The organism is Pseudomonas wayambapalatensis (assembly GCF_049942315.1).
Taxonomy (GTDB): domain Bacteria; phylum Pseudomonadota; class Gammaproteobacteria; order Pseudomonadales; family Pseudomonadaceae; genus Aquipseudomonas; species Aquipseudomonas wayambapalatensis.
In genome coordinates this window covers 1-80742 of the sequence record NZ_JBNFMU010000227.1, presented here as the reverse complement: position 1 = coordinate 80742, position 80742 = coordinate 1, and the positions used below count along the sequence as shown (strand labels likewise).

General features: G+C 63.2%; 76 protein-coding genes and 2 pseudogenes. 42 read left to right on the top strand and 36 right to left on the bottom strand.

Annotated features, from left to right (window positions below):
* The first annotated feature begins 504 nt into the window (after positions 1-504).
* Positions 505-1653, top strand: coding sequence for a cationic peptide resistance protein CprA (cprA, locus tag ACPZMI_RS21685; protein WP_426353038.1), 1149 nt, complete (start codon positions 505-507; stop codon positions 1651-1653).
* A gap of 183 nt (positions 1654-1836) precedes the next feature.
* On the opposite strand, the gene ACPZMI_RS21680 is transcribed toward cprA, so the two are convergent.
* From ACPZMI_RS21680 to ACPZMI_RS21665, 4 genes are all read right to left on the bottom strand, one after another.
* Complete coding sequence (locus ACPZMI_RS21680) at positions 1837-2469, bottom strand: response regulator (protein ID WP_186664663.1); 633 nt, start codon at positions 2467-2469, stop codon at positions 1837-1839.
* Positions 2466-3821, bottom strand: a complete 1356-nt coding sequence (locus ACPZMI_RS21675; RefSeq protein ID WP_426353037.1) for a cache domain-containing protein — start codon at positions 3819-3821, stop codon at positions 2466-2468. Before ACPZMI_RS21675 ends, ACPZMI_RS21680 begins: the two co-directional genes overlap by 4 nt.
* A gap of 106 nt (positions 3822-3927) precedes the next feature.
* Positions 3928-4131 carry a YbdD/YjiX family protein gene (locus ACPZMI_RS21670; RefSeq protein WP_186709207.1) on the bottom strand — a complete coding sequence of 68 codons (204 nt, stop codon included), beginning with the start codon at positions 4129-4131 and terminating at the stop codon, positions 3928-3930.
* Between the two features lie 11 nt (positions 4132-4142).
* The gene (locus ACPZMI_RS21665) at positions 4143-6200 is read right to left on the bottom strand and encodes a carbon starvation CstA family protein (RefSeq protein WP_186664658.1); all 2058 of its coding nucleotides are present in this window, start codon (positions 6198-6200) and stop codon (positions 4143-4145) included.
* 285 nt (positions 6201-6485) lie between these two features.
* Between ACPZMI_RS21665 and ACPZMI_RS21660 the strand changes: the two genes are divergently transcribed.
* The 4 genes from ACPZMI_RS21660 to ACPZMI_RS21645 are packed head-to-tail and all read left to right on the top strand — an operon-like array spanning position 6486 to position 10376.
* Positions 6486-7316, top strand: coding sequence for a transporter substrate-binding domain-containing protein (locus tag ACPZMI_RS21660; protein WP_186719376.1), 831 nt, complete (start codon positions 6486-6488; stop codon positions 7314-7316).
* A gap of 15 nt (positions 7317-7331) precedes the next feature.
* The gene (locus tag ACPZMI_RS21655; protein WP_426353036.1) at positions 7332-8837 is read left to right on the top strand and encodes an amino acid ABC transporter permease/ATP-binding protein; all 1506 of its coding nucleotides are present in this window, start codon (positions 7332-7334) and stop codon (positions 8835-8837) included.
* Positions 8834-9511 (top strand): GntR family transcriptional regulator, encoded by a 678-nt coding sequence (locus ACPZMI_RS21650; RefSeq protein ID WP_186709200.1) that lies wholly within the window; start codon positions 8834-8836, stop codon positions 9509-9511. Before ACPZMI_RS21655 ends, ACPZMI_RS21650 begins: the two co-directional genes overlap by 4 nt.
* Before the next feature lie 16 nt (positions 9512-9527).
* Entirely contained in the window at positions 9528-10376 is an 849-nt protein-coding gene (locus tag ACPZMI_RS21645; RefSeq protein ID WP_426353035.1) for an urea carboxylase-associated family protein, read from the top strand.
* Positions 10377-10646: 270 nt separating this feature from the next.
* Here ACPZMI_RS21645 and ACPZMI_RS21640 read toward each other — a convergent pair whose 3' ends face one another.
* From ACPZMI_RS21640 to ACPZMI_RS21620, 5 genes are all read right to left on the bottom strand, one after another.
* On the bottom strand, positions 10647-10964 hold the full coding sequence (locus ACPZMI_RS21640; protein ID WP_426353034.1) for a putative quinol monooxygenase: 318 nt from the start codon (positions 10962-10964) through the stop codon (positions 10647-10649).
* 105 nt (positions 10965-11069) lie between these two features.
* Positions 11070-11840, bottom strand: coding sequence for an IclR family transcriptional regulator (locus ACPZMI_RS21635; protein ID WP_186664647.1), 771 nt, complete (start codon positions 11838-11840; stop codon positions 11070-11072).
* Between the two features lie 64 nt (positions 11841-11904).
* Positions 11905-13362 (bottom strand): amidase, encoded by a 1458-nt coding sequence (locus ACPZMI_RS21630; RefSeq protein ID WP_426353033.1) that lies wholly within the window; start codon positions 13360-13362, stop codon positions 11905-11907.
* Complete coding sequence (locus ACPZMI_RS21625) at positions 13359-14669, bottom strand: citrate-proton symporter (protein WP_426353032.1); 1311 nt, start codon at positions 14667-14669, stop codon at positions 13359-13361. The genes ACPZMI_RS21630 and ACPZMI_RS21625 overlap by 4 nt, the downstream gene beginning before the upstream one ends.
* Positions 14670-14745: 76 nt before the next feature.
* On the bottom strand, positions 14746-15927 hold the full coding sequence (locus ACPZMI_RS21620; RefSeq protein ID WP_238348320.1) for a M20 aminoacylase family protein: 1182 nt from the start codon (positions 15925-15927) through the stop codon (positions 14746-14748).
* Between the two features lie 167 nt (positions 15928-16094).
* On the opposite strand from ACPZMI_RS21620, the gene ACPZMI_RS21615 reads away from it, so the two are divergent.
* On the top strand, positions 16095-16226 hold the full coding sequence (locus tag ACPZMI_RS21615; RefSeq protein WP_186664640.1) for a TetR family transcriptional regulator C-terminal domain-containing protein: 132 nt from the start codon (positions 16095-16097) through the stop codon (positions 16224-16226).
* Positions 16227-16383: 157 nt separating this feature from the next.
* On the opposite strand, the gene ACPZMI_RS21610 is transcribed toward ACPZMI_RS21615, so the two are convergent.
* On the bottom strand, positions 16384-17943 hold the full coding sequence (locus tag ACPZMI_RS21610; RefSeq protein ID WP_426353031.1) for a DUF2357 domain-containing protein: 1560 nt from the start codon (positions 17941-17943) through the stop codon (positions 16384-16386).
* The gene (locus ACPZMI_RS21605) at positions 17940-20213 is read right to left on the bottom strand and encodes an McrB family protein (protein WP_426353030.1); all 2274 of its coding nucleotides are present in this window, start codon (positions 20211-20213) and stop codon (positions 17940-17942) included. The genes ACPZMI_RS21610 and ACPZMI_RS21605 overlap by 4 nt, the downstream gene beginning before the upstream one ends.
* A 135-nt stretch (positions 20214-20348) precedes the next feature.
* Here ACPZMI_RS21605 and ahr point away from each other — a divergent pair, with 135 nt between their 5' ends.
* The 9 genes from ahr (at position 20349) to ACPZMI_RS21560 (ending at position 29328) form a co-directional block, all read left to right on the top strand.
* Positions 20349-21380, top strand: coding sequence for an NADPH-dependent aldehyde reductase Ahr (ahr, locus tag ACPZMI_RS21600; protein WP_186709186.1), 1032 nt, complete (start codon positions 20349-20351; stop codon positions 21378-21380).
* A gap of 97 nt (positions 21381-21477) precedes the next feature.
* Positions 21478-22260 carry a hypothetical protein gene (locus tag ACPZMI_RS21595; protein WP_186709185.1) on the top strand — a complete coding sequence of 261 codons (783 nt, stop codon included), beginning with the start codon at positions 21478-21480 and terminating at the stop codon, positions 22258-22260.
* A 12-nt stretch (positions 22261-22272) separates the two neighbouring features.
* Positions 22273-23190 (top strand): LysR family transcriptional regulator, encoded by a 918-nt coding sequence (locus tag ACPZMI_RS21590; RefSeq protein ID WP_426353029.1) that lies wholly within the window; start codon positions 22273-22275, stop codon positions 23188-23190.
* A gap of 118 nt (positions 23191-23308) precedes the next feature.
* Positions 23309-24502: a CaiB/BaiF CoA transferase family protein gene (locus ACPZMI_RS21585; protein ID WP_426353028.1), complete on the top strand. Its 1194-nt coding sequence runs from the start codon at positions 23309-23311 to the stop codon at positions 24500-24502.
* Positions 24499-25437, top strand: coding sequence for a hydroxymethylglutaryl-CoA lyase (locus ACPZMI_RS21580; RefSeq protein ID WP_186719397.1), 939 nt, complete (start codon positions 24499-24501; stop codon positions 25435-25437). The genes ACPZMI_RS21585 and ACPZMI_RS21580 overlap by 4 nt, the downstream gene beginning before the upstream one ends.
* Before the next feature lie 87 nt (positions 25438-25524).
* The gene (locus ACPZMI_RS21575) at positions 25525-26856 is read left to right on the top strand and encodes an MFS transporter (RefSeq protein WP_186664628.1); all 1332 of its coding nucleotides are present in this window, start codon (positions 25525-25527) and stop codon (positions 26854-26856) included.
* 187 nt (positions 26857-27043) lie between these two features.
* Positions 27044-27271, top strand: a complete 228-nt coding sequence (locus ACPZMI_RS21570) for a hypothetical protein (protein ID WP_186664627.1) — start codon at positions 27044-27046, stop codon at positions 27269-27271.
* Positions 27272-27593: 322 nt separating this feature from the next.
* A complete protein-coding gene (locus ACPZMI_RS21565; RefSeq protein ID WP_426353027.1) occupies positions 27594-28898 on the top strand; it encodes an MFS transporter in 1305 nt (434 codons plus the stop codon).
* A 130-nt stretch (positions 28899-29028) separates the two neighbouring features.
* Positions 29029-29328 (top strand): hypothetical protein, encoded by a 300-nt coding sequence (locus tag ACPZMI_RS21560; RefSeq protein WP_186709176.1) that lies wholly within the window; start codon positions 29029-29031, stop codon positions 29326-29328.
* Between the two features lie 3 nt (positions 29329-29331).
* Here ACPZMI_RS21560 and ACPZMI_RS21555 read toward each other — a convergent pair whose 3' ends face one another.
* A complete protein-coding gene (locus tag ACPZMI_RS21555; protein ID WP_186709175.1) occupies positions 29332-30264 on the bottom strand; it encodes a LysR family transcriptional regulator in 933 nt (310 codons plus the stop codon).
* 116 nt (positions 30265-30380) lie between these two features.
* Between ACPZMI_RS21555 and ACPZMI_RS21550 the strand changes: the two genes are divergently transcribed.
* Positions 30381-30644, top strand: coding sequence for a DUF2790 domain-containing protein (locus ACPZMI_RS21550; protein WP_186664621.1), 264 nt, complete (start codon positions 30381-30383; stop codon positions 30642-30644).
* A gap of 3 nt (positions 30645-30647) precedes the next feature.
* On the opposite strand, the gene ACPZMI_RS21545 is transcribed toward ACPZMI_RS21550, so the two are convergent.
* Positions 30648-31340, bottom strand: a complete 693-nt coding sequence (locus ACPZMI_RS21545) for a tRNA (adenine(22)-N(1))-methyltransferase (protein ID WP_186719401.1) — start codon at positions 31338-31340, stop codon at positions 30648-30650.
* Positions 31341-31468: 128 nt separating this feature from the next.
* Here ACPZMI_RS21545 and ACPZMI_RS21540 point away from each other — a divergent pair, with 128 nt between their 5' ends.
* Positions 31469-31849 (top strand): RidA family protein, encoded by a 381-nt coding sequence (locus ACPZMI_RS21540; protein WP_426353026.1) that lies wholly within the window; start codon positions 31469-31471, stop codon positions 31847-31849.
* 104 nt (positions 31850-31953) lie between these two features.
* Here the strand turns inward: ACPZMI_RS21540 and ACPZMI_RS21535 are convergent, their stop codons facing one another.
* The 3 genes from ACPZMI_RS21535 to ACPZMI_RS21525 are packed head-to-tail and all read right to left on the bottom strand — an operon-like array spanning position 31954 to position 34906.
* The gene (locus ACPZMI_RS21535) at positions 31954-32268 is read right to left on the bottom strand and encodes an AtuA-related protein (protein WP_186664616.1); all 315 of its coding nucleotides are present in this window, start codon (positions 32266-32268) and stop codon (positions 31954-31956) included.
* Positions 32265-33611, bottom strand: coding sequence for an acyclic terpene utilization AtuA family protein (locus ACPZMI_RS21530; RefSeq protein ID WP_411382515.1), 1347 nt, complete (start codon positions 33609-33611; stop codon positions 32265-32267). Before ACPZMI_RS21530 ends, ACPZMI_RS21535 begins: the two co-directional genes overlap by 4 nt.
* 2 nt (positions 33612-33613) lie before the next feature.
* Positions 33614-34906: a CitMHS family transporter gene (locus tag ACPZMI_RS21525; RefSeq protein ID WP_186664614.1), complete on the bottom strand. Its 1293-nt coding sequence runs from the start codon at positions 34904-34906 to the stop codon at positions 33614-33616.
* Positions 34907-35006: 100 nt separating this feature from the next.
* Here ACPZMI_RS21525 and ACPZMI_RS21520 point away from each other — a divergent pair, with 100 nt between their 5' ends.
* The 4 genes from ACPZMI_RS21520 (at position 35007) to ACPZMI_RS21505 (ending at position 41480) form a co-directional block, all read left to right on the top strand.
* The gene (locus ACPZMI_RS21520; protein ID WP_426353025.1) at positions 35007-35894 is read left to right on the top strand and encodes a LysR family transcriptional regulator; all 888 of its coding nucleotides are present in this window, start codon (positions 35007-35009) and stop codon (positions 35892-35894) included.
* 126 nt (positions 35895-36020) lie between these two features.
* A complete protein-coding gene (locus ACPZMI_RS21515) occupies positions 36021-37919 on the top strand; it encodes a Hint domain-containing protein (protein WP_426353024.1) in 1899 nt (632 codons plus the stop codon).
* A complete protein-coding gene (locus ACPZMI_RS21510; RefSeq protein WP_426353023.1) occupies positions 37906-39336 on the top strand; it encodes a hypothetical protein in 1431 nt (476 codons plus the stop codon). The genes ACPZMI_RS21515 and ACPZMI_RS21510 overlap by 14 nt, the downstream gene beginning before the upstream one ends.
* A 143-nt stretch (positions 39337-39479) precedes the next feature.
* Positions 39480-41480: a peptidase U32 family protein gene (locus tag ACPZMI_RS21505; RefSeq protein ID WP_288377445.1), complete on the top strand. Its 2001-nt coding sequence runs from the start codon at positions 39480-39482 to the stop codon at positions 41478-41480.
* A 176-nt stretch (positions 41481-41656) separates the two neighbouring features.
* On the opposite strand, the gene ACPZMI_RS21500 is transcribed toward ACPZMI_RS21505, so the two are convergent.
* The 4 genes from ACPZMI_RS21500 to ACPZMI_RS21485 form a co-directional block, all read right to left on the bottom strand.
* The gene (locus tag ACPZMI_RS21500; RefSeq protein WP_186664609.1) at positions 41657-41821 is read right to left on the bottom strand and encodes a con-10 family general stress protein; all 165 of its coding nucleotides are present in this window, start codon (positions 41819-41821) and stop codon (positions 41657-41659) included.
* Between the two features lie 156 nt (positions 41822-41977).
* Positions 41978-43255, bottom strand: coding sequence for an NTP/NDP exchange transporter (locus ACPZMI_RS21495; protein WP_426353022.1), 1278 nt, complete (start codon positions 43253-43255; stop codon positions 41978-41980).
* Between the two features lie 4 nt (positions 43256-43259).
* Positions 43260-44168, bottom strand: a complete 909-nt coding sequence (locus tag ACPZMI_RS21490) for an aldo/keto reductase (RefSeq protein ID WP_186664606.1) — start codon at positions 44166-44168, stop codon at positions 43260-43262.
* An 83-nt stretch (positions 44169-44251) separates the two neighbouring features.
* A complete protein-coding gene (locus ACPZMI_RS21485; protein ID WP_186664605.1) occupies positions 44252-45130 on the bottom strand; it encodes a Dyp-type peroxidase in 879 nt (292 codons plus the stop codon).
* Positions 45131-45315: 185 nt separating this feature from the next.
* On the opposite strand from ACPZMI_RS21485, the gene ACPZMI_RS21480 reads away from it, so the two are divergent.
* The gene (locus tag ACPZMI_RS21480) at positions 45316-46209 is read left to right on the top strand and encodes a bile acid:sodium symporter family protein (RefSeq protein ID WP_426353021.1); all 894 of its coding nucleotides are present in this window, start codon (positions 45316-45318) and stop codon (positions 46207-46209) included.
* Between the two features lie 12 nt (positions 46210-46221).
* On the opposite strand, the gene ACPZMI_RS21475 is transcribed toward ACPZMI_RS21480, so the two are convergent.
* A complete protein-coding gene (locus ACPZMI_RS21475; RefSeq protein WP_186664603.1) occupies positions 46222-46686 on the bottom strand; it encodes a sterol desaturase family protein in 465 nt (154 codons plus the stop codon).
* A 423-nt stretch (positions 46687-47109) separates the two neighbouring features.
* Between ACPZMI_RS21475 and ACPZMI_RS21470 the strand changes: the two genes are divergently transcribed.
* Positions 47110-47823, top strand: coding sequence for an MgtC/SapB family protein (locus ACPZMI_RS21470; RefSeq protein WP_186664602.1), 714 nt, complete (start codon positions 47110-47112; stop codon positions 47821-47823).
* Here the strand turns inward: ACPZMI_RS21470 and dksA are convergent.
* Genes dksA through ACPZMI_RS21455 form a run of 3 tightly spaced genes read right to left on the bottom strand, consistent with a single transcriptional unit; the run spans position 47820 to position 50154 of the window.
* Positions 47820-48227: an RNA polymerase-binding protein DksA gene (gene dksA, locus ACPZMI_RS21465; protein WP_186664601.1), complete on the bottom strand. Its 408-nt coding sequence runs from the start codon at positions 48225-48227 to the stop codon at positions 47820-47822. The genes ACPZMI_RS21470 and dksA overlap by 4 nt on opposite strands.
* Before the next feature lie 26 nt (positions 48228-48253).
* On the bottom strand, positions 48254-49591 hold the full coding sequence (locus ACPZMI_RS21460) for a dihydroorotase (RefSeq protein ID WP_186709151.1): 1338 nt from the start codon (positions 49589-49591) through the stop codon (positions 48254-48256).
* 2 nt (positions 49592-49593) lie between these two features.
* Positions 49594-50154 carry a gamma carbonic anhydrase family protein gene (locus tag ACPZMI_RS21455; RefSeq protein ID WP_186664598.1) on the bottom strand — a complete coding sequence of 187 codons (561 nt, stop codon included), beginning with the start codon at positions 50152-50154 and terminating at the stop codon, positions 49594-49596.
* A gap of 183 nt (positions 50155-50337) precedes the next feature.
* Here ACPZMI_RS21455 and ACPZMI_RS21450 point away from each other — a divergent pair, with 183 nt between their 5' ends.
* The gene (locus ACPZMI_RS21450) at positions 50338-50838 is read left to right on the top strand and encodes a DUF4142 domain-containing protein (protein WP_186719413.1); all 501 of its coding nucleotides are present in this window, start codon (positions 50338-50340) and stop codon (positions 50836-50838) included.
* 26 nt (positions 50839-50864) lie between these two features.
* A complete protein-coding gene (locus ACPZMI_RS21445; protein WP_186664596.1) occupies positions 50865-51116 on the top strand; it encodes a hypothetical protein in 252 nt (83 codons plus the stop codon).
* A 64-nt stretch (positions 51117-51180) separates the two neighbouring features.
* Here the strand turns inward: ACPZMI_RS21445 and ACPZMI_RS21440 are convergent, their stop codons facing one another.
* The 6 genes from ACPZMI_RS21440 to ACPZMI_RS21415 all read right to left on the bottom strand — a co-directional run bounded on the left by ACPZMI_RS21440 (position 51181) and on the right by ACPZMI_RS21415 (position 56664).
* Positions 51181-51351, bottom strand: a complete 171-nt coding sequence (locus ACPZMI_RS21440; protein WP_177339335.1) for a DUF6021 family protein — start codon at positions 51349-51351, stop codon at positions 51181-51183.
* Between the two features lie 61 nt (positions 51352-51412).
* Positions 51413-52288 carry a DNA-binding protein gene (locus ACPZMI_RS21435; RefSeq protein WP_426353020.1) on the bottom strand — a complete coding sequence of 292 codons (876 nt, stop codon included), beginning with the start codon at positions 52286-52288 and terminating at the stop codon, positions 51413-51415.
* Between the two features lie 144 nt (positions 52289-52432).
* Positions 52433-53311: a helix-turn-helix transcriptional regulator gene (locus ACPZMI_RS21430; RefSeq protein WP_186709147.1), complete on the bottom strand. Its 879-nt coding sequence runs from the start codon at positions 53309-53311 to the stop codon at positions 52433-52435.
* A complete protein-coding gene (locus ACPZMI_RS21425) occupies positions 53308-54720 on the bottom strand; it encodes an aminotransferase (protein WP_426353019.1) in 1413 nt (470 codons plus the stop codon). Before ACPZMI_RS21425 ends, ACPZMI_RS21430 begins: the two co-directional genes overlap by 4 nt.
* Before the next feature lie 34 nt (positions 54721-54754).
* On the bottom strand, positions 54755-55861 hold the full coding sequence (locus ACPZMI_RS21420; RefSeq protein WP_125929863.1) for a polyamine ABC transporter substrate-binding protein: 1107 nt from the start codon (positions 55859-55861) through the stop codon (positions 54755-54757).
* A gap of 119 nt (positions 55862-55980) precedes the next feature.
* Positions 55981-56664, bottom strand: coding sequence for a metallophosphoesterase (locus tag ACPZMI_RS21415; RefSeq protein WP_426353018.1), 684 nt, complete (start codon positions 56662-56664; stop codon positions 55981-55983).
* 75 nt (positions 56665-56739) lie between these two features.
* Between ACPZMI_RS21415 and ACPZMI_RS21410 the strand changes: the two genes are divergently transcribed.
* Both ACPZMI_RS21410 and ACPZMI_RS21405 read left to right on the top strand, forming a co-directional pair.
* Positions 56740-57252, top strand: a complete 513-nt coding sequence (locus tag ACPZMI_RS21410; protein WP_426353017.1) for a DUF3016 domain-containing protein — start codon at positions 56740-56742, stop codon at positions 57250-57252.
* A 68-nt stretch (positions 57253-57320) separates the two neighbouring features.
* The gene (locus tag ACPZMI_RS21405) at positions 57321-57563 is read left to right on the top strand and encodes a hypothetical protein (protein ID WP_063544858.1); all 243 of its coding nucleotides are present in this window, start codon (positions 57321-57323) and stop codon (positions 57561-57563) included.
* Between the two features lie 4 nt (positions 57564-57567).
* Here the strand turns inward: ACPZMI_RS21405 and ACPZMI_RS21400 are convergent, their stop codons facing one another.
* The gene (locus ACPZMI_RS21400; RefSeq protein ID WP_186719420.1) at positions 57568-58065 is read right to left on the bottom strand and encodes a methylated-DNA--[protein]-cysteine S-methyltransferase; all 498 of its coding nucleotides are present in this window, start codon (positions 58063-58065) and stop codon (positions 57568-57570) included.
* A gap of 83 nt (positions 58066-58148) precedes the next feature.
* Complete coding sequence (locus ACPZMI_RS21395) at positions 58149-58955, bottom strand: lipopolysaccharide biosynthesis protein (RefSeq protein WP_426353016.1); 807 nt, start codon at positions 58953-58955, stop codon at positions 58149-58151.
* 315 nt (positions 58956-59270) lie between these two features.
* Here ACPZMI_RS21395 and ACPZMI_RS21390 point away from each other — a divergent pair, with 315 nt between their 5' ends.
* The 3 genes and pseudogenes from ACPZMI_RS21390 to ACPZMI_RS21380 form a co-directional block, all read left to right on the top strand.
* Positions 59271-60494 (top strand): SfnB family sulfur acquisition oxidoreductase, encoded by a 1224-nt coding sequence (locus ACPZMI_RS21390; protein WP_426353015.1) that lies wholly within the window; start codon positions 59271-59273, stop codon positions 60492-60494.
* Between the two features lie 9 nt (positions 60495-60503).
* The gene (locus ACPZMI_RS21385) at positions 60504-61877 is read left to right on the top strand and encodes an LLM class flavin-dependent oxidoreductase (RefSeq protein WP_186709125.1); all 1374 of its coding nucleotides are present in this window, start codon (positions 60504-60506) and stop codon (positions 61875-61877) included.
* Positions 61874-62020, top strand: a pseudogene (locus ACPZMI_RS21380) (metal ABC transporter permease); the annotation flags it as partial. The gene ACPZMI_RS21385 and the pseudogene ACPZMI_RS21380, both read left to right, overlap by 4 nt.
* A 140-nt stretch (positions 62021-62160) precedes the next feature.
* On the opposite strand, the gene ACPZMI_RS21375 reads toward ACPZMI_RS21380, so the two are convergent.
* A complete protein-coding gene (locus tag ACPZMI_RS21375) occupies positions 62161-62658 on the bottom strand; it encodes a peptidase associated/transthyretin-like domain-containing protein (protein WP_346655289.1) in 498 nt (165 codons plus the stop codon).
* Between the two features lie 371 nt (positions 62659-63029).
* Here ACPZMI_RS21375 and ACPZMI_RS21370 point away from each other — a divergent pair, with 371 nt between their 5' ends.
* From ACPZMI_RS21370 to ACPZMI_RS21340, 7 genes and pseudogenes are all read left to right on the top strand, one after another.
* Positions 63030-63863, top strand: a complete 834-nt coding sequence (locus ACPZMI_RS21370; protein WP_186664578.1) for an oxidoreductase — start codon at positions 63030-63032, stop codon at positions 63861-63863.
* Positions 63864-63915: 52 nt separating this feature from the next.
* Complete coding sequence (locus ACPZMI_RS21365; protein WP_426353039.1) at positions 63916-64824, top strand: AraC family transcriptional regulator; 909 nt, start codon at positions 63916-63918, stop codon at positions 64822-64824.
* Positions 64825-64873: 49 nt separating this feature from the next.
* Positions 64874-65212, top strand: a complete 339-nt coding sequence (locus tag ACPZMI_RS21360) for a VOC family protein (RefSeq protein ID WP_186664576.1) — start codon at positions 64874-64876, stop codon at positions 65210-65212.
* A gap of 64 nt (positions 65213-65276) precedes the next feature.
* Entirely contained in the window at positions 65277-65519 is a 243-nt protein-coding gene (locus ACPZMI_RS21355; protein ID WP_426353014.1) for an ankyrin repeat domain-containing protein, read from the top strand.
* A 31-nt stretch (positions 65520-65550) separates the two neighbouring features.
* On the top strand, positions 65551-66543 hold the full coding sequence (locus ACPZMI_RS21350) for a toxin-antitoxin system YwqK family antitoxin (RefSeq protein ID WP_426353013.1): 993 nt from the start codon (positions 65551-65553) through the stop codon (positions 66541-66543).
* A gap of 370 nt (positions 66544-66913) precedes the next feature.
* The gene (locus ACPZMI_RS21345; RefSeq protein WP_186664569.1) at positions 66914-68500 is read left to right on the top strand and encodes an ABC-F family ATPase; all 1587 of its coding nucleotides are present in this window, start codon (positions 66914-66916) and stop codon (positions 68498-68500) included.
* A gap of 264 nt (positions 68501-68764) precedes the next feature.
* Positions 68765-69591: pseudogene (locus ACPZMI_RS21340) on the top strand (UDP-N-acetyl glucosamine 2-epimerase); the annotation flags it as partial.
* On the opposite strand, the gene ACPZMI_RS21335 reads toward ACPZMI_RS21340, so the two are convergent.
* Positions 69589-70887 carry an ATP-binding protein gene (locus tag ACPZMI_RS21335; RefSeq protein ID WP_186664567.1) on the bottom strand — a complete coding sequence of 433 codons (1299 nt, stop codon included), beginning with the start codon at positions 70885-70887 and terminating at the stop codon, positions 69589-69591. The pseudogene ACPZMI_RS21340 and the gene ACPZMI_RS21335 overlap by 3 nt on opposite strands.
* Before the next feature lie 6 nt (positions 70888-70893).
* Positions 70894-71595 carry a response regulator gene (locus tag ACPZMI_RS21330; RefSeq protein WP_186664565.1) on the bottom strand — a complete coding sequence of 234 codons (702 nt, stop codon included), beginning with the start codon at positions 71593-71595 and terminating at the stop codon, positions 70894-70896.
* 260 nt (positions 71596-71855) lie between these two features.
* On the opposite strand from ACPZMI_RS21330, the gene ACPZMI_RS21325 reads away from it, so the two are divergent.
* From ACPZMI_RS21325 to mobA, 5 genes are all read left to right on the top strand, one after another.
* Positions 71856-73025: an efflux RND transporter periplasmic adaptor subunit gene (locus ACPZMI_RS21325; protein WP_426353012.1), complete on the top strand. Its 1170-nt coding sequence runs from the start codon at positions 71856-71858 to the stop codon at positions 73023-73025.
* Positions 73026-73036: 11 nt separating this feature from the next.
* Complete coding sequence (locus tag ACPZMI_RS21320) at positions 73037-76162, top strand: efflux RND transporter permease subunit (protein WP_186711336.1); 3126 nt, start codon at positions 73037-73039, stop codon at positions 76160-76162.
* Positions 76163-76288: 126 nt separating this feature from the next.
* Positions 76289-77704, top strand: a complete 1416-nt coding sequence (locus ACPZMI_RS21315; protein WP_186711337.1) for an AAA family ATPase — start codon at positions 76289-76291, stop codon at positions 77702-77704.
* A gap of 1 nt (position 77705) precedes the next feature.
* Complete coding sequence (ptuB, locus tag ACPZMI_RS21310; protein WP_186711338.1) at positions 77706-78347, top strand: retron Ec78 anti-phage system effector HNH endonuclease PtuB; 642 nt, start codon at positions 77706-77708, stop codon at positions 78345-78347.
* A 4-nt stretch (positions 78348-78351) separates the two neighbouring features.
* Positions 78352-78924 (top strand): molybdenum cofactor guanylyltransferase MobA, encoded by a 573-nt coding sequence (gene mobA, locus ACPZMI_RS21305; protein WP_426353011.1) that lies wholly within the window; start codon positions 78352-78354, stop codon positions 78922-78924.
* 87 nt (positions 78925-79011) lie between these two features.
* Here mobA and ACPZMI_RS21300 read toward each other — a convergent pair whose 3' ends face one another.
* On the bottom strand, positions 79012-80694 hold the full coding sequence (locus ACPZMI_RS21300) for an AMP-binding protein (RefSeq protein ID WP_426353010.1): 1683 nt from the start codon (positions 80692-80694) through the stop codon (positions 79012-79014).
* Between the last annotated feature and the right edge of the window lie 48 nt (positions 80695-80742).

Genomic DNA, 80742 nt, shown 5'->3' with positions numbered 1-80742 from the left:
GAATGGGATGGGAGTTCAGACGTGTGCTCTTCCGATCCAACGGATCTTCAATAATGTTGTTGTTTTGTTCGTGGGCACGCCCGCGAACAGAACAACCCCTCGCATCGGCCATAACTACCGCGTGAATGAAATATATTTAAAACTCCCCACGGCCTGCCCCTTTTCTAAACTTTGTTTCATCGAAAACCCTGCCAATCTCCCGTTCTATTCATCGTCCCCCAGGCATAAAGCGTGGAGAATGGCGCGCCGCTCGCCATGCCCGCTACCGGACCTGCGCCGCAACGAGTGGCGGTCGGCCCTGCGCTGCATGGCTGCGCCACTTTCAGCTTTGAACGGATAGGCAGTGCGCTAAACAGAGATTGTCTATCTGGGCAAGTTCTCAAGGCGAATAAGTCAGTCCCAACGAATGTCTCGAACCTACTGATGACTTTAAGTTCATTTCAACGTTTCGATGTCGCCACTTAACATTGAACTGCGGATGACTTACCCGTCTTGAGGAAATGTATGAACACGCACGCACCGATCACCTTTACCGCTACCCCCGAACGCATCCTGATTACCGGCGCCACGGGTTTCCTCGGCGGGTCGGTCGTCGCCCAGCTGATCGCCAATGGCCAAGGCCCGCAACTGGTATTCCTGGTCCGCGCCGAAAACGCCGGGCAAGGGCTTGAGCGCCTGCGCGACAACCTGCAGCAGCATGGCGTCAGCCAGGCCGAATGCCTGGTGCTGAATGCCGGGCAGATCATTTGCGGCGACTTCCTCGACACCTCCTGGCTGGAGCGCGAAACGCCGCGCCTGCTGGAGGTCGATCGGGTCATCAACTGTGCTGCCGTGGCGTCGTTCTCGAAGAACCCGGCCATCTGGCCGGTCAACGTCGAGGGCACCTTCGCCTTTGCCGAGGTGATGAGCCGCTCCAAGCGCCTCAAGCGCTTCCTCCACGTGGGCACCGCCATGTGCTGCGGCCCTGAGCGTGAATCGCCGATCAGTGAATCCTGGGAGTTTCCGGACGCTGAACAGCAACTGGTGGACTACACCGCCTCCAAGGCTGAAATCGAGCGACGCATGCGCGAGGAACTGCCGGCCCTGCCGCTGGTGGTGGCGCGCCCCTCGATCGTGGTCGGTCACCGCAGCCTGGGTTGCCAGGCCTCTGGCAGCATTTTCTGGGTGTTCCGCATGGGCTTCGCCCTGGAAAGCTTCACCTGTGGCCTCGACGAACAGATCGACGTGATTCCGGTGGACTACTGCGCCGAGGCGCTGATCGGCCTGACCCTCAAGCCGCGCCTGAGCCACGACCTCTACCACATCTCCGCCGGGCATGATTCGGCCTGTACTTTCGGCGAGATCGACCAGGCATTCGCCCTGGCCAACGGCGCCGCGCCGGTGGGCGAGCGCTACCGCAAGATCGATGTCGACAACCTCAAGGAACTGGCCGCCAGCTTCGAGTCGCGCATCGGCCCGGCCAACCCACGCCTGGTCCTGCGAGCCCTGCGCCTGTACAGCGGTTTTGCCGACCTGAACTACCTGTTCGACAACCGCCGCCTGCTCGATGAGGGCATTGCCGTGCCGCCGCGCTTCACCGACTACCTGGATGTGTGCGTGCGCTCCTCCAGCGGTGTGAGCATTGCCACCCAGATGCAGTGGGACTTCAAGTAAGCAGGCGCTTCGCGGGTGAGCCCTTCGCGGGCAAGCCCGCTCCCACGATTGAGCGGGAAAGCCAGTCGCTGCCCGCAAAACCTGAGCGGTGCAGTTCTGTAGGAGCGGGCTTGCCCGCGAAAAGCACACTGCGGTGGAGCATCGGCTTTGCCGCAGAGCCATAGTCCATGGCGCAGCGCTGCCTCAGAGCGTCACCAGCCCATGCTCCAGCGCGTACTTCACCAGTGCTGCTGGGGTATCGATATTCAGCTTGCGCCGGATGCTCAGCCTGAAGGTCTCCACCGTGCGCACGCTGATGCCCAGCTCCCGGGCCATCTCCTTGTTGTTGCTACCCCTGGCGATCATCGCCAGCACCTGCAGCTCGCGCGGGGTCAGGTCGTTCTCGTCGCGGCCGCTGCTGACCAGCTTGCGGGCAATTTCCGGGCTGTAGAAACTGCCACCGGCAGCAATCGCCTCGATCGCGGCAATCAGCTCGGTGGAGGGTGCGTTCTTCAGCACATAGCCCCTCGCCCCCGCTGTGATCGAGGTGCGCACGTACTCCTGGTTGTCGTACATGCTCAGCATCAGCACCCTGATGCCGGGGTACAAGCCACACAGGCGGCGGGTCAGCTCCAGGCCGTTCATGTCCTGCAGGCCAACATCCACCAGCAGGATATCCAGCTCCAGCGAGGCCACCAACTCAAGCGCCTGGGCGCCGGATTCGGCCTGGCCGACCACCTGGAAATGGGCAATTGCGCCCAGCAGTGCCTTGACGCCGTCGCGTACCAGCACATGGTCGTCGACCAAAGCAATGCGGATCGGTGTGGTGTCGCTCATGCAAGCCTCGGGTTGTTCATGGGTATCTGGACCTGCAGCTCGGTGCGTCCGGCAGACGACGCAATGCTGAAACTGCCCCGGTGATGCTCGACCCGCTCGCGCAGGTTGCGCAGGCCTATGCCGTGGCTTTCGTACGCGGCACTTGGGTCGAAGCCCATGCCGTTGTCCTCCACGCGCAGTACCAGCAACCCGTCGTGGGCAGAGATGGAAATGATCGCGACACTGGCCTTGGCGTGGCGGTCAACATTGGCCAGCGCCTCCTGGATGATACGGAACAGCGTCAACGAAAGCTCGGCATCCACCTCGATGTCCGTCAGCCCGCACTCGTACTGGGTACGGATGCCGGTGCGCTGCTCGAAATCGCGCACATGCTGGTCGATGGCGGGCGAAAGACCCAGGGTGTCGAGCAGCGAGGGGCGCAGGTCGTGGGAAATCCGCCGCACCTCGCCGATCGCCGAAGCCAGGCGAGTGGTGCCGTTGCGCAGGTTGTCCAGCCCGCCGGCACGACCGTTGTCGAGCTCCATCGCCGCGAGCTCGAACTGGAACTTGATCGACACCAGTTCCTGGCTGATGCCGTCGTGCAGTTCGCGCGCCACCCTCGAACGCTCCTCCTCCTGCAGATCGACGATACGCTGGTTCAGCGCCGACAGCTTGCGGTCGGCCAGGCGGTGTTCGCTGACGTTGAGCATCAGCCCACCGGCAAAGATCACCAGTACCGCCAGCAGCGAGAACGAGGCGATGGCCAGCACCGTGGTCAGCACGCCGGAGGCCACCTCCTGGCGCGACTTGAGCGTGGCCACCTCGACGTCGTCGATGTAGATGCCGGTGCCGAGCATCCAGCCCCAACGCTCGAGCATCACCACATAGGCCAGCTTGCCGGTGGACTGCCCGGTGGAGGGTTTCTGCCAGTCGTACAACTGGTAGCCGTCACCACGTTCGGCGCTCTTGAGCAGCGCCTGGATGACCAGCAGGCCCTTGTTGTCGGTCATGCCGATCAGGTCCTTGCCCACCAGTTCGGCCTGGCGCGGGTGCATCAGGCTCTTGCCGTGGCGGTCGTAGACGAAGAAGTAGCCGTCCAGGCCGAAGTTGGCCCGCGACAGGATCTGCAGGGCGCGCTGGCGAGTGTCGTCATCGTCGGCGCCGCTGTCGTACAACGGCGCGATCAGGCTCATGGCCAGGCCCAGGTAGTTCTTCAACTCGGCCTTCTTCGCCGCCATGATGCTGCTTTCCACCAGGCGCGCCTGGTCCTCCTCGAGCTTGCGGCTCTGGGCGAACACCAGGATGCAGATGAACAGCACCGAGACGATCAGCGGCAGGACACTGAGCGTGACGATCTTGTGCTTGAGTTGCATGGTCACTCCGGTTGCGGGGGCGGCGCGGCGCCAGCTTCGCCTGTGGCCCCGGCAAATGACAAGGGCGCCACGACAAGCGTGGCGCCCCTTTTACACGGCAAACACCTCAGCAGCAACGCGTCGGACGTCCGCTGGCACCGTTGTAGCGTGCATCCTGCCGCTCGCGGAAGAACGCCTTGCGGCTCATCACCGGCTCGCCCGGGTGCTGGGCCTGCATATGCGCGACGTAGGTGTCGTAGTCGGGCATGCCGACCAGCATGCGCGCAGCCTGCCCCATGCATTTGCCCATCTTGCTCAGTTTGCTCAACATCGCAGCGTTCCTCAGGCGTCGGGGATCGGCTGGAACGGCGACTCCTTGTCGCTGCGCTCAGGCTTGACCCAGGCGCGTCTGCCGACCTTCACCGCAAAGCACAGGATGCTCAGCACCACGAACAGGAACAACCCGGTCAGCACGGCGTTGGTGTAGGCGTTGAAGATCACGTGCTGCATCTGTGCCAGATCCTTGGCCGGTGCCAGCACCTGCCCGGCTGCTGCGGCATCGCTGTACTTGCGCGCCAGCGCCAGGAAGCCCATGCCCGGGTTGGGGTCGAACAGCTTGATCAGGCCCGCGGTGGTGGTGCAGATCAGCAGCCATACGGCAGGCAGCAAGGTGACCCAGACATACTGCTGGCGCTTCATGCGGATCAGCACCACCGACGCGAGCATCAGGGCGATGCCGGCCAGCATCTGGTTGGAGATGCCAAACAGCGGCCACAAGGTGTTGATGCCGCCCAGTGGATCGATCACCCCCTGGTACAGCAACCAGCCCCACATCGCCACGCAGCCGGCGGTGGCCACCAGGTTGGCGGTCCAGGAGTCGGTCTTTTTCAGTGCCGGCACGAAGTTGCCCAGCAGGTCCTGGAGCATGAAACGCCCGGCTCGGGTGCCGGCATCCACGGCGGTCAGGATGAACAACGCCTCGAACAGGATCGCGAAGTGGTACCAGAACGCCATGGTGTTCTCACCCGGCAGCGCCTGGTGCAGGATCTGCGCGATACCCACGGCCAGGGTCGGTGCACCACCGGCGCGGGCCAGGATCGAGTGCTCGCCGATGTCGGTGGCGGTCTGCTGGAGGATTTCCGGGGTGATGGTGAAGCCCCAGTTGCTGACGGTCTGCGCCACCGTGACCACATCACCGCCGACCACCGCGGCCGGGCTGTTCATGGCGAAGTACACGCCCGGCTCGATGACCGAGGCGGCAACCATGGCCATGATCGCCACGAACGACTCCATCAGCATGGCGCCGTAGCCGATGTAGCGGGCATGGCTTTCGTTGGCCAGCAGCTTGGGCGTGGTGCCGGAGCTGATCAGCGCATGGAAGCCGGACACTGCACCACAGGCGATGGTGATGAACAGGAACGGGAACAGCGCCCCCTTCCACACGGGGCCTGTCCCGTCGACGAATTGGGTGATGGCCGGCATCTTGAGCTCAGGCGCGATCACCAGGATACCGATGGCCAGCGCCACGATGGTGCCGATCTTGAGAAAGGTCGAGAGGTAGTCGCGTGGCGCCAGAATCAGCCAGATCGGCAGCACAGCGGCGACGAAACCATAGCCGATCAACATCCAGGTGATCTGCACGCCGGTGAAGGTGAACGCTGGGCCCCACACTGGATCCGCGGCAACCATGCCGCCGCCCCAGATAGAGGCAAGCATCAGTGCCACGCCGATCACCGAGATCTCGCCGATGCGACCCGGGCGCAGGTAACGCAGGTATACGCCCATGAACATGGCGATCGGGATGGTCGCCATCACCGTGAACATGCCCCACGGGCTCTCGGCCAGGGCCTTGACCACGATCAGCGAAAGCACCGCCAGGATGATGATCATGATCAGGAAGGTGCCGAACAACGCGATGGTCCCGGGGATCGAGCCCATTTCCTCGCGTACCAGGTCGCCCAGGGAGCGGCCATTGCGGCGGGTGGAGATGAACAGGACCATGAAGTCCTGCACGGCCCCGGCCAGCACTACCCCGGCAATCAGCCAGAGCGTACCGGGCAGGTAGCCCATCTGCGCGGCGAGCACCGGGCCGACCAGTGGGCCGGCGCCCGCGATGGCGGCGAAGTGATGGCCGAAGAGGATGTGCTTGTTGGTCGGTACGTAGTCCAGCCCGTCGTTGTGCAGCACGGCCGGGGTGGCGCGGGTGGAGTCCAGTTGCATCACCTTGTTGGCGATGAACAGGCTGTAGTAGCGGTAGGCAACGAGGTAGATGGCGACGGCTGCGGTGACGATCCACAGGGCGCTGATGGCTTCGCCCCTGCGCAACGCCACGGTGCCCAGCGCGAATGCGCCCAGCAAGGCAATGGCGAACCAGGCAATTCGGGTAGCCAGTTTGGTCATCGGGATTTCTCCTGTCGCGACGGGTGTGCCGGCGACGGTTTTTGTTTTTGTGGGTGCCCGGGTAGGGACGACGACACTCTCGGCGTACTGGGTCCACAAGAACATTCGCAGTACTACGCGTAAGTACTACGTAGAACTACGTAGAGGGGGGTGTCAGTGAGGGTTGCGGTGCGCTTTTCGCGGGCAGTGCCCCAATCCTCCGAGGCGGTTTCTGGCATTATTGGCACGAGTATTGATTAATGATTCCACAACGATTGTTGAACAATCATAAGTGGAGCGTACTTCATGTCCCGAGCAACAGCCCTCACCCTCGCCCTGACCCTCAGTGCCGCCGCACAGGCCGCCGACGGCACCTTGCAGTCCGATCGCCTGTCCATCGGCTCGGACCTCACCTACCCTCCCTACACGTACCTCGACCAGGGCAAGCCTGCCGGCTTCGATCCCGAGTTCATGACCCTGCTCGGCCAGCACCTCAAGCTCGCCCCCCAGTTCCAGGACACCCGCTTTGCCAACCTGGTGATGGGGGTCAACGCTCGACGCTTCGATGTGGTCGCCTCGGCCCTTTACGTCACCCCTGAGCGCGCGGCGCAGGTCGATTTCCTGCCCTACCTCAAGAGCGGTGCCTCGCTGATGGTGCGTGCCGATGACAGTTTCCGCCCGCAAGCGCCCCAGGACCTGTGCGGCAAGCGCATTGGCTCGATCAAGGGTGGGTCGTGGATTCCCAAGCTGATGGCGCTGTCCAAAAGCCACTGCGAGGCCAACGGCCAGGCGCCGATCGACTCGCGCGAATTCCCCACCTCACCGGAGGCGGCCCAGGCCCTGCTGGCCAAGGCGGTCGATGTGCAGTTCGAAGACGCCGCAGTGGCGGCCATCACCGCCGACAAGCTCAAGGGCCGAGTGGTGATCAGTTCCCACGAGCTGATCTACCCGGTGGTCATTGGCCTTGCCGTGCGCAAGGGCAACGATGCACTGCTCGGTGAACTGCGCCAGGGCTTCGAGGCCATGAAGCACAGTGGCGAATACCAGACGCTGTTGACTCGCTACAACCTCGGCGAGCCCAGCCCTGCCGAAGTGGCCCAGGCCCTGGGCCAGAATCCTCAAGCGAAAGCGCAGTAAGCAGGAGCGTCGAGCATGCAATTCGATTGGGATTATGCCGCCGGCCTGCTGGTCAACGGCGACTTCTGGAAGGCAGTCGGCACCGTGGTGGAGTTGAGCGTCGAGACCTGGCTGCTGGGCATCGTCTTCGGCTTTGTCCTGGCGCTGGCGCGGCAGTCGAGCAACCGCGCCCTGAACCGTGGCGCGGCACTGTACATCTGGTTCTTCCGCAGCCTGCCGCTGCTGGTGCTGCTGATCTTCGTCTACAACCTGCCCCAGGTCTTCCCGAGTACCAGCGTGCTGCTGTCCAACCCCTACGCCGCCGGCCTGATCGCCTTGGTGCTGAGCGAATCGGCCTATATCGCCGAGATTCATCGCGGCGGCCTGCTGGCAGTGGCCAAGGGGCAACTCGAGGCCGGCAAGGCGCTGGGTATCCGCTACACCGGTGTGCAGCGCCTGATCGTGATTCCACAGGCGTTGCGGGTGGCATTGCCGACCCTGGCCAACGAGTACATCACCATCGTCAAGCTGACCTCGCTGGTGTCGGTGATTTCGCTGTCGGAGATCCTGCTGGTCGGCCAGCAGCTGTACACGCAGAACTTCCTGGTAATGGAGACCATGCTCGCGGTCGCCTTCTACTATGTGCTGATCGTCACGGTGTTCAGTTACCTGCTACGTCGCCTGGAGCAGCACCTTGACGTCACCCGGCGCCAGCCCAAGGCCATTGCCGATGGCCCGGCGCAACCGGCGCCTGCCCGGCGCGAGACCGCACCCAGGCAGGGCGACTTCGCCCTGCGGGTGTTCGGCGCGCGCAAGCACTATGGTCAGCTGGAAGTACTCAAGGGCATCGACCTGGACATCCGCTTCGGCGAAGTAGTGTCGATCATCGGGCCTTCGGGGTCGGGCAAGACAACGCTGATCCGCACCCTGAACGGCCTGGAGGGCCTGGATCGTGGCCAGGTCGAACTGTGTGGCGCACCCTTCCTGCGCGGGCGTGACGAAGACGGCGGCAGCCTCGGCAATCGCTTGCACATGGAGGGCATCGTCCAGGTCGGCATGGTCTTCCAGGGTTTCAACCTGTTCCCGCACAAGACGGTGCTGGAGAACGTGATACTCGCCCCACGTCACCATGGCCATGCCAGCGACACCGACCTGCGCGCCTTGGGCTTGGCGCTGCTGAGCAAGGTCGGCCTGCGCGAGCATGCCGGCAAGTACCCGCACCAGCTCTCCGGCGGCCAGCAGCAAAGGGTGGCGATCGCCCGGGCACTGGCCATGCGCCCGCAGGTGATGCTGTTCGACGAGCCGACCTCGGCGCTCGATCCGGAACTGGTCGGCGATGTGCTCAAGGTGATCGAGGACCTCGCTCGCGAGGGCATGACCATGGTCATCGTCACCCATGAAATGAAATTCGCCTTCCAGGTCTCCGACCGCGTGGTGTTCATGGAGCGCGGAGAGATCATCCAGGCCGGTGCGCCGCGCGAGTTGCTCGACAACCGCAGCGAGCGCATGGGCCGCTTCCTCAAGGACGTGCAACTGGCATGAGCAGCAAAGTCCCGGAAAAGACCGGCGAAAGCCTGCCCCTGGCCGACCAGGTGGCCCTCGAACTGCGCGAAGACATCATCGGCGGCCGCCTGGTCTCAGGCATGCCGCTGGTCGAGGCAGAGCTCACCGGCCGCTACAACGCTTCGCGCAACACCGTACGCGAGGCCCTGCACCAGTTGGGTCACGAAGGTCTGACCACCTACGTGCGCAACAAGGGTGTGATGGTGCGCAGGCTGGGGGTCGCCGAGGTGCGCGATATCTTCCTGGTGCGCCGCACACTTGAGGTGCAGGCGATCCACGGCAGCAAGCCGCTGCGCGAATACCAGTCCGACCGCATGCTCGACGCCATCGAGGCGGCCGAACTTGCCCGTGATCGTGAAGACTGGCAGGCCTTCGGCACCCACAGCCTGCGCTTTCACCAGCACATCGTCGGACTGCTGCGCAGCCCGCTGCTGGATGCCTTCTTCACCAATATCGCTGCGCAGATGCGTCTGGTGTTCGCCGTTGCGCCCGATGAAAAGAACTTCCAGAGCCCGTGGCTGGAGCGCGACCGAGAGATCCACGACCTGCTCGCCGACGGCTTGCGTCACGATGCCGCCGAAGCCATGACCCGTTACCTGGACGACTCCGAGCACGCCCTGCTCGACCTGTTCAGCCATCCACCCCGTTCCTGAAACCGGAGACCTACCCATGTACAAGGATTATCCCGCCGCCTACCAGGTCAGCAAAGGCGCTGCCCTGCAGGTCGACAAGCCTTTCTATGACCGCGTGCGCGAGCGCCAGGATGCACGCACCCTGATCGAGCAGTTCGAAGTGCCGATCCGCACCGGCCGCGCCTGGAAGGTGCCGGCCGGCCATGTGTTCCGCGTCACCACCCCGGTCGGCCCGCAGGTCGGCGACTTCAACATCTGGAACGCCAACGACCCGCGCGAGCGCCTGTGGGCGGCCCGTACCCGCCAGCTGCAGGGTGCTCACGTCACCACCTACGACCGACTGTGGTCGAACCTGCCATTCCTGCGCCCGCTGGTAACCATCACCGACGACAGCCTGGCCGACTACGGCATCGACGAACACGGCGGACGCCTGCACGACCTGCTCGGCACCCGTTGCGACCCCTACGTGAACAAGATGCTCACGGGCGAGGACTTCCATCACCACTGCCACTCCAACCTCACCCGCGCCGTGTTGCCCCATGGGCTGACCGAGTTCGACGTGCACGATGTGCTGAACATCTTCCAGTGCACCGGCCTGAACCATGACGACATGTACTTCATGAAGGCCTGCCCGGCCAAGCAGGGTGATTACCTGGAGTTCTTCGCCGAAATCGATGTGCTGTGTGCGCTGTCGACCTGCCCGGGCGGCGACCTCTCACTGCCGATGTGGGGGCCTGAGGCACAGGACCCGCTGTCGGTCTGCCGACCGCTGGGGGTGGAAATCTACAAGCTCGACGACAGCCTGCTGGAGGGCTGGACGCAGCCCAAGCGCGCCAGCTACAACGGCATGCACGGGCTGGCGATCGGCAAGGCCGATTGGGAATGATCGGCTGAGCTGGAGGGCGGCGGTTCGCCGCCCCGACGTGCCCGCGAAAAGAACACCGCGGTGGAAGGCACCGGCTTCGCCGGTGATCGCGGGACTAGCCCGCTCCCACAGGTAACACCGCAGTATTCAGAAGTTGCGGAGCTCTTGTAGGGGTAACTTTCATGTTCAAAATCTAAAGGTCAGCCCAATCCCTGTGGGGGCGGCGGTTCGGCGCCCCGACTGGTCCCGCGAACACGGGCGTAGCCCGTGCCAGGCAGCGCGGTGTCTTTTTCAACGATCAGAAACCTGCTCCAGAAAGATCAAGCGCAGCGGCTCGCCCAACAGCATTTCGCTCTGCGCCGCAAACCGCTGGAAATACGGTGCGGCGAAATGCGCATCGAGCGCGGCCTGGTCGACGAACGCCTCGCGCATGTAGAACGTCCCCGGCTCATCCTTGCCCTCGAACAGCACATAATCCAGATTGCCCGGCTCCGCGCGGGTCGGTTCTATCAGTTCCAGCAACGCCTGCTTCAGTGCCAGCGCCCTGCCCTCGCGGGCCTTGAGCACTGCAATCGATACCAGCGGATTGTTCGTTATCTGCGCACCCATCGTCACATCTCCAACACGTTTGAGTTGCGCACAGTATTGCCGGGGCGATGGCCGGCAAACAGCCGCGCCGCCCGATAACACTTTCAACGCGATGCGGAAAATCGCTCAGGCCAGCGTTTGCTGCACCTGGTCAACGGTTCTCGCCAGGCTCTCCAGGTGCAGCCCCAGCACCCGCTCTACCGGTGCCTGGTCCAGTGGCCAGTGCAAGGCGATGCTCCCCGCCAGCCGTCCTTGCGTGTGGACCGGCAAGGCGATGGCGCGGATCAGGAACGGTAGCCGCACCGGATACTCCCAGTAACCTTCCGTGCGCCGGGCAAAACCTTGCTGTGTCTCGTCCTCGATGCCGCGCAGCAGTGTGTCGTCCCCCAGGTGCGCATGCTCGGCCAGGCGCTCGACCTCATGCTGCTCCAGCTCGCCCAGGCAGGCGCGCCCCATCGCCGAGTGGAACAGGCTGGCGTGGTGGCCGACGATCTGGCAGTTGTTCGGGTAGCGCTTGCGCAAGACCTGGGGAATCGCGCTCTCCATCACTTCCAGGCGCTGGCCGTCGAAGCATGACAAGTCGGCCACCAACCCGGTGCGCTCGCTGAGCTCCAGCAACAGGGGCGCGGCGCTTTCGACCATCTGCCGCTTGAACCGCAACTGGCCGTCGCCGAACAGGCGCCGCGCGCACAGACGGTAGCGGCGGTCGCTCAGGCCCCGGTAGGTCCAGCCCTGCTCCTGCAAGGTGGCGAGCATGCGCGATACTGTGGCCTTGGGTAACGCCGTCAGGTAGTGCAGCTCCTCCAGCCCAAGGGCCTGGTGCTCACCCAGCAATTCGATGATCGTCAACGCCCGCTCGACCGATCGCACGCCACCGCCGTCCCCATTGCCGCTCATGTTCGCCTCCGTGTCTGCACCAGGATCGTCACATTGCCCAGCAAGATATGCGCCTGCAAGGGCTTCAGCGCGCCAGCAGGCTCGGCGGCGGGTAGCGCTCGACCCAGCGGGTCAGTTGCTCGTGGGCATAGGCCAGGCGCAGCACCGCCTGATCGGCCTGGGCCGGGCCGATGATCTGCATCCCCATCGGCAGGCCCTGTGCATTGAAACCGACCGGAACGCTGATGCTCGGCAACCCGGCCAGGGTCGGGCCGATCACCACCTCCATCCAGCGGTGATAGGTGTCCATCGCCCGCCCGCCAACGACCTGCGGCCAAGGTTGCTGTGCGTCGAAAGGAAACACCTGGGCCGAGGGCAGCAGCAGGAAGTCGTAACGCTCGAACAGCCCTGCCATCGCCCGGTACCAGTCGCTGCGCGCCAGCGACGCCTGGTAGAGTGCAGCGGCGCTCAGTTGCAGGCCGCCCTCGACCTCCCACTGCGCCTCCGGCTTGAGCAATGCGCGCCGACTCGGGTCGGCGTAGGCCGCTGCGAGGTTGCCGTGCACCAGAAAGTGGCGATGGGTCAGCCAGCATTGCCAGAGGCGCTCCAGCGGGTAGTCCGGCTGACAGGCCTCGACCTTGCACCCCAGGTTCTCGAAGTCGCTCAATGCGGTTTCGCACAGGCTCAGCACGCCATCGTCCATGGGCAGGTAACCGTTGTAGTCGCCCAACCAGCCGACCCGCACATCGGTGAAGTCCTGTCGCAGGTCCGCAGCGAAATCCTGCATGCCATCGTTGATGGACAGCGGCACCCGCGCATCGAAGCCCGCTTGTACCGACAGCAGCCGGGCCAGGTCGGTGACGCTGCGCCCCATCGGGCCCTCGGTGGCGAGTTGCTGGACGAACATCTCCGGCGCCGGACCGTGCGGCACGCGGCCCTGGGACGGGCGCAGGCCAAACACATTGTTGAACGCCGCCGGGTTGCGCAACGAGCCCATCATGTCGCTGCCATCGGCCACGGGCAGCAGGCGCATGGCCAGTGCCGCAGCGGCCCCGCCGCTGCTGCCGCCGGCTACCCGGCTGGGGTCGTAGGCGTTGGTGGTGGTGCCGAACAGCGTGTTGTAGGTCTGCGAGCCGAGGCCGAATTCCGGCACGTTGCTCTTGCCGAGGATGATCGCGCCGTTGCGCCGAACCCGCGCCACGCTGATGGCGTCCTGCTGCGGCACCTGCTCGGCGAACAGCGGCGAGCCCAAGGTGGTACGAAGGTCAGCCGTGGCGGCCAGGTCCTTGATGGCCTGGGGCATGCCATGCATCCAGCCGCGGGACTGGCCGCGGTCGAGCTCGCGGTCGCGTGCGTCGGCCTCCCTGAGCAGTTGCTGTGCCGGACGCAGCGACACCAGGGCGTTGACCTGCGGATTGACCCGCTCGATGTGCGCAAGGTAGGCCTGCATCACCTCGCGGCAGGACACCTGGCGAGCATGGATCGCCCGGGACAGGTCGCTGGCATCCAGCGCGACGACAGGGTCGAGATCTAGCGGTTTCACGGTTTTACTCCAAGTTCAAGGACGGCAGGCGCGCGTGGCCGCACGGCTTCTTTCAGACAATAGGTGCCCAGCAGTGTCAGCACGCAGGCGAACAGCACGTAGAACGACGGCGCCACGGGCGTGTTCAAGACTTTGGTCAGCCAGGTGACGATCAGCGGCGCGAAGCCGCCGAACAGCATCACTGCCACGTTATACGCCACCGACACCCCCGTTGAGCGGACTGCGATGGGGAACTGCTCGGCCAGCGCCGTGGGTGCCGGCCCATAGAAACCACCGATCATGCTGCACAGCGCCAGTTGCATCACCAGCAGGCGCTCGACCGACGGTGCCGCGGCGACCCACAGGTGCAGCGGGTAGACCATCAGGAAAAAGCCCAGGGTGAAGGCCATCAGCACCGGCCTGCGGCCGATACGGTCGGACAGCGCGCCGGAGAACGGAATCACCACCGTCATCAGGCCCACCGCGAGCATCTGCACCAGCAGCACCTGGTCCAGTGGTAGCCCCAGACTCTTGTGGGCGAAAGTCGGCATGTTCACCAGCACCACATAGAAGGAAACGGTCGCGCCGCTGGCCAGGCCCATGGACACCAACAGCGCCCGGCGATGCGTACGCAGCACCTGCCACAGGCTTGGGGCCTGGTCCTTGGCTTGTTTGCGCGCCTCGAGAAACTCCTCGGGCTCCTGCATGTGCTTGCGAATCCACAGCCCCACCGGGCCGATCAGCAAGCCGAACACGAAAGGAATCCGCCAGCCCCAGGCGTCCAGCGCCTCGGCTGAACACAGGTGGGTGACCAGCGCGACCATCGACGCCCCGGTAAAAACCGCCAGGCATTGCCCGACCAGTTGCCAGGAGCCGTACAGCCCCTTGCGGTGCGCCGGCGCGCTCTCCACCAGAAATGCCGTGGCACTGGCATATTCACCGCCCGTGGCGAAGCCCTGCAGCATGCGCGCGACCACGATCAGCAAGGGCGCGCCCATGCCGATGGCCAGGTAGTTGGGGGCGAAGGCGATCATCGCGATGGACAGGGTCATCAGGCGAATGATCAGTTGCATGGCCGCCTTGCGCCCCTTGCGGTCGGCGTAGATACCCAGCAATACCCCGCCCACCGGGCGCATGAAGAATCCGACGCCGAAGGTCGTCAGGGCCATCAGCAGCGAGGCGTAGTCATCGTCGGAGGGAAAGAACTGACGAGCGACGATGCTGGCCAGAAAGCCGTACACGATGAAGTCATACCATTCCAGCGCATTGCCGATGACGGCGGCGACCACTTGCCGGGTGCGCGATGCGCCTGCATTCGTAGCGTGCATGGGAAATTCTCCAGAAACCAGATGTGAGGAACGCCCGCAGGAATGCGGGCTCCAGCGGCAGTCAATGAAGAAGCGCTCAGGCCGGGGCGAGCCAACGCTCGGTGAGCGCGCTCCAGTAGGCGGCCCCGGTCAGCAGGATGTCGTCGTTGAAGTCGTAGGCGGGGTTGTGCACCATCGGCCGATCCACGCCGTTGCCGATGAACAGGTACGCGCCGGGGCAGCGTTGCAGCATCCAGGCGAAGTCCTCGCTGCCCATCAGCTTGCGGGTATTGCCATCGACGGCCGCCTCCCCGAGCAGCTCGATGCCGACCTGGCGGGCGAAGGCGTTTTCGGCGGCATGGTTGATCAGCACCGGATAAGCCGGGCGGTGTTCGATGCTCACGCTGCAGCCAAAGCTCTTGGCCTGGGCGCGGATGATCGCCTGTACGCGCTCCAGGGTCAGGCGCCTGACCTCGGCGTCGAGCGCACGCAGGCTCAAGCGCAACAGGGCCTGCTGCGGTATGACGTTGGCCGCCTCGCCAGCCTGCAGCGCACCGACAGTGACCACGGCGGCTTCCTGGGCATCGATATTGCGCGCCACCACGGTCTGCAGCGCCATCACCACACTGGCGGCAGCAACCAACGGGTCGACGGTCAGGTGCGGCATCGAACCATGACCACCGACGCCCTCCAGGATGACGGTCAGCAGGTCCTGGGAAGCCATCATCGGTCCTTCGCGAAAGCCCAGGTGCCCGGCGGCCAGCCCCGGCATATTGTGCATGCCGAACAGCGCATCGCAGGGGAAACGCTCCAGCAGGCCATCGGCGAGCATCGCCTCGGCCCCGCCCTGCCCCTCCTCGGCCGGCTGAAAGATCAGTGTCAGGGTGCCGTCGAAGCGCCGGGTCGCCGCCAGGTAGCGAGCAGCGCCGAGCAGCATCACGGTATGTCCGTCGTGTCCGCAGGCATGCATGCAGCCTGGGTGTCGGCTGCTGTAGGCCGCGCCCGTGGCCTCGACGATCGGCAGCGCATCCATGTCGGCGCGCAGCCCCAGGCGGCGCGTGCTGCTGCCGTTGCGCAGCACGGCGACCACGCCGGTGCGGCCGATCCCGGTGTGGACCTCGTAACCCCACTCGCGCAGGGCCTGGGCGACCAGTGCCGAGGTGCGGTTTTCCTCGAAGCCCAGTTCCGGGTGGGCGTGGATATCCTGGCGCAGTGCATGAAGTTCGCCGGCAACGTCGGCGAGCCAGGCCAGGATGTGCGGGTGCTTGGATGGGTTCATCGGCATCTCCTCGCGCGGGTTGCAGTCCCGCTTTTGTTATTCGCTCGGGGATTGCGGCACGAGAGGCAGGCCGCACGTGCTGTCAGATAAACCCGACGGCGCGACGCCGACAATCGAATGTGGTTCCGCCCTGTGGAACCCAACCTGCAGCCTGGCGGAAAGCGGCCATGAGGTGCCTGCAGGGCTGGATGGATCAAGGGCTGATCGAACGCACTGCACCGGAGCATCTGCTGCTGTTCATCTGGTCGACGATCCTGGCCCACGTGCGCTTTGCCACCGTGCCGCAGCTGGGCAAGTGAACTGGCCGGTGGAAGATGCCAAGGGGCAGGCACTGGTGCAGATGCTCACGCGCATGGTGCTCGGAAGCGTTTGCCAGCGTGCCGGAATAGAAGCGCCTTTGAACCCGAAGACGCCACTATGGCAACCCGCAGTCGGCGAATCGTTATAACCAATAATCTATAGCGAACCACCCTGCAGTACGTTCATCAACCGCTCCGCCAGCTCGTCCGCCTGCGATTCCTCGGCCAGTGCCTGCACCCCTACCCCGTGCCTGGATAAAAACGCCTGTTGTGCCAGCACCGGCACTTGCTGCGCATGGGGAACCAGCAACCAGGCTGCCGAGGGCGCGATATCATCGCAGCGCAGGCTGTCGTGATAGATGTGCGCCGAACTCATCGCTTCGAGTATCACGTCGCGGCTGGTGCTGTATTTCGCATCCAGCACCACCAACCGGGTTTGGCCTGGTCTACGCAGGATCACCGTGATATCCGGGCGGCGCTCTTTCGACAGGCTCGCACGCCCGTCGCTTGGCGTTTGGTCGACAGCGGGAAAGCGGGCCTGAAGACGGATCTCTAGCGTGGTTTGCAGACCTTCGCCATGCCAACAAATATGATCTCTGGCAGTACTGCGCCTGGTCCATTGCAATTGGGGATGGCGAGCCCTCAGCCGCTCCACCAGTACCAGATAACACCAGCGCTCGTAGATCTCCCAGGTGGGGCTGACCCACAGCGACTCATCCCCTGCTCCCGTAACGCCTGGGCGCAGTGCCTGCCAGGTAAGGCGATAAGCGCGGGCATAGGCCGGATGGGCACTGATTGCATTCAGTCCGGCGGCGCAAAGTCGGCGTTGACTGAGATTGGCGAACAGGGGAAGGCGCGCTGTACGCTCAAGCCTTGCGCGCAGAGCATCGAGATAACCGATTCGACGCTGTATCCGCGGCGCGAGCACTGAACGGGTACTGCTCTCGCGCTCCAACAGGGCCGCCCGCTGCAGTTCGCCGCGCACCTGGACACAGCGGCGAAGCAATTTGTGGAGCATCAAGGCCAAGGCCTGGTTGGCTGGATTGTCGTAACTGTCGTAAGGCGTTCTGACTTCCAGCCCGATGCGGCTTGGCTGCGGGCGCTCAAGGCTGTCGGGATGAAGCAGCGCACGTCCGTTCGGGCTCATCAGGGCCTTGCGTAGCGCGACGCTATCGACACGCTTGACCCGATGTGCCGGCACCACATCGTGCGTTCTGTGCAGCCGTGACAGTGGCCGATCACTGACCAGCCTGAATGCTGCCAGCACGCTGTCGGCATGGCGGCGCAGCCGTGCATAGCGCAGGTGCGGATCGGTCCAGGCCATCTGCTCGCCGATGCGCGTCTGCCCCGCCTCATTGCCCAGCAGCAACCCGGGGTCGACGTCGAACAGGTGATCGAGCATCGCCTTGAATTGTTCGCCGCCCAGTTTTTCCGGGTGCGCACTGACATCGAGACGGTAGCGCTCCAGCAAGCCGCCGTCTTCGGCCATCAGCTCGACGTTTACCTGGCCGGCATAGAAACCCGGCGACCATTGCCAACTGGTATGAGCGCTCTGGATCGAAGCTGCCAGCGGCATGTCATCGACGTACAGAAAGCGCCCGGACGGTGCAGTGAAGGTGTAGGTGCCACGCTCGACAAAGCCCTGTGCCAGGACATCGGGCTCGACCGCAAAGGTTTCGCCACCTTCCACAGTGCACTGCAGCATGATCCTGGTCATCGCCAGAACCGGGCCGAGCCGCTATGGCTCAGGTCATCCAGCATGTCGCCGACCTTGGCGGCGCACAGCGGCAATCGGGCGGCCCGCAGAGCGCGTTGCAGTTTGTCGAACACCTCCGTCAGTCGCGGGCTGTCCTCACCGCGCAGTTTGGGCAGGATCCGCGAGTAGATGGCCTGGTCCAGCGCCTGGTCGAATGTCAGGAGTTTGCCGCGCTCGGTCTGCTCCAGGTAACCGATAATCGCTTGCAAGGTTCTCCAGCCAAAGTGCAGGCGCACCGGTCGCAACAGTTGCGCCAGCTCGGTGATCACCGTTCGAACCCGGCTCACTTGCTCGCTGCCGAGTCGGCTCTGGCTCCAGCCTGCGTAGGCCTGGACATCGATATCCCAGAACTCGATGACAGCCGCTCGGTCAAGAATCTTGTCGCTCAGCCCATGGGTGGTCTCATCCATGTTCACCGTACCGATCAACAGCAGATTGCTCGGGTACGGCAACCTGTCGGGCACACCGGCCACTTCGTCAGGCTCATTGTGCAAAACGATTGCATCGCCGGTTTCCATGGCCGAAAGCAAGGCAGCCATGTACTGCTCTGGATGCGCCAGGTTCATTTCGTCCAGGACCAGGGTATAGGGGCGCAAAGGGTCGCTGGCCGCCTGCAGCAGAAACTCCAGTGCAGGGGTACGTACATAATGGTCGGTATCCAGCGGATTGACATAACCCAGCAAGCTGGAGTCGTCGTGCCAGCCGGGCTGCACGGGCACTACCAGGGTGCCCTGCTTCGCTGCTTGCATATCGTTCCACAGGCTCAGCCCATAGTTGCGCGCAAGCTGCGTCTTGCCGGCACCGCTCAGCCCGGTCAGTACCGCGAAGTGCCGACGCGGGTGTGACCACAGCCCTGCATCGAGCTGGGCAATGAGGGTCGCGGGGAAGCTCAGCTGGGGATCGAAGCGCTCGATGATCTGCGTGAGGCTCGGGCGCTCCTCGGCGACATCCTCCACCTCGTCCTCATCGTCCATGAATTCGGTCAGGTCGACAGGGTCGGCGTCACTCGGCAGTGCAAGTGGATTCCAGATCACCAGTTTCTGCCATTGCCGGCCTCGTTCGCTCAACTGCATCTTCTTGCCGGTGAAATCCACCAGTTGCAGCTTTGGCATCCAGGAAATCAGCGCGCTGGGGCGGCCGTCCGAGGTCCAGGCGCGATTGAGGGTTTTCAGGGCATCGATTGCCTGGCGCCTGGACATGGATGTTTTAGCCAGTTCGCAGAGCAGGAAGTCGAAGCCCAGGATGCGGGTGAGCATCCAGTCCTGCACCTCGTCCGGATCGCCGGACTCCAGCAGCGCCTCTCCTCGCGCGGTGAGTTCCAGGCCCCCGGCAACCGCCTTGATCACGTCCCACTCTGCGATCAACGCATAGATGAGCCCGCGCGGAGCATCGGGTTTTGCCTTGGGGTTGAGCGTCTGCAAGTGCACGGTGAAGTCTTCCCGGCTGCAGCCATCACCGACGAACTCGATCATCGAGCGGATCGCCCCAAGACCGCCGGCGATAGGCTGCATACCTCGGCGGCGCCGTTCCGGTGCAAGTGGGTTGAGCTGCAGTACGCCCGATGCCGAGCGCACTTGCGTCGCTTCGCTGTTGGCGCTGCGCAACTCCTCCACCAGCAACCAGGGCAGAGTCAGGCGCTTCACACCTTCTTCGCTGCGAGGCTCGTTGATGGGCCCCAGGACCTCGGTCAGGCGCTCGAGCACATCTTCCTGAAGATGTACGAGCGAGGCATTGTGGTGCTTGATGCCCAGTGCCTTGGCCAGTTCGCTCAGGCTGCGATACGCCGCGACGGTGCTGAATGCGCCTGGGCACAACAAGGTGAAGATTCGACTGAGTTTCAACCGTGGCGTACGCCCGGTACGTTCGGTGGCCTTATGGAGGATTTCGTTCCAGCTCTTGTGCAGCTTGGCGCTACGCTGATGGCTGTCTTCAGCGAGCCATGACTGATAGTCGCAGCGCAACGTCCAGAGCGACTCTGCGATCTCTGGGTCATTTGCGGCCGCTGCAATCTTCACGCTGCCCGACCCAGTCGTAGTGACCGCCTCGCTCTCCCACAGGCTGAGCTGAAACGCAGGGTCGATGAACGCCTCGCGGCTCATGTTCGCGATGTCGTTCATCCCGCTTAGCACGTTGTCGACCCATTGCTGATTGCCTTGTGTCGAGGCGACGCTTGCCAGCAGATCCTCGCAGATCCGTTTCAGTTGCTCGTTGTCTGTCAGGTCCCGTGACATGGCTACTCTCCTGGGCGGGGCATGGGGCACGAAGGCGATGGGGGCGGATAGTAGCTCATAGCCACTCTCGCGGCATCAGGGGCGGTCTACACTTCCCAGGCTTCGTAACACTCGCCAAGTCTCTGGAGGTGTCCCATGAGCAATCCCACCCAAACCACGTCATTCAGCGGCTGGGCCGCCACCGCGCCGGGAGCGCCGCTGCAGCGGCACAGCTATGATCCCGGCCCGCTGGCCGCTGACGAGGTACAAGTCGCTGTCGAGTACTGCGGCGTCTGCCATTCCGACCAGTCGATGATCGACAACGAGTGGGGGCTGACCCAGTACCCGTTCATTCCGGGCCACGAGGTGGTCGGGCGCATCGAGCAGGTCGGCGATCGGGTGACCGGGCTGCAGGTTGGCCAGCGGGTCGGGATCGGTTGGTACAAAGGCAGTTGCATGCACTGCGCGCCGTGCATGGAGGGCTCGCACAACCTGTGTGGTTCGGCCCGACCGACGATCATCGGCAGCAACGGCGGTTTCGCCGACCGCCTGCGCGCGCACTGGGCGTGGGCCATCCCGCTGCCGGACGGCCTCGACCCTGCCCTTGTCGGTCCCCTGTTCTGTGCCGGTTCGACGGTGTTCAACCCACTGCTGTCATTCGGCGTCAAACCCACCGATCGCGTCGGGGTGGTCGGCATCGGCGGGCTGGGGCACCTGGCGCTGAAGTTTCTCAATGCCTGGGGCTGCGAGGTGACCGCGTTCACCTCATCCTTGAGCAAGCAGGATGAAGCCCGGCGCCTGGGGGCGCACAAGGTGGTGGCCTCCACCGACAGCCAGGCGCTCAAAGCCATTGCTGGCACCCTCGATTTCCTCCTGGTGACTGCCAATGCCGACCTGGACTGGACCGCCATGATCGGCACCCTCGGTACCCGAGGTCGGGTGAACTTCGTCGGTGTGGTACCCGGGGCTATCCCGGTGCACGTGTTCAACCTCATGCTCCAGCAGAAGAGCCTGTCTGCCTCGCCGGTCGGCTCCCCGGCGGCGATGGCGAAAATGCTCGAGTTCTGTGCACGCCACCAGATCGTGCCCCAGGTCGAACAGTTCGCGATGAGCCAGGTCAATGCGGCGATCGACCATCTGCGCAGCGGCAAGGCGCGCTACCGGGTAGTACTCGACGCCAGTCGCTGAAACAAAGCGGTGTCATTGACGCAGAGGATGATCGACAATGTCGCGGCCGCAGGCTCAGCCCTGCGGCCAGACAAGAACAACCGGACCGCCTGCCGTCATGACGCTCTTCTACCTCAAGCTCGTTGTCACTCCCCTTCTGATGTGGGCTGTCTCCCTGGCCTCGCGGCGCTGGGGAGGGCTGCTCGGCGGCTTGCTCTCCGGCATGCCGATCACCTCGGCGCTGGTCATGATCTTCCTGTGCCTGGAACAAGGCACCGCCTTCTCCCTGAACGCCATACCGGGCGCACTCGGCGGGCTGGCAGCGGTCCAGGCCAGCTATGCCTGCTACCTGTTCGCCAGCCGCAGGCTTGGCGTGGCGCTCACGGCATTGGTGTCGCTCGCGCTGTACGGCGTGGCAGCCTATGTACTGACCCATTGGGGCAATCTGCCGGTTTCGATCGTTGTCGCCCTGTGCCTGGTGGTGCTGCTGGTCTGGGCCACGGCCCGCGAGCCACGCCCGGCGCAGCTTGCGCAGATCAGGCCGCGCTGGTGGGAAATCCCCATGCGCATGGTCGCTGCAACTAGTCTGCTGATGCTCACCACAGGCGCGGCGAGCTGGCTGGGGCCTGCCGTCAGCGGCATGCTCGCGCCGATTCCGGTGATCGCCTGGCCACTGGTGGTGTTCTCCCATGTCCAGGGTGGGCGTTTCTCCATGGCCGGGATGATCCGCGGCAACGCCATCGGTGCCGTCGGGGTGATTGCCTTCTACCTGAGCCTCGGCGCGCTGCTGCCGCACCTGGGTATCGCTCTGACCTTCCTGCTCGCCGTGGGGCTGGCGGTGGTGCTGACCGTGGGGTTGGCGACTGTGCTGCGCTCGCGCACGGCATCAACGGGCAAGTAAGGGCGTCTGGCCATGCAATTGAACAACCTCATCCGTCGTCTTGACCTGGTGACCTTGCAGTTGTTCGTCGCCATCCACGAGGAAGGTAGCCTGACCCGTGCCGCCGCGCGCGAGTCGATCGCATTGTCGGCGGCAAGCAAGCGCCTCAATGAGCTGGAAGCAGCGCTCGGCTCGCCGCTGTTCGCCCGCCAGGCCCGTGGCATGAGCCTGACCCCGGCCGGGGAAACCCTGCTGCACCACGCCCGGCGCATGCTGTTCAACCTGGAGAAGATCGGCCTGGAACTGGGCGAGCACTTGCAGGGAGTGCGCGGCTACGTGCGCATGCTCGCCAACCTGTCGGCGATCATCCAGTTTCTGCCTGAAGACCTGGCGCTGTTCGCCGCGCAACACGAACGGATCAAGGTGGACCTGGAGGAGCGCCCCAGCAATGGCGTGATCCAGGGGTTGCTCGATGGCGTGTCGGACCTGGGTATCTGCTCCAGCGACAGCGACACCCGCGACCTGCTCAAGGTGCGCTACAGACGCGACCAGTTGGTGCTGGTGGTGCGTGAAGGGCATCCGTTGGCGCACCAGGCGCAGGTGGACTTCGCCGAAACCCTGGACAACGACTTTGTCGGCCTGCACTCGGCGAGCTCCATCAACATGCGTACCCACGAGGCCGCTCGCCGCGCCGGGCGGGTTTTGCGCCTGCGTATTCACGTACCCAGCTTCGATGCGGTGTGCCGCATGGTGCAGGCTGACATGGGTGTGGGGATCCTGCCGCGCAAGGCCTTCGAGTTGTTTGGCGGTGCGCTGGGGTTGTGTGCGGTGGCGTTGAGCGACGAATGGGCCGAGCGTGAGCTGCTGCTGGTGGCGCGGGACCTTGAGTCGCTGTCGCCGGTGAGCCGGTTGCTGTTCGAGCATTTGCGCGCGGCTGAGCCTGGCGGCTGAGGGGTGTCGCCCCTACCCTTCGCATTTGGCGAACGGTTGTTGCCGACACAGGATTGGTGCGTTCCCGGCGCCAGTCGTAGCCTCTGCCTCAAAGTCCAAGAACAAAGAGGTACGCAACATGCCTGCCCCGCTACAAGGCATCAGGGTCCTGGAAATAGGCACGCTGATCGCCGCCCCCTTCGCCGCTCGCCTGCTCGGTGAGTTCGGTGCCGAAGTCATCAAGATCGAAGCACTGGGCCAGGGCGATCCACTTCGCAAGTGGCGAAAGCTGCACGACGGCACCTCGCTATGGTGGTACTTGCAGTCGCGTAACAAGAAGTCGCTGGCCCTCGACCTGAAGGCCGCTGAAGGCCTTTCCATCGTCAAGCGCCTGCTGGCCGACACCGACGTGCTGATCGAGAACCTGCGCCCCGGCGCGCTGGAAAAGCTCGGCCTTGGCTGGGATGTGCTGCACGCGCTCAATCCACGCCTGACCCTGGTGCGTATCTCCGGCTATGGCCAGAGCGGCCCATATCGCGACCGGCCTGGCTTCGGTGCAATCGGCGAGGCAATGGGCGGTATTCGCTACACCACGGGTGAACAGGGCTCGGCACCGGCGCGGGCAGGCGTCAGCCTGGGCGACTCGCTGGCCTCGCTGCACGCGGTGATGGGCGCCTTGCTCTCGCTGTTCAATGTGCGTGCCAATGGCGGTGTCGGCCAGGTGGTCGATGTATCGCTGGTGGAAAGCGTGTTCAACCTGATGGAAAGCCTGGTGCCGGAGTACGACCTGCTGGGGCATGTGCGTGAACGCAGCGGTGGTGCCCTGCCCGGCATCGCGCCGTCGAACACCTACCGCACCGCCGACGGCGCGTTCGTGGTGATCGCCGGCAACAGCGACCCGATCTTCCGCCGCCTGATGCAGGCCATCGGCCGACCAGACCTGGGCGAGGCCGAGGCCTTTGCCCATAACGATGGTCGCGCCGCGCAATCGGCTCAGCTCGACGATGCCATCGAGGACTGGACCCGCCGCCACCCGATCGACCAGGTACTGGCCACGCTGGAAGCCGCCGAGGTCCCGGCCGGGCGCATCTATTCGGTTGCCGACATCGTCAACGACCCGCACTACCAGGCCCGCGACATGCTGCTGGACAGCCAGTTGCCCGACGGCACCCCGGTGCGCATGCCGGGTATCGTGCCGAAGCTGTCGGCCACGCCTGGCCGTGTCGACTGGCAAGGCCCGGCGCTGGGCGAGCACACCGATGCACTGCTGGCCGGGCTGGGCTTGAGCCCCGATGAAGTCATCGGCCTGCGGGCCAAGGGGGTGGTGCAATGACCGATAACCACACAGACAGGCTGGTGGTGCAGGAAGTTGCCCCGCGTGACGGCCTTCAGATCGAACCGACCTGGGTGCCGACCGAAGACAAGATCCGCCTGATCGATGGCTTGTCCAAGCTCGGATTCAGCCGCATCGAAGCAGGCTCGTTCGTTTCGCCCAAGGCCATCCCAGCGTTGCGCGATGGTGACGAGGTGTTCCGTGGCATCCAGCGTCAGCCGGGTGTGGTCTATGTCGCCTTGATCCCCAATCTCAAAGGCGCAGAACGGGCACTGGCTGCTGGGGCCGACGAGCTGAACCTGGTGCTGTCGGCCAGTCAGTCGCACAACCTGGCCAACATGCGCATGCGCCGCGAACAGTCGCTGGCGGGCTTTGGCGATATCGTCCAGGCCGTGCAAGGTCAGGCAGTCAGCCTCAACGCCAGTGTCGCCACCGCGTTTGGCTGCCCGTTCGAAGGTCGCGTCGAGGAAGACCTGGTGCTGCGCCTGCTCGACGCCTACCTGGAGCTGGGGGTACAAGGCGTGACCCTGGCCGATACCACCGGCATGGCCAATCCGCGTCAGGTCGCGCGTCTGGTGCGGCGCAGCCTTGAGCGCCTGCCGGCGTCGATGCTCACGTTGCACTTTCACAACACCCGTGGCTTGGGCCTGTGCAATGTGCTGGCGGGCTACGAGGCCGGTGCGCGGCGCTTCGATGCCGCGCTCGGCGGGCTGGGCGGCTGCCCGTTCGCGCCGGGGGCATCGGGCAACATCTGCAGCGAGGACCTGGTCAACCTGTGCATCGAGGTGGGCATCCCTACCAGCATCGACCTCGACGGCCTGCTGAAGATGTCGCGCACCCTGCCTGCGTTGCTCGGCCACGAGGTGCCGGGGCAACTGGTCAAGGCAGGACGCAATTGCGACCTGCACCCGCTGCCGGCCGGTCTGCCCGGCTGACTCTTCGTCACAGCCAAGGGGCCGCGGCCCCGCCAGACAACAAGAACAACAAGGCCGCCCACAGGGCGGCCCGACTGGAGAACATCAATGAGTCTTTCCGCCCTGCCGCTGGGTGCCGCCGATGGCGCCGACAGCGAAAAAGCCCTGGTCCGCAAGGTTGCCTGGCGCCTCATGCCGTTGATCATGGTGTGTTACCTGTTCGCCTTCTTCGACCGCATCAACATCAGTTTCGCCAAGTTCCAGCTGCAGACCGACCTTGGTTTCAGCGACACCGCCTACGGCCTGGGGGCGAGCCTGTTCGTGGTCGGCTACGTGCTGTTCGAGGTGCCGAGCAACCTGATGCTGTACAAGGTCGGCGCCCGTCGCTGGATCGCGCGGATCATGATTTCGTGGGGCCTGGCCACCGCTGCCATGGTGTTCGTCACCAGCGAATGGCAGTTCTACGCCCTGCGCTTCATCATCGGCGCCATGGAAGCCGGTTTCGCTCCCGGCGTGCTGTACTACCTGACGCTGTGGTTCCCGCAGCATTTCCGTGGCCGCATCACTTCGCTGCTGTTCCTGGCATCGGCCTTCGCCGGGCTGTTCGGTGCGCCGTTCTCGGGCCTGGTACTCGGTCATCTTGACGGCGTCATGCAGATGCGCGGCTGGCACTGGCTGTTCCTGCTTGGCGGCCTGCCCTGTGTGCTGCTTGGGTTGCTGGTGCTGACCCAGCTCAAGGACCGCATCGAAGACGCCGGCTGGCTCAGCGACGGGGAAAAACAGTTGCTGCGCTCACGCATCGAGCCGGCGCAGGCCGCCCATGGGCAGGGTTCGTTGCTCCAGGCGATCCGCATTCCTGGTTTTCTGATGCTCGGATTGATCTACTTCCTGATTCAGATCGCCTCCTACGGCCTGAATTTCTGGGCACCTCAGCTGATCCGCAGTGCAGGCACGGAAAACCCATCGATGATTGGCCTGCTGACGGCAGTGCCCTATATCTGCGGGGCAATTACCATGGTGGTGTGCGGCCGGTGGTCGGATGCGACCGGCGAGCGGCGTTGGTTTACCGCCGGGTTGATCAGTCTTGGCGCCGTAGGGTTCCTGTGCGCTGGGCTGTTCGATGACCACACGCCCTTGTTGATCGTCTCCCTTGGTCTGCTGGGCGCGGGTGTAGTGGCGGCCATCCCGAGCTTCTGGGCGCTGCCGCCGAAGTTGCTGGCCGGCGCAGGCGCCGGGGCTGCCGGTGGCATCGCGCTGATCAACACACTGGGGCAATTGGGTGGGATCGTCAGCCCGGTACTGGTCGGGCGTATCCGCGATCTGTCGGGCAGCACCACGCCAGCGCTTTACCTGATCGCAGCCACGAGCCTGGTGACTGCTGTGCTGTTGCTGTTTGCCCTGCCGGAAAAACTGCGTACACGGGACTTGCCGAAAAACTGAGGGCATTCGATTGCCAGGCCCGCGACCATCGCGTGCCCGGCAACCGAAGAAGCAGCAAAAGCAAGGCGACCAACGGTCAAACATCTGATTGTTGTTAATCCTGAGAAAATCCTGGCCCTCCATCCTCTTTCCATCGGCCTCTCTTGCAAGGCCCGGAAAGAATCAAACTACGATGGAGAGTCAAACCATGAAATCCCTGCGCTATGCCCTGGCCCTGCTGGCCGCCACCGCCGTAACCTCCGCCTTCGCCGAAGGCGGCGCCGATCGCCTGCAGGAACACCATGCCCGCTGGGCCCTGCAACAGCAGCAGAGCAAAGCCATGGTGGCCAAGCGCGAAGCCGCCAAGGCCGCCCAGCAAGACGCCCAGGTCAACAGCAACAGCGGCCAGGACGCAGCAGCCAAGCCTTCGTCCTGATCAGCAGAGGGTGCGGCCTCCTGTCGCACCACCAGGGCTTTGGCAAGTGATGGGGCGCGGGCGTAGAATGCCGCGCCCTTTTCGCCCAGTCGCCTTGTACGGTGGCTACCGGCAGCAATGACAACGTCCGTGCCTCAGCCACATCGCGCATGTGCAACAGGCTCAACCGACCCCGCCCGATCTCGCGCTCCGAGTCTGCGGTTGAGTCTTGCCCTGGTTGCATCCCCGCCCTGGCACTTACGTGCAGCCCCGGTCCTTCGAGGTCTGGTCAGACGCGCGTGGTCGAAGAGGCTCATTCGCTGATCGATCACTTGAGGTACGTATGTCTCCGCGTTTGCTGGCGATGGCGCTGGCACCCCTGCTCGGGCTCTTCATCATTGCCCTGGGCAATGGCCTGCTGTATTCCCTGACCACCCTGCGCCTTGGCGAAGCCGGCGAATCGGCAACGATGATCGGTATCGTCTCGTCAGGCTTCTTCATCGGCCTCACCCTCGGTGCCATCTTCAACGACCGGTTGATCCTGCGCATCGGCCACATCCGTGCCTACAGCAGTTTCGCCTCGCTGATTGCCGCGACCATTCTGTTGCAAGGCCTGTTCGTCGACACCTGGGGCTGGTTCGCCCTGCGCCTGCTCAACGGCTGGGCCACGGTCGGCGTATTCCTGGTGATCGAAAGCTGGCTGCTGCTGGCCGGGGACGCGAAGATTCGTGGGCGCCTGCTGGCCCTTTACATGATCGCGCTGTACGGCGCGGGCGTCCTCGGTCAGGCGATGCTCGGCGAGCTGGTGAGCCTGGGTGCCAGTGCACCGTTCACCGTTGCGGGCATGCTGGCGGCACTCTCGGTACTGCCGATCGTGATCCTGCCGCGGGTGTCGCCGCTGCTGGAGCAGGTCGAGCCGCTCAAGCCACGGCAATTGCTGGGCGTGACGCCAAGCGGCCTGGTGGGCTGTTTCGGTTCGGGTGTGGCGATTGCTGCGGTGTATGCCCTGCTGCCGTTGTACCTGCAGCGTATCGGCCTGGATGTCGGTGAAGTCGGGCGCATGATGGCCTGGGTGATCCTGGGCGCGATGCTGCTGCAGTACCCGGTCGGGCGCTGGTCCGACCGCAAGGATCGCCAGGATGTGTTGATCGCCCTGGGCACGCTGTGCGTCGTGCTGTCGCTGGTCATCCTGCTGTTGCCCCCGACCTCGGCCTGGCTGCCAGCCGCATTGTTCCTGCTGGGTGGTGGTGTGTTCGCGGTGTATCCGGTGGCGGTCAGCCATGCCGCCGACCGCGCGCCGATGGATGCGCTGGTGCCGATGATCCAGGGCCTGCTGCTGATCAACTCGCTGGGCTCGGCGATGAGCCCGCTGGCGATCTCGCCGGTGATGACCTCCTATGGCGAGGCCGGACTGTTCTGGGCCTTCGCCGTGATCAACCTGGCCATGGTCAGCTTCTTCGTCTGGCGACGTGGCAAGCGCCCCGCCCCACAACATCCGGCCCCCTTCGCGCCCACCGCGACCTTCTCGCCGACCGGCGCCGAGCTGCGCATGACCGAAGAACTGATCCATGCCGCGCAGGATCATCCGCCGATCGTCGATGCCGTCACGGGTGAAAGCGCTCCGCTCACACGCTCCGAGCCTGCCTGATCGGGCTTGCCCGATCGAAGTGCCCGCGTGGGGCTGCGCCGCATCCCCACGACCGCCCGTCGCACACCGGGCACTCAGCTTCCCTGCGCGCAGCCGAACGAAGGACGATCATCCTCGTAGGAGATTTACCATGGTTCCCATGCGCCCGCTGTTTTTCTTCCTCGCCCTGGGGCTGGCTTCCAGTGCCAGCTTCGCCGCGTCCGACACCAACCATACCGATCACAAGGCACCCGCCACGCAGGGCCAGACCGCCGGTGACGGCAGCAGCGTCAACAGCCCTGGCGGCAGCAAGGGTAACGACAGCAGTGACACCGGCAGCAACGCCGACGCAGCCGACGGCAGCACTGGTGGCTCGAGCAGCACTGGCGAAGCTACCGGCAGTGGCGCCGGGGCGTCCGGTGGCACTGCCGAGGATCAGGATAGCCAGTAAGGTCTAGCGCCAGTAGCGTGGGTCATCCACCAGCCGTTCGTGCGCCTGGAACAGCACCGGCAACTGCTCCTTGAGAAAGTCCAGCCAGGTACGCACCTTGGCATCGAGATAGTGCCGCGACGGGTAGATCGCGTAGATCTCCCGTTGCCGCAACCGATACGGGGCCAGCAGCCGGCAAAGGCGGCCGTCCTCCAGGGCCTGGCTGGCCGAGTAATAGGGCAACAGGCCAATCCCCATGCCAAGCTCGGTCGCCTTGACCATCGCATCGGCCACATTGGTGAGAAAGGTGTCCTGGGGCGAGATCACGCAGCTGTCGGGCGCGTCACCGAAGGGCCAGTCCTCCTCGAACAGGGGATCGACCGTGCGCAGGCAGACATGCTCGTGCAGGTCTTCAGGGCGCTTGGGGACGCCGTGGCGGGCCAGGTAGTCGGGGGATGCACACAGCACGCTGTAGATGCTGCCCAGCGGGATGGCGATCAGTTGCGAGTCTGGCAGGCCCTGGCCGATGGCAATGACCACGTCATGACCCTCGGCGAGCAGGTCGGGGTTGCGCTGGGACAGGGTAAGCTCCATCACCACTTCACGGCATGAGGCGTTGTAGCGTGCCACCAACGGCATCATCAGCAGGCCCAGGCCATGGCTGCAATGCACGCGCAGCCGTCCACGGGGTGTGAGGTGGGCGCCGCGTGCTTCGTCAAAAGCCTCTTCGGTCAGCAGCATGATCTGGCGTGAGCGCTCGAGAAACCGCTCCCCCGCCTCGCTCATGCGCAGCCGCCGGGTGGTGCGATGCAGCAGGCGAGTCTGCAACTGGTTTTCCAGTTCGGCGACGATCCGCGACACCTGCGCCGCCGAAATGTCCAGCGCATTGGCGGCTGCGGCGAAGCTGCCGCATTCCACTACCCGGGCGAAAGTGCGCATTGCGTGCAGCATGTCCATGACGTGACGCTCCAGCGTGATTCATACCTTGAAGGCATGAATCTATCACGGTCTAGCCCATTTATTGTGAAACACCAATGAATGGATCATGAGGGAAACCTCATCTGGAGTTCATCATGAAACGCTCGATCGCCGTACTTGCGCTGTGTAGCGCCCTGCTCCCCATGGCTGCCTTCGCCGAGCAGCCTCGCTCGCCGTCTGCCGAGGGCCAGGTTTACGAATACGGTATGCCGCTGGATATCGCCAAGGTGGTGTCGATCACCCCGGCCAGTAACGCTGCCGACTGCCAGGTCGGCACTGCGCACATGGTCTATGTCGACCACCAGGGCCAGACACACAAGGTCGCTTACAGTGAAATGGGCGACTGCTCGCAGCAATGAGCCTCAGGCCAGCAATTGGTCGATCCAGTCGATGTGCATCGCAAAGGCCCGAGCCTTGTCCTGGGGGACTTCCCTGGCCCGTTCGAAGTTGGCCAATGCCTGCTGGCGCTGGCGTCGCATGCGCTGCCACTTGTTGATGAACGCCGAGCTTTTCTCGCGCATCAGCAAGGGGCCGAACAACAGCTCCTGCGGGCTGTAGCGCACCGAGCCGGCCGGTTCGGCGACAATGATCTCGTAGTCGAAGCGGTTTTCCCGCAAAACTTCTTCGCTGACAATCCGATAGCCGTTGTCCATCAACCACTGGCGCAGCGGTTGTTCGCCGCCGTTGGGTTGCAGCACCAGGCGTTGCCCATCCTGCAATCGCGCCTTGCCTGCCTCGAGGATCTCGACGATGGTTTCCCCGCCCATGCCCGAAAGGCTGATGGTGTCGATGCGATCGTCGCTTTCGATGGCAGCCAGACCGTTGGCCAGGCGCACGCTGATGCGCGCGTCCAGCCCATTGCGGTGTACGTTGCGCCGGGCTGACTCGCAAGGCCCTGCCGCTGCCTCGCCGGCCACTGCGGCCTCGATGGCGCCGCGCAATACCAGGACCACCGGCAGGAAGCCGTGGTCGGAACCGATATCGGCCAGGCGCGCCCCTGGCGGGATATGAGCCGCCACGCGTTCCAGCCGCTGCGACAATGTCTGTTCGTTCAACGCCAACCCCTTGCATGAGAATCGGCGCGATTCTGAAGGCCGGGGCGCGCCATTTCAATGCATTTGCGACGGGGGCCGCGGCTCGCGTAGGCTTGCGCTTTTCCTTCCGAAGCAAGGCAGAGTCGTTCATGGCCCAGACAGGTATCACTTTCACCCCCGATGCGGACGCCGCGTCCATCTCCTCCGATGTCGCCGAGTACAACGGTATGCTGGTCACCACACAGGTCCCGATTCGCGCCGATGGCGAACTTGAGCTGGGCGATATCGTCACCCAGAGCGAGTGCACCCTGCAGGCGCTCAAGGATGCGCTGGAGCGTGCCGGCAGCTCGATGGACCGCGTGCTGCACCTGACCATTTACCTGACCGACATGGCTGATCGTGCGGCATTCAACGAGGTGTACCAACGCTTCTTCGCCAAGCCATGGCCGGTGCGTGCGGCGGTGGGCGTGGCCTCGCTGGCGTTCGAAGGGATGAAGGTCGAAGTGACGGCGATGGCGGCCAAGGGCTGATATCAGCTACCGGCTTTTGGGCGGGTGTTGGCTTTTTTTGCGAACCACCCGCCCCCCATTGAGCACCGAGACCAGTCCATCTGTGACAGCGAATTCCGCAGCGTCTAGATGTCCATCGCCAACAACGCGGCCCCCAGGCACTTGCCATGGGCATCCAGCGCCAACGAGCGGGTCACGCCACCGCGCAACAACCCCGGCAGCACGAAGTTCAGCGCCTTGAGCTGCGGCAGGTCATAGCGACGGACAGGCCCTGCGCTTTCATCGCGAAGATGGGCAAACCACGCCGCTACTCGTTCCGCTGTCAGCTCGCGCTCAAGCAGCGGGTAGTCCTCCTCCCGATACGCGATCAGCGAGATGTTCGAGGTGTCGCCCTTGTCCCCCGTGCGGGTGTGGGCAAGTTCGTGCAGTTGGCGGGTCATGGGCATTGCTCCAGGTGGACTTGGGGTTGGGCGAGCTCACGCGGCAGGTAAAGGCTGGCGACGGCCAACACCTCGCGGACCTGGCGAGTGGCCCCGCCACCGCCAGCCGGGCCATTGGTGTAGAGCGTCTCGACCTCGTTGGCGACCGCTTGCGCCGCCTCGCGGTTCAGGCAACGTGCCGCAACCCGCAGGCGTACCTCCCAGGGTTCGCCGCCCATGCCGAAATGGCTGGCGTGCAGCGAATCGACCCCCATCAGCTCGCAGCGCAGCTCTTCGACGGCGACGCCGGTCAACGCCAGGCGCTCTTCGACGATCCGTCCGGCCAGACGTGCCCGCGCCACGGCATTCGGGCCGCCGTAGGAAATCTGTCCTTCGCCAATCCAGCCATCCCGATAGCCCACGGTAACCTTGAGTTGTTGCGGGCGGGCCATGCCTTCGCCACCACTGACGCGTACCTGATCCTTGCCGCAGGCTTGCAGATGCACGCCCGAGAAGTCGGCCGTGACATCCGGCGTCAGGTAGCGACGCGGATCGTGTACCTCGTAGAGCAGTTGTTCGGTGCAGGTCGCGACATCGATGCGTCCCCCACTGCCGTCGACCTTGCCGAGCGTGGCCAGGCCTTCGATGTCGATATCCGCGAAGGGGAAGCCAAGCCGCGCCAGGTCGGCAACATCCTTCAGGCCGGGATCGGCAAAGTAGCCACCACTGACCTGCCCCGCACATTCAAGCAGATGCCCGGTCAGTGTCCCTCGGCCACGGCGACTCCAATCGTCGTCAGGCCAGCCAAAGTGATGCACTTGCGGTGCAAGGAACAGCGACGGGTCGGCGACACGGCCGGTAATCACCACATCGGCGTCCAGGGCCAGTGCCTGGACGATCCCTTCGACCCCCAGATAGGCGTTGGCCGACACCAGTCGCCCACCCAGCCCGGCCACCGTCAGGCCGTTGTCCAGCGCCCAGTCCGGGTGCTGGCGCAGCACGTCGAGCACATCGTCACCGTCCACTGCCGCGACCTTCAGCCCCTGCAGCCCGAGTTCAGCCGCGATGGCCGACACTTGTCGCGCCGCGCCACGCGGGTTGGCTGCGCCCATGTTGGTGATGATACGCAGACGGCGCGCGCCGCCGCGTACATAGGGCAGCACCGCCCGCATGCGCTCGGTCAGCAACGGATCGAAGCCGGCCTGTGGGTCGGCCAGTCTGGCTTGCTGGGCCAGAGCGATGGTGCGTTCGGCCAGGCATTCGAACACCAGGTAATCCAGTTGCCCATCCCGGGCCAGTTCCACCGCAGGCTCCAGGCGATCGCCGGAATAGCCGGCGCCGGCGCCGATTCGCAAAGTGTTCATGTTCAGAAGACTCCAAGTGCCAGCGCGGTCAGGGTCATCAGCACCGACGCGGCGAACAGAAATGGCAGGGTGAAACGCTGGTGATCGGCAAGGTCGAGCTTGCACAGGCCCACCAGCAGGAAGGTCGCTGGGGTCAGCGGGCTGACCGGGAAGCCGGTGGTATGTACGCCAAGCAGCGACGCCTGGGCCACCTGCACCGGGTCCACGCCCAGCGAGCGGCCGACCTCGGCAATCACCGGCATGACCCCGAAGTAGAACGAGTCCGGGTCGAACAGCAAGCTGAGCGGCATCGACACGAAGCCCACCAGTGCGGGAATCAGTCGCCCGTGGCCCGGCGGAATCTGTTGCACCGCCACCTCGGCCATGGCCTTGAGCATGCCGGTGCCTTGCATGATGCCGGTGAACACACCGGCGGCAAGCAGGATGCTGGCCATGGTCAGGGCGGTCTTGGCGTGTGCATCGATGCGTTCGCGTTGCTGATCGACACGGGGGTAATTCAGGCAAAGCGCGGCGACCGTGCCGAGCATGAACATCACTACCGGGTCGACCCAGCCTGCGATCATCACCGCCATCACCAGTACGGTGAGCAGCAGGTTCGGCCAGAACATGTGCGTACGGCGCAGGGCTTGTTCATCGGCGCTCAAGATACGCTGCGGTGCCGCGCCGGCATCGGCGCCGGCCATGAGCCCCAGGCGTTTCTCTTCGCGTCGGCCCAGCCAGTAGGCGCAGCCGAAGACGAACAACAGCCCCACCACCTGTACCGGAATCAGCGGTTGGAACAGGTCAGCCACCGGCACGTGCAGCGCCGCGGACGAGCGCAGCACAGGTCCCGTCCAGGGCAGGAAATTCACCCCCGCCGCCATCGCCGCAACGCAGGCCAGCACCCGTCGGTCGATGCCCAGGCGTGTATACAGCGGCAGCATCGCGGGCACCGTGACGAGGAATGTCACCGCACCCGACCCATCCAGGTGTACCAGCAACGCCAGCAATGCGGTGCCGCAGACGATACGGGTGGGGCGGGTGCCGACGGCGCGCAGGATGCGGTCGATGATCGGGTCGAGCATGCCGGCATCGGTCATCACGCCGAAGAACAGGATGGCGAAGATGAACATGCCGACCACCGGGGCGACATTCTTGATGCCAGTGAGAATGAAACCGCTGGTCTGCAGGCCGAAACCCGCGAGCAAGGCAGCCACGATGGGAAAGGCAATCAGCGCGACCAGGGGCGAGATGCGCTTGCTCATCACCGCGATCAGCAAGGACAGAATGGTAATGACGCCGTAGAGGGCGAGCATGGGGTTACTCCGGCTTGTTTTTGTTGTTGTCCCGAGTATCAGGAGAGGTTCGGTAGCGTGTAAATTGCAATTTAAAGCCACGCACATTCGAAAAAACAAAATGAAGAATACCCTGCAGCATATTCGCGCCTTCATCACCGTTGCCCAGCGCGGCAACTTCGCCCGCGCCGCCAACGACCTGCACTTGTCGCCCTCGGCCCTGACCGTCCAGATCCGCCAACTCGAAAGCTGGCTGGGCGTTGCCCTGCTCGAACGCAGCCCTCGGCACGTCACCCTCACTGCTGCAGGGCGCGAGGCGTTGCCGGCGATGGAGAAGCTGCTGCTCGATCTGTCCAACATCGTCAGCGCCAGCCAAGGCTTGGCGGCGGTGCGCCGCGGGGTGGTCACAGTGGCTGCCCTGCCCTCGTTGTGTGCCGGGGCGCTGACGCAGCGGCTGGCGGTGTTCCGGCAGTCGCATCCAGGTGTCGAAGTGCGCCTGCGCGACCTGGTTGCCGAGCGCATTGTCGAGCGCGTGCGCGAAGGCGATGTGGATTTCGGCGTGGGTGTGCGCAGCCAGTTCGGGCACGGGCTGGACTTCACACCGTTACTGAGTGATCGGTTATGCCTGTTTGTGCCTGTCGGACACCCGCTGGCCACGGGCCCCGTCGATCTGCAAGCCCTGGACGGCCTGCCGATGATCCTCACCGGGCGCGACAGCAGTGTGCGGGCGCAGATCGAGGAGGTGTTCCGCGCACACGGGCTGGTGTTGCAAGCCGCCATGGAAGCCAACTACATGTCGACGGTATTGGCGCTGGTGCGCAATGGGTTGGGGGTTACGCTGCTGCCGGAATCGGCGGACGACGGTACACACAGGTTGCTGCGCAGGCCCTTGGAAGCGCGAGGTCTGGAGCGTGAAATCGGCATCATCACCCGCACAGAATGCAGCCTGTCACCAGCCACTTCGGCCTTGATCGATTGCCTGGGTGATCTGTCAGGCACAGACAAATGACCTATCATTTTTGCCAGTTGTCGGCGAGCGCCTAATCCCAGTAGGTTGGATCTTAACAATGTTGTCCGAGAGGGCGATGTCGTGTGTTGCCATTCAAGGGATCGAACCCACCAGGGAGCAAAGACGATGACAAGTCGAGAGTCGACCTCAATTAATCTATTGGCTGCATTGTTTTTATTTTTTTATGCGCTTCCTTCTGCCTGGGCCGCCGAGGCCACTGATGAAATAAACGCAATAAACGCCCAGGAAAAAGTAGAAACATTGGGGCAGGAATTGACTAAAGATCTTACCCCTGGCGTCCTGTATCAGCTGGACTGGGGCAACCCCCAGCATTATCAACTTTATAAGGCACAACAACTCCTGACAGGGCATACAAAAGCACAGGCGCCCGAAATGTTCAGGCGCCTGGAAGCTGCGCACAAACAGCGGGTGAAAGCGCTCGCTGTTTCCGGCGCAAAGCCTGACGCAGTAAAACCAGTTGTCTTCCCTGAGACGTCCAGTGATGCCGACGCTCCTTTGCAAGACCTTCAATTCATCTCGGAGCTTTCGCGCTCCAATGCTACTGCAACCAGTTCAGCGGTCACGTACAGCTCTGAAGCCATTTCGACCGTTGCGAACGGCAGCGAGAGAAACTCTGTCACGCTCATTATGTATAACGACCTCACGGGTGATTTCATTGCCTCGAAAAACGCCACTGATCTGACGAACCTTCCTGAACTACGCGTTAACGTGAGTGCCTCGGTGGATCCAACGATTCCCGTTCGCGCTGTCGCTTTCTTCAACATGATCCCCAAGGACAGTGACGACGAGTTCCCGCCGACGCTCGTCATGAAGGCAGTCAGTTCAACGGGTATCGTTGACGCTTGTATGACAGAGCCCAGGCCTTGTACAAGAGACGCCAATGGCAAATGCGTCATTTCTGCTCCTGCCGCTACGGAAGTCTGCAGCAATAAACTCCCTGACAACGATACACCCATCAAGATGTGCTGGAACCGCCACAGCCGTGAAGAGTGCGATTATTGGGCAAGCCAGAACAAGCCTGCTAACTATCTGATTCCCGTTTCTGGCTACGCTCTCGCCGAAGGAAAAACCGAATCTACGGTAACTGGCGAAACGGCGATCTATCTAGTAAACCCGAGCGGTGGGGGCTGTCGGGTACACTCCAGAGCTGAAAGTATTGCTGACGAATGGACATCTGACGGTAATGGAAAGCTGAGCTTCAATTACGAGGCCGAAAAGTTCAAGCGCAACCCGTCATGCCTGACCAACAATAAAGACTCGCTCGTCAACTTCTACATGACCAACATGCTCTACCTTCCAGGAACGCCAGAAGATCCCATGCCACGAAACGTAACGCTTGTATTTACCAGCGATAAGCGATCCGCAGGAAACCCCGGCAGGGAGATCATCCCTCAACTCCGCATCATGGAAGGTTGTGTAGCAGGGGGCACATTGATCACCCTGGCGTCGGGCGAGACAAAAAAAATCGAAGAGATCGTCTCGGGAGACAAGGTCAAGACACCGCATGGCGTGCGCACGGTCAGTGAAAGAACCACGGGTACAGAAAATGGCTCCATGCTTGAGATACGCACTACCGGCCAGACCCTGCATGTCACACCGACCCACCCCATCATGCGAGCGATTCAAATCGGGAGTGCCGTGAGAAACATGGAGGTGCAGGCACGGGAAATCCAGGTAGGCGACAAGTTGGCCGGTGACGGACCTCCGATCACGGTGACATTCGTCGGTTATGTCGAGGCTCAGGCCACCCCGGTATACAACTTGCAATTCAAAGGTGGCGTCGAAGGCAGTTATTACGCCAACGGCATTTTGTCGGGTAACCTCGCTACGCAAAATATGCTGGCAGATCTCAAAAGCAGAGCGCCACTTCGCAGCCCTGCGCAACTGCGAGCAACCGTCCATCCTGCGTTCTTGGCTGATTACGACAACCAGCAAAAACAAAAGGCGCAGCAGTCCTCTGACGTGAGCGGCACTTCACAGGAGGTCGGCAATGCAACGCGGTAACGATGCACTCAGGCTCTCCATCGTTCAGGCCGTTTACGAGACAGACTGCCTGCATGTGGCATGGAGCCCTCTCGAATTGGACACGCCTGCAGGTTGGGTGATCACATTGGGTCATCAGGACACAGGCGGCTGGACGCCGTTGAAACACCAATTCATTCCAGACGGTGCAGCTACCGTTGGCGTATTACCTCTGTCCGAACCCCTGAGCGCGATACGTGAATATCGCGTCACCGTGATGGCCTTGCGGGAGAGTGGGGAAACAGAGAGCAGCGCTCCACTGCCCCTGCCAACCCTCCAGCCGATCCTGCACTCGGCGATATACGATGGCGAGACCCTGCGCGTTGGTTGGCAGCCTTCCAGCCAGGCTCTTCTGGGCTATGAGATCGTCGTGTCATCAACGGTCAGCGGCACGACATTCGTCATTCCAATCAGTGGAGCGGGTAGCGCCAGTGCTGTCGTGGGCAATTCGCAACTGGGCGGGGGGCTGGGCAATGACCAAGGCTGGACAGTCGGCGTGGAGGCTGTGGTTCGCGAGAAAACCCGCGCCCGATCGGAGCTGATTCATTTCCCGTCATGCATGACCCCGCCGAATCTGGAGCAGAGCCCGCTCTATCGTGGTGGAAACCGCATCGCAGTCGCATGGTTTTCCCTGGACCCCAGAGAGATCGTGCAATACCAGCTGAGCCTGCACAGTGCGCTTACCGGCACGCATTACGACATGGCCCTGCCCGCGGGATACGAGCTCGCCGACTTGCCACTGTCCTCGCCACTGCCGGAGTTTGATGCGTTCAGCTTTACCCTCACGGCCCTGACTGCAAAAGGCGCAGGCATCAGCACCAAGCCTTTGCGCGTCGTAGCAGACAGGCCCGACATCACCTCAGTGGTGTTGGACAACGAGGGCGTCGATGTGACCTGGAACATGTCGAACAGTCTGGAGATCACTCACTACATCGTGCAGGTGTTTTCGCCAGAGACCGCCATGGTCGCCGCCTCTGCGCGCGTCGATGCCCCCCGGACCCACGAGCGCTTGTCGCTGAAAGCGCCGCTTAGGACCGACAAGAAGTGGGTGTGTCAGGTCATTGCCTATCCTGGGTCTGGGGTAGGAACGGAAGGCGATTGGGTGCCGATGGTTACTGGGACTCCATTGGTTACCTTGCTCCGACCGAGAGTAGGGGTCGTGGATGTCACCTGGTCGCCTCCGGAATCGGTAGTAGCGCCTGAAGGCACATGGGTAAAGATTACTCGCGCAGGTAATGTCATCAGTCAGGATCGGGTCGCTGGCTGCAGTGCCCAGATGATGATTCCAGTGTTTGATGCGAACCTGGATCAATCGCTGAGCGTACAGCTGACGCCTATCTGTGGCAAAGCGTCCAGCAGGACGCAATGGCAAGCGGAGCAAACTGCTCCGGCTCTCTGACACGTGGGCGGATGACGGGGCTGCGTCAAGGAGAGCAGGCCCGTCGCTGCCGAGTATGCCCGCCTGGAACGTCACGGGTGCCTGCGCGGCAATTCATCGCTACAATGCCGCCCTAAACCGTGACAGCACGAACCTATAACGACATGTCCCTTCCAAAGAATCACCTGGAACTGCTCAGCCCTGCCCGCGATGTGGCCATCGCCCGCGAGGCCATTCTGCATGGCGCCGACGCCATCTATATCGGCGGCCCGAGCTTCGGCGCGCGGCACAACGCGTGCAACGAGGTCAGCGATATCGCCGAGTTGGTGGAGTTCGCCCGGCGCTACCACGCGCGGGTCTTCACCACGATCAATACCATCCTCCACGACAACGAGCTGGAGCCTGCACGCAAGCTGATCCATCAGCTGTACGACGCCGGTGTCGATGCATTGATCGTCCAGGACCTGGGGGTGATGGAGCTGGACATCCCACCGATCGAGTTGCACGCCAGTACACAGACCGACATTCGCACCCTAGAGCGCGCCAGATTCCTCGACCAGGCCGGCTTCTCCCAGTTGGTGCTGGCCCGTGAACTGAACCTGCAGCAGATCCGCGCCATCGCCGCCGAGACCGATGCTGCCATCGAGTTCTTCATCCACGGCGCGTTGTGCGTGGCCTTCTCCGGCCAATGCAACATTTCCCACGCCCAGACCGGCCGCAGCGCCAACCGGGGTGATTGCTCCCAGGCCTGTCGCCTGCCCTACACCCTCAAGGACGATCAGGGCCGGGTGGTTGCCTTCGAGAAGCACCTGCTGTCGATGAAGGACAACAACCAGACCGCCAACCTGCGTGACCTGGTCGACGCCGGCGTGCGCTCATTCAAGATCGAAGGCCGCTACAAGGACATGGGCTATGTGAAGAACATCACCGCCCACTACCGCAAGGAGCTGGATGCGATTCTCGAAGATCGCCCGGACCTGGCCCGCGCATCGAGCGGTCGTACCCAGCACTTCTTCGTACCCGACCCGGACAAGACCTTCCACCGCGGCAGCACCGACTACTTCGTCAGCGACCGCAAGATCGACATCGGTGCCTTCGATTCGCCCACCTTCACCGGCTTGCCAGTGGGTGTGGTGGAAAAGGTCGGCAAGCGTGACCTGATGGTGGTCACCGAGGTCCCGCTGACCAACGGTGACGGCTTGAACGTGCTGGTCAAGCGTGAAGTGGTGGGCTTCCGGGCCAACATCGCCGAGCCACGTGGCGAGTTCGAGGACGATGGCCAGACACGCTACCGTTATCGCGTCGAGCCCAACGAGATGCCCGAAGGCTTGCACAAGCTGCGGCCGAATCACCCACTGTCGCGCAACCTTGACCATAACTGGCAGCAGGCGCTGCAACGCACCTCGTCCGAGCGCCGCGTCGCGGTTCAGTGGCATGTCGTGCTGACCGAGCAACGCCTGGCGCTGAGTGTCACCAGCGAGGAAGGCGTCACCGTGCAGGTTGCCCTGGACGGCCCGTTCGGCGCGGCCAACAAACCGCAGCAGGCGCTGGATCAGTTGCACGACCTGCTGGGCCAACTGGGCACCACCCAGTACCACGCCGAGGCCATCGAGATCGATGCCCCGCAGGCGTACTTCATCCCCAACTCGCAACTCAAGGCCCTGCGTCGTGAGGCTATCGAAATGCTCACCGAGGCACGGGTCAAGGCGCACCCGCGCGGTAGCCGCAAGGCCGAGACCACGCCTCCCCCGGTCTATCCCGAAGCGCACCTGTCGTTCCTGGCCAACGTCTATAACCAGAAAGCCCGTGACTTCTATCATCGCCATGGGGTGAAGTTGATCGATGCAGCGTTCGAGGCCCACGAGGAGCACGGCGAGGTGCCGGTGATGATCACCAAGCACTGCCTGCGCTTCTCCTTCAACCTGTGTCCCAAGCAGGCCAAGGGCGTTACCGGTGTACGCACCAAGGTCGCGCCAATGCAGCTGATTCATGGCGACGAAGTGCTGACCCTGAAATTCGACTGCAAGCCGTGCGAAATGCACGTGGTCGGCCGGATGAAAGACCACATCATCGACCTGCCAACCCCAGGCAGCGCGGTGAGCCAGGTGGTTGGGCACATCAGCCCGGAAGACTTGCTCAAGACCATCGTGCGCGCGCCGCACTGAGGCCGAGCACGACTGCTGCCTCCGCCTCCCGGTGAAGTTTCGAGGCAGGCAAGGATTGCCTGCCTGCCGCGCACGAGCGCAGATTGATTCGGAAAATAACTACGGGTACAAACCCGAAATTCTTGCCTCAGCCTACTGTTGCGGTGCCGAGCTACCCCGGCACCGCGCAGCATCACTTACGAGCGGCCGCCCTTGCGGCCCATGTCGTCGTTCTGCTTGTTGCCACCGGACTGCTGGCCGCCTTTGCGACCGGCTTCGGACGCTTTTTCCCGGTCGTTGGCGAAGTTGCCAGGATTTTTGGTACCACCCTGACTGCCAGTCTTGTTCTGGTTATTGGCCATGGTCTTGCACCTCTTGTGGCTGTGGGATATGCACGGGCGTTTGCCGTACATAAGTTCGGAGCATCGCAGCAGCAGGGGATTCGGTTTATTACCGATCTGGCAGACCGGTGGCGCTAAAGGTGCAGCGACGCTGTATTTGGCGCGAGGTGCTTTGAGTTACGGGGCGTTTTCGAGGCTACGCTGGCGACGGCCCAGCCAGGCGCCAGTAACGCCCCAGCCAAGCGCGAGGATAGCGCCGATCGACATGGCCAACTGCGGATGCTCGCCCAGCAGGTCCAGGCCGCGCTTGACCCAACCGCTCAAGGCATCGCCGCCGCGGTAGACCACGGTGTCGATAAAGTTCTTGGCTTTGTATTTCTCATCAGCGGGCAAGACGGTGAAGAGCATCTCCCGTCCCGGGCGCACCAGGGCGTACTCGCCTGCACGACGCACGACCATCACGAAAACGAACACCGCAAAGACCGGCGCCAGTGCCAGCCAGATGAAGGCGACCGCCATCACCAGTGGTACGCCCACCAGTAACACACCGACACCCAGGCGCCGGGCCAGGCGTCCGGTGAGAAAGACCTGGGTGAGTATCGCCAGCGTTTGCACGACTGTGTCGATCAGGCCAAAGACTTGTGTCTGCCGTGTACGGTCGCTGAACGTCTCGCTGACGATACGGGCCTGCTCGAAATACAGGAAGGTGCTGACGCTGGCCAGCAGTATGACGAACAACGCGATACCCAGCAGGTAGGGCGACTGCAGCACGGCGGTGGCGCCGGAAAACGGATTCCCGCCCAGCGGCCGAGAGCTCGGATGCGCGGTGCTGGTCGGCAGCGGATTCAGCTCACGCCAGTGTTGCAGGTACAGCGCAGCGCCTATGCTGCCAAGCAGACAGACGCCCGCCAGCACCAACAAACCCGCGTGCCCGAGGGGAGAAACCAGCAGAGTGCCAAGAATCGGCCCGCTCAAGCCGCCAAGGCTTGCACCCGCCGCCAGCAGGCCGAACAGGCGCTTGCCCTGCTCGCTGGAAAACAGGTCTGCCAGTACGCTCCAGGCCAGGGAGATGGCCAGCAGGTTGAACACCGACAGCCAGATATAAAAAGCCCGTGCATTCCAGAGGTCATCTGGATCACGGGCAAAGAGCACAGCAAACAACAGCAGGTTGCTGGTAAAGAAGGCGTAGGTCCACGACAGGATGCGCCGCCGCTTCACCCTTGAAGCAAGCCAGCCGAATAGCGGCAGGCAGGCCAGGGTCGCAATGAAGGTGCCTGTGAACAGCCATTGCAGATTGTCCACACCTCCTGCCACGCCCATGGTTTCGCGGACGGGGCGCAGCATGAAATACCCCGTGAACAGCAGGTAGAACAGCGCAAGGCCTGCGACCACTGCCGGGCCTTCGCCGGGCTGGATGTTGAGGCTCTGGTCCAGGCGCCGCCGCAAGTCGCTCATGGCGTCAGGCAAATTGCCTGATGAGCGCCTGGCGCTGGGCTTCGCTCAGCAACGGCCCGCTGCCAGCCTTGAGCTGGTCAAGCTGACGGTCCGGGCGGCCGGTCGCAGGAATTACCGTGGTCACCGCCGGGTGACTGATGGCGAACTTCAGGAACAGCTGCGCCCAACTGCCGATACCCGCCTCGCCCGCCCAAGATGGCAATGCCTGATCCTTGACCCGAGCGAACAGCCGGCCATCGTCGAAAGCACGGTTGACCAGCACCGCGACGCCTTTGTCCTGGCACAGCGGCAGCAGCTCGCGCGCGGCATCCGGAGCGTTCACCGAGTAGTTGATCTGGATGAAATCCAGCGGCTCGCTGCGCACGATGCGCGCCACCTCATCCTGCCCACTGTTGAGATAGTGAGTGATGCCCACATAGCGCGTCTTGCCTTGCTGCTTCAACTCCCGGGCATAGGGTAGCTGGGTCTGCCAGTCGCGCAGGTTGTGGATCTGCAGCAAGTCGACCTTGTCGGTGCGCAGGCTGGAAAGGCTTTGCACCCATTGCCGTTCGGCCCCTTCCCGGCTGTCGGCAGCGATCTTGGTGGCGATGAAACACTGACGGTGCCAGCCGCCCTCCTCCAGCAACTGGCCGAGAATGGCGTCGGCACCGCCGTAGTTGGGCGAGGTGTCGATGACCTTGCCACCGCCTTTGAAGAACGCCTCGAGCACAAGCTTGAGCTGTTGGTACTGGGCAGAGCCGGCCTGGACCTCGAAACTACCGGAAGTGCCGGCACCGATGACCGGCAAGGCCTCACCGGTGGCGGGGATCTTGCGGGTCAGCAGGCCGCTGCCGGACTCGGCGCGCAGCCAAGGGCTCAGGGCCAGTGCGCCAAGCGCGGCGCTGGCACGCAGGACATCGCGACGTGCGTACATGAAGGAGGCTCCCGTTTACAGGGGGAAACCTTCAAGGCTAGTCGCTCTACCCTGCGATGCGCAGCGATTCTGTATCGGGATATTTAACCGAGCAACAGGCGCAGGTCCAGGCCTTCAGCCCCCATTGGCGGGCACCAGTAATAGCCGCCGGTCAGTGGTCGGCTGAAGCGGTACAAGGCATCGACCACGCCATCTTCCAGGCCACTCATGCGCCGCAGCTGGACTTCGAAGGCATCGAACGAGCGGCCCAGGGCAACGAAGGCCAGCCCTGCGCCACGGTTGTCGGCCCAGGCCACCGAACGGCGCACCATGAAGGCCCCGGGGTCATAGCTCTCCTGCGCGGTACGCTTGACGTGGGCCGACTCCGGCGCGTCTTCCAGCTCCTCGTTGTCGCTCAGGCGACGGCCAATGATGTCATCCTGCTCTGGCTGAGGCAGCGACTTGAAATAGTTGAGATCGTGTTTCCACAGCTGGAACGCAGCGAAACTGGAACCTGCCAGGCCCGCTTGCTCGCCCGCCACGATGGCTGCGTCGACAGCATCGTTGTCCCGCGGGTTTTCGGTGCCGTCTTCATAGCCGGTCAGGTCGTGTCCGCCGTGGTGCAGAAAACCATCGACACTGTCGACCAGTGTGAAAGCCGGCGCCAGGGCCTGCTCCAGGGCTTGGGCACGCAGGAACAGATCACCACGCGCGTCATCACGCAGCCAGAGCCACAGGGCATGCTGGGTGGCCGGATTTTCGACCGCTGCGTCCAACTGCGGGAAACTGCGCAAGCCCGGGACATCGCGCCCCAGTGCCTTGGCCAGCGGCGCGCCGACGGCCAGGATCAGGCTGTGGCCGTCGACTTGCTGCAACAAGGCATCCAGAACGGCAGGCAACGCCTCCCCCGTATGCAGGGCAAAGAACAGGTGACGGGCGTGGGCCGGCACCGGAGTGGCGAGCAGACCTTGCTGGAACGACATGACGAGCTAATCCTTCGGCAAAAGCGCGAATCCTACTGTGCTCGGCAGCCCATCGCAACGCGTCAGGTCGCGGCGAGGTGTGGCTCATCCAGAAATAATCAGTTACCAAAGGCCGGCACTTTGCGATTAGCTGATCGATGGAGCCTGCCTACACTGTCCGGAATCCTTCGACCACGAGCATGCCGATGACCGCCTCCCCCTTGCTGACAGCCTTCCTGCCCATCGCCCTGGGCATCATCATGCTAGGCCTGGGGTTGTCGCTGACCCTCGCCGACTTCGCCCGAGTGGTGAAATATCCCAAGCCCGTGCTGGTCGGCCTGGCCTGTCAGATTCTGTTGCTGCCGTTCATCTGCTTCCTGATCGCCAACGGGTTTGGCCTGGAGGCCGCGCTGGCAGTGGGCCTGATGCTCTTGGCCGCATCGCCGGGCGGGACTACCGCGAACCTGTTCAGCCACCTGGCACATGGCGACGTGGCACTGAACATCACGCTGACGGCGGTCAACTCGCTGATCGCCATCCTCACCATGCCACTGCTGGTCAACCTGTCGCTGATCTACTTCATGGAGTCGGACCAGGCCATCCCGCTGCAATTTGCCAAGGTCATGCAGGTGTTTGCCATCGTCCTGCTGCCCGTGGGCCTGGGCATGCTGATCCGCCGCTACGCACCGGGCTTTGCCGCGCGGATGGAGAAACCGATGAAGCTGGTAGCGGCGTTGTTCCTGGCCTTCACCATCGTTTTGGCACTGGCCAAGGACTGGCAGACAGTGGTGGAGTACGCGCCGGTGGTGGGTGTCGCCGCGCTGTTGTTCAACGTGATCAGCCTGGGGCTGGGGTATTGGGTGCCACGCCTGTTGCGCATCCCGAAACGCCAGGCGATCGCCATTGGTATGGAGATCGGCATTCACAACGGCACCTTGGCCATCGCGCTGGCGTTGAGTCCCAGCCTGCTGAACAACCCCACCATGGCCGTGCCGGCAGCGATCTACAGCCTGATCATGTTCTTCACAGCTGCAGCCTTTGGCTGGTGGGTGAGTCGAGGGCACAGAGAGGCCATTGCCGTGCAGGAAACCACGAATTGAAACCTGCGCGACTCAGTCGCCCCGCCGCGCGCGCAACTGGCGCTTGAGCTCGCGCAGCGGCGGCGCGTAGAAGAAGCCGAACGACACGCTACCTTCGCGTCCTTTCACCGCGTGATGAAGCCGATGCGCCCGGTACAGGCGTTTGAGGTAGCGCTGCATGGGTTTGGGTTTACGCGGCCAGTGCCGATGGAAGAAACCGTCGTGGGCCACCACGTACAGCACGCCATAGCCCGCGACACCTCCACCGACCCACTGCAGGGGCGCGTAGCCGGCCTTGCCCAGGGCCATCAGGCCAGCGGCGATCAGGGCCAGTGCCACCAGGTAGAGGTCATTGGTCTCGAGCACACCCAGGTGCGGCTCATGGTGCGAGCGGTGCAGCCACCAGCCCCAGCCGTGCATGACGTACTTGTGGGCCAGTGTGCCGACACCCTCCATGGCCACCAGGGTGGCGAGCAGCACGGCGATGTTGAACAGCATGGGACAGTCCGGCGTGGATGGTGAAAGGCGCCAAGGTTACCACCGCTGATGAACGCACCGGAAACGTTAGGAGGTTTCGGCAATGAAGCAATTGTCATGAATTCGCCCTTGATTCTGAGCAACTGCAGGCGTAAGGTCCGCGACGCACTTATGCATCCCCTACAGGAGTCCTGCATTGGACAGTAGCCCCAGTCGATTGCGACAGGTCCACACGGCAAGCTAGTCCGGCAGCATTCCTGCCGCTGTCTTGCCGAATACGGTAGACGGCGGTCCATCTCGCCTGCGAAGGCAGATTTCCCCTCTTTCCCCGCTCAGCCAGCGCTTGCCGGCGAGTGTAGTGGTCCTGCGCGCTCATTCATTTTATTGGCGTCACATTTGCCAGTGGCGCATGTGCGGGCCGTTGCCCGTGGAAAGAGGTTTGCTATGGATTGGAAAGTATTTCTGCTGCGCGTGAGCGTGGCCCTCGTACTCGGCGCCCTGATCGGTGCCGAACGTCAACTGCGCCAGCGCCTGACCGGCCTTCGCACCAATGCGCTGGTCAGCACCGGTGCCTGCCTGTTCGTGCTGATGACCCAGGCGGTACCCGGCATGGAACCCAGCGACGCCTCGCGCATCGCCGCGTATGTCGTGTCCGGCATCGGCTTTCTCGGTGGTGGCGTGATCATGCGCGATGGTTTCAACGTGCGCGGCCTGAACACCGCTGCCACGCTCTGGTGCACCGCGGCCATCGGTGTGCTGTGCAGCCTGGGGCTGTTGCTGGAGGCAACCCTGGGCAGCCTGGTGGTGCTGTGTGCCAACATCCTGCTGCGCGACATCGCCCAGCGCCTGGACCGCCAGGACGTCGTGCCCGCCAGTGAAGTCGAGCAACGCTTCGAGGTGCGCATCGTCTGCCGGGCAGAAGACGAGATCCAGGTGCGCAGCCTGATGCTGCACAGCCTCAGTGACCCGGGCCTGCGCCTGCAGTCGCTGCACAGCGAAGACCTGCACGACCCGCTGCGCCTGGAGGTGCGCGCCGAACTGCTGGGCACGCCACAGGCGCCTGCACAACTGGAGCGCCTGGTGAGCCGGGTGAGCCTGGAGAAAGGCGTCAGTTCAGTGCGCTGGCAGCTTTACGCCCAGCCTGTGGTGGTCGACTAGGCATCATCGCGCAAATGCCGTTCCCTGAGTTCCTGCCGCTCCTTGGCTTCTATGCACAGGGTCGCGGTCGGACGCAGCAGCAGGCGGCGCAGGCCGATCGGCTCGCCGGTTTCCTCACACCAGCCGTAATCCCCCTTGGCCAGGCGCTCCAGCGCCTGGTCGATCTTGTCCAGCAGGCGCTTCTCTCGCTCAAGGGTGCGCAACTGCCAGTGCCGCTCCTCCTCGGCACTGCCAAGATCGGCCGGGTCGCTGTGCACTTCCTGCACGCGCAACGCCTGGAAGTCCTGCTCTATGCGCTCCTGCAACTCCACCCGCTGCCCCAGCAACAGGTTACGAAAGTACTGGCGCTGGGGCTCGTTCATGTAGGCCTCGGCCGGCTGGCGGAGCAAGTCTTCTTCAGTCATGGGGGCACACTCGTGCAATAAAGGAGTCATCGATCGAACATCAGCGGCAGGCCCTGGCAGCGTGGCTGCACCTGGCCTTGGTGCCAGGCCAGCTGGCCGGATACCACGGTGGTACGCACCACATGCTGCAGGTGTCGATGCTGAAAAGGTGTCCAGCCGCAGTGGGCCAGGATCGGATCATCGGCGACCGGGCGCGGTTGCGCCAGGCGCTCGACCAGCGCCAGGTCCGCCCAGTAACCTTCGCGCAGAAAACCGCGCTCGCGTATGGCGAACAGGCGGGCCACTGCGTGGCTGGTCTTGTCGACCAACTGGGTCAGGCTCAGCACACCCTCGCTGACCAGCTCCAGCGCTGCCGGCAAGGCATGCTGCACCAACGGCAGTCCCGAGGGCGCGCGGCCATAGACTCGCCGCTTTTCCTCGAGCGTATGCGGGGCATGATCGGTTCCGATCACGTCGATCACATCGCCGGCCAGCGCCTGGCGCAGTGCGTCACGGTCGGCACGGGTCTTGATGGCCGGATTGCATTTGATCAGATGGCCGAGCTGCGCGTAGTCACTGTCGTCGAACAGCAGGTGGTGCAGGCAGACCTCGGCGGTGATGTGCTTGTCGCGTACCGGGCCAGCGGCGAACAGCGCCAGTTCGCGCGCGGTGGTCAGGTGCAGTACGTGCAGGCGTGTACCGAAACGCCTGGCCATGTCCACGGCCATCGACGAGGAGCGATAGCAGGCTTCGGCATCGCGAATCAGCGGGTGAGCGGCCGCAGGAATGAATTCGCCATGGCGCTCACGCCACAGCGCCTCGTTGGCCAGGATGCTCGGGGTGTGCTCACAGTGGGCCAGCAGGATGGTCGGGCAGTAGATGAACAGCCGCTCGAGCACCTGCGGGTCGTCCACCAGCATGTTGCCGGTGGACGCGCCCATGAACACCTTGACCCCGGCGACTTCACGCGGATCGAGCGCGGCGATGGTGTCCAGGTTGTCGCGACTGACGCCGAAGTGAAAACCGTAGTTGGCCTGCGAGCTGGCCGCGGCGCGGCGTTTCTTGTCGGCCAGCGCCGCAGTGGTGAGGGTTGGCGGGTCGGTGTTGGGCATGTCCATGAAGCTGGTGATGCCACCCGCCACCGCAGCCCGCGACTCACTGGCAATGCTCCCTTTGTGCCCTGCCCCGGGTTCGCGAAAGTGCACCTGGTCATCGATCATGCCCGGCAGCAACCATTGCCCTTGCGCATCGATCTCGACCTTAGCGCGCACGCCTTCGATGCTCGCGGCGATCTTGTCGATGCGCCCACGGGCGACCAGCAGGTCAGCCTCGAACTCGCGCCCTTCGTTGACCAGCCGTGCGTTGCGTATCAGCAGGTCGGCCATGATCAGAACTCGTTCTGCAGGGCCTTGTAGCCCTGGACCAGGTCGATGTTGGTGCGGGCGACATCCTCGGAGAACTCCGAGGCCGACACGCTGACGGGTGGGTAGCGATCGAGATCGGTGTGCGGGCCGATATGTTCGGTGGGCGGTACGTAGAAGCGCTCTGGCAGGTCGCGACCGTCGACCACCGAGTTGTGACGCACGACGCTGCCATCACCCACGCGGCAATTGAACAGCACGCTGTTGAAGCCGATGAACACCCGATCGCCGACCACGCAGGGGCCATGCACGATGGAGCGGTGGGCGATGGAGGTGTACTCGCCGATGCTCACCGCCGCTCCGGACTTGGAGTGAATGACCACACCATCCTGAATGTTGGAGTTGGCGCCGATGACGATCGGCTCCATGTCCCCGGTGGCGTCCACCTCGTCGGCGCGGATGACCGCGTAGGGGCCGACGAACACATGGTCCTTGATGATGACCTTGCCGCAGATGATCGCGGTCTTGTCGATGTAGGCTGATTCGGCGATCTGTGGGAGGTGGCCGGAGGGGTTTCTGCGGATCACGGTAGGTTTCCTGAGACAAGCTGATTCCAGCAAATGTTACGTTATAACAGTTTACTTGCAACCCCCTCCCCTCATTCCTCTCCCGCAGAGCATGACGCCGGTGAGAAATTTCAAACTTTCGCCGCCGACCGGCGCTCAACCGTTTGCGACACCGATGTCGCGACCACGGACAAGGAGAGACACATGAATACTCTGTTCCTCAAGCGAGCCGGTCTGTGCATGGCCATGGGCCTTGTCTCGGTGCAGGTGATGGCCGCTTCCTCCGACGACTTCGTCGATGCGGCGACCGAGGCAGGTATCGCTGAAGTCGTAACCGGCAACCTGGCGCTGGAAAAGAGCAAGGACGCGGAGATCAAGACCTTTGCCCAGCAGATGGTCACCGGTCACACCCAGGCCAACCAGAAACTCGGTGATATCGCCCGCAAGCTGGATATCAGCGTGCCTGACGAGGCTGCGCTCACCGACAAGGTCAAGAAGATGATCCTGGAATGGCGCGACGAGTCGTTCGACAAGTCCTATGTCAACAATCAGGTCGATGCCCACGAGAAAGCCGTGGAGCTGTTCAAGAAGGAAGCCGCATCGTCCGACAAGCCGGAGCTCAAGGCTTTCGCCAGCGAGACCCTGCCCACCCTCGAGAAGCACCTGGAGCACGCCAAACAGCTTCAGGCCAAGCACGGCAAGTGATCCACAGGTAACCAGAGAGGCTTGATATGAGTAATGATGCTCTGCGCGCCGAAGTACTGACTCGGCTACTGCACGCCCACCCTGAAGGCCTGGGCAAGGAAGTGCTGGACAACTACCGCGGCGAAAAGGCGGTGGCCGGAATGCTCAAAACGCTTCAGGAGGCCGGCTTGATCCATGATGGCAGCGTCAATGTCGATGCCGATCACCAGATCAGCGTGCGATATCCAATCAAGTTGTCCAGTGCCGGCGTAGACGCAGCGCGCCAGCTCGACAACTGAACCATCGGGCCTGCGGGCGCGGCACGTGCTGCCGCGTGCGCACGCCCAGAAGGTCATGACTCGATCACTTACCTTTCTTCTCGTGATCACGGGGTGGCTTTGCCGGACCTTGCGGGTCGACTTGCGGATCCTCCAGGTCGGGGGAGTCCGGATCAAAACCCAGATCCTGCTTGCTGGACGCCTTGTCGGATGAGTGAGGCCCTTGCGCGGGGTGTGGACGTTTCTGTTCGCTCATAGTGCGTTCTCCGTAACGGTGTCTACAGAAGAAAGCGCGGGCCTGGCGAAGTTTGATTTATCTACGCGCCCTTTGCCTGGTAGGTCTCCAGCTGCGCACAGCGTGCCTCGCTCTGTATCAGACGATCCTGCAGACGCTCGATCAGGCGCATCTGTTCGGCGCAGATGTCACGCTGACCCACCAGCGCCTGACGCTCGCCGTCCAACTGCCGGCGCACCTCCTCGCTCGCCCCCTGCGCCTGGGCCAGGATCGAGCGCAGCCCTTGAACCTGGGCATCGCGCTGCTCCAATTGTTCGTCGAGTTGTTTGTGCTGGGCGCTGGCCTGTCGGTATTCGGTCAGCAGGCGCTCATTCTCACGGTGCAGGTGTGTCAGTTGTTCCTGGCGGGCGATCGCGTCCTGCTGCAACTGACGCAACTCCCCTTGCGACTGCTGCAACTGCTCGTCCTTGTCGGCCAACCTGAGCTGCAGTTCGCCCAGGGACTGGTTGAGGCTGGCGCTGCGCAGTTGCTCGGCCTGCAGGGTGGTCAGCGCCGTTTCGAGCCTTTCCGACTCGGCCGCAAGGTCGCTGGCCTGAATCTGTTGTTGCTGGTGAGCAGCAGCGAGCGCCTGTTGGGCGAGTTGCAACTGCGCCTGCAACTGTTCGCGCTGTTTATCGAATTCGGCCTGCGCGTCGCGAATACGCGCCTCCCCTTCCTCGCGCAACTGCTCGGCCAGTTGGCCGACGAAACGCCCCAACGTGTCGCTGAGCGCCGGTGAGTGTTTATCTGCCAGCGGTTGCAGCGCCTCGAGCTCCTTCATGTAGCGATGAATGGTGGTTTTCGAGCCGGTGTTGCCCAGCTCGATGCGTACCGCATCGATACTCGGATGCTCGCCCCGGGCGATCAGCGCCTGCCGTGCCTGCTGTACTGCCGCCTTGTCGATGCCGCCCCGGGCCATGCTTGCTCCTACAATTTCGTAACGTGGTATGTAGGCTGTAATTACATACTAGAACCTTAGATTTTCCCAGTAGATTTTTAGGCTCTGTACGAAATGTGCTGGAGAGCCGATTGAGCTCGCGTGAACCAGGAACCCGGGTTGGCCCTAGCCCTGGCGCAGCCAATCGATAAAGCGAGCGAACAGCTCAGACTGAGAGTTGATGCCCAGCTTCAGATAGAGGTTCTTGCGATGCATGCGTACGGTTTCAGGCGAAATGCCGAGGTCCTGCGCCGTGGACTTTACCGAATGCCCGCGCAGGATCATGTGCGCGACTTCCCGTTCGCGGTCCGTCAGCACCTGGCAGCCGAAGCTGTCGAACGCAGCCTGCAGACTTGCATGCTCCAGCGTCGCGACACCGGGTTCGAGGTTATGCCGTGCATAACGGCCCAGCAGGTCGCGCACCATCGGTTCGACCGCACGCAACAGGTCGATCTGTTGCGCGCTCAGCCGTGTGCCGCTGCAGCCCTGGAACAGGCTGAGGGAGAGTTTGCGGCCATCGCTGAGGTCGGCGATGTAGTAGCTGTCTTCGCTGCAGCCAGTGCCCAGGTAATAGGCCTTGTAGTAGTCACTGTCGAAGAAGTTGTCCGGCGCGATGTCCTGCAGGTGATAGAAACCTTCAGCCAGCCCGCTCTGCACCGCGAGGCAGAAAGGATCGAGCAGGTAACCGGCGGCGAAATAGCGGTTGAGCACGGCATCGCGATGGGCATCGGGAATGCCTTGCTGGTACAACAGGCGCGGCGCCTGTCCCTGGCTTTCGACGCTGATCATCATCGACTCGACCGCCACCAACTGGCCCAGCGCCCTGGCCAGATACTGCAGGGCCTGCGGTGATTCGCTATGGGCCAACGCACTTTGCAGCGCCGCATGCCACTGCTGCAGCGCGCCGAGGGTAAGGGCAATCGGTGTGTCGGGAGAGGCCTGGGTCATGCCCGGCAGTCTAGCCTGCCGGACACGCCCACGCACAGCCCGCTGCAGGCTGCTCATCGCCCCTGGTACAACCCTTGCGCCGTGAGCTCGCGCGCGGTTTCGAGAATGCACTGGCGCAGGGTTTCGACGATCTCGTCAACCTGGGCGCGGGTGACGATCAGCGGCGGCGACATCACGTTCAAGTGCATGATCGGCCGTACCAGCAGGCCTTTGGCCTGGGCTTTGCTATGGATGCGCTCACCGATGTTGATCGCATCGTCGAACAGTGCCTTGCTCGCCTTGTCGGCGACGAATTCGACACAAGCCATCAGCTTGAGGCAGCGCACATCGCCCACCAGCGGCAGGTCACGCAAGGTTTGCAGGCGCTGCTCCAGGTAGCTGCCGACCTCGTTGACGTGGGCCAGCAGGTTTTCGCGCTCGATGATCTCGATGTTCTTCAGTGCTGCCGTGCAACACACCGGATGGCCGCTGTAGGTGAAACCGTGGGTAAAGCAGCGCCCCTTGCCCGGCTCGGCGATCACCTGCCAGATGCGCTCGGAGAAGATGCACGCACCCAACGGCAGGTAGGCAGAGGTCAGACCCTTGGCTGTGGTGATGATGTCTGGGGTTACGCCGAACAGTTCTTCGCTGGCAAAGAAGGTGCCCAGGCGCCCGAACGAAGTCACTACTTCGTCGGCGACGAACAGGATGTCGTAGGTCTGGCACAGCTGCCACATGCGCGCGAAGTATCCCTTGGGTGGGATGATCACTCCGCCCGAACCCATGATCGGTTCGGCGAAGAAGGCGGCAACGTTGTCGGCGCCCAGGGAGAGAATCTTGTCTTCGAACTCGGCGACCAGAAAATCGAGGAATTCGGCCTCGTCCATGTTGTCCGGGGCGCGGTACGGGTTGGGGTTGGAGATGTGGTGGATCAGGTCGTGGGCGTAGTCGAACTCAGGCACCCGGTCGGCGGCCTTGTTGCCGATCTGCATGGTCAGGGTGGTCGAGCCATGGTAGGCGTTGTAGCGGGCGATGATGTGTTTCTTGCCCGGCTTGCCGCGGCAGTTCTGGTAGTACTGGATCAGCCGGTAGGCGGTGTCCACGGCAGTAGACCCACCTGTGGTGAGGAAGACATGGTCCAGGTCGCCCGGTGCCAGTTGCGCAAGCTTGCGGCACAGCTCGATGGCCACGTCGTTGGACATGTCCGAGAACGGGTTCGAATAGGCAAGCTTGCGCACCTGGTCGGCAATGGCCAAGGCCATTTCCTCGCGCCCCAGGCCAATGTTGGTGCACCACATGCCGCCAACGGCATCGAGGAAGCGGTTGCCTTGGGTATCGCGGATGTAGGCGCCTTCGCCTTCGATGATGTTCAGCGCGCCCTGTTGGCGATGCTCGTCGAACATATGATAACCGTGCATGTAATGGGCCTTGTCGGCTTCCACCAATGGATCGTTGGCGATAGCGAATGCGTTGCTTGAAGTGGCCATGGGCAGCTCCTTGGCGAGGATCGTTCGAAAATGTTCAGAAACCGGTCTTGACCGTGCTCCAGACCCGCGTGATCGCACGCATGTCCTTGGGTGTCTGGGTCTTTTGCGCGAACAGCCGTTCGCGGGTCTGGGCGTCCGGGTAGATCGCCGGGTCCTGGCGGATATCGGCCTGTACCAGGGCGGTGGCCGCGGCATTGCTGTTGGCGTAGTGGATGAAATTGGTCACCTTGGCCATGGTCTGTGGCTGCAGCAGGAACTCGATGAAGCGATGGGCGTTGCTGACGTGCGGCGCATCCTTGGGGATGTAGAGGTTGTCGAACCAGATCAGCGAGCCTTCCTTGGGAATGAAGAACGCCAGCTTGATAGCCTTCTTCGCCTCCACCGCACGCGCCTGGGCGGTGGCGTAGTCACCCGACCAGGTCAGAGCCAGGCACACGTCGCCGTTGGGCAGGCTGGTCAGGTAGTTGACCGAGTCGAACTTGCGGATATAGGGGCGGATGCCCAGCAGCAGCTGTTCGGCAGCCTTGAGGTCCGCGGGTGCGGCGCTGCGCGGATCCTTGCCCAGGTACTGAAGGGCCAGTGGAATCACTTCGGTGGGGGCGTCCATCAAAGTCACGCCGCAATCGGCGAAGCGCGAAACAATGGCCGGGTCGAACAACATGGCCAGCGAGCCGATCGGTGCGTCGGGCATGCGCGCCTTGATCTTGTCGACGTTGTAGGTAACGCCAGAGCTGCCCCAGGTGTAGGGCGCCGAGTACTTCAGGCCAGGGTCGTAACCTTGCAGGTTGCTGACCACCTGCTCGTCGAGGTTGTGCCAACTGGGCAGTTGCTGTTTGTCCAGGGCCTGGAATACGCCGGCCTGGATCAGCGGCGGTACCAGCGACGCATTGAGCATGACCAGGTCGTAGCCGGAGCGCCCGGTGAGCAGTTTGGTCTGGACCGTTTCATAGCCATCGAAGGTGTCGTAAACGACTTTGATACCGGTGGCCTTTTCGAAGTCGGCCAAGGTGGTTTCACCGATGTAGTCAGTCCAGTTGTACAGCCTGAGCGTGTTGCTGCTGTCCCCCTCTGCCGCTGCCTGCACCAGTGCCGTCGAGGACACCAGCAACAGACCGCCAATCACCTTCAGTGCCTTGCGCATAGCAACTCCATCGTGTGACTGCTCCGGATTGAGCCGATGGGGTCACTATGGGAGGTCTGGCTGGCTGCAGACATACCCCGAATGTGTGGGTGGTCGTTTTTGGGAAGGTCGCAGATGTGTCACTCGTTGATCAGCGTCAGCGTGCCGATATCCAGCAGGCTGAAAAAACCGCTGCTCCAGCCACCGGTATCCAGGTGCCACACGTTGCCCAATACCTTGTGCGTGAGCACCGGGGTGTGCCCGACCAGCAGCGCACGCAGCCCTTGTATGGGTTCGCTATTGGCGCTCTTCAGGCGCCGGCGCGACCATTGGCAGACCTCGCGCACGGCAGGGTCGTCCCGAGTCTGCAGGCAGGCGCGCAGCTCAGCCCAGTCGGCGAACGGACTGTCTGCATGCAGCATGCCGACCAACCCGCAGGCAGTCTGTACTTCGAGCGCGACCGGCAGGCGTTCGAACTGCTCGACGAAGCGCGCCTGCTCAGCCTTGGGCAAGTCGAGAAACCAGCCCCCGCCCGCCGCACGGTACATGTCCAGATCAACACGGCCACCGCGATAGTGGCTGATGGCCAATGCTTCGTGATTGCCCTGCACCGCATGAAACCAGGGATGCGCCAGCCAGTTCAGGGCCTCTTCGCTGGTCGGGCCGCGGTCGACCAGGTCACCGACACTGAACAGCCGATCGACCTCGGGATCGAATGCCGCCTGCTCGAGCGCGGCCTGCAGGCGTTGGAAGTGCCCGTGGATATCGCCGACCGCCAAGTCCCGCCCTTTGTCGTTGGCAGCTAGCTGCCGAAAACGCGCCATTACATCATTCCTCTGCTGTGTCGCCGGCACCAGGCGTAGAATGGCGAGACAACGAGCCCGTCGCGGAGGTGCATCATGCGCTCTACCCTAGCCTGCGCTGCACTGCTGGCGCTGGCATACGACAGCATGGCACAAGGCATCCCGCCCGCGCAGGTCCAGGTCAGCTTCGATCACCCGGAAAAATTCCGCGATGCCAGCCTGAACAGCCCCGGCTATGAGCGCGGCGCCGACCCAGAAGTGATGAAGGCTCTCACCCGGCACCTGGAAAAACTTGGCCAGCGCTACCTTCAGCCCGGCCAGCGAGTACACATCGACATCCGCGACATCGATCTGGCCGGCCGCTACGAACCCTGGAACAGTCAGGCCTATAACGTACGCTTCATGCGCGAAATCACCTGGCCGACCATCGACCTCAGCTACACCCTCGTTCAACCCGGCCAGCCCGAGCGCAAGGCCGAGGAACGCGTCAGCGACAAGATGTACCTGAGCCGCCCAGGCCGCGTAGGCAGCAGCGATCGCCTGTATGCCGAGAAGGCCATGCTCGATGACTGGTTCCGCCAGCGCTTCGCTGCACGGCCGGCGTCCTGAGTTTTGCTGGTTAGTTGCGAGCGGCTGAGGGTATCCTCTCCCTTTGTATCACCCAAGGAAGGATCCCCGTGAAGTACCTGCTGCTGGCATTCGCCAGCTATGCCTCCTGCTACTACCTGGTTGGTTTGCTGATTCGCGGCAGGCTGGCAGACATCGCCGAAGGGTTGCGCCATCGCCCGGATGCGCCGACACCCGGCCAGTACCTGCGTGAGGTCGAACGCCATGCCCGACGGGCGCAGCGGCACTACAGCCTGTTCGCAGGCTCGGTGCTCGCGCTGGTGCTGTGCGCGTTGGCGTGGTGGTTGAGCTGAGCGCTCAGAACAGCGACAGGCTCTGCCTGCCCTCAAGCGCCAGCAGGTACTGCTTGGCAGGCAACCCGCCGGCAAAGCCTGTAAGGCCGCCCGAGGCACCGATCACCCGATGGCAGGGTGCGATGATCGAGATCGGGTTGCGGCCATTGGCTGCCCCTACCGCGCGTACCGCCGCGGGGTTGCCGATCTGTCGGGCGATATCGCTGTAGCTGCGGGTCTGGCCGAAAGGAATGGTCAGCAGCGCCGCCCAGACCTGGCGCTGGAATTCAGTGCCATCGAAGTCCAGGGGCAACTCGAAGCGCTGGCGTTGACCGGCAAAATACTCACCCAACTGATGGGCAGTTTCCCGCAGCACTGGCGCCTGGTCATCACGGTGCAGTTCGCCAAGGCGCACCCGGTTGGCACGCTCCTCTTCCCACAGCACGGCGGCCAGGCATTCGCCACGGGCGACCAGTGTCAGGGTGCCAACTGGCGATGGCATGAGAGTGAAGGCGCTGGACATGGCAACTCCTGATACAGGCTGACGACCCCGGCACTCTACCTATCGCCCGATGGCGCTGCATCCGCTTTCTTCACGTGTAATGCTCACGCCACGGCCGTCGCTCGGGCCGCGAGGGCACGGGCCTGCTGCAGGTCGATCCTGGGGATCAACGCCGGGGGGATGCGTGAGCGGGCCGAGAGGTTATGAACGCGGAAACGCTCGCCCATCACCTGGTGCGCCATCAGGCTCAGTGACGGCAGGATACGACTGTCCCAGTGCTGGTCGAGGCCGCAGGGCGAGCGCTTGCCACCGGACGTCTCGTAAAAGCGCCCTGCCGACTGGTCCAGATCCACGCCGACCAGTAGCACATCGTCGAAACCCAGGTGGTAAGCCAGTTGCAGGGCTACAAAAGCCACGGTCCGGGCATCGAAGAAACCGTATGAGAGGTTCCTGCTGAAACCGATCGAACGCGCCCGCTTGCTCCACAGCGTGCGGTTGCGGGCATAGCGGCCATCCCCGAGCCCCAGCCATTCACTGAACGTTGGGTCCAGGGCCTTGAGCAGCGGGTAGCGCTCGGTGTCCTCAGGCAGGTCGAACAGGTCGAACTGCTCCGGCCACAGTGCCAATCGGGGGCTGCAGTGCAACGCCATGGCAAAAAGCTCGGGTTGCTGGTTGCAGAAGTCCTTGTCGGTGCAAATGTAGAAGAATGGGCGCACATCCGTGCCCACCAGCATCGAAATCGAGCCATTCATGGCGATGATCGGGACGCTGGCAAAATCTTCGAGCGGGAAATCTTTCGCTGACGCGCCTGACGCCAGGATCACCACAGGGCCTTTCTGGGTATTGCGACACGCCTCAAAGCTGGAGAACGCCCCGCGTGCAGCCTCAGGCTGCGACGGAAGTTGGTTCATGGGTCTGGCCAATGGTGTAGGTCAATTCAGGATACAGTTGTTCACAATTCTTAAATGGTTTTTTACAAAACCCTTACATAGACACGACGGGATAGCATTTTGCCTTCGAGCGATGCTGCGTCGCGGGGCGGCAGGTACAGCGATATGTCTCCCTGGCAACTGTCTGCTCAGAAACACCTAGCCAACAGCTGATTGCCCAAGGGGCGACACCTCGTTCGATAAAATCCACCAAACTACTGATTTTATTGAGATAAATTCGCTGGCACGGTTTCTGCTCCAGTGATCTGTGTACACGCACAGTATCCCGAGGAACCCATGTCCACGCCTGCCGTTTCTGCCTCCTACGACATCCGCCAGCCGGATGCCCATGTCATCCGCGACGATGCAGAAGCCATCGCCGTTGCCCATCAAGTCGCCGCGCTGCTGCGTGAAGGCGCCGCCGAGCGTGACCGGCGCCGAGAAGTCCCGGCTGATGTGGTCGATGCCTATTCCAACAGCGGTCTGTGGGGCATCACTGTGCCTCGTGCCTATGGTGGTGCCGAAGTATCCTTCGCCACCCTGGCGCGGGTGATCGCCATCGTCTCGGCTGCCGACCCGTCGCTTGGACAGATTCCGCAAAACCACTACTGCCTGCTCGAAGACATTCGCGTGCAAGGCACCGAAGAGCAGCGCCGCTTCTTCTTCGACCTGGTGCTAAAAGGCCATCGCTTTGCCAACGCACTGTCTGAAACCGGTGGCAAGACCGTCCAGGACATCCGTACCCGCCTGGTCGCCGAAGCTGACGGCTACCGTATCGACGGCCGCAAGGGCTACTGCACCGGCTCGCTCTATGCCCATTGGATCGGCGTACTGGCCCTGGACGAACAGGACCGCGCACAACTGGCCTTTGTGCCACGTGGCACTCCTGGGTTGGTGGTCGTCGACGACTGGAACAGCATGGGCCAGCGCACCACCTCCAGTGGCACCGTGCTGCTAGACGGATTGCACGTGCCCGCATTCAACCTGTTCCCCAGCTACCGCTCCTACGAGCACCCTACCCTCGCCGGCCCCTTCGCCCAGCTGACCACTGCGGCAATTGACGCCGGCATCGGCCGCGCGGCGCTGGACGACACCATCGCCTTTGTTCGCGAACATGCCCGTCCGTGGATCGATGCCGGTGTCGAAAAAGCCAGTGAGGATCCGCTCACCATCATCCAGATCGGCTCCCTGGAGATCCGCCAGGAAGCCGCCGAGGCCCTGCTCGAGCGTGCCGGCAAGGTGCTGGATACCGCCAAGCCCGCGCCGAACGACGGCAACGTCGCCGCCGCTTCGGTGGCGGTGGCCAAGGCCAAGGTGCTGACTACCGAGGTGTCGATTGAGGCCAGCAACCGCCTGTTCGAACTGGGCGGGACCCGCTCCTCGCTGCTGCAGCACAACTTCGACCGGCACTGGCGCAATGCCCGCGTGCATACCCTGCACGACCCCGTGCGCTGGAAATATCACCTGGTCGGTAACTGGGCCCTGAACGGTGTCCGCCCCACCCGCCACGACTGGAACTGAGGCTGCGCCATGACCAAGCAGATCCGTCTCAATGCCTTTGCCATGAACACGGTCGGGCACCTGTCGCCTGGGCTGTGGCGCCATCCGCGCGACCAGGCGACGCGCTACACCGATATCCATTACTGGATCGAACTGGCCCAGACCCTCGAGCGGGGCTGTATCGACGGCCTGTTCCTCGCCGATGTGCTGGGTGTCTATGACGTCTACGCCGGCAATGCCGATGAAGCGCTGCGCAGCGGTGCCCAGGTGCCGCTGAACGACCCGCTGCAATTGGTACCGGCAATGGCCGCAGCCACCCGGCATCTGGGGTTTGGCGTGACCGCCTCGGTGTCGTTCGAACACCCCTTTCCTTTCGCCCGGCGCATGAGCACCCTCGATCACCTGACCCAGGGCCGTGCCGGCTGGAACATCGTCACTTCCTACCTGTCCAGCGGGGCACGCAACCTCGGCCAGCCCGAACAGATGAGCCACGACCAGCGCTACGCCCTGGCCGAGGAATACCTGCAGGTCTGCTACAAGCTGTGGGAAACCAGTTGGGAGGAGGATGCCGTGCGCGCCGACCGTGCCAGCGGTGTCTACACCGACCCGGCCAAGGTCCACGGCATCGACCATGACGGCACGTACTTCAAGGTTCCAGGCTTTCACCTCAGCGCCCCGTCACCACAGCGCACACCGGTGCTCTACCAGGCCGGTGCATCCAGCCGGGGGCGGGCCTTTGCCGCAGCCAACGCCGAATGCGTGTTTGTTGCAGCACCGAGCAAGACCGTGCTGAAGAAGCAGGTTGCCGATCTGCGTGCCGCAGCGGTCGCTGCCGGGCGCAAGGGCTCCGATATCCTGATCCTTGAACAGCTCACGGTGATCGTCGCCGAAACCGACGAGGCCGCGCAGGCCCGTCTGCGCGAGTACCGTGAGTACGCCAGTGCCAGTGGTTCGCTCTCGCTGATGTCGGGTTGGACAGGCATCGACTTTGCCGCCTACAGCCCCGACCAGATCCTGCGCGAGGTGCCCAGCGAAGCCATCCAGTCGGTAGTCGAGGGCTTCACCCGCGCCGACCCGACACGGACCTGGACCGTTGCCGAGATCGCCGAATATTGCTGCCTGGGCGGCGACGGCCCGCTGTTGGTCGGGTCGCCCACGACCGTCGCCGACCAGTTGCAGGCCTGGGTCGAAGACACTGACGTGGACGGCTTCAACCTGTCCAGCGTGGTCGTACCGGAAACCTTCGTTGCCGTGGTCGATCTGTTGGTCCCCGAACTGCAGGCGCGCGGCCTGTTCAAGCGCGAGTATGCCGAAGGCAGCCTGCGCAACAAGCTGTTCGGCCAGGGTGATCGCCTGCGTGCGCCCCATCCGGTGGCTGCGCTGCGCCAGGAGCGTGGGCGATGAAGGCGCTGTTGGCCAATCTGGACTGGGGTGAAATTGGCCTCGCTTGCCTCGAGACCCTGAGCATGCTCGGCGCGGCGCTGGGCTTTACCGTAGCGTTGGGGCTGCCGTTGGGTGTGCTGCTGTTTCTCACCGGGCAACGCCAGAAGCTGGCCAAGGCGCTGAACTCCCCTGAAGTGCGTCAATTCATCCTGACCCGCTACAAAGGGCAGATCGCACCTGGCTTCTGACAGCGCAATGTGGGTGCAGGGCATGCCGCCTTCTCTGCACCCCGTCCAACCGCCCCTTATTGAAGGGAAACAAGCTGGGCGCGCTGCGCGGGATCAAGGTCATTGATCGAGACGATCCGAAGCGCGCCCTGCGCCGCCTCCGCCACCGGCTGCCCCAGATCAGCCGAGACCCCGTCCGGCAACTTGTACATCGCACCGGTCAGCGGATCGACGATCAGCATGCCGATAGCACCGCCAAACAAGATGTTCGCCCAGTACCAACCGTCCACACTCGAGTCGAGTTCGACCTGTCGATCTGGGTATCCCTCTTTCATGAAACGCAACGTGTAGGTTTGGCCACGAAAATAACCCTCCCCCGACATCAGCGTCACCACCGCAGGCGTGCTGCCGCGATGAACGACCATCCCTGATTTGTTGATCACCTCGAAATTCGCACCCGCCGGGCTGCTCGTGACACTCACCGGATACTTGGAGTCACTGATGATACTGGCGCAACCCTGCAGCGCCAGGAGCGCCAGAAGCACCCCCATGGTTCTGGTTTTTTGAAAGCACACGGAATCGTTCCTCTAGACGCTGATCGACATTGACCAAGAAGGGATTCTCTAGGTGCGCTTTAGCGATGCATGTCATCTAAATAGCCATTGGCAGTAGGTGCTTTCCCAAAACGGGCTTCCTGCCCGTTGTAGGTATTTTTTTGACACCCCCTTCACGACATTTTCACGTCGCGGCTGGCACAGTTGCTCCACATCCGTGAAATACTTCGCCCGCCCTCCCCAGCGGGCTTTTCTTTGCCTGCAGCATCCCTGGCGGTTATCACCACGCTCGCTTTTGATAGAAACGGGCAAGGTTTCAAGTGCCCCCGGCATAGGGACGATCAGCCAATCCACCTAGCATGCTCGCGTACTCCCTACCCAGGATCGCGATCATGAGCGACAGCAAGACTCTCTTCATTACCGGCGTCAGCAGTGGTTTCGGCAGTGCCCTGGCCCAGGCGGCGCTCGCTGCCCGACATCGCGTCATCGGCACCGTACGCAACGACAGCGCGTTGACAGCGTTTCAGGCCCTGAACAGCGAACGCGCCCACGGGGTGATCCTCGATGTCACCGACTTCGCCCGCATAGACGCTGTGGTTGCACAGGTGCAGGCGCTTCACGGCCCCGTCGATGTGCTGGTGAACAACGCCGGCTACGGCCATGAAGGGATTTTCGAGGAATCCCCGCTGGAAGACATGCGCCGGCAGTTCGAGGTCAATGTGTTCGGCGCCGTTGCCGTCACCAAGGCATTCGTCCCCTACTTTCGCCAGCGCCGGGCCGGCCACATCATCAACATCACCTCCATGGGCGGCACCCTCACGATGCCGGGCATTGCCTACTACTGCTCGAGCAAGTTCGCACTGGAGGGCATTTCCGATACCCTGAGCCAGGAACTGCGCCCGTTCGGCATCGCCGTTACTGCGGTGGCGCCGGGTTCGTTCCGTACCGACTGGGCAGGTCGTTCCATGCAGCGTTCGCCACGCAGCATCGCCGACTACGACCAGCGCTTCGACCCCATCCGCAAGGCACGCCAGGACAAAAGCGGCAAGCAGCTGGGCGACCCGCGCAAGGCAGCCCAGGCGATCCTGCAGGTCATCGCCAGCCCCAGTCCGCCCGACCACCTGCTACTGGGCAGTGACGCACTGGGCCTGGTGCGCGACAAGCTGCAGCGCATGAGCCAGGAGATCGATCAATGGCAAGACCTGACCTGCTCGACCGATGGTTGAGCGCCAGGCAGAGGACCGGGCAGTGACACAGACCGATACCTGCTGTGCGCGCATGGTGCAGTTGCTCACGCAGCTCGCACCGATGGAAGGCTATAACCTCAGCGCGCTGCAAGACGTGCGCTTCCTGCGCTCGAACCGGCCGTTGAGCCATGTGCCGGTGCTTTACGAGCCCGGCATCGTTATCCTCTGCCAAGGCTGCAAGCGCGGCTACCTGGGTGACGAGGTGTATGTGTACGACGCTCGGCACTACCTGGTGGTGTCGGTTCCTGTGCCCTTCACCATGGAAACCGATGCCAGCGAAGACGAGCCGATGCTGGCCATCTACATACGCCTGGACCTGCAACTGGCCAGCGAGCTGACCTTGCAGGTGGACGAACTGCTGGGCAGCAGCAGCGAACCGCCGCGGGGCATGTACGCCTCGCCCATGGACGATGCGCTGCAGACCACGACACTGCGCTTTCTTGAAGCCATGACCATCGCGAGCGACGCACAGATCCTCGGCCCGGCGCTGGTGCGTGAAATCTACTACCGCATCCTCTCTGGCGCCCAGGGCGGCTCGCTGCGTGCAGCCTTGAGTCGGCACGGCCATTTCGCCAAGGTGACCCGCGCCCTGCGCACCATTCACAGCCGCTACCGGGAGCATCTGGACGTCGAGTCGCTGGCCCGCGAGGCCAGCATGAGCGTGCCCAGTTTCCATCGACACTTTCGCAGCGTGACCAACACCTCGCCCATGCAGTACCTGAAGTCGGCCCGTCTGCACCAGGCCCGGCTGCTGATGCTGCACGACGCCTTGAGCGCATCGGCAGCCGCCTTCAGCGTCGGCTATGAGAGCCCCTCGCAGTTCAGCCGCGAGTTCAAGCGTTTCTTCGGGCGTACGCCACAAGCCGAAATCGACTGGATGAAGGCGACCTACGCACTGCCCGCCCCCTCTGGCTCAGCCCTCTACGTTTCCTCCCATTGAGCAAGGCGCTACCATCGGCCAATCCCTGCCCCGCCATTCGGAGAACACCATGCCGCTGAGCCCCCTGTTGCGTTGCCATGACCTGCAGAAAACGCGGGAGCATTACCGCGATACCTTGGGTTTCGAAGTTGCTGATTCGCAGCAAACGACGCTGACCGTGCACCTCGACGACAACCGGATCGTGTTCACCGAGCAAGACCTGTGGGGCCATTCACCGCAATGCACGGGCACGTTCTATTTCGTGATCGCCGATGTCGATGGGTATTTCGAACGCGTGCGCGATAAAGCCGAGATCGCATGGCCACTTCAGAACATGCCCTACGGCTCGCGAGAGTTCGGCGTGCGTGACTGCAATGGCTACTTCCTGGCGTTCACCCAGGCGCGCTGAGGTCTGGACGGCCTCTTGCCTCTTCTGATCGGGAGGCCTGCCGACCGTTGTCAATCAACTACACATGAAACAACGCACTGCAACCAATAATGATGGCCAGACCGCACTTCCGTTCGCAGCCCTGTTCGGCCGCCTCGACATCCAGGCCGAACGGGTAAAACGCGGCGCCGACCCGCTGCACAGGGACGTCAGGGCCAATACGGCGATGATGATCAGCCAATCCCAGGGTAACGATGCGACGGTTGCAGCTTTGAGGGCAATCGCAGGTCATTGGAGGCTAAAGATTTCTTACCAGGCGGCGATATAGCTGGCGATATACCACCATAAAGGATGATGCCGTGAAGGTTCGCAACGCCGCTGCCGGAGCATGCGCTCTACTGGCGCTGGCCGGATGCTCGGAAAGCCAGCTCGACTACCGAAACGCCGAGGTCAACAACGGCCTGATCTACGCAGGCTCGGAAAACAAGCCCTTCACCGGGCTGGTCACCAACGTTCCGGAAAACTTCATGCGGGCCAACAATGGCTACATGGACACGCTGTTCAACCTCAACCAGACCCTCAAGAGCCTGAGGTCCGACCGCAACATGTACATGGGCCGCAACTTCGTGTGCGATGCCCAGGTCGAAAAAGGCTTCATCTCCGGTGATGTCTCCTGCTACCAGCCCAAGTCGCGGACACTGCGCTACACCGCGCAGTACAAGGACGGCAACATGGACGGCGCCCTGCAGATCTACGCCATCGATGGCCAGACCCGCCTGGCGAAGGCGGCGTTCAGCCAGGACCTGATCGATGGCAAGGTCGAGTTCTGGAGCCCGAATACCGGCAAGCTGGTCTACCTGCGCACGGCCCGCAACGGCAAGTCCGACGGGGTGCAGGAGAACTACGACGAGAACAGCGGCCAGACGACCTACAAGGCCAAGGCCAGCAACGGCCAGCTGATCGGGACTGTCGAGCGATTTTCCGCGCAGGGCAAACGCGTTTCAGAGGTTCCCTACGACAACGGCACACCCCATGGCGTTGCCCATGAATGGGACGCCAACACTGGCAACATGACCAAGCTGATCACCTTCGATCACGGGGTCTGGACCGGTGAATACCAGGAGTGGGCGGCGGACGGATCGCTGACTGCCCATCGGGTCTACGCCCGCAACGTGATGATGGAAGACAAGCTGGCGCCCGCCCAGGACGCAATCGCCGATACCGACGTCGACAAATGCGTTGCCGGACTGGTCGAAGCGTTTCGTGCTGAAAACGGCGAGGAAGCATTGATCCGGCATGACCAGATCGCCGAATGGGAGTCGGACTGCGGCAAGGCGCCCTGGATGGAGTGATCGTCACTGCAGGCGCCCTCTCGCAGGTTCCGGGATGGCGCCCCGCCCTCCTCGCACGGGCAGGCTATTTGTCCGGCGTGCTGCAAAGTGGCTGTGGATCAATCAACCAGGTGATACAATCCGCGCCCTCGAATCAGCGCATGAAGCGCTGAGCCTCTGTGAACATCGCCACGCGAGCCTGATAGCGGGATCGCTGCCACCGGCCCCGGCACCAGCATGTCGCCCGCTACACAACTCGAATGGACTGCCGCTCCCCCTTGGCCTCGGGTGAGCGGGAAAAGCTGCCGCCTCGCGTCATGCCACTGCGCAAAGATTCAGGCATGACGAAAAGGCCATACATACACCTCTGGAACTCCCGCAGGACAAGTACTTGATTTCTACAGCCAATATCACGATGCAGTTCGGCTCCAAGCCGCTCTTCGAGAACGTCTCGGTCAAATTCAACAACGGCAACCGCTATGGCCTGATCGGGGCCAACGGCTGCGGCAAGTCGACCTTCATGAAAATCCTCGGCGGCGACCTGGAGCCGTCCGCCGGCCAGGTGATGCTCGAGCCCAACACCCGCCTGGGCAAGCTGCGTCAGGACCAGTTCGCCTACGAGCAGTTCAGCGTCATCGACACGGTGATCATGGGCCACGGCCAACTGTGGAAGGTCAAAGCCGAGCGCGACCGCATCTACTCGCTGCCGGAAATGACCGAGGAAGACGGCATGGCCGTCGCCGAGCTTGAAACCGAATTCGCCGAGATGGACGGCTACACCGCCGAATCGCGCGCCGGCGAGCTGCTGCTGGGCCTGGGCATTCCGCTGGAGCAGCACTTCGGGCCGATGAGCGAAGTAGCGCCGGGTTGGAAGCTGCGTGTGCTGCTGGCGCAGGCACTGTTCTCCGATCCGGACGTGCTGCTGCTGGACGAACCGACCAACCACCTGGACATCAACACCATTCGCTGGCTGGAGAACATTCTCACGGCGCGTAACAGCACCATGGTGATCATTTCCCACGACCGTCACTTCCTCAACAGCGTCTGCACCCACATGGCCGACCTGGACTATGGTGAGCTGCGCCTGTTCCCGGGCAACTATGACGAGTACATGACCGCCGCCACCCAGGCGCGCGAGCAGCTGCTGTCGGACAACGCCAAGAAGAAAGCCCAGATCGCCGAACTGCAGACCTTCGTCAGCCGCTTCTCGGCCAACGCCTCCAAGGCCAAGCAAGCCACCTCGCGTGCCAAGCAGATCGACAAGATCCAGCTGGCCGAGGTCAAGCCCTCGAGCCGGGTCAGCCCGTTCATCCGCTTCGAACAGACCAAGAAGCTGCACCGCCAGGCCGTGGTCGTGGAAAAGATGGCCAAGGCCTTCGACGACAAGGTGCTGTTCAAGAACTTCGACATCACCATCGAAGCGGGCGAGCGCGTAGCGATCATCGGCCCCAACGGCATCGGCAAGACTACCTTGCTGCGCACGCTGGTTGGCGAAATGCAGCCCGATGCTGGCTCGGTCAAGTGGACCGACAGCGCCGAGGTGGGCTACTACGCCCAGGACCACGCCCATGATTTCGAAGACGATGTCACGCTGTTCGACTGGATGGGCCAGTGGACCAGCGGCGAACAGGTGATTCGTGGCACCCTGGGGCGCATGCTGTTCTCCAACGACGAGATCCTCAAGTCGGTGAAGGTCATCTCCGGCGGTGAACAGGGCCGCATGCTGTTCGGCAAGCTGACCCTGCAAAAGCCCAACGTGCTGGTGATGGACGAACCGACCAACCACCTGGACATGGAGTCGATCGAAGCACTGAACCTGGCGCTGGAGAACTACCCGGGCACGCTGCTGTTCGTCAGCCACGACCGTGAGTTCGTCTCGTCGCTGGCCACGCGGATCATCGAGCTGTCGGCCGATGGCGTGGTCGACTTCAGCGGCACCTATGACGACTACCTGCGTAGCCAGGGTGTCGTGGTCTAAGCCAGACCGCCTTCATCGACACTGCGCCGCCTTTTTCGCGGGCAAGCCTGCTATCACCCCGGTGGTAGCGGGCTTGCCCGCGAATGCGTTGGGCGTGCCGCAAAGCGCTTGAACCCCCGCAATACATGGCCTTCGCGATAGCCACCGGCCACTACCCGGCGAATTGGACAACCTCGCCATCCCCTGCTTGTATCTACCCTCTACGTTCTACACGCAGACGTGAATCGCACAACTTCGTACAGGGAATAGGACGAGGACGCGACGATGGCTCACACCGTCATGATGGTATTCGGCACCCGCCCCGAAGCAATCAAGATGGCACCCCTGGCATGGGTGCTGCGCGAATGGCCGGAGATCGACCTGCACATCTGCTCCACCGGTCAACACCGGGAAATGCTCGAGCAAGTGCTGACCGCCTTCGGTCTGTCGGTCGATCAGGACCTGAAGGTAATGACCCAGAACCAGACCCTCAATGGTCTGTCACGTGACCTGCTGGGCAGCCTCGACAACGCCTACGAACAGGTCCAGCCTGAGATCGTGCTGGTGCATGGCGATACCACCACCAGTTTCATCGCCGGCCTGGCCGCGTTCCATCGCCGTATCCCCATCGGTCATGTCGAAGCCGGCCTGCGCACCGGCAACCTTCAGCAACCCTGGCCAGAAGAAGCCAACCGGCGCCTGACCGGCGTGCTCGCCGACCTGCATAGCGCATGATCCTCATCACCGGCCATCGCAGGGAAAACTTCGGCGCCGGCTTCGAGCGTATCTGCCTGGCACTCGCCGAACTGGCCCTGCGCTATCCGGACGTACAGTTCGTCTACCCGGTACACCTCAACCCGCAGGTGCAGAAATCGGTATACGGCGTGTTGTCCGGGCGGGACAACATTCACCTGGTCGCACCGCAGGACTACCAGCACTTCGTCTGGTTGATGGCCCGCGCACACCTGATCCTCACCGACTCAGGAGGGGTGCAGGAAGAAGCCCCGGCGCTCGGCAAGCCCGTGCTGGTACTGCGCAAGGTGACCGAGCGACCGTCGGTGCTCGAAGGCGGTACGGTCAAGCTGGTCGGCACCCAGACCGAACGTATCCTAGCCTGCCGGCAGGCGGATCCTGAACTGCGCGCCCCCCAGCGAAGACTGCGCAACCGTCAAGGTTCCACCCTGCCCCTCGATGGCCCTGCGGCTGATCGCCAACCCCAGCCCAAAGCCCCCGGTGCTGCGGTCCCGACTGCGATCCAGGCGATAGAATGGCTGGAAGATTCGCTCACGCTCCTCAGGCGGTATGCCAATCCCGTCATCCTCGACCGTCAGCAGGCAAGCCCCGTCCGCTTCCAGCTTCAATCGCAGCAGCAAGCTCTCGTCGCAGTAGCGCATGGCATTGCGCACCAGGTTCTGTACCGCCCGCGCGGTCAGTCGAGGATCGAGCACGAAACGTGGCAGCTTGTCGTCGGCACGCACCTCCCATCTGATCCCGCGACCATCGAGTTCTTCGGCAAAGCTGCCCAGCACACTGTCGACCAGCTCCAGCAACGACACCTCGACCCGCTCGCGGACCTGGTCGGCGTTCTCCAGACGGCTGTACGACAGCAGCTCAAGCACCAGCTCGTCCAGCTCACGCACATGCCCCACCAGCTCCAGCAAGCGCTTGCGGCTGGCCGGCGGCACTTCGTCGAACAGCAGCACCAGGCCGAAATCCAGGCGGGTCAACGGTGTGCGCAGCTCATGCGAGACCGCGTTGAGCAGCTCACGTTGCTGGTTGACCTGGCGCTCCAGGTCTCCGGCCATGGTGTCGAACACCCCGGCCAGCTCGCCGATGTTCGAGCGCGGCGAGATCTGCGTACGCTCCGCCATCTCCCCGCGCCCCAGGCGCCGCGCGGTTTCCTTGAGCCGTTCCAGGTCGCGCCAGTGCGGCCAGACCCACAGCAGCAAGCAACCCAGCATGGCGGCACCGATCAGTACCGTGACGCCCCACGACAACACGTTGATGTCCAGCGGATCCGGCGGCGAGTGCAGGCGCACCAGCCAGTCCTTGTCCAGCGGCGCCAGCACGGTTTCGTAATAACCCCAGTCGGCGATGCGCACCGCATACAGCCCGTGCTCCAGCCGCGCACGCTCCTGCGGCGCAAGGTCGGCGGCGTCCATGCGCAGCAGTTGCACCTGCAAGGGCGCGAAGGCCGCGGCCAGGTCCTGCTCCACCGATGGCCATTGCTCACGCGGCGCCTGGTGAAACTGACGGACGATCAAAGATTGCACGCCCTTGGCCTGGTCAAGGTTGTAGGCCATGAAGCGTTCGTGAAACGCACCGACGATAGCGTCGGGAATCAGCAGCAAGGCACCGGCATAGGCGACGATGATCACCAGGTACAGGCGCACCAGGATCTTGAGCATGGCGCGTCAGTACTCCCACTCGACCCGGCTGAACAGATACCCCTTGCCCCACACAGTCTTGATCTTGCGGGCTTCGCCGGCGTTGTCGTCAAACTTGCGCCGCAGCTTGGAGATGGCTACGTCTACTGAACGGTCTGTACCGTTGAACTCGATGCCGCGCAATTGCTGGAGGATGCGGTCGCGGCTGAGCACCTCGCCGGCATTGCGGGCCAGCACGACCAGCAGGTTGTATTCGCCACTGGACAGCTCGACCTCGCTGCCGCGCCAATTCACGCTGCGTTCGGCCAGGTTGATGCACAGGCCGCCGACCTGGATCAGCTCGCTGTCCAGGCGCGGTTCATTGACACTGCTGCGGCGCAGCAAGGTGCGTACCCGGGCCAGCAGTACGCGGGGCTCGCAGGGCTTGGTCACGTAGTCATCGGCCCCCATTTCCAGGCCCAACACTTGATCGTGACTGTCGTCACGGGCCGTCAGCATCAGGATCGGCAGGCTTTGCGACTCCTGGCGCAGCAAGCGACACACCTGCAGGCCATCCAGGCCGGGCAGCATCAGGTCGAGCACCACCAGGTCGGGGCGCTGGCGACGAAACTCGTCGAGCACATGATCGCCACGGGCGATGACCCGGACATGGAAATCGTTGCGTTGCAGGTAGCTGGCAATCAGTTCGGACAGCGCGCTGTCGTCTTCGACCAGAAGGATGTTTGGCATGTGGGTCGTCATGAACAGATAGGCTTGAGACCTTACCGCCGGCATTGCCGGACAAGCCCGCGCCTACAGAGGCTGCGACTACCTGTGGAAGCGGGCTTGTCCGGCGATGGGGCCAGTGCAGTCAGTTGCTCGCAGGATATAGAATCCTACGCTCCACACGGCACGAGCCTTACACTTTTTCACACACGGCGTACACAGCTTAACAGCCCATGCGCGAGCGCCTGCCTTAGCATAGCGGCGATCCTATCCGGAAGATCCGTATGTCCATTCCCTTCTCCAAGTGCCCTTGGGCGATTCTCGCCTTGCTCACACTGGCCCTGACCGGCTGCAACGACGCCCCCGAACAGGACGCGCAAGCACCCTCCCCCCAGGTGCGGGTCGAAACCGTGCAGTTGCAGGCCCTGGCCATCAGTACCGAACTCAGCGGGCGTATTCTCGCGCCACGCACCGCCGAAGTCCGCGCCCGGGTTGCCGGCGTGGTGCTCAAGCGGGTGTACCGCGAAGGCAGCGACGTCAAACAGGGCGATGTGCTGTTTCTCATCGACCCGGCGCCGTTCAAGGCCGACCATGACAGCGCCCGCGCCGCGCTGGCCAAGGCCGAAGCTACCTTGTACCAGGCGCGCCTGCAGGAGCAGCGCTATCGCGAACTGGTCGACGACAAGGCCGTGAGCCGTCAGGAATATGACAATGCCCGCGCCGCCTTCCTCCAGGCGGACGCTCAGGTGGCCGAGGCCAGGGCCGCGCTCGAACGCGCGCGGCTCAACCTGGGCTATGCCACGGTCACTGCACCGATCTCCGGACGGATTGGCCGTGCGCTGGTCACCGAAGGGGCGCTGGTCGGACAGAGCGAAACCACCGCGTTGGCCGTCATCCAGCAACTGGACCCGATCCACGCCGACGTGACCCAGTCGACCCGCGACCTCAACGCCCTGCGCCGCGCCATGCGCGCAGGCGAGCTGCAGCAGGTCGGCCAGGACCAGGCCCGCGCCACCCTGATCCAGGACGACGGCAGTGCCTATCCGCTGCCGGGCAAGTTGCTGTTCTCCGATATCAGCGTCGATCCAAGCACCAACCAGATCACCCTGCGCAGCGAATTCCCCAACCCCGATCTCGATCTGTTGCCCGGCAGCTACGTGCGTGTGCGCCTCGAGCAGGCCCTGCAGCCCAAGGGCATCAGCGTGCCGCAGCGGGCGATCCTGCGTGACAGCGCAGGCGTGCCCAAGGTGCTGGTGGTCGATGCCCAACAGCGCATCGAAGAACGCCAGGTGGTGCTGGGCAATGCCCAGGGCGACCGCTGGATCGTCAGCGAAGGCCTGGCCCCCGGCGAACAGGTGGTGGTCGAAGGGCTTCAGCACGTCAAGGCCGGCGACCAGGTCCGGGTCGATACCGGCAAGGCTGCCAACCCCATCGTCCAGCGCAACGGCCAGTGAGGGCCTGATCCATGCCGCAATTCTTCATCGATCGCCCGATCTTCGCCTGGGTGGTCGCGTTGTTCATCCTGCTCGCCGGCGCCCTGGCCATCCCGCAATTGCCCGTGGCCCAGTATCCCAATGTCGCGCCACCGCAGGTCGAGGTGTACGCCGTCTACCCAGGTGCATCGGCGCAGACCATGGACGAAAGCGTGGTCAGCGTGATCGAGCAGGAGCTCAATGGTGCAGACAACCTGCTGTACTTCGAATCCCAGAGCAGTCTGGGCAGCGCGACCATCACCGCCACCTTCGAGCCGGGCACCGTCCCTGACCTGGCCCAGGTCGATGTGCAGAACCGCCTCAAGGTAGTCGAGTCGCGCCTGCCGCGGCCCGTCACCCAGCAGGGCCTGCAAGTGGAGAAGGTCTCCACCGGCTTCCTGCTGCTGGGCACCCTCACCTCCGAGGACGGCAGCTATGACGAGATCGCCCTGAGCGACCTGCTGGCGCGCAACGTGATGAACGAGATCCGCCGCCTCAAAGGCGTCGGCAAGGCACAGCTGTATGGTTCGGAGCGGGCAATGCGCATCTGGATCGACCCGGCGAAGCTGGTCGGCTTCAAGCTCACGCCCCAGGACGTCGCCGACGCCATCGCCGCGCAAAACGCCCAGGTTGCGCCGGGCAGCATCGGTGACCTGCCCGCCCGTGCGACCCAGGAAATCACCGCCAACGTGGTGGTCAAGGGCCAACTGAGCACCCCAGAGGAGTTCGCGGCCATCGTGCTGCGGGCCAACCCGGATGGCTCGGTGGTCACCGTGGGCGATGTGGCGCGGGTCGAGATCGGTGCCCAGGAATACCAGTACGGCACGCGCCTGAACGGCAAGCCCACCAGTGCCTTCAGCGTCAAGCTGTCGCCGGGGGCCAACGCCATGGAGACCGCGACCCTGGTTCGCCAGAAGATGGATGAGCTGGCGCGCTACTTCCCGGCCGGGGTGAAGTACGACATCCCCTACGACACCTCGCCATTCGTCAAGGTCTCGATCCAACAGGTCATCAGCACGCTGTTCGAAGCCATGCTGCTGGTGTTTGCAGTGATGTTCGTGTTCCTGCAGAACATCCGCTACACACTGATCCCCACGCTGGTGGTTCCGGTGGCGCTGATGGGCACCTTCGCGGTGATGCTGGCGTTGGGTTTCTCGGTCAACGTGCTGACCCTGTTCGGTATGGTGCTGGCCATCGGCATCCTGGTGGACGACGCCATCGTGGTGGTGGAGAACGTCGAGCGGATCATGGCCGAGGAAGGCCTCTCGCCGAAGGCGGCTACGCGCAAGGCCATGGGCCAGATCAGCGGTGCGATTGTCGGCATCACGCTGGTGCTGGTGGCGGTATTCCTGCCAATGGCCTTCATGAAAGGCTCGGTGGGCGTGATCTATCAGCAGTTCTCCTTGTCGATGGCGGTGTCGATCCTGTTCTCGGCGTTCCTCGCCCTGAGCCTCACCCCGGCACTGTGCGCCACCCTGCTCAAGCCAGTGGCCAAGGGCGAGCATCACGCACGCAAGGGCTTCTTCGGCTGGTTCAACCGCCGCTTCGAGGGCATGAGCAATGGCTACCAGCGCTGGGTCGCCCACGCCCTGGCACGCAGTGGGCGCTACCTGGTGCTCTACGGGCTGCTGGTGGCGGTGCTGGCCTATGGCTTCAGCCAGTTGCCGAGTGCCTTCCTGCCGACCGAGGACCAGGGCTACACCATCACCGACATCCAGCTCCCGCCGGGCGCCAGCCGGATGCGCACCGAGCAGGTGGCGGCGCAGATCGAGGCGCACAACGCCGCAGAGCCCGGCGTGGGCAACACCACGCTGATTCTCGGCTTCAGCTTCTCAGGCAGTGGGCAGAACGCCGCGCTGGCGTTCACCACGCTGAAGGACTGGTCCGAGCGCGGCGCCGACGACAGTGCGCAATCGATCGCCGACCGCGCCACGATGGCCTTCTCCGAGCTCAAGGATGCCGTGGCCTATGCCGTGCTGCCGCCACCAGTCGACGGATTGGGCGAGTCCACAGGTTTCGAGTTCCGTCTGCAGGATCGCGGCGGCCTGGGTCATGCCGGATTGATGGCAGCCCGTGACGAACTGCTGGCCAACGCACGCACGAGCAAGGTGCTGGCCAACGTGCGCGAGGCATCGTTGGCCGAAAGCCCGCAGGTACAACTGGAAATCGACCGACGCCAGGCCAACGCCCTGGGGGTCTCCTTTGCCGACATCGGCGCCGTGCTCAACACCGCGGTAGGCTCGAACTACGTCAACGACTTCCCCAACCTGGGGCGCATGCAGCGCGTCGTGGTGCAGGCCGAGGGCGACCAGCGCAGCCAGGTCGAGGACCTGTTGAAGATCCACGTGCGCAACAGCAGCGGCAAGATGGTGCCACTGGGGGCGTTCGTCCAGGCCCGCTGGCTCAGCGGCCCGGTGCAACTGACCCGCTACAACGGTTACCCGGCAGTGTCGATTTCCGGGGAACCGGCAAGCGGCTACAGCTCCGGCGAGGCGATGGCGGAAATCCAGCGCCTGGTCGACCGACTGCCAGCCGGCAGCGCACTGGAGTGGACTGGCCTGTCGTTGCAGGAACGTCTCTCGGGTAGCCAGGCGCCCTTGCTGCTGGCCCTGTCGCTGCTGGTGGTGTTCCTGTGCCTGGCAGCGCTCTACGAGAGTTGGTCGATCCCTACTGCGGTGTTGCTGGTGGTGCCGCTGGGTGTGCTTGGTGCCGTGCTCGCGGTAACCCTGCGCGGCATGCCCAACGACGTGTTCTTCAAGGTCGGCCTGATCACCTTGATTGGCTTGTCGGCAAAGAACGCGATCCTGATCATCGAATTCGCCAAGAGCCTGGTGGATCAGGGCGTCGATGCGGCGGATGCGGCGATGCAGGCCGCACGCCTGCGCCTGCGCCCGATCGTCATGACATCGTTGGCGTTCATCCTCGGCGTCGTGCCGCTGGCCATTGCCCGCGGCGCAAGCTCAGCCAGCCAGCAGGCCATCGGCACCGGGGTGATCGGCGGGATGCTCAGCGCGACGCTGGCGGTGGTGTTCGTACCGGTGTTCTTCGTGGTGGTGATGCGGTTGGCCTGCCGCAGGCGCAAGCAAGCCTCCCGTGACAGTGTCGAAGCTGTCGACTGATCTCAGGAGCTGCCTCTAGTAGGTAGCTCTACAGCCGCTCGAACAGTTAAACTGTTTGAATTTTCGCGCTTCCCCACCTATTTAGACGATGAGGCTGGAAGTCCCTGAACTCAGTGGAGTCCCCCTGTGAAGCTCTCCTACCTAACGCTGCGCGACTACCGCTGCTTCGAATCCCTCACGATCGACTTCCACCCTCAGGTCACCGTGCTGGTCGCCCCCAATGGCGCGGGCAAGACTTCGGTACTCGATGCTATCGCGGTAGCCTACGGCCCATTCGTTGGCGCATTCGATGAAGCGGTGGGAGCGCACTTCGAGCCGAGTGACATTCGTCGCTCGAGAACGCGTAAAACGGCCTCCAATGAAATGGAGTTCGCCGCTCGCGGCGTCAGAATGGAAGCGCATGGGAATATCCCTGAAAGCATCGCAGACCAGTTGGACCCTGGCTCGGAAAGCGTTTGGCGTAGGAAACTGACCAGTCCGATCAAGGCCAAGACCACGATCAAGGACGCGAGGGAATTGATCGATTACGGCAAACGCCTTCAAGAAGCAGTCCGAACACCAGGCAACGATATTCTGCTGCCACTGATCGCCTACTATGGGACCGGTCGCCTATGGCAGCAGAAGAACAAAAAACCCGTCCCCAAGCCCATTCAGCGCACGTCACGCACTGTGGGCTATACCGATTGCCTGGACCCCGCCTCCAGCTACAAGTCCTTCGTGGACTGGTTCCGCTATTGGAGCGTGAGCGCCAAGGAACATATGTATGAAGCGCTGGCTAGCGGCAAGAAACCCGATAACTCCGAGTTCGCTCATTACATTGCGTCAGTCGCCAGCGCAGTCGATACCTGCCTCGCCCCCGCTGGCTGGTCCGGAATTCAGTACTCGCTGGCGATGCAGGCACTTGTTTGCGATCACCCTGAATTCGGTCAGCTTCCTGTGGAAATGCTCAGCGACGGTATCCGTAACATGATTGGCATGGTTGCGGACATCGCCTTCCGTGCAACCAAACTCAACGGTCAACTGGGCGCGCTGGCAGCTCAACAAACCCCTGGCATCGTACTGATCGACGAGGTGGACATGCATCTTCACCCCGAATGGCAGCAGGCAGTCATCCCTTCGTTAAAGAAGGCCTTCCCAGCGCTCCAATTCATCGTCACCACCCACAGCCCGCAGGTCCTGAGCACCGTCGATCGTGAGTCGGTGCGCATCCTGCGCACCGATCAGGATCCCGAGTCGGGCGATATGCGCACCCATGTCAGCACACCTCAATGGCAGACCCTCGGGGTAGCCAGTACCGATCTGCTCGCCCGCATTATGGATGTCAATCCAGTCCCTGATGTCCCAGAGGCCGGGTGGGTGAATCAGTACCAGGCTCTGATACAGCAGAATCTTCATGAACAAGCAGAAGGGCGACGGCTGAGAAACCAGCTTGAACATCACTTCGGCTTGGACCATCCCCTGATACGCGAATGCGACCGCATCATTCGCCTGCAACGTATCAAGCAAAAGCTGCCCCGCGGCCAAAATACTGGGGATCTTTGAGATGCGGTACCTAGTTCGTGACCCGCTCGCACCGCTTGGATTGCACCGCTATCGACATGGTCGAGATACATGGTCAGCGGATTCACCCAACGCTAGAGAGCGCGAGAATATCTGGGTAAAACTCGATGCAATGCAGGGCACGCGTTGCGCTTACTGCGAAGCCTCTATCGCGTCCTTGGATCGACACATCGAGCATTTCCAGCAACGTAACCGCCACCCCCAAGGTACCTTTGACTGGCACAACCTCTTCGGCTCTTGCAACCGGCGCACCAGTTGCGGGAAGCACAAGGACAACTGCGGTCACTACACGCCCAACGACCTGATCAAACCGGACAACGAAAATCCGGAAAACCTGCTGGTATTCACGCCCAATGGTGCGGTGATGCCGCGCGCCAACCTCGATGCGGTACAGCAGCGCCGGGCAGAAGAAACCATCCGCATTTTGAATCTCAATGGTGCATTGAGCCAAATACGCAGGGCCGAGGTGTTTGGCTATCTTCAAATAGCGGAGGAGATTGCGCAGTTGGCCCAAGACTTCTCCGAAGACGAATGGTTGCCAATTTTGCAGGAAGAACTGCAACGTACGGCTAATCTCCCATTCTCCACGGCCATCAAGCATGTGCTGACACCCCAGCACGAGTGATGCGATGCCTACCTCAACTCCCCCCTGCTCAATCCTCATCCTCGCCGGTGGCCGTGGCCAGCGCATGGGCGGTCGCGACAAGGGCCTGGTGCCATGGCGCGGCGAACCGCTGATCGCGCACATCCATCGGGTGGTGCGGGGGCTGAGCGACGACCTGGTGATTTCCTGCAACCGCAATCAAGCGGCGTATGCGGCATACGCCGACCAGTGTGTGGGCGATGCCGAGGTGGATTATCCCGGGCCACTGGCCGGCGTCATTGCCGGGCTGAAGGTGGCCAGCCATGAGTGGGTGGTGGTGTTGGCCTGCGACGCACCGTTGATCGACCGGGCCTTGATCGATGCATTGCGCGGGTTGGCTGCCCGCCATGACAGCGCTGCAATGGTGCGCCAGGGGGGGTATTGGCAACCGATGTTCTGTGTACTGCCCCGGCAAGTGTTGCCCGTGCTGGAGCGGGCGTGGCAGCAAGGTGAGCGGAGTTTGCAGAAAGCGCTGTTGCTGAAGCCGATTCAGGGGTTGGAGTGTGCCATCGACGATAGGCGATTGAGCAATTTCAACAGCCCGGAATGGTTGCAGTGACGGCACAGGCCACATCGCGGGGCAAGCCCGCTGCCACAGGCACAGCGTGAGCACTTGTCCCGCGATAGGACCATCGGCCGCCCCCAGTCAACCGGCTGATACCCCACCCAGTTCCTCTACACTGATCTCGCGCATCCGAAACTTCTGCACCTTGCCCGTCACCGTCATCGGAAACTCATCGACGAAGCGAAAATGCCGAGGCACCTTGAAGTGCGCGATGCGCGACTTCGCCCATTCGCGCAACTCCTCGGCACTGGCGCTGTGCCCTGGATGCAGTCGCACCCAGGCCACGAGCTCCTCGCCGTACTTGCTGCACGGAATGCCGATCACCTGCACATCGGCCACCGCCGGGTGGGTGAAGAAGAACTCCTCCAGCTCACGCGGATAGATGTTCTCGCCACCGCGAATGATCATGTCCTTGCTGCGCCCGACGATACGCACGTAACCCTGCTCATCCATGACCGCCAGGTCGCCGGTACGCATCCAGCCTTCGGCGTCGATGCTCTCGGCCGTGGCCGTCGGGTTGTTCCAATAGCCGAGCATGACGCTGTAGCCCCGGGTGCACAGCTCACCGATCTCGCCGCGCGGCAGGGTATTGCCATCGGCGTCGATGACCTTGCTCTCCAGGCGGGGTTGGGTGCGGCCCACGCTGGTCACACGGACCTCAAGGTCGTCCTGCGGGCCGGTCTGCAACGACACCGGGCTGGTCTCGGTCATGCCATAGGCGATCTGTATCTCGGCCATGTGCATTTCGTCGATCACCCTTCGCATCACCTCGATCGGGCAGGTGGCACCGGCCATGATCCCGGTGCGCAGGCTGGAAAGGTCGAATTCGTTGCGGCGCGGGTGGTCCAGCTCGGCAATGAACATGGTCGGCACGCCATACAGCGCGGTGGCGCGCTCCTCGGCCACGGCTTGCAGGGTGAGCAAGGGATCGAAGGCATCGTTGGGGTAGATCAGCGTGCTGCCGTGGGTCATGCAGCCGAGGTTGGCCATGACCATGCCGAAGCAATGGTAGAGCGGCACCGGCACCACCAGGCGGTCATGCTCGGTCAGGCGCAGGCTCTCGCCGACCATGTAGCCGTTGTTGAGGATATTGTGGTGGCTGAGCGTCGCGCCCTTGGGGAAGCCGGTGGTGCCGGAGGTGTACTGGATATTGATCGCCTCGCTCGGGCGCAGGCTCGCCTGGCGGCGGCCAAGGGCCTCGGCACTGACTTCAGCGGCGCGAGCCTGCAGGTCACACCAGGCAAGAAAGCCTGGCGCAGGCTTCACCGCCAGGCTGATCACCCCGCGCAGCTCAGGCAGGCGCTCGCAGCGCACTGCCCCGGGCTTGCTGGCAGGCAATCCGGGCACTAGGTCGCGGAGCATGGCGTGATAGTCGCTGGTCTTGAACGCATCGGCGCAGATCACCCAGCGGCAGCCGGACTGGCTCAGGGCATAGTCGAGCTCACTGCTGCGATAGGCCGGGTTGATATTGACCAGGATCGCACCGATCTTGGCACTGGCGAACTGGGTGATGCACCACTCGGCGCAGTTGGGGGCCCAGATGCCCAGGCGATCGCCCGCTTGCACGCCGAGCGCCATCAGCGCGCGGGCGTGCTGGTCGACGGCATCGGCCAACTGGCGCCAGGTGTAGCGCCGTTGCTGGTGACGCACCACAAGAGCCTCGCGGTCGGGGAAGCGGGCGACGGTGGCATCGAAGGCGTCGCCGATGCAGTGGTCGAGCAAGGGCTTGCTGCAGTCGCCCTGGGAGTAGCTTGGCTGGGGCATGGCGTTCTCTTGTTGTTCTTGTGTTGTCTGGACTGGCCTCTTCGCGGG

What these genes read in the sequence shown, in the direction of transcription:
- ACPZMI_RS21320 (WP_186711336.1), top strand. Translation starts at nt 73,037, where the DNA reads ATGCCGCAATTCTTCATCGATCGCCCGATCTTCGCCTGGGTGGTCGCG.
- ACPZMI_RS21385 (WP_186709125.1), top strand. Translation starts at nt 60,504, where the DNA reads ATGACCAAGCAGATCCGTCTCAATGCCTTTGCCATGAACACGGTCGGG.
- ACPZMI_RS21560 (WP_186709176.1), top strand. Translation starts at nt 29,029, where the DNA reads ATGGTTCCCATGCGCCCGCTGTTTTTCTTCCTCGCCCTGGGGCTGGCT.
- ACPZMI_RS21665 (WP_186664658.1), bottom strand. Translation starts at nt 6,200, where the DNA reads ATGACCAAACTGGCTACCCGAATTGCCTGGTTCGCCATTGCCTTGCTG.
- ACPZMI_RS21515 (WP_426353024.1), top strand. Translation starts at nt 36,021, where the DNA reads ATGACAAGTCGAGAGTCGACCTCAATTAATCTATTGGCTGCATTGTTT.
- ahr (WP_186709186.1), top strand. Translation starts at nt 20,349, where the DNA reads ATGAGCAATCCCACCCAAACCACGTCATTCAGCGGCTGGGCCGCCACC.
- ACPZMI_RS21650 (WP_186709200.1), top strand. Translation starts at nt 8,834, where the DNA reads ATGAGCAGCAAAGTCCCGGAAAAGACCGGCGAAAGCCTGCCCCTGGCC.
- ACPZMI_RS21575 (WP_186664628.1), top strand. Translation starts at nt 25,525, where the DNA reads ATGAGTCTTTCCGCCCTGCCGCTGGGTGCCGCCGATGGCGCCGACAGC.
- ACPZMI_RS21480 (WP_426353021.1), top strand. Translation starts at nt 45,316, where the DNA reads ATGACCGCCTCCCCCTTGCTGACAGCCTTCCTGCCCATCGCCCTGGGC.
- ACPZMI_RS21425 (WP_426353019.1), bottom strand. Translation starts at nt 54,720, where the DNA reads ATGGCCACTTCAAGCAACGCATTCGCTATCGCCAACGATCCATTGGTG.
- ACPZMI_RS21635 (WP_186664647.1), bottom strand. Translation starts at nt 11,840, where the DNA reads ATGAGCGGCAATGGGGACGGCGGTGGCGTGCGATCGGTCGAGCGGGCG.
- ptuB (WP_186711338.1), top strand. Translation starts at nt 77,706, where the DNA reads ATGCGGTACCTAGTTCGTGACCCGCTCGCACCGCTTGGATTGCACCGC.
- ACPZMI_RS21675 (WP_426353037.1), bottom strand. Translation starts at nt 3,821, where the DNA reads ATGCAACTCAAGCACAAGATCGTCACGCTCAGTGTCCTGCCGCTGATC.
- ACPZMI_RS21550 (WP_186664621.1), top strand. Translation starts at nt 30,381, where the DNA reads ATGAAACGCTCGATCGCCGTACTTGCGCTGTGTAGCGCCCTGCTCCCC.
- ACPZMI_RS21520 (WP_426353025.1), top strand. Translation starts at nt 35,007, where the DNA reads ATGAAGAATACCCTGCAGCATATTCGCGCCTTCATCACCGTTGCCCAG.
- ACPZMI_RS21615 (WP_186664640.1), top strand. Translation starts at nt 16,095, where the DNA reads ATGAGGTGCCTGCAGGGCTGGATGGATCAAGGGCTGATCGAACGCACT.
- ACPZMI_RS21655 (WP_426353036.1), top strand. Translation starts at nt 7,332, where the DNA reads ATGCAATTCGATTGGGATTATGCCGCCGGCCTGCTGGTCAACGGCGAC.
- ACPZMI_RS21450 (WP_186719413.1), top strand. Translation starts at nt 50,338, where the DNA reads ATGAATACTCTGTTCCTCAAGCGAGCCGGTCTGTGCATGGCCATGGGC.
- ACPZMI_RS21605 (WP_426353030.1), bottom strand. Translation starts at nt 20,213, where the DNA reads ATGTCACGGGACCTGACAGACAACGAGCAACTGAAACGGATCTGCGAG.
- ACPZMI_RS21680 (WP_186664663.1), bottom strand. Translation starts at nt 2,469, where the DNA reads ATGAGCGACACCACACCGATCCGCATTGCTTTGGTCGACGACCATGTG.
- ACPZMI_RS21355 (WP_426353014.1), top strand. Translation starts at nt 65,277, where the DNA reads ATGAAACAACGCACTGCAACCAATAATGATGGCCAGACCGCACTTCCG.
- ACPZMI_RS21540 (WP_426353026.1), top strand. Translation starts at nt 31,469, where the DNA reads ATGGCCCAGACAGGTATCACTTTCACCCCCGATGCGGACGCCGCGTCC.
- ACPZMI_RS21395 (WP_426353016.1), bottom strand. Translation starts at nt 58,955, where the DNA reads ATGAACCAACTTCCGTCGCAGCCTGAGGCTGCACGCGGGGCGTTCTCC.
- dksA (WP_186664601.1), bottom strand. Translation starts at nt 48,227, where the DNA reads ATGACTGAAGAAGACTTGCTCCGCCAGCCGGCCGAGGCCTACATGAAC.
- ACPZMI_RS21525 (WP_186664614.1), bottom strand. Translation starts at nt 34,906, where the DNA reads ATGCTCGCCCTCTACGGCGTCATTACCATTCTGTCCTTGCTGATCGCG.
- ACPZMI_RS21585 (WP_426353028.1), top strand. Translation starts at nt 23,309, where the DNA reads ATGCCTGCCCCGCTACAAGGCATCAGGGTCCTGGAAATAGGCACGCTG.
- ACPZMI_RS21645 (WP_426353035.1), top strand. Translation starts at nt 9,528, where the DNA reads ATGTACAAGGATTATCCCGCCGCCTACCAGGTCAGCAAAGGCGCTGCC.
- ACPZMI_RS21420 (WP_125929863.1), bottom strand. Translation starts at nt 55,861, where the DNA reads ATGCGCAAGGCACTGAAGGTGATTGGCGGTCTGTTGCTGGTGTCCTCG.
- ACPZMI_RS21590 (WP_426353029.1), top strand. Translation starts at nt 22,273, where the DNA reads ATGCAATTGAACAACCTCATCCGTCGTCTTGACCTGGTGACCTTGCAG.
- ACPZMI_RS21485 (WP_186664605.1), bottom strand. Translation starts at nt 45,130, where the DNA reads ATGTCGTTCCAGCAAGGTCTGCTCGCCACTCCGGTGCCGGCCCACGCC.
- ACPZMI_RS21490 (WP_186664606.1), bottom strand. Translation starts at nt 44,168, where the DNA reads ATGTACGCACGTCGCGATGTCCTGCGTGCCAGCGCCGCGCTTGGCGCA.
- ACPZMI_RS21595 (WP_186709185.1), top strand. Translation starts at nt 21,478, where the DNA reads ATGACGCTCTTCTACCTCAAGCTCGTTGTCACTCCCCTTCTGATGTGG.
- ACPZMI_RS21330 (WP_186664565.1), bottom strand. Translation starts at nt 71,595, where the DNA reads ATGCCAAACATCCTTCTGGTCGAAGACGACAGCGCGCTGTCCGAACTG.
- ACPZMI_RS21400 (WP_186719420.1), bottom strand. Translation starts at nt 58,065, where the DNA reads ATGTCCAGCGCCTTCACTCTCATGCCATCGCCAGTTGGCACCCTGACA.
- ACPZMI_RS21390 (WP_426353015.1), top strand. Translation starts at nt 59,271, where the DNA reads ATGTCCACGCCTGCCGTTTCTGCCTCCTACGACATCCGCCAGCCGGAT.
- ACPZMI_RS21555 (WP_186709175.1), bottom strand. Translation starts at nt 30,264, where the DNA reads ATGGACATGCTGCACGCAATGCGCACTTTCGCCCGGGTAGTGGAATGC.
- ACPZMI_RS21410 (WP_426353017.1), top strand. Translation starts at nt 56,740, where the DNA reads ATGCGCTCTACCCTAGCCTGCGCTGCACTGCTGGCGCTGGCATACGAC.
- ACPZMI_RS21670 (WP_186709207.1), bottom strand. Translation starts at nt 4,131, where the DNA reads ATGTTGAGCAAACTGAGCAAGATGGGCAAATGCATGGGGCAGGCTGCG.
- ACPZMI_RS21430 (WP_186709147.1), bottom strand. Translation starts at nt 53,311, where the DNA reads ATGAGCAGCCTGCAGCGGGCTGTGCGTGGGCGTGTCCGGCAGGCTAGA.
- ACPZMI_RS21445 (WP_186664596.1), top strand. Translation starts at nt 50,865, where the DNA reads ATGAGTAATGATGCTCTGCGCGCCGAAGTACTGACTCGGCTACTGCAC.
- ACPZMI_RS21660 (WP_186719376.1), top strand. Translation starts at nt 6,486, where the DNA reads ATGTCCCGAGCAACAGCCCTCACCCTCGCCCTGACCCTCAGTGCCGCC.
- ACPZMI_RS21505 (WP_288377445.1), top strand. Translation starts at nt 39,480, where the DNA reads ATGTCCCTTCCAAAGAATCACCTGGAACTGCTCAGCCCTGCCCGCGAT.
- ACPZMI_RS21610 (WP_426353031.1), bottom strand. Translation starts at nt 17,943, where the DNA reads ATGACCAGGATCATGCTGCAGTGCACTGTGGAAGGTGGCGAAACCTTT.
- ACPZMI_RS21435 (WP_426353020.1), bottom strand. Translation starts at nt 52,288, where the DNA reads ATGGCCCGGGGCGGCATCGACAAGGCGGCAGTACAGCAGGCACGGCAG.
- ACPZMI_RS21640 (WP_426353034.1), bottom strand. Translation starts at nt 10,964, where the DNA reads ATGGGTGCGCAGATAACGAACAATCCGCTGGTATCGATTGCAGTGCTC.
- ACPZMI_RS21535 (WP_186664616.1), bottom strand. Translation starts at nt 32,268, where the DNA reads ATGACCCGCCAACTGCACGAACTTGCCCACACCCGCACGGGGGACAAG.
- ACPZMI_RS21325 (WP_426353012.1), top strand. Translation starts at nt 71,856, where the DNA reads ATGTCCATTCCCTTCTCCAAGTGCCCTTGGGCGATTCTCGCCTTGCTC.
- ACPZMI_RS21495 (WP_426353022.1), bottom strand. Translation starts at nt 43,255, where the DNA reads ATGAGCGACTTGCGGCGGCGCCTGGACCAGAGCCTCAACATCCAGCCC.
- ACPZMI_RS21415 (WP_426353018.1), bottom strand. Translation starts at nt 56,664, where the DNA reads ATGGCGCGTTTTCGGCAGCTAGCTGCCAACGACAAAGGGCGGGACTTG.
- ACPZMI_RS21570 (WP_186664627.1), top strand. Translation starts at nt 27,044, where the DNA reads ATGAAATCCCTGCGCTATGCCCTGGCCCTGCTGGCCGCCACCGCCGTA.
- ACPZMI_RS21365 (WP_426353039.1), top strand. Translation starts at nt 63,916, where the DNA reads ATGGTGCAGTTGCTCACGCAGCTCGCACCGATGGAAGGCTATAACCTC.
- ACPZMI_RS21370 (WP_186664578.1), top strand. Translation starts at nt 63,030, where the DNA reads ATGAGCGACAGCAAGACTCTCTTCATTACCGGCGTCAGCAGTGGTTTC.
- ACPZMI_RS21500 (WP_186664609.1), bottom strand. Translation starts at nt 41,821, where the DNA reads ATGGCCAATAACCAGAACAAGACTGGCAGTCAGGGTGGTACCAAAAAT.
- ACPZMI_RS21360 (WP_186664576.1), top strand. Translation starts at nt 64,874, where the DNA reads ATGCCGCTGAGCCCCCTGTTGCGTTGCCATGACCTGCAGAAAACGCGG.
- ACPZMI_RS21300 (WP_426353010.1), bottom strand. Translation starts at nt 80,694, where the DNA reads ATGCCCCAGCCAAGCTACTCCCAGGGCGACTGCAGCAAGCCCTTGCTC.
- ACPZMI_RS21440 (WP_177339335.1), bottom strand. Translation starts at nt 51,351, where the DNA reads ATGAGCGAACAGAAACGTCCACACCCCGCGCAAGGGCCTCACTCATCC.
- ACPZMI_RS21565 (WP_426353027.1), top strand. Translation starts at nt 27,594, where the DNA reads ATGTCTCCGCGTTTGCTGGCGATGGCGCTGGCACCCCTGCTCGGGCTC.
- ACPZMI_RS21625 (WP_426353032.1), bottom strand. Translation starts at nt 14,669, where the DNA reads ATGCACGCTACGAATGCAGGCGCATCGCGCACCCGGCAAGTGGTCGCC.
- mobA (WP_426353011.1), top strand. Translation starts at nt 78,352, where the DNA reads ATGCCTACCTCAACTCCCCCCTGCTCAATCCTCATCCTCGCCGGTGGC.
- ACPZMI_RS21510 (WP_426353023.1), top strand. Translation starts at nt 37,906, where the DNA reads ATGCAACGCGGTAACGATGCACTCAGGCTCTCCATCGTTCAGGCCGTT.
- ACPZMI_RS21475 (WP_186664603.1), bottom strand. Translation starts at nt 46,686, where the DNA reads ATGCTGTTCAACATCGCCGTGCTGCTCGCCACCCTGGTGGCCATGGAG.
- ACPZMI_RS21620 (WP_238348320.1), bottom strand. Translation starts at nt 15,927, where the DNA reads ATGAACCCATCCAAGCACCCGCACATCCTGGCCTGGCTCGCCGACGTT.
- ACPZMI_RS21335 (WP_186664567.1), bottom strand. Translation starts at nt 70,887, where the DNA reads ATGCTCAAGATCCTGGTGCGCCTGTACCTGGTGATCATCGTCGCCTAT.
- ACPZMI_RS21580 (WP_186719397.1), top strand. Translation starts at nt 24,499, where the DNA reads ATGACCGATAACCACACAGACAGGCTGGTGGTGCAGGAAGTTGCCCCG.
- ACPZMI_RS21530 (WP_411382515.1), bottom strand. Translation starts at nt 33,611, where the DNA reads ATGAACACTTTGCGAATCGGCGCCGGCGCCGGCTATTCCGGCGATCGC.
- ACPZMI_RS21470 (WP_186664602.1), top strand. Translation starts at nt 47,110, where the DNA reads ATGGATTGGAAAGTATTTCTGCTGCGCGTGAGCGTGGCCCTCGTACTC.
- ACPZMI_RS21460 (WP_186709151.1), bottom strand. Translation starts at nt 49,591, where the DNA reads ATGGCCGACCTGCTGATACGCAACGCACGGCTGGTCAACGAAGGGCGC.
- cprA (WP_426353038.1), top strand. Translation starts at nt 505, where the DNA reads ATGAACACGCACGCACCGATCACCTTTACCGCTACCCCCGAACGCATC.